Annotated in this window: 49 protein-coding genes (2 of these 49 cut by a window edge); 25 read left to right on the top strand and 24 right to left on the bottom strand. The window is 74.0% G+C overall.

What is annotated here, in order from left to right; genetic code table 11:
- The 4 genes from MTQ01_RS18905 to MTQ01_RS18890 form a co-directional block, all read left to right on the top strand.
- Positions 1-910, top strand: the end of a protein-coding gene (locus MTQ01_RS18905) for a multicopper oxidase family protein (protein WP_247491842.1). Its footprint begins 1,181 nt before the window's first position; only the last 910 of its 2,091 coding nucleotides appear in the window; its start codon lies beyond the left edge, outside the window; the stop codon is at positions 908-910.
- Between the two features lie 282 nt (positions 911-1,192).
- Positions 1,193-18,958 (top strand): non-ribosomal peptide synthetase, encoded by a 17,766-nt coding sequence (locus tag MTQ01_RS18900; RefSeq protein ID WP_247491840.1) that lies wholly within the window; start codon positions 1,193-1,195, stop codon positions 18,956-18,958.
- Positions 18,955-35,007 (top strand): non-ribosomal peptide synthetase, encoded by a 16,053-nt coding sequence (locus MTQ01_RS18895; protein ID WP_247491838.1) that lies wholly within the window; start codon positions 18,955-18,957, stop codon positions 35,005-35,007. The genes MTQ01_RS18900 and MTQ01_RS18895 overlap by 4 nt, the downstream gene beginning before the upstream one ends.
- Positions 35,004-50,690, top strand: a complete 15,687-nt coding sequence (locus MTQ01_RS18890) for a non-ribosomal peptide synthetase (RefSeq protein WP_247491836.1) — start codon at positions 35,004-35,006, stop codon at positions 50,688-50,690. The genes MTQ01_RS18895 and MTQ01_RS18890 overlap by 4 nt, the downstream gene beginning before the upstream one ends.
- Before the next feature lie 109 nt (positions 50,691-50,799).
- Here MTQ01_RS18890 and MTQ01_RS18885 read toward each other — a convergent pair whose 3' ends face one another.
- On the bottom strand, positions 50,800-51,792 hold the full coding sequence (locus tag MTQ01_RS18885) for an ABC transporter substrate-binding protein (RefSeq protein WP_247491834.1): 993 nt from the start codon (positions 51,790-51,792) through the stop codon (positions 50,800-50,802).
- Positions 51,793-51,972: 180 nt separating this feature from the next.
- Between MTQ01_RS18885 and MTQ01_RS18880 the strand changes: the two genes are divergently transcribed.
- Genes MTQ01_RS18880 through MTQ01_RS18865 form a run of 4 tightly spaced genes read left to right on the top strand, consistent with a single transcriptional unit; the run spans position 51,973 to position 57,122 of the window.
- Positions 51,973-52,776, top strand: a complete 804-nt coding sequence (locus MTQ01_RS18880) for a siderophore-interacting protein (RefSeq protein WP_247491832.1) — start codon at positions 51,973-51,975, stop codon at positions 52,774-52,776.
- A 5-nt stretch (positions 52,777-52,781) separates the two neighbouring features.
- Positions 52,782-53,618: an alpha/beta fold hydrolase gene (locus MTQ01_RS18875; protein ID WP_247491830.1), complete on the top strand. Its 837-nt coding sequence runs from the start codon at positions 52,782-52,784 to the stop codon at positions 53,616-53,618.
- Positions 53,615-55,408, top strand: a complete 1,794-nt coding sequence (locus MTQ01_RS18870; RefSeq protein WP_247491827.1) for an ABC transporter ATP-binding protein — start codon at positions 53,615-53,617, stop codon at positions 55,406-55,408. Before MTQ01_RS18875 ends, MTQ01_RS18870 begins: the two co-directional genes overlap by 4 nt.
- On the top strand, positions 55,401-57,122 hold the full coding sequence (locus MTQ01_RS18865; protein WP_247491825.1) for an ABC transporter ATP-binding protein: 1,722 nt from the start codon (positions 55,401-55,403) through the stop codon (positions 57,120-57,122). Before MTQ01_RS18870 ends, MTQ01_RS18865 begins: the two co-directional genes overlap by 8 nt.
- A 234-nt stretch (positions 57,123-57,356) precedes the next feature.
- Here MTQ01_RS18865 and MTQ01_RS18860 read toward each other — a convergent pair whose 3' ends face one another.
- The 7 genes from MTQ01_RS18860 to MTQ01_RS18830 form a co-directional block, all read right to left on the bottom strand.
- Positions 57,357-57,605: a phosphopantetheine-binding protein gene (locus tag MTQ01_RS18860; RefSeq protein ID WP_247491822.1), complete on the bottom strand. Its 249-nt coding sequence runs from the start codon at positions 57,603-57,605 to the stop codon at positions 57,357-57,359.
- Between the two features lie 5 nt (positions 57,606-57,610).
- Entirely contained in the window at positions 57,611-58,243 is a 633-nt protein-coding gene (locus MTQ01_RS18855) for an isochorismatase family protein (protein ID WP_247491821.1), read from the bottom strand.
- Positions 58,240-59,997 carry a (2,3-dihydroxybenzoyl)adenylate synthase gene (locus MTQ01_RS18850; protein WP_308294415.1) on the bottom strand — a complete coding sequence of 586 codons (1,758 nt, stop codon included), beginning with the start codon at positions 59,995-59,997 and terminating at the stop codon, positions 58,240-58,242. The genes MTQ01_RS18855 and MTQ01_RS18850 overlap by 4 nt, the downstream gene beginning before the upstream one ends.
- A complete protein-coding gene (locus MTQ01_RS18845; protein WP_247491820.1) occupies positions 59,994-61,199 on the bottom strand; it encodes an isochorismate synthase in 1,206 nt (401 codons plus the stop codon). Before MTQ01_RS18845 ends, MTQ01_RS18850 begins: the two co-directional genes overlap by 4 nt.
- An 84-nt stretch (positions 61,200-61,283) precedes the next feature.
- Positions 61,284-62,084, bottom strand: coding sequence for a 2,3-dihydro-2,3-dihydroxybenzoate dehydrogenase (locus tag MTQ01_RS18840; protein WP_247491971.1), 801 nt, complete (start codon positions 62,082-62,084; stop codon positions 61,284-61,286).
- A gap of 688 nt (positions 62,085-62,772) precedes the next feature.
- Positions 62,773-64,263 (bottom strand): alpha/beta hydrolase, encoded by a 1,491-nt coding sequence (locus MTQ01_RS18835; RefSeq protein ID WP_247491819.1) that lies wholly within the window; start codon positions 64,261-64,263, stop codon positions 62,773-62,775.
- 63 nt (positions 64,264-64,326) lie between these two features.
- Positions 64,327-65,043: a MerR family transcriptional regulator gene (locus MTQ01_RS18830; protein WP_247491818.1), complete on the bottom strand. Its 717-nt coding sequence runs from the start codon at positions 65,041-65,043 to the stop codon at positions 64,327-64,329.
- Between the two features lie 360 nt (positions 65,044-65,403).
- On the opposite strand from MTQ01_RS18830, the gene MTQ01_RS18825 reads away from it, so the two are divergent.
- Positions 65,404-66,420: a fibronectin type III domain-containing protein gene (locus tag MTQ01_RS18825; protein WP_247491817.1), complete on the top strand. Its 1,017-nt coding sequence runs from the start codon at positions 65,404-65,406 to the stop codon at positions 66,418-66,420.
- A 170-nt stretch (positions 66,421-66,590) separates the two neighbouring features.
- Here MTQ01_RS18825 and MTQ01_RS18820 read toward each other — a convergent pair whose 3' ends face one another.
- The 4 genes from MTQ01_RS18820 to MTQ01_RS18805 all read right to left on the bottom strand — a co-directional run bounded on the left by MTQ01_RS18820 (position 66,591) and on the right by MTQ01_RS18805 (position 71,183).
- Entirely contained in the window at positions 66,591-67,478 is an 888-nt protein-coding gene (locus MTQ01_RS18820; RefSeq protein WP_247491816.1) for a GntR family transcriptional regulator, read from the bottom strand.
- A gap of 65 nt (positions 67,479-67,543) precedes the next feature.
- Positions 67,544-68,584, bottom strand: coding sequence for a 4-hydroxythreonine-4-phosphate dehydrogenase PdxA (gene pdxA / locus MTQ01_RS18815; RefSeq protein ID WP_247491815.1), 1,041 nt, complete (start codon positions 68,582-68,584; stop codon positions 67,544-67,546).
- The gene (locus tag MTQ01_RS18810) at positions 68,581-69,990 is read right to left on the bottom strand and encodes a four-carbon acid sugar kinase family protein (protein ID WP_247491814.1); all 1,410 of its coding nucleotides are present in this window, start codon (positions 69,988-69,990) and stop codon (positions 68,581-68,583) included. Before MTQ01_RS18810 ends, pdxA begins: the two co-directional genes overlap by 4 nt.
- Positions 69,987-71,183, bottom strand: a complete 1,197-nt coding sequence (locus MTQ01_RS18805) for a 2-keto-3-deoxygluconate permease (RefSeq protein WP_247491813.1) — start codon at positions 71,181-71,183, stop codon at positions 69,987-69,989. The genes MTQ01_RS18810 and MTQ01_RS18805 overlap by 4 nt, the downstream gene beginning before the upstream one ends.
- Positions 71,184-71,558: 375 nt before the next feature.
- Between MTQ01_RS18805 and MTQ01_RS18800 the strand changes: the two genes are divergently transcribed.
- The 3 genes from MTQ01_RS18800 to MTQ01_RS18790 all read left to right on the top strand — a co-directional run bounded on the left by MTQ01_RS18800 (position 71,559) and on the right by MTQ01_RS18790 (position 76,106).
- Positions 71,559-71,681, top strand: coding sequence for a class III lanthipeptide (locus MTQ01_RS18800; RefSeq protein WP_247491812.1), 123 nt, complete (start codon positions 71,559-71,561; stop codon positions 71,679-71,681).
- 91 nt (positions 71,682-71,772) lie between these two features.
- Positions 71,773-74,472 (top strand): class III lanthionine synthetase LanKC, encoded by a 2,700-nt coding sequence (gene lanKC / locus MTQ01_RS18795; protein WP_247491810.1) that lies wholly within the window; start codon positions 71,773-71,775, stop codon positions 74,470-74,472.
- On the top strand, positions 74,469-76,106 hold the full coding sequence (locus MTQ01_RS18790) for an ABC transporter ATP-binding protein (protein ID WP_247491808.1): 1,638 nt from the start codon (positions 74,469-74,471) through the stop codon (positions 76,104-76,106). Before lanKC ends, MTQ01_RS18790 begins: the two co-directional genes overlap by 4 nt.
- Positions 76,107-76,235: 129 nt before the next feature.
- On the opposite strand, the gene MTQ01_RS18785 is transcribed toward MTQ01_RS18790, so the two are convergent.
- The 3 genes from MTQ01_RS18785 to MTQ01_RS18775 form a co-directional block, all read right to left on the bottom strand.
- Positions 76,236-79,358, bottom strand: a complete 3,123-nt coding sequence (locus MTQ01_RS18785) for a LuxR family transcriptional regulator (RefSeq protein ID WP_247491807.1) — start codon at positions 79,356-79,358, stop codon at positions 76,236-76,238.
- A gap of 287 nt (positions 79,359-79,645) precedes the next feature.
- Positions 79,646-80,299 (bottom strand): response regulator transcription factor, encoded by a 654-nt coding sequence (locus MTQ01_RS18780; protein ID WP_247491806.1) that lies wholly within the window; start codon positions 80,297-80,299, stop codon positions 79,646-79,648.
- Entirely contained in the window at positions 80,287-81,447 is a 1,161-nt protein-coding gene (locus tag MTQ01_RS18775) for a sensor histidine kinase (protein ID WP_247491805.1), read from the bottom strand. The genes MTQ01_RS18780 and MTQ01_RS18775 overlap by 13 nt, the downstream gene beginning before the upstream one ends.
- 1,516 nt (positions 81,448-82,963) lie before the next feature.
- Between MTQ01_RS18775 and MTQ01_RS18770 the strand changes: the two genes are divergently transcribed.
- Positions 82,964-86,041 carry a LuxR family transcriptional regulator gene (locus MTQ01_RS18770; protein ID WP_247491804.1) on the top strand — a complete coding sequence of 1,026 codons (3,078 nt, stop codon included), beginning with the start codon at positions 82,964-82,966 and terminating at the stop codon, positions 86,039-86,041.
- Here MTQ01_RS18770 and rfbB read toward each other — a convergent pair.
- The 4 genes from rfbB to MTQ01_RS18750 form a co-directional block, all read right to left on the bottom strand.
- Positions 85,998-86,966 (bottom strand): dTDP-glucose 4,6-dehydratase, encoded by a 969-nt coding sequence (gene rfbB, locus MTQ01_RS18765; protein ID WP_247491803.1) that lies wholly within the window; start codon positions 86,964-86,966, stop codon positions 85,998-86,000. The genes MTQ01_RS18770 and rfbB overlap by 44 nt on opposite strands.
- Positions 86,963-88,027, bottom strand: coding sequence for a glucose-1-phosphate thymidylyltransferase (locus MTQ01_RS18760; protein WP_247491802.1), 1,065 nt, complete (start codon positions 88,025-88,027; stop codon positions 86,963-86,965). The genes rfbB and MTQ01_RS18760 overlap by 4 nt, the downstream gene beginning before the upstream one ends.
- Positions 88,028-88,320: 293 nt before the next feature.
- Positions 88,321-89,592 (bottom strand): cytochrome P450, encoded by a 1,272-nt coding sequence (locus tag MTQ01_RS18755; protein ID WP_247491801.1) that lies wholly within the window; start codon positions 89,590-89,592, stop codon positions 88,321-88,323.
- A complete protein-coding gene (locus tag MTQ01_RS18750) occupies positions 89,589-90,890 on the bottom strand; it encodes a glycosyltransferase (RefSeq protein ID WP_247491969.1) in 1,302 nt (433 codons plus the stop codon). The genes MTQ01_RS18755 and MTQ01_RS18750 overlap by 4 nt, the downstream gene beginning before the upstream one ends.
- Before the next feature lie 369 nt (positions 90,891-91,259).
- Here MTQ01_RS18750 and MTQ01_RS18745 point away from each other — a divergent pair, with 369 nt between their 5' ends.
- The 10 genes from MTQ01_RS18745 (at position 91,260) to MTQ01_RS18700 (ending at position 105,776) form a co-directional block, all read left to right on the top strand.
- Positions 91,260-92,771, top strand: a complete 1,512-nt coding sequence (locus tag MTQ01_RS18745; RefSeq protein ID WP_247491800.1) for an NAD(P)/FAD-dependent oxidoreductase — start codon at positions 91,260-91,262, stop codon at positions 92,769-92,771.
- Positions 92,768-96,118: a ferritin-like domain-containing protein gene (locus MTQ01_RS18740; RefSeq protein WP_247491799.1), complete on the top strand. Its 3,351-nt coding sequence runs from the start codon at positions 92,768-92,770 to the stop codon at positions 96,116-96,118. The genes MTQ01_RS18745 and MTQ01_RS18740 overlap by 4 nt, the downstream gene beginning before the upstream one ends.
- A gap of 118 nt (positions 96,119-96,236) precedes the next feature.
- Complete coding sequence (locus tag MTQ01_RS18735; protein WP_247491797.1) at positions 96,237-97,505, top strand: cytochrome P450; 1,269 nt, start codon at positions 96,237-96,239, stop codon at positions 97,503-97,505.
- A gap of 91 nt (positions 97,506-97,596) precedes the next feature.
- Positions 97,597-98,430 (top strand): class I SAM-dependent methyltransferase, encoded by an 834-nt coding sequence (locus MTQ01_RS18730; protein ID WP_247491796.1) that lies wholly within the window; start codon positions 97,597-97,599, stop codon positions 98,428-98,430.
- Positions 98,431-98,557: 127 nt separating this feature from the next.
- Positions 98,558-100,042 (top strand): NDP-hexose 2,3-dehydratase family protein, encoded by a 1,485-nt coding sequence (locus MTQ01_RS18725; protein ID WP_247491794.1) that lies wholly within the window; start codon positions 98,558-98,560, stop codon positions 100,040-100,042.
- Position 100,043: 1 nt separating this feature from the next.
- Positions 100,044-101,033 (top strand): NAD(P)-dependent oxidoreductase, encoded by a 990-nt coding sequence (locus tag MTQ01_RS18720; protein ID WP_247491793.1) that lies wholly within the window; start codon positions 100,044-100,046, stop codon positions 101,031-101,033.
- 97 nt (positions 101,034-101,130) lie between these two features.
- Positions 101,131-102,240 carry a DegT/DnrJ/EryC1/StrS aminotransferase family protein gene (locus tag MTQ01_RS18715; protein WP_247491792.1) on the top strand — a complete coding sequence of 370 codons (1,110 nt, stop codon included), beginning with the start codon at positions 101,131-101,133 and terminating at the stop codon, positions 102,238-102,240.
- Between the two features lie 101 nt (positions 102,241-102,341).
- Positions 102,342-102,950 (top strand): dTDP-4-dehydrorhamnose 3,5-epimerase family protein, encoded by a 609-nt coding sequence (locus MTQ01_RS18710; protein ID WP_247491791.1) that lies wholly within the window; start codon positions 102,342-102,344, stop codon positions 102,948-102,950.
- Between the two features lie 105 nt (positions 102,951-103,055).
- Positions 103,056-103,904, top strand: a complete 849-nt coding sequence (locus MTQ01_RS18705) for a cyclopropane-fatty-acyl-phospholipid synthase family protein (RefSeq protein WP_247491790.1) — start codon at positions 103,056-103,058, stop codon at positions 103,902-103,904.
- 174 nt (positions 103,905-104,078) lie between these two features.
- Positions 104,079-105,776, top strand: a complete 1,698-nt coding sequence (locus tag MTQ01_RS18700; protein WP_247491789.1) for an FAD-dependent monooxygenase — start codon at positions 104,079-104,081, stop codon at positions 105,774-105,776.
- A 437-nt stretch (positions 105,777-106,213) separates the two neighbouring features.
- Here the strand turns inward: MTQ01_RS18700 and MTQ01_RS18695 are convergent, their stop codons facing one another.
- Positions 106,214-107,359, bottom strand: a complete 1,146-nt coding sequence (locus MTQ01_RS18695) for a PQQ-dependent sugar dehydrogenase (RefSeq protein ID WP_247491788.1) — start codon at positions 107,357-107,359, stop codon at positions 106,214-106,216.
- A gap of 428 nt (positions 107,360-107,787) precedes the next feature.
- On the opposite strand from MTQ01_RS18695, the gene MTQ01_RS18690 reads away from it, so the two are divergent.
- Both MTQ01_RS18690 and MTQ01_RS18685 read left to right on the top strand, forming a co-directional pair.
- Positions 107,788-108,315, top strand: a complete 528-nt coding sequence (locus tag MTQ01_RS18690; RefSeq protein WP_247491787.1) for a hypothetical protein — start codon at positions 107,788-107,790, stop codon at positions 108,313-108,315.
- 355 nt (positions 108,316-108,670) lie between these two features.
- Positions 108,671-108,877: a DUF6011 domain-containing protein gene (locus MTQ01_RS18685; protein ID WP_247491786.1), complete on the top strand. Its 207-nt coding sequence runs from the start codon at positions 108,671-108,673 to the stop codon at positions 108,875-108,877.
- 268 nt (positions 108,878-109,145) lie between these two features.
- Here MTQ01_RS18685 and MTQ01_RS18680 read toward each other — a convergent pair whose 3' ends face one another.
- From MTQ01_RS18680 to MTQ01_RS18665, 4 genes are all read right to left on the bottom strand, one after another.
- A complete protein-coding gene (locus tag MTQ01_RS18680; protein ID WP_247491785.1) occupies positions 109,146-111,011 on the bottom strand; it encodes a serine hydrolase domain-containing protein in 1,866 nt (621 codons plus the stop codon).
- A gap of 91 nt (positions 111,012-111,102) precedes the next feature.
- Complete coding sequence (locus tag MTQ01_RS18675; protein WP_247491783.1) at positions 111,103-112,389, bottom strand: DUF1343 domain-containing protein; 1,287 nt, start codon at positions 112,387-112,389, stop codon at positions 111,103-111,105.
- A 58-nt stretch (positions 112,390-112,447) separates the two neighbouring features.
- Complete coding sequence (locus tag MTQ01_RS18670) at positions 112,448-114,319, bottom strand: glycoside hydrolase family 3 protein (RefSeq protein ID WP_247491781.1); 1,872 nt, start codon at positions 114,317-114,319, stop codon at positions 112,448-112,450.
- Positions 114,320-114,948: 629 nt separating this feature from the next.
- On the bottom strand, positions 114,949-115,343 hold the 3' end of the coding sequence (locus tag MTQ01_RS18665) for a non-ribosomal peptide synthetase/type I polyketide synthase (protein WP_247491779.1). Its footprint extends 11,815 nt past the window's final position; only the last 395 of its 12,210 coding nucleotides appear in the window; its start codon lies beyond the right edge, outside the window; its stop codon occupies positions 114,949-114,951.

Genomic DNA, 115,343 nt, shown 5'->3' with positions numbered 1-115,343 from the left:
CGCGGGTGTGCCGCTCACACCGGGGGAGCGTGCCGATCTGCTGATCGACTTCAGTCGCTTCCGCGGTCGCAGGCTGCGGCTGGTCAACGACCTTCCCGAGCCGGGTGCCCGTCCGGACATGATGGAGTTCCGCGTCGGATCGCGTGCCGAGGGCGGTGGTTTCACCCCGCCGAAGACGCTCTCGCGCACCTTCGAGTCGATTCCCGCCGCGAAGGCCGAGGCGGGCGCCGAGCGCCTGGTCGTCGTCACCCCCGTCTACCCCAAGGACCCCGAACTGTGGGAGATGGAGGAGGTCGACGCTCCCGAGGGGAAGCTGCCGATCGACGGCATCGTCCAGTTCGAGGACGAGAAGGGGAAGGTGCGCACCTTCAAACGGGTCGCCTCCAGCTTCGAGGACCCGGTCCGCTTCACGGTGCCCTCCGGGTCGACGGAGCGCTGGCGCTTCCTGAGCCTGGAGAAGTCGCCCGGTGCGTACCCGCACCCGATGCACATCCACGCGGTGGCGTTCCAGGGACTGCGCAGGGACGTCTACGACGTCGAGGCGTTCGAATACTTCGAGTTGGACGGCGGCGGCTACGGCGCCGGCACCAGCAAGCCGCTCAAGCGCGCCGAGCAGGGAGAGCTGACGGCGGCCGAGCGCGGACCCAAGGACGTCATCGCGCTGCATCCGGCCCAACTCATCACGGTGGCGGCCGAGTTCGACGCTCCGCCGGGGCGCTTCATGCACCACTGCCACATCTACGAGCACGAGGACATGATGATGATGCGGCCCTTCGTCGTGCAGCCGAAGGAAGTCCTCGCCATCGCGGAGGCGATGGGCCACGACCACGGCGGCGGGCACCACGCCGGCGCCGGAGGCAAGCAGCAGAGCGGAGCGGGCAAACCGGACGCCGGAGGGCACGCCCACTGACGGGAGGGCTGCCCGGCAGCCCGTGAGCCCTCGGTCCGCCGCGGCCGGGGGCTCGCCGCCGGGCAGCCCGCCCGCCCTCCGCGCCGCGCGCCCACCGCGACGCCGCCCACCGCACCGCCAACCCACCGCACCACCACCGCGCCGACAGCAGGCGCGCGATTCCGGTCGCGCGCCCGCCGAACCCTGCCCTGCACCGGCCGGGTACGGGCGTGGACACCCGTGACACGACCTGTGGCACACGACCACCGGACTCCCCGCGGAGTCCCTCGACGGGAGACCAGCATGCGCATCCACCGCGACCGCTCACCGCTCACCGCGGCGCAGCGCGGACTGTGGTCCGCGCAGCGGCTGGACCCCGCGAACCCGGTCTATCTCGCCGCCGAGTACGTCGAGTTGACCGGGCCGCTGGACCGGGACGCGCTTGCCCGGGCGATCACGGAAGCCGTCGGCGAGTGCGAAGGACTCACCGCGCGGTTCGTGCTGGAGACCGCCGGCGGAAGCGGCGCAGCGCGCGGGGCGGCGACGGGCGGCCGGGACGCCGACCACCCGGACGAGGCCGCGCTGGTCCGCCAGGTGCCGGGCGCGCTGGCGCCGTCGGCGCCCGAACAGGTCGACCTGCGCGGCGAGACGCAGCCGCGGTCCGCCGCACTGCGCTGGATGACCGCCGACCGAACCACCGCCGTCGACCTGCTGGACGGCCGGCTCCAGCGCCACGCGCTGCTGCGCGTCGCGGACGACCGCACACTCTGGTACCACCGTGCCCACCACATCCTGTTGGACGGCTACGGATTCGCCCGGTTCGCCGAGCGGGTCGCCGAGCTGTACCGGGCCCGTACCGCCCGTGTGCCCGCACCTGCGGCGTGGTTCGGCACGCTGGCCGAGGCGCTCGCCGCCGACGCCGCCTACCAGGACTCCGAACAGCCGCACCGGGACGCGGAGTTCTGGCACCAGGAGCTGGCCGACCGGCCGCGCCCGGCGACCCTCGCCGCGACCCAGACCACCGGCACCGCCCACACCTTCCACCGTGCCGCAGCCGACCTGCCGCCGGACCTCGCCACCCGGCTCGCGGCGCTCGCCGACCGGGCGAGGGCGACCTGGCCGGAGGCGGTAACGGCTGCCTGGGCGCTCTACCTGGCCCGGCACGCCCAGACCTCCGAGGCGGTGCTCGGCATGCCGGTCACCAACCGGTCCGGCAGCTCCCTGACCCGTACGCCGCTCACCGCCGTCAACGTCCTCCCGCTGCGTGTCGTGGTCCGCGAGGACCGGCCGCTGGAGGAACTGCTGCGGGACGTCGTCCGCCGGATGCGGCGCCAGCGCCGACACCAGCGCTACCGCGGCGAACAACTCCGGCGCGATCTGGGGCTGTTCGGCTCCGGCCGCCGCCTGGTCGGCCCGCAGCTCAACATCAAGCCCTTCCCGGCCGAGCTCTCCTTCGGAGAGTGCACCGCCACCACGCACTACCTCGCCGCGGGCGCGGTGGAGGATCTCACCGTCAACCTCACCGCCCGGACGCAGGACACCGGAACGGGCGGCGCCGGCGGACTGGAACTGACCGTCGACGCCAACCCCGAGCTGTACGGCGCGGCCGAAACCGCCGTGCACGCCGCCCGGTTCGCCGCGCTGCTGGTCCGTCTGGCCGACGCCGACCCGCGGCAGCCGGTCGCCGCGCTGCGCACCGCGACCCCCGAGGAGGAGCGGCTGGCCCTCTCGCTCGCCGCTCCCGAGGCGGGTGCCGAGGAGACGCCGGCTCCCGACCTGGTGGACGGATTCGCCGCCCAGGTGCGGCGCACACCGCGGGCGGTCGCCCTGCGCTGCGGCGAACGAAGCCTGGACTACCGGGAGTTGGACGAACGTGTCAGCCGACTGGCCGCCGTGCTGCGGGACCGGGGCGCCCGGCGGGGCCGGCTGGTCGCCGTCGCGCTGCCGCGCACCGAAGCGCTGCCGATCGCTCTGCTCGCCGTCGCCCGAACCGGCGCCGGCTATGTGCCGCTCGACCCCGACTACCCCGCGCCGCGGCTGCGCCACATGCTCACCGACAGCGACCCCGTGCTGCTGGTCACCGACAGCCGCGAGCGCGCCGCCCGTTGGGCGCCCGCACCGCCGGTGCTGACCGTGGGCCCGGACGGCGCGGCCGACCGCGACCCGCAGGGCGCGACCGACCGCCCGCCGCACGACAACACCGTGCGCACCGACGACGCACACAGTCCCGACCGGACCGCGGACGGCGCCGCGGCCGACTCGGGCGCGCCCGGCGCGCACCACCCGGCCGACCCCGCGTACGTCATCTACACCTCGGGCTCCACCGGGCTGCCCAAGGGCGTCGTGGTTCCGCGCGGTGCGCTCGCCAACTTCCTCGCGGCGATGGCCGCCGTGCTCCGACCCGCGCCGCACGAGCGGCTGCTCGCCGTCACGACCGTCTCCTTCGACATCGCCGCGCTGGAGCTCTTCCTCCCGCTGCACCACGGCGGCACGGTCGTGCTGGCCGACACCGCACAGGTCCGCGACCCCTTCGCGCTCGCCGCGCTGGTGCGTGCGACCGGCCCCACGCTGATGCAGGCGACCCCCTCGCTGTGGCGGGTGCTTGCCGAGGTGGCCGGGCCCGAGGACCTGCGGGGCACCGTGGTGATCAGCGGCGGCGAGGCGCTGCCGCCGGACCTGAGCCGCACCCTCGCGGCCCTCGGCGCCGGACTGGTCAACCTCTACGGGCCCACCGAGACCACGATCTGGTCCACCGCCGCCGTACTGGACGGGCACCAGCCCCCGCACGCGGGCCGCCCGGTGCGCCGCACCCGTGTCCATGTGCTCGACCGCACCCTCGCACCGCTGCCGACCGGCGCCCTCGGCGAAGTGCACCTGGCCGGCGACGGAGTCGCGCACGGCTACCTCGGCCGTGCGGCGCTGACCGCCGAACGCTTCGTCGCCGACCCCTACGGTCCGCCCGGCTCCCGCCTCTACCGCACCGGCGACCTCGCCAGGCTCCGTGCGGACGGCACCCTGGAGATCGTCGGACGCGCCGACCAGCAGGTGAAGATCCGCGGCCACCGGGTCGAACCCGGCGAGATCGAGGCCGCGTTGACGGAACACCCGGACGTGCGCGAGGCCGCGGTGGTGGCACGGCCGTCGCCCGGCGGGGAGCACGTGCTGGTCGCCCACCACACGGGCACCGCCGACATCGCGGAACTCCGTGCGCACCTCACCGCGCGGCTGCCCCGTCACCTGGTGCCCGCGGCCTTCGTCCAACTGCCCGAACTGCCCCGCACCCCGAACGGGAAGATCGACCGGTCCGCGCTCCCGGACCCCGCGACCACCGCGTCGCCGCGCGAACCCGGCGCGCCCGCGACCGCCACCGAGGCGCTCCTGTGCCGACTCTTCGCCGAGGTGCTGGGCCGCCCGGAGGTGGGCGCCGGCGAGGACTTCTTCCTGCTCGGCGGCGACTCGCTGACCGCCGCCCGGCTGGTGACCGCACTGCGCGCGGCAGCCGGTGTCGAACTGCCAGTGCGCGCCCTCTTCGACCTGCCGACCGCCGCCGGCCTCGCGCCGCGCGTGGAGCGGGCGTCCGCCGCCCGCCCGCCGCTGCGGCGCCTGGCACGTCCCGCCCGGCTGCCGCTCTCCTCGCAGCAGCAGCGGCTGTGGTTCCTGCACCACACCGCCGAGCGGTCCGACGGCTCCTACCACGTCCCGCTCGCGGTGGATCTGGCTCGGGCCCCCGAACTGCCCGCGCTGCGCCGGGCGTTGGACGATCTGCTGGAGCGCCACCAGGTGCTGCGCACGGTCTTCCCCAGCGAGGACGGCCAGGCGCACCAGCAGGTGCTGCCGGTGGAACTCGCCCGACCGGAGATCACGGTGCACACCCTGTCGCCCCAGGTGGCCGCCGACCCCGCGCAACGCGCCGACGCGGTGCGACAGGAGGCGGTACGTCCCTTCGCACTGGAGTCCCGGGCGCCCCTGCGCCTCGCACTCTTCTCGCCCGACACCGGCTCACGACCCGACTCCGGCCCGGTCTCCGACACCGACACCGGCTCCGACGCGGCGTCCGCGGAGGCCGGCGGCACCGCCGTGCACACGCTCCTGCTGGTGCTCCACCACATCGCGGGCGACGAGTGGTCGCTCCCCGTCCTGCTGCGCGATCTGGCCGCGGCGTACGAGGCCCGAACAGCCGGCCGCGGCCCTGACCGGGAGCCCCTGCCGGTCGACTACGCCGACTACACCCTCTGGCAGCACCGCAACTCCGCACAGGTGGAGCGCGACCAGGCGGCGTACTGGCGGGAGCGTCTGTCCGGTGCCCCCGAGCACCTGGACCTGCCGTGGGCGGCGGACCGTCCCGAGGAGGCGGGAGGCGCGGCGCGCACCGCGGACTTCGCCCTCCCGCCGGCGCTGTGCGCACGGGTCTCGGACCTCGCTCTGCGCAGCCGCACCAGCCACTTCATGGTGCTGCACGCCGCGTTCGCCGCGACCCTCGCCCAACTGGGCTGCGGCGAGGACATCGTGCTCGGCGCCCCGGTCGCCGGACGCGAGGACCAGGCGCTGCGCGAGAGCGTGGGCCTGTTCATCAACACCCTGGTGCTGCGCACCGACCTGTCCGGCACGCCCGACTTCCACACGCTGCTGGAGCGCGTCCGCGAGGACGACCTCGGCGCGCTCGCCCACCAGGAGATCCCCTTCGAGCGGGTGGTGGCGGAGCTGAACCCGGCCAGGCGGCCCGGGGTGACGCCGCTCTTCCAGGTGCTCTTCGCGGTCCGCGAGGAGTTCGGCGACACACCGGTGCTGCCCGGTCAGGTCGGCAGACCGCGGCTGGTGTCCACCGGAGCTGCCAAGTTCGACCTCCAGTGCACCCTGACCGAGCACGCGGCCGGCGGCGTCACCGGAAGCCTGGAGTACCGCGCCGCACTGTGGGACGACGAGGCCGCCGACGCGTTCGCCGCCGCCTATCTGCGGATGCTGGAGCACGTCGTCGGCTCGCCGGAACGCCCGGTGGCCGAGGCCGATCTGCGCACGCCGGCCCAGCGCGCGCGGGAGGACGAAGCCGTACGCGCCGTCGCGCACCCCGTACCGCGCACCCGCACCGCGCTGCTCTGCGCCGAACAGGCCGCCCGCACCCCTGACCGCACCGCCCTGGTTCGGGGCGAAACCCGGTACAGCTACCGCGAGTTGGACGACCGTTCCGCACGCCTCGCCCGGCTGCTGGCCGAGCGCGGAGCCGGCCCCGGCACTCTGGTGGGCGTGTCGCTGCCGCGCGGCCCCGAACTGCTCGTCGCCCTGCTCGCGGTCGGCCGCACCGGCGCGGCCTATCTGCCCGTCGACCCGGACTTCCCCGCCGCCCGGATCCGGCTGCTGCTCGCCGACGCCGACCCGGCGCTGCTGGTGACCGACCTCGCCACCTCCCGTGCGCTGGAGTCGACGGAGGCCGACGCACCGGCGGACCGCACCGTGCTGCTGGACGATCCGCGCACCGCCGCGGCGGTGGAGCGCTGCCGTCCGCTCCCGCCCGCGCCCGCAGGACACCCCGACCGGCCCGCGTACGTGATCCACACCTCCGGCTCCACCGGTCGCCCCAAGGGCGTGGTGGTCACCGAGCACGCGGTGGTCAACTTCCTGCTCTGCCTCGCCGAGGAGCTGGAGTTCCGCGGACGGGAGCGGCTGCTCGCGGTGACCACGGTCGGCTTCGACATCGCGGTGCTGGAACTCTTCCTGCCGCTGATCACCGGCGGCACCGTGATCCTCGCCGACCGCGAGGAGGTACTGGATCCGGCGCTGCTCGCGGCCCGGCTCACCTCGTCGCGCGCCACCGTCGTCCAGGCGACCCCGTCGCTGTGGCGGGCCCTGGTCGACTCCGCGCCGCAGACGCTGCGCGGAGTGCTCGCGCTGGCGGGCGGCGAGCCCCTGCCGCCGGACCTGGCGCGGCGGTTGAACGAGTGCGGCGCCGAACTCGTCAATCTCTACGGCCCGACCGAGACCACCATCTGGTCGACGGTGGCGGCGCTGGACGCGGACGCCTCGCACGCCCCGCACATCGGGGAGCCGCTGTGGAACACCCGGGCCCGGCTGCTGGGGCCGGGGCTCGCCCCGGTCGCCGACGGGGTGGCAGCCGAACTCCACCTGGCCGGCGACGGGTTGGCGCTGGGCTACCTCGGCCGCCCCGGCGCGACCGCCGAGCGCTTCGTCGCCGACCCCTTCGGCCCGCCCGGCGCACGTCTCTACCGCACGGGCGACATGGCCCGCCGCCGTCCCGACGGCACCCTGGAGATCCTCGGCCGCGCCGACCACCAGGTGAAGATCCGCGGCCACCGCGTCGAGCCCGGCGAGGTCGCCGCCGTGCTCAGGGAGGACCCGAGGGTGACGGACGCCGCGGTCCTCGCGAGGCACGAACCGGGCGCGCCCGCACCGCAGTTGGTCGCCTACCTCGTCGGGCTGCCCGGTGAGGGGGCGGCTCGGGAGGCGGCCGCCCGCGAGGTCCGCGAGTCGCTGACCGCACGACTGCCCGAGTACCTGGTGCCGGCCTTCTGCGTGCCGCTGGACGCACTGCCGCTCACGCCCAACGGCAAGCTCGACCGTGCGGCGCTGCCCGCACCGCGCGCCGCCGCACCCGCGGCCGGCCGTGCACCGCAGGGCCAGCGCGAGGAACTGCTCGCCGCGCTCTTCGCCGAACTGCTCGGCGTGGAGACAGTCGGCGCCGAGGACGACTTCTTCGCACTCGGCGGACACTCGCTGCTCGCGGCCCGGCTCGCGGGCCGCGCCGCCTCGGTGCTCGGCCACGCCCCGAGCGTGCGACAGATCTTCGACAGCCCGACGGTGGCCGGTCTGGCGGCCCGGACGGCCTCCTCCGCCGGCCAACTGCCGCCGCTGGTGCGCGGACCCCGCCCGGGGCGTCCGCCGCTCTCGCCCGCGCAGTCCAGGCTGTGGTTCCTCGACCGGTTCCGCCGGGAGCAGGCCGGATCGCAGTCGCAACAGCTCCCCGCGCCGGACGCGTACCTGCTTCCCTTCGTGCTCACCCTCACCGGCGAGGTGGACCTCGACGCGCTGCTCGCCGCCTGCGAGGACCTGGTGGAGCGGCACGAGGTGCTGCGCACGGTCTTCCCGGAGGCGGAGGGTGTGCCGTACCAGCGCGTGCTCACCCGCGGCGCGCCGGTGGAGGTGCACGAGGACGCCGGCGCGGACAGTGCCGCCCTGCTGGACCGGCTCAGCCGAACTCCCTTCGATCTGGCCGTCGAACCGCCCCTGCGCATCACGGTCCTGCGCGCCCCGGGCACCGTCACCGTGCTCCTGCTGCTCCACCACATCGCGGGCGACGAGTGGTCGGCGGGACCGCTGCTCACCGATCTGGCCACCGCGCACCGCGCGCGCCGCAGCGGCGAGCGCCCGGACTTCGCCCCGCTGCCGGTCGACTACGCCGACTACGCGCGCTGGTGCGCAGAACTCGCCGACGGCGGCCACCACGCGCACGAGCTCGCCCACTGGCGCGAGGTCCTGGCGGGCGCACCCGCGGAGCTGAGGCTTCCGGCGGACCGCCCCCGCCCCGCGAGGCCCAGTGGCCGGGGAGGCTATGTCCCCTTCACCGTGCCCGGCGAAGTCGCCGAAGGCGTGCGGCAGTTGGCCCGCGAAGCGGGTGTCACCCCGTTCATGGTGGCGCAGGCCGCGCTGGTGACGCTGCTGCACGGGCTCGGCGCGGGCGAGGACATCCCGCTGGGTGTGCCGACGGCCGGCCGCGGGCCGAGCACCGAGCCGCTGGTCGGCTTCTTCGTCAACACACTGGTGCTGCGCACCGATCTGAGCGGCGACCCCTCCTTCCGCGAACTGCTGGAACGCGTGCGCGCGGTGGACCTGGACGCCTTCGACCACGCCGAGGTGCCCTTCGAGAAGGTGGTCGAGGAGCTCAACCCCGCCCGTTCGGCGGCCAATCCGCTCTTCCAGGTGATGCTGACCCACCAGAACCGCACCGCACCGCCGTTCGAGGTGCCCGGCGTGCACGCCGAGCTGGAGCTGAGGCAGACCCCCACTGCCAAGTTCGACCTCGTCGTCGGTTTCACCGACCACCTGGACACCGGGGCCCTGGACGGCGCGGTCAACTACAGCGCCGACCTCTTCGAGGAGTCGACCGCCGCCGAGTTCGCCGAGCGCCTGACCCGGCTGCTGGCGCAGGCCGTCGCGGAGCCGGGCGCCCGGCTCCGCGAACTGGGCGTACTGCTGCCGGGGGAGCGCCGCACCCTGCTGCGCGAGTGGAACCCCGACGGCAGCGCGCCCGCCGCGGCGCCCGACCCGGTGGAGCGCTTCGCCGCCCGTGCCGCCGCCCGGCCGCAGGCGCCGGCCCTCACCCACGGCACGACCACCGTGACCTACGGGGAGTTGGAGCGGCGCAGCAATGTGCTCGCCCGCCGGATGATCGCCCGCGGCGCCGGGCCCGAGGAGCGGATCGCCCTGCTGGTCGGGCGTTCGACCGCGCTGGTCGAAGCGGTGCTGGCCACGGCCAAGTCCGGTGCCGCCTATGTGCCGGTCGACGCCGCACAGCCGGCGCGGCGGATCGCCGAGATCCTGGCCGACGCCGCTCCCGCGCTGGTGGTGGCCGACCCCGTCACCGCCGCGGCCGTGCCCGAGGGACTGCCGCTGCTGATCCTGGACTCCGACGGCTCCTCCGCCACCTCGGCCGCCACCGGAACCGAAGCCGCCACCGGTACCGGGGCCGCCACCGAAGCCGCCACCGCCACCGGCGGGGCGCGGACGGCGGAGAGCCACCCCGACGGCCCGCTGCGCGAGGACGAACTCCGGGCGCCCGTGAGCCCCGAGAACGCCGCCTACCTCATCTACACCTCCGGCTCCACCGGCCGGCCCAAGGGCGTGGTCGTCACCCGCCGCAACCTCGCCCGGCTCTTCGACGCCACCGCCGAACGCTTCGCCTTCGGCGAGCGGGACGTGTGGACCCTGTGCCACTCGCAGGCGTTCGACTTCTCCGTCTGGGAGATGTGGGGCGCGCTGCTGCACGGCGGCCGACTGGTCGTGGTCGACCGCGAAACCACCCGCTCCGCGCCGGAGTTGCTGGCGCTGCTGCACACCGAGCGGGTCACCGTGCTCAACCAGACCCCGGCCGCCTTCCGGCAGCTCACCGAAGCGCTTGCCGCGCCCGGTTCGCCCGGCCCTGCGCCCGAGCTGCGCTGGATCGTCTTCGGCGGCGAGGCCCTGGACCCCGCCACCGTGCTGCCCTGGCTGGGACGGCCCGGTGCGCCGCGACTGCTGAACATGTACGGCATCACCGAGACCACCGTGCACGTCACCGAGTTCGAGCTCACCACCGGCACGGTGCGCGAGGCCGAGGCGCTGGGCGTCTCGCCCGTCGGACGCGCCCTGCCGGACCTGGCGCTGTACGTGCTCGACGCCGCACTGCGCCCGGTCCCGCCGGGAGTCACCGGCGAGCTGTACGTCGCCGGGCCGGGACTGGCACGCGGCTACCGCGACCGCCACGGCCTGACCGCCGAGCGCTTCGTCGCCGACCCGTTCGGTGCGCCCGGAACCCGGATGTACCGCAGCGGCGACCTGGCGCGCTGGTCCCGCGGCGGCCGGCTGCACTATCTGGGACGTGCCGACAGCCAGATCTCGCTGCGCGGCTTCCGGGTGGAACCCGGCGAGATCGAGGCCGTGCTCGGCGCCCACGGCGCCACCCAGGCGGCCGTCGTCCTGCGCGAGGACCTGCCGACCGGACCCGGCCTGGTCGCCTACACCGTGGGCGGGCCGGACGGCCCCGCGCTGCGCCGGGCCTGCGCGGACGCGCTGCCCGACCACATGGTGCCCACCGCCTTCGTCGCGCTGGAGACCCTCCCGCTGACGGCGAACGGCAAGCTCGACCGCGGCAGGCTCCCGCTGCCCGAACGCACCGGGACCACCGGCGGCCGAGCACCCCGCACCGAGAACGAGCGGGTGCTCGCCGAGCTCTACCAACGGGTGCTCGGCTGCGGACCGGTCGGCCCCGACGACGACTTCTTCGCGCTAGGCGGCCACTCGCTGCTCGTCACCCGCCTCGCGGGGCTGGTGCGCGAGCGGTTCGGAGCGGACGTGGGGGTGCGCACGCTCTTCGAGGCGCGCACCGTCGGCGCACTGGCCGAGCGGCTCCTGGAGGCCGAGCGCGACCGGCGGCCCGTACCGCCCCCGCTCACCCGCGCCGTGCAGCGGCCCGACCCGCTGCCGCTCGCTCCCGCACAGGCCAGGCTCTGGTTCCTGCACCGGCTCGCCGGTTCCGCGCCCACCTACACGGTGCCGCTGCTGCTGCGGCTGGGGGACACCGTCGACACCGCGGCGCTGACGACGGCGCTCGCGGCGCTGACCGGCAGGCACGAGATCCTGCGGACCGTCCACCCCGAGCACGAGGGCCGGCCGGCACAGGTCGTCCTGCCCTCCTTCGCGCCGACGGTGCACCCGCACGAGGTGAGCGCCGGACAGGACGTCCGCGACCTCGCTCGCGCACTGGCCGCCGACGAGTTCGACCTGGAGACCGAACCGCCGCTGCGCGCCCACCTGTTGACCGAACCGGCCACCGCACGGCGCAGCCTGCTGCTGGTGCTGCACCACCTCGCCTTCGACGAGTGGTCCACGGGCCCGCTCGTGCGCGACCTCGAAGCGCTCTACGGGTCGGCGGTGCGCACCGGCACCGCGACCGCGCCCGGCGACCCGCTCCAGTACGCCGATTACACGCTCTGGCAGCGGCGCCATCTGGACGCCGCGCAGGAGCAGTTGCTCGCGCACTGGCGCGCCGCGCTGGCGGGGGCGCCGGCCGAGATCGCGCTGCCGCTGGACCGGCCCCGGCCCGAGGAGGTCGACCAGCGGGGCGACTCGGCCGAGTTCACGGTCCCCGCGGCCGTGCACCGGGCAGCCGCCCGCCTCGCCGAGGAGAGCGGTGCCACCCTGTTCATGACGCTCCAGGCGGCCCTGGGCGCCCTGCTGACCGCCCACGGAGCAGGCACCGACCTGCCGATCGGCACCGTGGTCAGCGCACGCGTCGCCCCGGCGCTGGCGGACGTCGTCGGCCTGGTGGCCAACACCGTGGTGCTGCGCACCGACACCTCCGGCGACCCGACCTTCCGCGAACTCCTCGAACGGGTGCGCGCCCGGGACCTGGAGGCGTTCGACCACGCCGAACTGCCCTTCGAGCAGCTGGTGGACGCGCTCGCCCCCGAACGCTCCCTCTCCCGGCACCCGCTCTTCCAGGTCGCCCTGGTGCACCAGCGCGAGCCCGCCGCGGGCGAGTCGGCGGACGGAGCCCTGATCGCCGCCACGTCCGACGGCGCCGCCGGGGTGGAGCTGGTGGAGACCCGCGGCGCCAAGTTCGACCTCACCCTCGCGGTGGTCGAACGCGCCGGCACCGACGGGCTCCGTGCGGCGCTCAACCACCGCACCGCGCTCTTCGACCGGGCGACCGCGCAGGCCCTCGGCCGCCGGTTCACCCTGCTGCTCAACTGGCTGTGCGCCCACCCCGACCGCCCGATCGGCTCGGCTCCGGTGCTGGAGGAGTCCGAGCGCGGCAGGGTGCTGCGCGAGGCCACGGGCCCCGCGGTCCACGAGGAGCCCGCCACGCTGCCCGAGCTGGTGCGCGCCCAGTGCGCCCGCACCCCGGAGGCCGAGGCGCTGCGCGCGGGCGAACGCAGCTGGACCTGCGCCGAGTTCGACACCGAGGCCGACCGGCTCGCCGGTCTGCTCGCCGAGTGCGGCGCGGGACGCGGCAGCGTGGTCGCGGTGGCGCTGCCTCGCTCCGCCGAGCTGGTGCTCGCGCTGCACGCCGTGCAGCGGGCCGGCGCCGCGTACCTCCCGATCGACCCCGAGCAGCCGCTCGTGCGCAACGCGGCGCTGCTCGCCGACTCCGGCGCCCGGGTGCTGATGGGCGCACCGGCCGACACCCGCACGCTCGACCCCGAGCGGCGGCTCCAGCACCTCGACCCCGCCGCCGACCGGGTGCCCGCGGCCTCCGCCCGCCCGGTCGGACCGCGGCCCGAGGACCCCGCCTATCTGCTCTTCACCTCGGGGTCCACCGGCCGGCCCAAGGGCGTGGCCGTGAGCCACGCGGCGATCGTCAACCGCCTGCGCTGGGCCCAGGACCGCCATCGGCTGTCGGCCTCGGACCGGGTGCTGCTGAAGACCCCGGCCGGTTTCGACGTCTCGGTGTGGGAGCTGTTCTGGCCGCTGCTGTCCGGTGCCGTGCTCGTCGTGGCCGGCCCGCAGGACCACCGCGACCCGGCCGCCCTCGCGGCGCTGGTGCGTCGACACCGCGTCACCACCGTGCACTTCGTGCCCTCGATGCTGACCGCCTTCACCGCTGTCGCCACCACCGAGGACTGCGCGACCCTGCGCCGGGTGCTGTGCAGCGGCGAGACGCTGCCGGCCGCGGCCGTGGCGGCCCTGTGGAAGCCGGCCCCGCACGTGCGGGTGGAGAATCTGTACGGTCCCACCGAGGCCGCGGTGGACGTCACCGCGCACACCGTGACCCGGCAGGACGTCGACGCCGGCCGGGTGCCGATCGGCCGACCGGTGTGGAACACCCGGACGCTGGTGCTCGACGACCGCCTGCGGCCGGCGCCGCCGGGAGTCCCGGGCGAGCTCTACCTCGCCGGAACACAGCTGGCGCTCGGCTACTTCGGGCGTCCGGCCCAGACCGCCGAACGCTTCACCGCCGACCCGTGGGGCCCGCCCGGCTCCCGGCTCTACCGCACCGGAGACCTCGCGCGGCTGCGGCGGGACGGGGTGCTCGAACACCTCGGCCGAGTCGACGACCAGGTCAAGCTGCGCGGCCAGCGCGTCGAACCCGGAGAGATACGCGCCGTGCTGGAGGACCACCCCGCCGTACTGCACAGCGCCGTGGTCGTCCATCGCGAGCAGTCCACCGGGGCCGAGCACCTGGTGGCGCACGTGGTGCCGCGCGGAGCCGGCGCAAACGCCGAACCGGCCGTCCCCGAGGGGCTTCCGGAGCATCTGGCCGAACGGCTTCCGGCCCACATGGTGCCCACCGCGCTGATCGCGCTCGCCGAACTCCCCACCACCGCCAACGGAAAGCTCGACCGCGCGGCGCTCCCCGCGCCCGTCCTGCGCTCCGAGGAGCCCTGGACCGCGCCGTCCGGCCCCGAGGAGGAACTGCTCGCCGGTCTCGTCGCCGAGCTGCTGGGAGCCGACCGGGTGGGAGCGCACGACAGCTTCTTCGCGCTGGGCGGCGACAGCATCCTGTCCATCCAACTGGTCTCCGCCGCACGGAAGTCGGGCCTGCGGTTCACCCCGCAGGACGTCTTCCGCCGCAAGACGGTCGCCGGCCTGCTCGCGGTCGCCGAGCGCTCCGCCGCCCCGGCCCCGGCCCCGGCCGCCGGGCAGGACGAGGACGGGCCCTGGCCGCTCACCCCGCTCCAGGAGGGCCTGTTCTTCCTCTCCCGGTACGCCACCGACGAGGGCGCGCCGGGGGCACAGGAGCCGGACGCAGCCCTGGACGTCTACCAGGTGCAGGCGGTGCTCCACCTCACCGGCGACGTGGACGGTGCCCGCCTGCGGGCGGCGCTGCGGACCGTCATGGACCGGCACGCCCCGCTGCGCACCGCCTTCACCGCCGACGCGGACGGCCACCGCCAACGGGCGATGCACGACGTCGAACCCGCCTTCGAGGAGGTCGACCTCGCCCGCCGCAAGCCCCGGGACCGAGAACGCCGGTTGCGCCGCCGGATCGAGGACGAACGCGTACAGCGCTTCGACCTCGGCGCACCCCCGCTGCTGCGCGCCGTACTGCTGCGCACCGGGCCGCAGGCCGCCGAACTGGTGCTGACCGGTCACCACCTGGTGCTCGACGGCTGGTCGATGCCGCTGCTGGTGCGCGAGCTGCTGTACGCGTACGGCGGTGCGGCGCTGCCCCCGGCGCCGCACTACCCGTCCTATCTGCGCTGGCTCGCCGACCGCGACCGCGACGCCGCCACGGCCGCCTGGCGCACGGCGCTGGAGGGCGTCGAGGAACCCACCCGCCTGGTGCCCGGGGACCGCGGCGAACCGGAGCTGCCGGAGCAGCACACGCTGCGGCTGGACGCCGAACTCACCGGTGCGCTGGGCGAGTTCGCACGTCGGCACGAGCTGACGCTGGCCACGCTGCTGCGCACCGCCTGGGCGCTCGTGCTCGGCTCGCTGACCGGTCGCCGCGACCTGGTGTTTGGCACCGTGGTCTCCGGCCGCCCCGCGGAGGTGGAGTCCGCGGACGCGATGGTCGGACTCTTCGTGAACACCGTGCCCGTACGGGTGGTGCTGCGGCCCCGCGAGAGCCTGCGCGCGCTGCTCGAACGCGTCCAGGACGAGTCGACGGCGCTGCTGCCGCACCAGCACCTGGGGCTTGCGGACATCCAGCGCACAGTCGGCCGCGGGCCGCTCTTCGACACCCTCACGGCGCTGGAGAACTACCCGGCCGAGAGCCCGTCCCGGCTGGGAGAGGCCGCGGGCCTCGGACTCAGCGGCGTGGACGGCTGGGACGCCACGCACTACCCGGTCACCTTCGTCGCCGTGCCCGGCCGCGAACTGACCCTGCGCGTCTCCCACCGGCCCCGCGCGGTCACCGCCGCACAGGCGGCGCTGCTGTGCGAACGGGTGCGCGAAACGCTGCGCACCCTGGTCGAGGCACCCGAACTCCCGCTCGCGGCCCTCGACCCGCTGACCGCCGGCGAACGCGAGGCACTGCCCGCGCTGCGCACCGGACCCGCCGCGGCACCGCCCAGGACCTGGGCGCAGCTGGTCGCCGAACAGACGGCCGCACGGCCCGACGCCACCGCGGTGGAGAGCCCCGACGAGCGGCTGAGCTACGCCGAACTGCTCGTCCGCGCCGACCGGTTGGCACAGCGGCTGCGCGCCGCGGGCGCCGCCGCCGGGCAGCTGGTCGCGGTCGCGCTGCCGCGCGGGGTGCCACTGGTGGTCGCCGGCCTCGCCGTCCAGCGCCTCGGCGCGGCGCAGCTGCCCATCGACCCCGACTATCCGCCGGAGCGGATCGCGCACATGCTGCACGACGCGCGGCCCGCGCTGCTCGTCACCGCGAGCGACCTGGCCGCACGCTTCCCCGGCGCACTCCTCGTCGACGAGCCGGACACCTCCACCACGGCGGCCGACACCCGGGCCGACGCCGCCGAGACCCCGGCCCCCACCACCGCGGGCACCCGGGCCGTCCCCGACGCGGCGCAGGCACCGGGGCCCGACCACCCCGCGTACGTCATCTACACCTCCGGCTCGACCGGACGCCCCAAGGGCGTGGTCACCACCCACCGCGGGCTTGCCTCCCTGGCCGCCGCCCAGATCGAACGTTTCGCGCTGGACGCCGACAGCCGAGTGCTGCAACTCGCCTCGCCGTCCTTCGACGCCTCCGTGATGGAGACGCTGATGGCGCTGGCGAGCGGTGCCACCCTGGTGGTGCCCGAACCGGGGCCGCTGGCCGGGCGGTTGCTCGGCGAGACGCTGGCCGCCCGGAGGATCAGCCACGCGCTGGTGCCGCCCACCTCGCTGACCGGACTGGAGCCGCAGGGCCTGGAGTGCCTGCGCACCCTGATCGTCGGCGGCGAGGCGTGCCCGCCGCCGCTCGTCGCCCGGTGGGCACCGGGCCGCAGGATGGTCAACGCCTACGGCCCGACCGAGGCGACCGCCTGTGTGACGATGAGCGCTCCGCTCGTCCCCGGGGCGGGCGCGCCGATCGGCACCGCCACCGACGGAGTGCGGCTGCACGTCCTCGACGACCTGCTGCGGCCGGTACCGGCCGATGTGGTGGGGGAGCTGTACGTCGCCGGACCGGGTGTCGCCCAGGGCTACCTCGGCCGCCGGGCGCTGACCGCGGCACGTTTCGTGCCCGAGCCGGACGGTCCGCCCGGCGCCCGGATGTACCGCACCGGTGACCGGGTCTCCCGGGGCGCGGACGGTGTGCTGCACCACCACGGACGCAGCGACGACCAGGTCAAGATCCGGGGCTTCCGGATCGAGCCGGGCGAGATCACCGCCGTGCTGCACGCCCTTCCCGAGGTCCGCTCCGCCGCCACGGTCGTGCGCGAGGAGCCGGGCGGACCGCGGCGACTGGTCGGTTACCTCGTACCGGCCGGACCGCAGGGCGTGGACACCGAGTCCGTGCGCTCCGCGCTGGCACGCGCACTGCCCGACCACATGGTGCCCAGTGCCCTGGTGGTGCTTGACGCGCTGCCGCTGAGCCCCAACGGAAAGCTGGACCACCGGGCGCTGCCGGCCCCCGACTTCGCCGCCGCCACCGGCGCCGAGGCGCCGCGGGGACCGGTGGAGGAGCGGCTCGCGGAAGCCTTCGCGACGGTGCTGGGCCTGCCCGGTGTCGGCGCGCGGGACAGCTTCTTCGCGCTGGGCGGCGACTCCATCCTCTCCATCCAACTCGTCTCCCGAGCACGGGAGTCCGGGCTCTCGCCGACCCCGCGCGAGGTGTTCGAGGAGCCCACGGTGCGCGGTCTCGCCGCGCTGCTGGCCGCCCGGGGCGAGACCGTGGGCGGCCCGAGAGCGCAGGGGTCCGCCCTGGGACGTGCCACCGGACGCGCACCGCTCACCCCGGTCATGAGGTGGCTGCTGGAGCGCGGCGGGCCGGTCCGGCGCTTCAGCCAGTCGATGCTGCTCACGTTGCCTGCCGGCATCACCGCCGACGAGCTGCACCGGGTGCTGGCGTCGGCGGTGGGCCGCCACGAGGTGCTGCGCGCCCGCTTCCACCCCGCACAGGACACCTTCGAGGTCCCGGCCGAGAGCGAACCGCCGAGTCTGGAGATCCGGGAGGCCGCGCCCGCGGACGAGGCCGCGCTCACCGCGGCGGTGGAGGAGCTGGCCGACGGGCTCGACCCGGAGTCCGGCCGCACCGTACGGGCCCGCGCCCACCTCCCGGCCGACGGCGGCTGCGGCCGACTGCTGCTGGTGATCCACCACTTCGTGGTCGACGGCGTCTCCTGGCGGGTGCTTGCCGACGACCTCGCACAGGCGTGGCAGGAGCTGCGAACGGGGCCCGGCCCCGTGGCGCCGGCCGCCTCCACCCCGTTCCGTGTCTGGGCCGAGGAACTGGGCCGGCTCGCCCCCGGCCGCAGCGATGAGGCGGAGCTGTGGCGGGCCCAGTACCGGGCCGGCGCGGCGATCCCGTCGCCGACCGGTCCACTGCCGCCCGCCGCGCCCGGCGCCTGGGGGACCGTGGGCGAGGCGATGCACCACAGCCAGACACTCGACGCGCCGGTCACCCGCGCACTGCTCGCGGACGCCGCCGCGCGCCACGGCGCACGGGTGCAGGACGTCCTGCTGGCCGCGCTCGCCCGGGCCGTGTGCGCCTGGAGCGGCGAGCAGCACGTCGGCTTCCCGGTGGACGTGGAGGGCCACGGGCGCGAGGAGCAGATCCTGGGCGGCGCGGACCTCTCGCGCACGGTCGGCTGGTTCACCAGCCTCTACCCGGTCGGCCTGGAGGCCCGGGCCGACGAGGACCCCGGCCGCACCGTCGCCCGTACCCGGGACGCGCTGGAACGGCTCCCGGACAGCGGGATCGGGCACGGACTGCTGCGGCACCTGGCCCCCGACCCGGCCGGACTCGACCAACTCCCCGCGCCCGTACTGGCCTTCAACTACCTGGGCCGGTTCGGGGCGGCGACCGCCGCCGCGCAGCGGCCGTGGACGCCGGCGCCCGAAGCCGGTGTGCTCGGTGGCGCCATCGACCCGGAGCTGCCGATGGCCCACGCCCTGGAGGTCAACGCCGTCACCCGGGAGACGCCGGACGGCCCGCAGTTGCACACCCGTTTCACCTGGGCGCCCATCGCGCTCGGCGCCTCGGGCGCCGAGGCCGTGCGCCGACTGGCCGCGCACTGGGCCGCCGCGCTGACCGAACTGGCCGCACCCACCGGCCCGTACGCACCCACCGGCCCGTACGCACCCACCGGCCCGTACGCCGAGCCCGCCGCGGCCACGGAGACGCACGACCCGCACGACCCGGGCCCGGCCGACACCGGCCCGGCGCCCACCACTTCGAGCGCCCGGCCGCCGCTGTCGCCGCTCAGTCCCGAACAGACCGCACGGTTGCGAGAGCGATGGAGGAACAGGTGAGCGTGGAGAACGGGCTGGAGGACATCCTTCCGCTGACACCCCTGCAGGAGGGACTGCTGTTCCACGCCGACCTCTCCGGGGCGACGGCGCTCGACGACGCCGCCGCCGGGGACGGCTCACCCGCGGCCGGCCCGCAGGGGCTGGACGTGTACACGGTGCGGCTGGTCTTCCGGCTCCGCGGCGAGCTGGACTCCACCGCCCTGCGCCGGGCCGTGGACACGGTGCTCACCCGCCATCCCAACCTGCGGGCGGCCTTCCTGCGGGAAGGACTGGAGCGGCCCGTCCAGGCGGTGCCCACCGACTGGACGCTGCCCTGGCGCGAGATCGACCTCTCCGGATCGTCGCAGGAGGAACGGGCCCTGGCCGAGGAGCGGATCCTGGCCGAGGAGCGGGCCCACCGCTTCGACCTCGCCTCGCCCCCGCTGTTGCGCACGACGCTGCTCCACCACGGCGGCGAACAGCACACCCTGGTCCTGAGCGCGCACCACATCCTGCTCGACGGCTGGTCGATGCCGCTGCTCGGCAAGGAGCTCTTCGCCGCCTACGCGCACCACCGCGGAGCCGCCGACGCTCCGAGCCTGCCCGAGGTGCGTCCCTACCGGGACTTCCTGGCCTGGCTCGCGGACCGCGACCGGCCGGCCGCCGAGCTGGCCTGGCGTCGGGAGCTGGCCCGCGTCACCGAGCCGACCCTGCTCGTACCCGCCGCCGGCCGCGCCGCCGTACCGCAGGCACCGTCGGAGTACGAACTGGTGCTGCCGGCCGCGACCGCGGAGGGCCTCGCCCGGCTCGTCTCCTCCGGTGCCCACACCGCCGCCGGCCTCCACCAGGCGGCGTGGGGCATCACCCTGGCCCGCCTCACCGGCCGCTCCGACGTGGTCTTCGGCACCACGGTCTCCGGCCGCCCGGCCGAACTCGACGGCGTCGAGCGAATGATCGGCCTGTTCATCAACACCCTGCCGGTGGCCGTGCACGCACCGCCGCACGCCGCGCTCGGCGCGACCGCCCTGGCCGTGCGCGGCAGTCAGACCGCGCTGCTGGAGCACCAGCACCTCGGCCTCGCCGCGATCACCGCCTCGGCCGGGCTCGGTGAACTCTTCGACACCCTGCTGGTGGTGGAGAACTTCGGCGTCGACGACGAAGGTCTCGCCCGGGCCCAGCAGGCCGGCGGTCTCACCGTCGAATCGGTGCGCGGCGAGGACGCCACGCACTACCCGCTGACCGTCGTCGTCCAGCCCGGCCCGCAGCCCCGTGCCGCCTTCCGGTACCGACCCGATCTGCTGCCGGCGTCGCGTGTGCAGGCTCTCGCGGCGGCGTACGGCCGGGTGCTGGCCGCGCTGGTGGAGGACCCCGAACAGCCGGTGGGCGCGGTGGAGTTGATCTCCGCACTCGACCGGCGGCGGGTGCTGGAGGACGGCGAGGCCTACGAGACCTTCGCTCCCCGTCCCGGCGGCATCGCCGAGCGGTTCGCCGAAAGCGCCCGCCTCACCCCCGACGCCGTCGCCGTCACCGACGGCGCCCTCTCGCTCGACTACCGCGAGCTGGACGCCCGTTCCGCCCGGCTCGCCCGGCTGCTGGTCGAACACGGCGTGGGGCCGCAGGACCTGGTGGCGCTCTCGCTGCCGCCCTCCGCGCTCCAGATCGTCGCGGTGCTCGGCACGCTGCGTGCCGGCGCGGCGTACCTGCCGCTGCTGCCGGACGCGCCGCCGGAGCGGGTGCGCGACCAACTCGGCGCCGTACGACCGGTGCTGGGCCTCACCACCACGGAACGCGTCGCCGACCTGCCCCCGTCCACGACCTGGCTGGCGCTGGACTCGCCCCCGACCGCGGAGCTGCTGGAGAACGGACCCGGCACCGCTCCGCAGGTCCCGGTCCACCCGCGCTCGCTCGCGTACGTGATCCACACCTCCGGCTCCTCCGGCCGGCCCAAGGCCGTCGCAATCGAGCACCACAACGTGCTGCGACTGCTGGACGCCACCGCCGAGGACTTCGCCTTCGACGGCGAGGACGTGTGGACGCTCTTCCACTCCTACGCCTTCGACTTCTCCGTCTGGGAGATCTTCGGCGCACTGCTGACCGGCGGACGGCTGGTCGTGGTCCCGCGCGAGGTGACCAGGTCGCCCGAGGAGTTCGCGGCGCTGCTGCGCAGGGAGCGGGTGACGGTGCTCAACCAGACGCCCTCCGCCTTCCACCAGCTCGCCGAGACGATCCTCGCCGAGGAGGCGCCCGTGGCGCAGGAGACCGGCGGATCGACGGGTGAACTCTGCCTGCGCACCGTGGTGTTCGGCGGCGAGGCGCTCGATCCGGCGCGGCTGGCTCCCTGGCAGCGCCGCTTCGGCCCGGACGGGCCGGAGCTGGTCAACATGTACGGCATCACCGAGACCACGGTGCACGTCACCCACCACGAACTGCCGGAGCCCGGCGAGGAGCCGGAAGCCCACAGCACGGTGGGCCGGCCGCTGGCCGACCTCGCCGTGCGTGTCCTGGACTCCGCGCTCCGTCCCGTACCGCCGGGCGTCATGGGCGAGCTGTACGTCGCGGGAGACGGCCTGGCCCGCGGCTACCTCGGCGCCACCGCGCTCACCGCCACCCGCTTCGTCGCCGACCCCTTCGGCGAGAGCGGAACGCGGATGTACCGCACCGGCGATCTGGCGCGCTGGACCGCCGACGGCGATCTGGAGTACGCGGGCCGCGCCGACGAGCAGGTGCAGATCCGCGGCTACCGCGTGGAACCCGCGGAGGCCGCGGCGGCCCTGGCCTCGCTTCCGGAGGTCGCCGAGGCCGAGGTGCTGGCACGCCCCGCGCCGGGCGGCGGACAGCGGCTGCTCGGCTGGGTCACCGCAGCGCCCGGCACGGCCCCCGAGCCCGACGAGCTGCGCGCGGCGCTGCGCGGACGGCTGCCCGAACACCTGGTGCCCGCCGCGGTGTTGGTGGTGCCGGGATGGCCGCTGACCGGCAACGGCAAGCTCGACCGCAAGGCGCTGCCGGAGCCGGAGGAGCGCGCCTCCACCGGCCGTGCCCCGGCGGGAGTGCTGGAGGAGCGGATCGCCGCGGAGTTCGCGGCCGTGCTGGAGCGCCCGCACGTCGCCGCCGACGAGGACTTCTTCGCGCTCGGCGGGCACTCGCTGCTGGCCACCCGGCTCGCTTCCGGGCTGCGCTCGGTGCTGGACGTCGCGCTCTCGGTGCGCGACGTCTTCGAAAGCCCCACCGTCGCGGCACTGGCCTGCCTCGTCGAGGCGCGCGGGTACACCGCGTCCGTACAGCCCGCGCTGCGTCCGCGCCCGCGCCCGGCGGTGCTGCCCCTCTCGCCGGCCCAGCGCCGGCTGTGGTTCCTCCAGCAGCTGCACGGCCCCAACGGCGACTACAACATCCCGTTCGTGGCACGTCTGACCGGTGCGCTGGACGTACCGGCACTGCGCCTGGCGGTGGCCGACCTGCTGGAGCGGCACGAGAGCCTGCGCACCGTATTCCCCTCCACCGACGGCCGTCCGCGCCAGCAGGTGCTGGCGCTCTCCGAGCTGCCCGAACCGCTGACCGTGCGCACCCCGGACGCCCGGAGCGCCGCCGCGGACACCGGGCGGACGGTGGACGCCCTCGTCCGCGCGCCCTTCGACCTGGAACGCGACATCCCGCTGCGCGCCACCCTGATCCGACTCGACGACGACGCGCACCCCGGCCCGGCCGACGCGCACACCGCCCCGGCCGACGCCCGCCAGCACCTGGTCGTGCTGGTCGTCCACCACATCGCGGCCGACCAGTGGTCCGCCCGACCGCTCCTGCGCGACCTCGCCGGGGCCTACGACGCCCGCCGCACCGGACACGCCCCGAACTGGCAGCCGCTGCCGGTGCAGTACGCGGACCACACCCTGTGGCAGCGCGAGGTCCTCGGCTGGCAGGAGGACGCGCCGACCGAAGGCGGCGTCATCGCCGGTCAACTCGACTACTGGCGCCGCCAGTTGGCAGGGCTGCCGCAGGAGCTGCCGCTGCCCGTGGACCGGCCCCGCCCGGCGGTGCCCAGCCACCGGGGCGGCTTTGTGCACTTCACCGTGCCGGCCGGTGTGCACCGCAGGCTGCGGCAACTGGCCAGGTCCGAGAGCGCGTCCATGTTCATGGTGGCGCACGCGGCGCTGGCCGCACTGCTCACCCGCATCGGCGGCGGTGAGGACATCGTGGTGGGCACGCCCGTCGCGGGCCGCCACGACAGAGCGCTGGACGATCTGGTCGGCTTCTTCGTCAACAACCTCGTGCTGCGCACCGACACTTCGGGCGACCCGACCCACCTGGAACTGCTGCGCCGGGTCAGGGACACCGACCTGGCCGCCTACGCCCACGCCGACGTGCCCTTCGAGCACCTGGTGGACGTGCTCGACCCGGAGCGCTCGCTCGCCCGCCACCCGCTCTTCCAGGTGATGCTCGCGCACGAGAACCGCGTCGGCGGCGAGATCGGCCTGCCCGGTGTGACGACGACGACCGTGCCCACGACCGGTGACGCGGCCAAGTTCGACCTCACCCTCACCCTCGCCGAGCGCGAGGGGAGCGACGGCATGGAGGGAGTGCTGGAGTACGCCCGCGATCTCTTCGACCCGGCCGGCGCCGAGGCGATCGCGCTGCGCTTCGCCCGGCTGCTGGCCGCGATCGCCGACGACCCGCAGGCCCCGCTGCACCGCCCGGAGCTGCTCACCGCCGCCGAACGCGCCCTTGAGCTCGCCCCGCCGACCGAGGCGGAGGTGCGCCCGAGCGGCACCGCCGAGGCCACCCTGCCGGGCCTGTTCACCGCCTGCGCCGCCGAGCACGCCGAACTGCCCGCGCTGCGCGGCCCCTCGCTCGACGCCGGGGAGCGCGAGCTGACCTACCGCGAACTGGACAGCGAGAGCGCCGCCCTCGCCGCGCGGCTGACCGCGCACGGCATCCGCCCCGAGGACCGGGTGGCGGTGGTGCTGCCGCGCACCGTCGAAGCGGTGGTGGCGCTGCTCGCCGTCGTCCGCGCAGGCGGCGTCTACCTGCCGGTGGACCCCGACTACCCGGCCGAGCGCGTCGCCCACATGCTGCGCGACGCCCGGCCGGCCCTGGTCCTGACCACCGCCTCGACGACGCAGTCGGTGCCGCCCCTGCCGGACCCGGCGCCGCTGCTGGAGCTGGACGCGACCACGGTCGACGAGCCGACCGCAGCCGGCGAGCCGACCGCGCAGCCGCAGCCGTGGCGGGAGCTGTCGCCGCAGTCGGCCGCGTACATGATCTACACATCCGGCTCCACCGGCCGGCCCAAGGGCGTCGTCGTCCAGCACAGCGGGCTGCCGGCGCTGGCACGCACCGTCGTCGACCACTTCGGCACCGGACCCGGCTCGCGCGTGCTCCAGTTCGCCTCGCTCAGCTTCGACACCTCGATCTGGGAGATCGTGATGGCGCTGCTGAGCGGCGCCGCCCTGGAGATCGTCCCCGCCGAACGCCGACTGGGCGAACCGCTCGCCGAGTTCCTCACCGAACGCGGCGTCACCCATCTGACCGTGCCGCCCGCGGTCCTCGCCGCGCTGCCCTCCGACGCGATCGCCGACAACAGCACGCTGATCGTCGCCGGTGAGGCGTGCCCGCCCGATCTGGTGCGCGACCGGGCGGTCGGCGACCGCCGGATGTTCAACTCCTACGGCCCCACCGAGACCACCGTCGACGCCACCCTGTGGGCGTGCGACCCGCGCGCGCTGCGCGGCGCGCACGGCGCCGTCCCGGTGGGCACGCCCGTCGCCGAGACCGGCGTGTACCTGCTCGACGCCGCCCTGCGGCCGGTGCCTCCCGGCACCACGGGTGAGCTCTACGTCGCCGGGTCCGGCCTGGCCCGCGGCTACCACCGCAGGCCCGGGCTGACCGCCGAACGCTTCCTCGCCGACCCCCACGGCCCGGCGGGCAGCCGGATGTACCGCACCGGCGACCTGGCCCGCCGCAACCGAAACGGCGATCTGGAGTACCTGGGCCGCGCGGACCACCAGGTCAAACTGCGCGGTTTCCGGATCGAGCTGGGAGAGGTGGAGTCCGCGCTCGCCGCGCTGCCCGGCGTCCGGCAGGCCGCCGCGACACTGCGCGAGGACCGGCCCGGCCGGCCGGTGCTCACCGGCTATCTGGTGCGGGAGCAGGAGCCGGCCGACGGGCCCCGCCCCACGCTCGTCTCGCTGCGCCGCACCCTGGCGGCCGAACTCCCGGACTACGCGGTGCCGGCCGTCCTGCTGGAGCTGGACGCGCTGCCGCTGAGTCCCAACGGCAAGGTGGACCGCGCGGCGCTGCCCGCACCGGCCGCCGCACCGCAGGAGGCGGCGGCCGAGGGCGTCGCCGCCGAACTCGCCGCCCTGGTGGCCGAGGTGCTGCGCCTGGACACCCCGCCCGGCGCCCACGACTCCTTCTTCGCCCTCGGCGGCGACAGCATCTCCTCCATCCAGCTCGTCTCCCGTGCGCGCAGGGCCGGTTGGGTGCTCAGCGCCCGGCAGATCTTCGAGCACCACACCCCGGCCGGGCTGGCGGAGGCGGCCGAACGCCTCGACCCGGACGCCGCCGGCGCGAGCGGTGGCGGGGGCCCCGACCCGGACGAGGGCTCGACGGGCGCGGGGGAGCGGACCGTCACCCCGACCCCGTTGATGCGCCGACTCCTCCGGCAGCCCGCCCTCCGGCGCACCTTCCACCAGTCGATGCTGGTCACCACACCGGCCGAGCTCACCGAACCCGCCCTGCGCGAGGCGCTTTCCGCCCTGGTCGCCGCACACGAACTGCTGCGCGCCCGCGCCGTGCGGGAAGGGCCGGACGCCCCGGTGCTGGTGATCGCCGACACCGTGCCGCACCCCGAGGAACTGCTGACGGTGGTGGACACCGCGGACGCCGGCCCCGACGCGCTGCGCACCGAGATCGCCCGGCGGTCCGCCGCCGCCGTGGACGCGCTCGACCCGGACACCGGACGGCTGCTGTACGCGGTGTGGTTCCGCGGCGGCCCCCACCGCGCGGGACGGCTGCTGCTGGTCGTCCACCACCTCGTGGTGGACGGGGTCTCCTGGCGGATACTGCTGCCCGACCTCGCCCAGGCGGTGGCCGGCGTCGCGCCGCTGCGACCCGCGACGCCCTTCTCCCGCTGGAGCGCGGGAACGGCCGCCCGCCCCGAGCACTTCGCCGACGAGGCGGACCACTGGCGTCACACCCTCGGCGCCGAACCGGGCGCCTCCGACGACGCCCGGCCGGCCGACGACCCGTACGACCGACCGCCCCGCCCCGAGGGCGAGTTGCGCACCGTGCTGCGCCCCGAACTGACCGGGACGCTGCTCACCTCCGTAGCCGCGGCCTTCCACGCCGGCCCCGACGATCTGCTGCTCGCCGCGCTCGCCACCGCCCTGGCCGGCGAACCGTCCCTGGCGGGCGAGTCCGGCCCGCCGCTGGTGGACCTGGAGTCGCACGGCCGGCACGAGGACCTGCTGCCGGGCGCCGAACTCTCGCGCACCGTCGGCTGGTTCACCACCCAGTACCCCGTGCGCACCGCGCTGCCCGGAGCGGACGCCGGCGAGACGGTCAAGCGGGTCAAGGACGCCCTGCGCGCGGTGCCGCGGCACGGCAGCGGGTACGGCGTCCTCCACGACCAGGCGCCCAGCGGCGCACGGGTGGCCTTCAACTACCTGGGCCGCTTCGGTGCGGCGACGTCCACCGGGCACTGGGCCCCCGCCCCGGAGTCCGACTCCGTGCACACCGGCGGTCTGCCGACCCTGCTCGACGGCCATCTGCTGGACGTCAACGCCGCCACCCTGGACGGCGAGGACGGCCCGGAGATGACCGTGCGCTGGACCTACGCGGCCGACCTGTTCGACCAGGAGTCCGTGCACGCGCTCGCCGGCCGCTTCACCGCGGTGCTGGAGGAGCTGGCCCGCCGGCACACCGAGGAGGGATACGCGGGCCACAGTCCGGGCGACTTCCCCCTGCTGCGGCCCACCGCCGCGGAAGTGGCCGAACTGCAGACGGCCGTACCCGCGTTGGCCGACGCGCTGCCGCTCTCGCCGCTCCAGGAGGGCCTGGCGTACCACGCGCTCGCCGAGCCGGACGCCGCGGACGTCTACCTCGTCCAGCTCGAACTGGAGCTGACCGGCCCGCTGGAACCGGCGCGGCTGCGCCGGGCCGCGCAGGCGGTGGTCGACCGGCACGCCGTGCTGCGCGCCGGCTTCCGGCAGCTGGCCTCGGGCCGGCCGGTCCAGTTCGTCACCGCCCGCGCCCCGCTGCCGTGGGAGGAGCACGACCTGCGCCGCTCCGGCACCGCGGCCGAGACGGAACTTGCCGCCCTCGCCGCCGCCGACCGCGCACACCGCTTCGAGCTGGACCGGCCGCCGCTGCTGCGCTGCACCCTGGTGCGCGTCGCCGACGACCGGTGGCGGCTGCTGCTGACCCACCACCATCTGCTCCTGGACGGCTGGTCCACGCCGTCGCTGCTGACCGACCTCTTCGACTGCTACGCCGGCCGCCGTCCCGCTGCCCGCCGCCCGTACGCGGACTACCTGGGCTGGCTCGCCGAACAGGACCGGGACGCAGCCGTCGACGCCTGGCGTCAGGCGCTTGACGGCGTCGACGCCCCCACCCTGGTGGCGCCCGGTGCCGCGGCGGCGGGCGAGCAGCCGCCCGGCGAGGTCGAAGTGACCCTGACCCCCGCACGCACCTCCGCCCTGGAGGCCGCCGCCCGCTCGGCCGGCACCACCCTGCACACCGTGGTGCAGACCGGCTGGGCGCTGACCCTCTCCCGGCTCACCGGCCGCGACGACGTCGTCTTCGGCAGCGCCGTCTCCGGCCGACCCGGCGAACTGGACGGTGTGGACGGGATGTTGGGGCTCTTCGTCAACACCCTGCCCACCCGCGTCCGGCTCGCTCCCGGGAGCTCACCGGCCGAGGCCGCGGCGGAACTGCACGCGCGTCAGATCGCGCTCCTGGACCACCAGCACCTCGGCCTCGCCGAGATCCAGCGCGCGGTGGACCTGCCGGTGCTGCTGGACACCATGACCGTCTTCGAGAACTACCCGTTCGACGAGGCGTCGCTCGGCGCCAGCGAGGACGCCGCCGGGCTCCAGGTGCGCGGAGTGGGCGGCCGGGACGCCACCCACTACCCGCTCACCCTCGCCGTGACGCTGCGCGAGGGCCGGCTGCGGCTGGTCCTGAAGTACCGCCCGGACCTGTGGGACGCGGACTCCGCCCGCGACACACTGGCCGAGCTGACAGCCGCGCTGGACGCCTCGGCCGACCGGCCCCACGCGCCGATCGGCAGCCTCACCGGGCGGGTCAACCCGGCGGAGGGGACCCTCACCGGCGCCCCCGCGCCCACCGGCCCGCCGACGGACCGACCCGGCCTCGCGGCGGCGATCGCCGCCCACGCCGAGCACAGCCCGCACTCGCTCGCGGTCCGCTCACTGGCCGGCGCCGCGTCCCCGTCCGCGTCCCCGGGCGGGTCCGACTCCCTCCGGGGCGCCGCCTCCCTCGACTACGCCGAACTCACCGCCCGTGCGGCCGCGTTCGCCCGCGAGCTGCGGGCCCTGGGCGCGGGCCCGGAACGCGTGGTCGGCGTACTGCTGCCGCGCTCGCCCGAGCTGGTGGTCGGGCTGCTCGCGGTCGCGTGGACGGGCGCCGCCCAGCTGCCCCTGCACCCGGACTGGCCGGCCGCACGGATCAGGGAACTGCTCGCCGACTCGGGCGCCGTCGCGCTCGTCCACGACGGCTCCGCCGCGGCCGGGGACGCGCTCCTGGCCGACCACCCGGTGCTGCGGCCCGCCCCGTCCGCACCGCCGCAGGACGAGCGCGCCGCCCTGCCCGCACCGGTGCCCGTCCGGCCGGACCAGCTGGCCTGCGTGATGTACACCTCCGGCTCCACCGGCACGCCGAAGGGGGTGGCGGTCAGCCACGGCGCGCTGCTCGCCCTGGCCGCCGACAGCCGTTTCGACGGCGACGCCCACCGCAGCGTCCTGATGCACTCGCCGCACTCCTTCGACGCCGTCCACTACGAGCTGTGGCTGCCGCTGCTGCGCGGCGGGCGCACGGTGCTGCTCCCCGACGAGCCGCTGGACCCGGGCCGCCTGCGCGAGTTGCTGACCCGGCCGGGCGGAGGCGCGGACGCGGCGTGGTTCACCGCCGGACTCTTCGCGCTGCTGGCGCAGGAGGCCCCGGAGGCGTTCACCGGGCTGCGCGAGGTCTGGACGGGCGGCGACACCGTGCCGCCCGAGGCCGTCGAAGCGGTGCGCGCCGCCGCACCGCGACTGCGTCTCGTCAACGGGTACGGCCCCACCGAGACCACCACCTTCGCCACCTCGGCGCTGCTGGTCGACGCCGCCGCCGGCGTGCGGCCGGCTTCCGGCGCGCTGCCGATCGGCGTCCCGCTGGACGGGATGACCGCGACCGTACGGGACTCCGCGCTGCGGACGGTCGCGACCGGCGCGGCGGGCGAGCTCTATCTCGCCGGCACCGGACTGGCCCGGGGCTACCTCGGCGCTCCGGGGCGCACCGCCGAGCGGTTCGTCGCCGATCCGCTGGGGCCGCCCGGCAGCCGGATGTACCGCACCGGCGACCTGGTGCGCATACGGCCCGACGGCGCGCTGGACTTCCTCGGCCGCGCCGACGCGCAGGTGAAGCTGCGCGGCCACCGGGTGGAGCCCGGCGAGACCGAGTCCGCGCTGCGCGCCCTGTCCGCGGTCGCGAGCGCCGCCGCAGTCGTGCGCGAGGATCTGCCCGGCGGGCCGGCCCTGGTCGGCTACTGGGTCCCGAACGGCCCGCACCACGACGGCCGTTCGCACCAGCACACCGCGCCGGCCACCGACACCGCGCCCATCACCGACACCGCGCCCACCACGGGCCCGGCCACCGCGTCCGGGTCCGGCGCCACCCCTGCCGGCGCCCTGTCGGGTGCGGCGCTGCTCGAGGAGCTGCGTGCCTCGCTGCCCGCGCACCAGGTGCCGTCGGTGCTGGTGGAGCTGGAGGAGCTGCCGCTCACCGCGAACGGCAAGGTGGACCACCGCGCTCTGCCCGCACCACCCGCACCACCCGCACCGGACCCGGCACCCAGCCGTCCGCTGGGCCAGCGCGAGGAGTTGGTGTGCCGGCTCTTCGCCGAGGCGCTGGGCCTGGAGAGGTTCGGCCCGCAGGAGGACTTCTTCGCCCTCGGAGGCCATTCGCTCGCCGCGATGCGGCTGGCGGGGACACTGCGCGCCGCCCTGGGCGCCGAGCTCTCGGTGCGCGACCTGTTCACCGCGCGCACCCCGGCTGCCGTCGCGGCACTGCTGCGGCGCGCGGCCGGCGCCGCACCGCCGCTCACCGCCCGTGCCGAACGTCCCGCCGAACTCCCGCTCTCCGCGGCCCAGCAACGCCTGTGGCTGCTGGACCGATTGAGCGAGGAGCCGACCGCCGCGTACAACGTGCCGCTCGCGCTGCGCGTCCACGGCACCGTCGACCCCGTGGCGCTGCGTGCGGCCCTGGGAGACCTGGCGGCCCGCCACGAGACGCTGCGGACGGTCTTCCCCGAACGCGACGGACTCCCGTACCAGCGGGTGCTGACCGCCGAGCAGACCGTGATCCCCTTCGAGGTGCGCACGGGCGCCCCCGGCGAGCAGGAGGCGGTGCTGCACGCCGCGGCCACCGAGCCGTTCGCACTCGAGAGCGAACCGCCCCTGCGCGCCGTGCTGTTCACGGCTGCGGAGGCGGGCGGCAGCCAGGTGCTGCTGCTGGTGCTGCACCACATCGCCGGTGACGAGTGGTCGTTGCGCCCGCTGCTGACCGATCTGTCCACCGCCTACCGGGCGCGCCTGGCCGGGGCACCGCCCCGCTGGGCCCCGCTGCCGGTCCAGTACGCGGACTACACGCTCCATCAGCACGAGCGGATCGGCGGCGAGGCGGACCCCGACAGCGGATTCGCCCGCCAACTCGCCCACCTGCGCGGCACCTTGGAGGGCCTGCCGGACGCGATCGACCTGCCCGTCGACCGGCCCCGCCGCGCGGACACCGGGTACGACGGCGCGGTGGTGGAGTTCACCGTGCCCACCGCGGTCGCCGCCGGACTGCGCGAGCTGGCCCGTCGTACCGGGGCGACCCCGTTCATGGTGGCGCACGCCGCCTTCGCGGTGCTGCTCCAGCGGCACGGCGCGGGCACCGACATCCCGGTGGGCACCCTGGCCGCCGGCCGGGAGGACGCCGCCCTGCACGATCTGGTCGGCTTCTTCGTCAACACCCTGGTGCTGCGCACCGACACCTCGGGCGACCCGACCCCGGCGGCGCTGGTGGAGCGGGTGAAGGCCGCGGACCTGAGCGCTCTGGACCACACCGAGGTGCCCTTCGAGAAGCTGGTCGACCTGCTGGGCGTCGAACGCTCGCTCGCCCGCCACCCGCTCTTCCAGGTGATGCTGACCCATCAGAGGCGCACCCCGGCCGGGCCACGGCTGGGCGATCTGGCCACCGAACCGCTTCCGGTGCACACCGGCACCTCCAAGTTCGACCTCACCCTCACACTGGTCGAGGACGAGCAGGGGGCGGACGGCGAGCCGGGCCCCGTCACCGGTGGATTCACCTACCGCACCGACCTCTTCGAGGAACGGACGGTCCGTGAGCTGTCCGAGCGGCTCCTGCGCGTGCTCGCCGCCTTCGCCGAGCGGCCGGACACCCCGCTGAGCACCGTCGACCTGCTCTCCGCAGAGGAGCGGCGGACCGTCCTGGGCACCTGGAACGCCGCCGAGCCGCCCCTGTTGACCACTCTCGCGCCGGCCGCCGCCTTCGCGGAACACGCCGAACGGACACCGGGCGCGCCGGCCGTACTGACCGCGGACCGCAGCTGGAGCTACGGCGAACTCCTCGACGCAGTGCGGCCGTTGGCCGCCGGACTGCGCGAGCGGGGCGTGGGTCCCGGGGAGCCGGTCGCGGTGCTGCTGCCGCGTTCGGCACACACCGTGATCGCGGCCCAGGCCGTGTTGCGGGCCGGTGGCGCCCATCTGCCGCTGGACCCGGCCCACCCGGCCGAGCGGATCGCCGGCATGCTGGCGGCCAACCCGCCGACCGCGGTGATCACCGACACCGAGCACGCCGATCTGCTGCCCGCAGGTTTCGCCGCGCCCGTCCTGTTGGTCGACGCGGCGCCGCACGACACCTCGGCGGACGTCGGACCGCAGCCCTGCCACCCGGCCCAACCGGCGTACGTACTGCACACCTCGGGCTCGACCGGACGCCCGAAGGCCGTGGTCGTGCCGCACGGCGCGCTCGCCAACCGGCTCGCCTGGACCCGGCGGCGCCACCCGCTCGGCCCCGGCAACCGAATGCTCATGAAGGCCGCACCGGGCTTCGACGTCTCGGTCTGGGAGATATTCGGCCCGCTCGCGCAGGGCGCCGCGGTGGTCGTCGCCGAGGGGGACAGCGCACTCGACCCGGCCGTGCTCGCCGCCCTCATCCGCGAACACCGCGTGGACACGGCGCACTTCGTGCCCTCACTGCTGACCCTGTTCGCCGCCGAACCGGCCGCGGCCGACTGCACCGCTCTGCGCACGGTCTTCAGCGGCGGCGAAGCCCTCGCCGACGGCCCGGTGCGCGAGCTCGCCCGCGTGCTGCCGGACGCGCAGCTCGTCAACCAGTACGGCCCGACCGAGGCCGCCATCGATGTGACCGCCCGCACCGCGGTGCCGGGGGAGCAGCCCTGGGTGCCGCTCGGCGCGCCCGGCGCGGGCACCCGCGCCTACGTCCTGGACGAGCGGCTGCGCCCGGTGCCCCCGGGAGTCGTCGGCGAGCTCTACCTGGCCGGCGCCCAACTGGCCCTGGGATACCGGGGCGAGGGGGCCCGTACCGCCGAGCGGTTCGTCGCCGACCCGTTCGGCGGCCCGTCGCTGCGGATGTACCGCACCGGCGACCTGGCCCGCTGGAACCGCGGCGGCGAGCTGGAGTTCCTCCGCCGCGCCGACGACCAGGTGAAGCTGCACGGGGTGCGGGTGGAACCGGGCGAGGTGCGCTCCGCGCTGCTCGCCCACCCCGAGGTGCGCGACGCCGCGGTGCTGGTGCGCGAAGACCTTCCGGGCGCCGGCGGTGCGGCCCGCCTGGTCGGGTACGTCACCGCCGCGCTCGCCGGCTCCGACGGCCCGGACGCCGAGGAGGTGCTCAGGCACAGCGCGAGGCTGCTGCCGCCGTCGATGGTGCCGCACACCGTGGTGGTGCTGGAGCGCTTCCCGCTCACCGTGGGCGGCAAGCTCGACCGCTCGGCGCTGCCGCTGCCCGCGGCGCCCGAGGCCGGCGGCGAGCAGCCGAGCAACGAGGCCGAGGCCGAACTCGCCGCGCTCGTCGCCGAGTTGCTTCGGCTGCCCGAGGTGGGCCCCCGGGACAGCTTCTTCGCGCTGGGCGGCGACAGCATCTCGGCGATCCAGCTGGTCGGTGCCGCGCGCAGACGCGGACTTGTCCTCACTCCGCGCGAGGTCTTCGAGCACCGCACCCCGGCCGCGCTCGCGACGGTGGCCCGCCGCGAGTCCGAGGTGGAGACCGTGCACGACCCCGGGGCCGGCGAGGCTCCGGCGACGCCGATCATGCACGCACTGCGCGAACGCGGCGGCGACTTCGGCCGCTACGCGCAGTCCGTCCTGATCACGCTCCCGGCCGGGATCGAGGAGGGCGTGCTGCGCCGGGCGCTGGGCGCGCTCGTCGCCCACCACCCGGTCCTGGCGGCCCGGTTGGTGACGCAGCCGTCGTGGCGGCTGCTGGTGCCGGAGGACGCCGAACTGCCCCCGGAGGCGCTGCGTCGCGTAGCGGTGGACGGCACGGCCGTACCGCGGGAAGCGATCAACGCGGCCTCGCGCGGGGCCACCGCGGAACTGGACCCCGTGCACGGCGCGATGCTGCGGGCCGTGTTCTTCGACCGCGGGCCCGCACAGCCCGGCCGGCTGCTGCTCGTCGCCCACCACCTGGTGGTCGACGGAGTCTCGTGGCGGGTGCTGCTGCCCGACCTGGCCGAGCTGTGCAGGGCGCCGCAGAGCACCCTGCCGGCGGTGGAGGTCTCCTTCGTCCGCTGGGCCACGGCGATGGCGGCGGACACCGAGCAGCTGCACGGCGAACTCCCGCACTGGGAGCAGACGTTGGCGCCGGAGCCCGGCACCGGCGAACGGACCGCCGTCACCGCCGGGGTGTCGACCGAAGCCGACGCCGCCGGGTTGCCGGCCGAAGAGGACGCCGCCGTCCCGAGCGCCGGACGGACGCGGACGCTCACCGCCACGGTCGCCGCAGAGGTGGCCGAGGCCGTGCTCGACGAGGTCCCGGCCGCCTTCCACTGCGGCGAGCAGGACGTGCTGCTGACCGCCTTCGCGATGGCGCACGCCGCGCACGGCGGCCAGAACTCGCTTCCGGTGCTGCTGGAGGGCCACGGACGGGACGCCGGTCCGGCCGGGGTGGTTGCCGAACCGGCCCGCACCGTCGGCTGGTTCACCAGCCTCTATCCGGTGCGGCTGCGGCTGGAGGGCATCGACCCGAGGACCGCGCTCACCGATCCGGAGCAGGCCGGTCGGCTGCTGAAGTCGCTCAAGGAGCAGCTGCGCGCGGTTCCCGGCGGCGGCGCGGGCTACGGACGCCTGCGGTATCTGGACGCGCACGCCGGACCGCGACTGGCCCGACTGCCGCGCCCCGAAGCCGCGTTCAACTACCTCGGACGCTTCGACGTCGCCGACCGGTCCGACGCGGACCCGCACGACGCTGCGGACGCCGCACCGGACGGCCGGGCCGAGCACGCCGAACCCCCCGCCTGGCAGCCCGCACCGGAGTCGGGCGCGCTCTGGCGCGAACCGGCCGCGATCGGCGCGGACACCGCGCTCGACCTCAACATCACCGCCCTGCGCCGCCCCGGGGGCACCGAACTGTCGGTGACCTGGCAGTACGTGCAGCCGCTGGTGGACCAGGAGCGTGCCGCCGCGATCGACGCGGCGTGGCGCACCGCCCTTGAGACCCTGGTCGCCGCCGCACGAGGCACGGCGGCCGGCCACACCCCGTCGGATCTGGGACTGGTGTCACTCAGCCAGGACGAGATCGACGAGTTCGAAGACGAGTGGAGGATTTCGTGACCGGCTCCAGCGCCCGTTCGGGTCTGCAGGACATACTCCCGCTGTCCCCGTTGCAGCAGGGCCTGTTCTTTCTGTCCTCCTACGACGGGAGCGGACCGGACGTCTACCAGGTCCAGTTGGCCTTCGACCTGGACGGGCCGCTGGACGACGAACGGATGCGCCGGGCCGGCGCGGCCCTGCTGCGCCGCCACCCCAACCTCATGGCCGCCTTCCGCCAGCGCAAGAACGGCGAGCCCGTCACCCTGATCCCGCATGAAGCGGAGCTGCCGTGGGAGGAGGCGGACCTCTCCGGCCACCCGGAGGCCGAGCGCGAACGCCGTCTGGAGCGGCTGCTGGAGGCCGACCGGCACACCCGCTTCGACCTGGCGGTGCCGCCGTTGCTGCGCTTCACCCGCATCCGGCTGGCCGCCGACCGGCACCGGCTGCTGCTCACCCACCACCATCTGCTGCTGGACGGCTGGTCAACCGCCCGCGTCGTACAGGAGCTCTTCACGCTGTACGCGGCCGACGGCGGCGCGGACGGCCTGCCGCAGGTCCGCCCCTACCGCGACTACCTCGCCTGGGCCGCGGGCCGCGACGCGGCGGCCGACGAAGCCGCCTGGACCGCGGCGCTGGCGAACCTCGACGGGCCGACGCTCGCCGCGCCCTCGCTGGACAGCCGCTCCGCGTCCGCGCCGCGCGCACGGGAGGTGGAGCTGCCGGACGGCGTCGGCGCCGCACTCGCCGCCCGCGCGCGCGAGCTGGACCTGACCGCACCCCTGGTCGTCCAGACCCTCTGGTCGCTGGTGCTGGCGGAACTGACCGGCCGCCGGGACGTGGTCAGCGGCACCACCGTCTCCGGCCGCCCGCCCGAACTGCCCGGCGCCGAGCACATGGTGGGCCTCTTCATCAACACCCTGCCGGTGCGCGTGCGGCTGCGCCCCGCCGAGACCCTCGCCGGGCTGCTGCGCCGCACCGCCGACGAGCAGGCCGTGCTGCTGCCGCACCACCATCTGGCCCTCGCCCGCATCCAGCAGCTCGCCGACGCCGGCAGCCCGCTCTTCGACACCCTCTGCGTCTTCGAGAACTACCTGGTGGAGCAGACCGGTTCGACGGCCGAGGAGTTCGGCGGGGTACGGGTGCGCGGGCTGACGGGCCAGGACGCCACCCACTACCCGCTCACCCTCGTCGCCGCTCCCGCCCCCGACGGCGGCGTCGCGCTCCGGCTGTCCCACCGCACCGACGCCTTCGACGACACGGCAGCCGCGAGGATCGCCGACCGGATGCGGCGGGCGGTGGAGCTGTTCGTCGCGGACCCGCACCGCACACTCGCCGCCACCGCGCTCCTGGACGAGGAGGAGCGCAGCACGGTCCTGGAGGAGTTCAACTCCGACACCGCCGACACCGAACCCGCCACCCTCGGCGCCCTCTTCGAGGCGCAGGCCGCACGGCACGCGGAGCTGACCGCCGTCGAGGACGGCGCCGCACGTCTGACCTACGCGGGTCTCAACTCCCGCGCCAACGCCCTCGCCCACCAACTGATCGCCCACGGCGTGGGGCCCGAGGACATCGTCGCGGTGGCGCTCCCGAGGGGCGCTCAGCTCCACATCGCACAGCTCGCGGTGGCCAAGGCCGGCGGTGTCTACGCCCCGCTGGACCCCGGCCATCCGGACGAGCGGCTGAGCGCGCTGGTGCGCGGCGCGGGTGTCGCCGTGGTCCTCTCCGACTCCTCGGTCGACACCGGCGGCTGGGCCGGCGGGCGCCCGGTCGTCCTGGCGGACCGCCTGCCCGCCGGGCTGCCCGACCACAACCCCGCGGACGCCGACCGCCGCGCACCGCTGCTGCCGGACCACGCCGCGTACCTCATCCACACCTCCGGGTCGACCGGCACCCCCAAGGGCGTGCTCGTCGCGCACCGGCCCCTCGCCGACCTGGTCGCCTGGGCCGGCGCCGCCTTCGGGGCCGCACCGGGCGACCGGGTCACCCAGTTCGCCTCGCCGAGCTTCGACGTCACCCTCGCCGAGCTGGCCAACTCCCTGCTCTGCGGCGCGACTCTGGTCGTGGTCCCCGAGGAGCGACGCGCCGGCGAACCGCTCGCCGACTTCCTGGTCGAGGCATCGATCAGCTTCGGCATCATTCCGCCCTCGGTGGTGGCCTCGCTGCCGGAGGACGCCGCGCTGCCGGAGGGGATGACCCTGATCGTCGGCACCGAGGCACTGCCGCCCGAGCTGATCCGCGCCTGGGCGGGACGCCACCGGCTCTTCAACGCCTACGGGCCCACCGAGGCCGTCGTGAACTCCGCCACCTGGCGAGTGCCAGCGAGCTGGACCGGCGGCCCGGTGCCGATCGGGCCGCCGGACGTCAACAAGCGGGCGTACGTGCTCGACGCCTTTCTGCGTCCGCTGGCACCCGGCGCGCTCGGCGAGCTCTACGTCGGCGGGCCCGGCCTGGCCCGCGGCTACCTCGGCCTGCCGGGCACCACCGCGGAGCGCTTCGTCGCCGACCCCTTCGCCGGGGCGGGCGCCCGGATGTACCGCACCGGCGACCTGGCCCGCTGGAACGCCGCAGGTGAGCTGGAGTACGCCGGCCGCGTCGACCACCAGCTGAAGATCCGCGGCTTCCGGGTCGAACCGGCCGAGGTGGAGGCCCGGTTGACCGCCCACCCGGCCCTCTCCCGCGCGGTCGTCACCGACCACCGCGACGAGCGGGGCACCCGGCGGCTGGTCGCGCACGTCGTTGCGGCCGACGGCGCGCAGCGGCCGGCGGAGCAGGAGATCGCGGCCTGGGTGGCCGCGGCGCTCCCCGACCACATGGTCCCCTCCGCCGTCATCGTGCTCGACGCCCTTCCGCTGACCCGCGCGAACAAGATCGACCGCGCTGCGCTGCCCGCACCGCGTTTCGACACCGAGGGCGAACGGGCCGCGCCGGAGACCGACACCGAGAAGGAACTCGCCGAACTGGTCGCCTCCGTACTGGGGTTGCCCGACGTCGGCGTGACCGACAGCTTCTTCGCGCTCGGCGGCGACAGCATCTCCTCCATCCAACTGGTGGGCGCCGCCCGGCGCCGCGGACTGCTGCTGCACCCCCGCGACGTCTTCGAGCACCGCACGGTGCGCGCCCTGGCGGCACTCGCCCGGCCCGCCTCCGCGGGAGCGGCCGACGCCGGCCCGGTCAGCGGCAGCGCGCCGCTCACCCCGATCCTGCGCTCACTGGTGGAGCGCGGCGGCCCGATCGCCGACTTCCACCAGTCGACGGTCCTGCACACTCCGGCCGGGCTGCGTGCGGAGCAACTGGTCGCAGGGCTCCAGCAGGTGCTCGACCACCACGACGGGCTGCGCGCCCGGCTCACCGACCGGGCCCTGGAGATCCCCGCTCCCGGCACCGTCGCCGCCCACGACCTCCTCACCCGTGTCGACGGGCTCACCACCGAGGCCGGCGAACTGCTCGCCACCCTGCGCGGCCACGCCGTCGACGCCGCCCGCCGACTGGACCCGACGGGCGGCACGATGCTGCGAGCCGTCTGGCTGGACGCCGGCCCCGACCGCCCGGGTCTGCTCGCGCTGCTGATCCACCACGCGGTGGTCGACGGGGTGTCCTGGCGGGTGCTGACCTCCGACCTCGCCGAGGCGTGCGAGGCCGCCCGGGCCGGCCGTGCCGCGCCGCTGCAGCCCGTCGGCACCACTCTGATCGCCTGGGCCCGGTCGCTGGGCCGGGCCGCCGCCGAACGCCCCGGGGAGAGCGAGGAGTGGGCCGCCCGGCTGACCGGTGCCGACGACCGTCTCGCCGAGCCCCTTGACCCGGCCCGGGACACCCTCGCCACCCTGGAGACCGTCTCCGTCACCCTCGACCCCGCGACCACCGGCCCGCTGCTCGGCGCCCTGCCCGAGCGTTTCCACGCGGGCCCCGACGACGTGCTGCTGACCGCGCTGGCGATGGCGGTGGCAACCTGGCGCGGACACCGGGACCCCGTGCTGGTCGACCTGGAGGGCCACGGCCGCCGCGAGGAACTGGTTCCCGGCGCCGAACTCTCCCGCACCGTCGGCTGGTTCACCAGCGTGCACCCCGTTCGCCTGGACCTGGGCGGACACGAGACCGCCGACGGCACCGAGGCCGGTGCCGCGCTCAAGCGGATCAAGGAGCAGCTTCGGGCCCCGCGCGACGGCGGCCTGGGACACGGGCTGCTGCGCCACCTCAACGAAGAGACCCGCACCGCGATGGCGGCGCTGCCGCAGCCGGAGATCGGCTACAACTACCTCGGACGGTTCCCCGCCGCCCAGGAGACGGACGCGGCCCCCGTGCCCTGGAGCGCCGCGCTGAGCGGCTCGCTCGGCGGCGGCGCCGACGACGCGCTGCCCGCCCACCACACGCTGCAACTCGACGTCTCGGCGGTGGACGGCGCCGAAGGGCCCGTGCTGCACGCCGGGTTCACCTTCGCCGGCCGGCTCCTGGGACGCCAAGAGGTGCAACGGCTGTCCGAGCTCTGGCTCGACGCGCTGCGCACCCTGCGCCGCGGCCTCGCCGGGGACCCGGCGTCGGCGGGCACCGCGGAGCACACCCCCTCCGACTTCCCGCTCACCACGATCAGCCAGGCCGAGATCGAGACGCTGGAGCGGCGCGGCCCGCTTGCGGACGTACTGCCGCTCTCGCCGTTGCAGGAGGGGATGTTCTTCCTCGCCGGCCTCGGCAGCGAGGGCCTGGGCCCGGACGTGTACACCACCCAGACCGTGCTGGAGATCGACGGCGAACTCCACACCGAGCGGTTGCGCCGCGCCGCCGACCGCCTGACGGAGCGGCACCCCAACCTCAAGGCGGCCTTCCACGCACGCCGGGGCGCCGATCCGCTCCAGGTCATCCACGCCGAGACGGCCGTACCTCTGGTGGAGCACGAGCTGTCCGCCGAGCCGGAGCCCGTCGCGCGGGAGCGGGCGCGGGCGCTGCTGGAGCAGGACCGCGCACTGGGCTTCGACCTCGCCGAGCCGCCGGCACTGCGGCTGACCGTGGTGCGGCTGGGCGGCGGACGGCTGCTGCTGGCCGTCACCGCGCACCACATCCTGCTCGACGGATGGTCGGGGCCGCTGCTGGTGCGCGATCTGATGGCGCTCTACCAGGGCGGTTCGGCGGCCGGCACCCCGCGCCCGTACCGGGACTATCTGCGCTGGCTGGCCGGGCGCGACCGGCAGGAGACCCGGAACCTGTGGCAGCGGCAGCTGGCGGCCGTCGACGGGCCGACCCGGCTGGTTCCGCAGGCCGCCGGAATGCCGGCCGGAGTCCCCGAACGTGTGGAGATCGAGCTGCCGCGGGAACTGGAGGCGGCCCTCTTCGCGCTGGCGCGCCGCGAGCAGACCACGGTCGGCGCGGTCGTCCAGGCGGCCTGGGGCACACTGCTCGGGCTGCTCACCGGGCGCACCGACGTCACCTTCGGCGTGACCGTCTCCGGCCGGCCCGCAGATCTTGACGGGTCGCAGGAGATGATCGGCCTGTTCATCAACACCGTGCCCGCACGGGTCCGACTGCGGCCGGAGCAGACCGCGGCCGAGCTGGTGCGCGAGGTCGCCGCCGACCAGGTCCGGCTGCTCGACCACGGGTACGAGCCGCTCGCCGAGCTCCAGCGGCTCGCCGGCCACCGTGAACTCTTCGACACTCTGGTGCTGTTCGAGAACTTCCCGGTGGACGCCGAGGACCTGCGCCGCACCGAGGAGCGGGCGGGACTGCGTGTGGTCGGCGCCGAGGGGCACGACGCGACGCACTACCCACTGGTGCTCGTCGCGCTGCCCGGCCGCGAGCGTCTGGCGCTTGCCCTGGACCACCGGCCCGAGCTGGTCGACACCGCCGGCGCCACCGCCGTCGGCGACCAACTGCGCGCCGTACTGCGGCAGATGACCGAGGCGCCCCACGCCGGCCTGCGCAGCCTCGTGCCGCTGGACGGCGGCCGGCCGTCCCTCGAGGGACCGCGCGGCCGCGTCACCCCGCTCGGGGTCACCGCCCGCTTCCTGCGGCAGGCCGAGGCCACCCCGCTGGCCACCGCGCTGGTCGCCGGCGACCAGGAGTGGACGTACGCGCGGTTGGCCGCTCGCACCACCGAGCTGGCCGACCGGCTGGCCGGCGCCGGAGCGGGGGAGGGCACGCTGATCGCCGTCCTGCTGCCGCGCACCGCCGACCTGGTCGCCGCGCTGCTCGCGGTGGGCGCCACCGGCGCGGGCTACCTGCCGGTGGACCCGGAGTTCCCGGCCGAGCGGATCGCCCATCTGCTCGCCGACGCCGATCCGCACCTGGTCCTGGACAGCGACAGCCCGCTGCTCGCGGAGAGCGCGGACAGCGCCGAGAGCGCCGAGAGCCCGGAGGGCGCCGAGAGCGCCGCGGCAGACCCGGCCGAGCGCCCGCACGGCGTCGGCGACCGCCTGCCGCAGGTCCGGCCGCACGGCACCGCGTACGTGATCCACACCTCCGGTTCCACCGGCCGGCCCAAGGGCGTGGTCGTCACCCACGAGAACCTCGCCAACCTGCTGGACTCCATGGCCGACCGGCTCTCCGCGGGCCCGGCGGACCGGCTCCTGGCCGTCACCACGATCAGCTTCGACATCGCCGCACTGGAGCTGTACACCCCGCTGGTGACCGGTGGCACGGTGATCCTCGCCGACCGCGAACAGGCCCGGGACCCGCTGCTGCTCGCCGAGTTGGCCGAGCGCACCGGCGCCACGCACCTCCAGGCCACTCCCTCGCTGTGGCGCGGCATCCTGGAGACCGCCCCGCACACCGTCACCGGGCTGCGGGTGCTCAGCGGCGGCGAGCCGCTGCCCGCCGACCTCGCCGACCAACTGGCCCGGCACGGAACGGAGTTGCACAACCTCTACGGGCCGACCGAGACCACCGTCTGGTCCACCGCCGCGGTACTGCCCGAGGGCACCGACCCGCATGTGGGCACGGCGCTGGCCAACACCGTGCTCAGGGTGCTCGACGGCTGGCTGCGGCCCGTGCCGGCCGGCACCGCCGGCGAGCTCTACATCGGCGGCGCGGGGGTGGCACTGGGCTACCTCGGGCGGCACGCACTGACCGCCGAGCGGTTCGTCGCCGACCCGTACGGGCCGCCCGGTGCGCGGCTCTACCGCACCGGCGACCTCGCCCGCAGCCGACCGGACGGCACCCTGGACGTGCTCGGCCGCGTCGACCACCAGCTCAAGGTCCGCGGCCACCGGGTGGAGCCGGGAGAGATCGAGGCCGTGCTGCGCTCGCTGCCCGGAGTCGCCGACGCCGTGGTGGTGGGCAGGGCCGACCGCCCCGGCGACACCGGCGGCGCCACCCGGCTGGTCGGCTACGTCACCGGGGAGTCGGCCGGGGACACCGCGGCGCTGCGGTCCGCCCTTGCGGACCGGCTCCCGGAGTACCTGGTCCCGTCGGTGCTGATGCCGCTGCCCGCACTGCCGCTGACCCCGAACGGAAAGGTCGACCGCGCCGCGCTGCCGGACCCCACGACGACCGCGGGACGGGTCCGTTCGGCCCGGGACCCGCGGGAGGCGGTGCTCGGCGAGCTGTTCGCCGACGTCCTCGGAGTCGACCGGGCCGGCCCCGACGACGACTTCTTCACCATGGGCGGGCACTCGCTGCTCGCCATGCGGCTGGCCAACCGGCTGCGCTCCACCCTCGGGATCGAGGTGGCGCTGCGCGACGTCTTCGACCACCCCACCCCGGCCGCGCTGGCCGCCGCGGTCCTGCCACGGGAGGCGGTGCGCGCACCGCTGGAGGGCCGTGAACGCACCCCGGGCGAGCGGCTGCCGCTGTCCTACGCACAGAGCCGGCTGTGGTTCCTGCACCGGCTGGACGGACCGAGCGCCACCTACAACCTCTTCGTCGTCCTGCGGCTCGGGGGCGACCTGGACATCGACGCACTGCGCGCGGCGATCGGCGACGTCGTGGTGCGGCACGAGAGTCTGCGCACCGTCTACCCCGACACCGAGGGACTGCCGTACCAGGAGGTGCTGTCGGAGGAAGCCGCCCGCGAGGCGGCCGACTTCAGGCCCGTCGCGGTCGCCGAGGCCGACCTGGAGTCGGCACTGCGGGCACATGTGACCTCCGCGATCGACATCGTCCGCGAGATACCGCTGCGCCCCCGGCTGCTGCGCACCGAGTCCGACCACGTGCTCGCACTGACGCTCCACCACATCGCCGGCGACGAGTGGTCCATGCGTCCCCTGACCGAGGACCTGCGGACCGCGTACACCGCACGGCTGCACGGCGCCGCACCGCAGTGGCGTCCGCTGCCGGTCGGCTACCCGGACTACGCCGTGTGGCAGCGCGAGGTCCTCGGCGACGAGAGCGATCCCGACAGCCCCGTCTCGCGGCAGGCCGCGTACTGGAAGCGTCGGCTGGCCGGCTCCCCGGAGGAACTGGCGCTGCCCTACGACCGGCCCCGGCCCGCCGAGGAGCTCCACGAGGGCGCCACCGTCACCTTCGCCGTGGAACCGCGGGTGCACCGCGAGTTGCGCAGGCTGGCCGCGGAGACCGGCACCAGTGTCTTCATGGCGGCCCAGGCCGGACTGGCGGTGCTGCTCGCCGCGCACGGCGCCGGCACCGACCTGCCGATCGGCACGCCCGTCGCCGGACGCACCGACGCCCAGCTCGACGAGCTGGTGGGCTTCTTCGTCAACACCCTGGTGCTGCGCACCGATGTGAGCGGCGAGCCCACCTTCCGCGAACTCCTGGCCCGGGTACGGGAGGTGGACCTCGCCGCCTTCGACCACGCCGACCTGCCGTTCGAGCAGCTGGTCGAGGAGATCGCGCCCGAGCGGACCCTCGCCCGCAACCCGCTCTTCCAGGTGCTGCTGGTCTTCCAGAACGTCTCGGAGGAAGAGCTGACCCTGCCCGGGCTCACCGTGACACCGGTCGGCGCCGACCCCGGCACCGCCAAGCTCGACCTGCTCCTCACCCTCGCCGAACTCCCGGGCGGCAGGGGCATCAACGGCATGCTGACCTTCCAGACCAGCATCTTCGACACCGCCACCGCCCAGGCACTGGCCGACCGCTACGCCCGACTGCTCGCGGCCCTGGCCGACCGGCCCGACGTGCCCTTCCACCGGGCCCCCGTCCTGACCCGGGCGGAACGCGCCCGGGTGCTGGCAGCAGGCACCGGCGAACGCCGCGCACTGCCCGGGCCCACCCTTCCCGCCCTGCTGGCGCAGCGGGCCGCACCGGAGGAGGCCGGAGCCCCGGCCGTGCTGGACGGTGAACGGACCCTGAGCCGTGCGGAGTTCGAGGAGCGAGTCGGCAGGGTGGCCGCGCTGCTGCGCCGCCGCGGCGTCGGACCGGAGACACGCGTCGCGGTGGCGCTGCCGCGCTCGGCCGAGCTGGTGGTGGCGCTGCACGCGGTGCACCGCGCGGGCGGCGCGTACGTCCCCGTGGACCTCGGCCACCCGGCCGAGCGGATCGCCCATGTGCTCGCCGACAGCGCACCCCAGGTGCTGCTGACCGACCGCGCGACCGGGGCCGGCCTGCCGCCCTCCGACGGAGTCCTGCCGCTGGTCCTGGACGACCCGGCGGTGCTGCGGGAGCTGGCCGAGGCCGAACCGGTCGGAGTCCACCCGCGGTTGGCGCCGGCCAACGCGGCGTACGTGCTCTACACCTCCGGCTCCACCGGCCGGCCCAAGGGCGTGGTCGTCGACCACGCGGCGCTGCTCAACCGGATCGCCTGGATGGCGGCAGAACATCCGCTCACCGCCGAGGACCGGGTGCTGCAGAAGACGCCGGTGGGCTTCGACGTGTCGGTGTGGGAGTTCTTCCTGCCCGCCTTCACCGGCGCGGCGCTCGTGGTGCTCCCGGACGGCCACCACACCGACCCGGCCCTGGTCGCCGCAGCGGTGCGGCGGCACGGCGTCACCGTCGTGCACTTCGTGCCCTCCATGCTGGGCGCCTTCGCCGCCCACCCCGAGGTCCGGCAGCTTCCGGACGGCGCCGGTGAATCCGCTGCGGACACGCTCCGTCTGGTCTTCTCCAGCGGCGAGGCGCTGGGTGCGGCGACCGCCGCCGCCACCCGCCGCGCCCTGCCCGGCGCCGAGCTGCACAACCTCTACGGGCCCACCGAGGCCGCCGTCGACGTCACCGCACACCGTGTGACGGGTGCCGACGAGGGCTCCGTACCGATCGGCGCACCCGTGCCGAACACCGGAGCGCACGTGCTGGACCGCTGGCTGCGACCGGTGCCCGACTGCGTCACCGGCGAACTCTGCCTCTCCGGCGTGCAGCTCGCCCGCGGCTACCACGCCCGGGCCGCGCTGACCGCCGAGCGGTTCGTGGCCCACCCCTTCGGCGAGCCGGGCGAACGGCTCTACCGCACCGGCGACCTGGTGCGCCGCCGCCCCGACGGCACGCTGCTGTTCGTGGGCCGAGCCGACGGTCAGGTCAAACTGCGCGGTCTGCGCGTGGAGTTGGGCGAGATCGAGGCAGTGCTGGGAGAGCAGCCGGAGATCGCCGCGGCGGCCGTGGTGCTCCGCGAGGACGAGCCGGGCCGGCAGCTGCTGGCCGGCTATCTGGTGCCCGCGGCCGGGGTCGAGCCCCCCGCGCACCGGGAGCTGGCGGAGCGCCTCGGCAGGCGGCTGCCCGAGCACATGGTGCCCGGCACGCTGACCACCCTGGACGCCCTGCCGCTGACCCCGAGCGGAAAGCTGGACCGGGCCGCGCTGCCCGCGCCCGACCTCGCGTCGGCCGCGACCGGAGTGGCTCCGCGCGGCATCCGCGAGGCGACCCTCGTCCAGCTCTTCGCCGAACTCCTCGGCGTCCCCGAAGCCGGTGCGCAGGACAGCTTCTTCGCGCTCGGCGGCGACTCCATCCTCTCCATCCAGCTCGTCGCCCGCGCCCGCAGGGCCGGCATGGTGCTGACCCCGCGCGACGTCTTCGAGCGCCGAACACCCGCCGCGCTGGCGGACGCCGCCGGAACGGTGGCCGACACCGACGAGGTGCCCGCGGTTCCCGCGACCGGCCGGCTGCCGCTCACCCCGATCATGCGGTGGGCACTGGCACGCGGGCCGATCGACGGCCTCCACCAGTCGCTGCACCTGGTGACCCCCGCCGACGCGACCCTGCAGTCGCTGACCGCGGCGCTGGAGCGGCTGCTGGACCGCCACCCGGTGCTGCGCGCCCGGCTGGTCGGCGAAGAGGGCCGTCAGGCGCTGGAGATACCCGAGCCGGGCACGGTCCGCGCCGCCGACGTCCTCACCCGTGCCGACCTGTCCGGCGCGGCCGAGGAGGAGGTGCCGGAGCTGACCGCCGCGCACGCCGCCGAGGCGGTGGACGCGCTCGACCCGGCCGCCGGCCGGATGGTCCGTGCACTGTGGAGCGACCGGGGAGCGGGACGGCCCGGACGGCTGCTGCTGGTCGTGCACCACCTCGCGGTCGACGGCGTCTCCTGGCGGATCATCGGAGCCGATCTGGCCGCCGCGCACCACGAGGTGCTCACCGGTGCGCAAGCCGCACCGGCCGCCTCGGGAACCTCCTTCCGCCAGTGGGCGCTCGGCCTGGCCGACGCCGCGCGCGAGCCCGGCCGCCGGGCCGAGGACGCCCTGTGGCGCGAGCGCGAGGAGCGGCACCGCCAGGCGCCGCCGCTCGGCGTCCGCCCGCTGGACACCGCCGTCGACACCGGCGACACCGTCGTCCACCTCGAACGCACCCTGGACGCCGGAACCACTCGCGCCCTGCTCACCGAAGTGCCCGCGAGCGTGCACGGATCGGTGCACGAGGTACTGCTCGCCGGCGCGGCTCTGGCCTTCGGCGCCTGGCGCGCGGAACGCGGCGAGGAGCCCGGCACCGATGTGATAGCGGCCGAGGGCCACGGACGCGAGGAGGACGTCGTTCGGGGCGCCCGCTTGGACGGCACGGTCGGCTGGTTCACCAGCTGGTACCCGGTGGTGCTGGAGACGGCGGGCCGCGACCCGCGGGCGCTGCTGGCACCGGGCTCGGACGCGCGCCCGGTGCTGATGGCGCTCAAGGAGCAGCTGCGCGCCGCCTCCGACAACGGCATCGGCTACGGGTTGCTGCGCGGCTTCGGCGAGGAGTCCGAGGACGCCGGCCGCTTCCGCACCCCCGAGGCGGTCTTCAACTACCTCGGCAGGTTCACCGGTTCCGCCGGCGTCGGCGCGCCGGCAGGCGGACAGCGGGACGCGGACCCGCACACCCCGGCCGCCTGGACGCCCGCCCCCGAGGCCCTGCCGCGGCTGCGCACCACGCGCAACCGGCTCCCGGTGCTCTTCCCGCTGGAGATCATCGCCTCCACCGTGGACGGGCCCGAGGGCCGTCCCGTGCTCGCCACCCGCTGGTCCTGCGCCACCGGCGTGCTGCCCGAGGCGGACGCCGACCGGCTGCTGGAGCTGTGGTTCCGTGCGCTGACAGTGTTGGCGGACGGGTCGCGGCAGGCCGCCGAACCGGTGCACACGCCCTCGGACTTCCCGCTGGTCCGGCTCGACCAGCGGGACGTCGACAGTGTGCAGCTCCGCCGGCCGTCGCTGTCCGACGTCTGGCCCCTCACCCCGCTCCAGGAGGGGCTCTACGCCCTCACCCGGCTCGCCGGCGACGAACTCGACGTCTACACCATGCAGTTGGTCCTGCGGCTCGCCGGCAGCGTGGACGCGTCCGCGCTGCACGGGGCGGCGCGTGAGCTGCTGGTCCGCAACCCGGGTCTGCGCACCGCCTTCGTCCCCACCGCCGACGGATCCGCGGTGGTGCAGGTCGTGGTGGAGGGCGTCGAGCCGGACTGGGCGGTCACCGATCTGACCGATCCGCAGGAGCCCGGCGGAGCAGCGGACCCGCAGACCGCGGCGACCGCGTCCGGGGCGCGGGAGGAGGCGCTGCGGGCGCTCGCGGACGCCGACCGGCAGCGCCCCTTCGAGCTGTCCGAGCCGCCGCTGCTGCGGCTGCGACTGGTGCGGCTCGGCGCGCAGGAGCACGCGCTGATCCTCACCAACCACCACGCGGTCCTCGACGGCTGGTCGGTGCCGGTGCTGGTGCAGGAGCTCTTCGGCCTCTACGCCGCGGGCACCGGCGCCGCCGAGCCACCGGCGCCGCGCAGGTCCTTCCGCGACTTCCTCGCCTGGCGCGAGCGGCAGTACGCGCTCGCCCCCGACGCCGCCGACCGGGCCTGGGCCGAGGCGCTGGAGGGCGTCGCGGAGCCGACCCTGATCGCTCCCGGCCGCACCGATCGCACCCCGGCGCTCTCGCACCGCGCGCCGCTGCTCCTGGAGGAGGAACTGAGGGAGGCCGTACAGGAGTTGGCGCGTGCGACGGACGTCACGGTGAACACCGTGGTGCAGTTCGCCTGGGCGCTGCTGCTGTCGCGGCAGACCGGCCGCGAGGACGTGGTGTTCGGCGCGACCGTCTCGGGCCGGCCGCCCGAGCTGCCCGGGGTCGAGACCATGACCGGCCTCTTCGTCAACACCCTCCCGGTCCGGGTGGACCTGCGCGGCGGCGGGACCGTACGGCAGGCGCTGCGCGCGCTCCAGGACGCGCAGTCGCGGCTCTCCGCGCACCAGCACCACGGGCTGGCCGACATCCAGCGCATGGTCGGCGCCGGTGAACTCTTCGACACGCTGGTGGTGTTCGAGAACTACTACGTCGACTCCCGGGGGCTGCGGGAGGCCGAGCACAGCGGCGGGCTCGCGGTCGTGGGCGGCAGCCACCAGGACGCCACCCACTACCCGCTCACGCTCACCGTCGTGCCCGGGGGCCACTTCACCCTGGAGTACCTGCCCTCCCTCTTCGACCGGGACGGGGCGCAGGCGCTGCTGGACCGGCTGGCCACGCTGCTGGCCTCGCTCACCGCCCGTCCGGACGCGCCCGTGCACCGGATGGAGGCGCTTCCTGCGCCGGAGCGCGAACGGCTGCTGGAGCAGTGGAGCGGCACGCGGGTGGCCCACCCCCGGGACACGCTGCCCGAGCTGTTCGCCGGACGGCTCGCGGCCGATCCCTCCGCGCCGGCCGTCGTCTGCGGGGAGCGGGAGCTGACCTTCGCCGAACTCGGCGCCCGGGCGGCACGGTTGGCGCACGAGCTGATCGCACGCGGCACCGGGCCGGAGGACGTGGTGGCGCTGCTGCTGCCGCGCACCGAGGAGATGCTCGTGGCCCAGTTGGCGGTACTGCAGGCAGGAGCCGCCTATCTGCCGCTCGACCCCGAGTACCCGGCCGAGCGCCTGGAGTTCATGCTCGCCGACTCCTCGCCGCGGCTGCTGCTGACGACCGGGTCCCTGAGCGGACGGGCCGGTGCCACCGAGGAGTTGGCGCTCGACGACCCGGCGACGCGCACGGCGCTCGACCGGCGTCCGGCCATCGCCCCCACCGATGGCGAACGGCTGCGCCCCCTGCACCCCGACCACCCCGCCTACCTCATCTACACCTCTGGTTCGACCGGCAGGCCCAAGGGCGTGGTGGCCACGCACCGGGGCATCGCCAACCTCTTCCACAGCCACCGCAGGGCGCTCTACGAACCGGTGGTCGAGCGGACGGGACGGCGGCGCCTCCAGGTGGGGCACGCCTGGTCCTTCTCCTTCGACGCCTCCTGGCAGCCGCAGCTCTGGCTCTACCACGGGCACTGCGTCCATGTGCTCTCGGAGAACGTCCAACGGGACCCCGGCGCGCTTCTGGAGTACCTGCGGACCCGCGCGATCGACTTCATCGAGGTGGCGCCCTCGGTGCTGGCCGAGCTGGAGACACTGGGGCTGACCGAGGACGGCAGCTGCCCGGTTCCGCTGCTCGGCGTGGGCGGCGAGGCGGTGCCGGACGCCCAGTGGGCCCGGCTCAAGCAGTTGCGGGACACCGAGGTGGTCAACCTCTACGGACCCACCGAGTGCACGGTCGACTCCCTCGCCGCCTGGGTCGCCGACAGCGAACGCCAGGTGATCGGCAGCCCGGTGGACAACGCCCGGGTCCGTCTGCTGGACGCGGCGCTGCGGCCGGTACCGCCCGGAGTGCCGGGCGAGATGTATCTGTCCGGCCCGGGACTGGCCCGCGGATACCTCGGGCGCCCGACGCTGACCGCGGAACGCTTCGTGGCCGACCCCTTCGCTCCGGACGGCGGACGGCTCTACCGCACCGGGGACCTGGCCCGCTGGACGGCCGACGGTGCGGTGGAGTTCCTCGGCCGGGTCGACGACCAGGTGAAGATCCGCGGTTTCCGGGTGGAGTTGGGCGAGATCGAGACGGCCGCCGCGGCCCACCCCGAGGTGGGCAGAGCTGTCGTGGTCGCCCGCGAGGACGGCGGAGTGCGCCGCCTGGTGGGCTATGTCGAGCCGCGGCCGGGCGCGGAGCCCCAACCGGCGTCGATCCGGGCGCATCTGGCCGAGCGGCTGCCCGCGTACCTGGTGCCCGCCGCGGTCGTGGTGCTGCCGGCGCTGCCGCTGACGGCCAACGCGAAGCTGGACCGCGACCGGCTGCCCCCGCCGGACTTCGGCGCTGCCGCGGGCGGGCGGGAGCCGTCCGGCGAGCGGGAGCGCGCGGTGTGCGAGGCGATGGCGGCCGCGCTCTCGCTCGAACGCTTCGGCGCCGACGACGACTTCTTCGCGCTGGGCGGGGACAGCCTGGTGAGTGTGCGCCTGGTCACGCGGCTGCGCGCGGGCGGCTGGCGGCTCTCGCCCCGCGACGTCTTCACCCATCCCACCCCGGTGGCGCTGGCACAGCGGCTGGAGCCCCACGAGAACGGTCCCGCGGACGGGCGGATGTCCGCGGGCGGTTGACGGCGGGAAGTGACGGAGCCGGGCGGCCTCTCCACGCGGTGGAGTGGCCGCCCGGCTCCGGGGCCGGTGTGCGGCGGAGGGCCTGGACCGCCGCACACCGCGTCAGGGGTCAGACCTTCTTGAGCGCCGCCTCGATCTCGTCCACCGCGCCGAGCGCGAAGGTGTAGTTGGCCATCAGGAAGTGCTTGGAGGGGAAGGCGCGCCCGCCCTTGACGGTGGGCAGCTGCTTCCAGAGCTTGTGGTCGAGCAGTGCCTGGGTGGGCGGTGTCGGACGGTCGTCGTACTGCACCGAGTAGATGATGCCGTCGCAGTCGCGCAGGTCCTCGATCTCCTCGTAGCTCTTGGTGACGAACCCGGCTTCCTTGTCGGGGAGTCCGGCGCCCATGGTCAGGCCCACGTCGCGCATCACGGTGGCCATCGGGGTGCCGATGAAGAACTTGCCGTTCGGACCGCCGCTGAGCGAGATCCACTTGGTGGAGTCGATCTGCTTGCGGTAGTTCTTCTGCACCTCCTCCAACCGCGCCTCGTAGCGCTTCTTGAGCTTGGTCAGCCGGTCCTCGCGGCCCACCGCGCCGGCGATCTTGGCGATCTGCTCGTGCCAGAGGCTGCCGCTGGTGTGCCAGTCGAAGTAGACGACCGGCGCGATCTTCTTGAGCCCGGCGGACTTGTCCTTCCAGAACTGATCGATGATCAGGTCGGGCTCAAGGGCCGCGATGGCCTGGGAGTTGGGCGAGCCGGAGGCGCCGATGGTCTTGACGCCCTTGAGCTTCTCGTAGATCTCCGCGGGCATCAGCTTCTCGGCCGCGGCGCCGTCGGGCACGCCGACCGGGACGATGCCGAGCTCGACGAGCATCAGCGCGTCGTAGTTCTCCAGCACCACGATCCGCTGCGGATCGACCGGAACCTCGATGGTGCCGTTGTCCGCCTTGACCTTCCGGGTGCCGCCGCCGTCCCCGCCGTCGGACTTCGCCGAGTCGCCGTCCTGGTCGCCGGACCCGCTCACCCCGCAGGCGGAGAGCCCGAGGACGGCCGCTGTGGCGGTGAGGCCGCCCAGGAGCTGTCTGCGAGCCAGGGGAAGGCGCGTCACGTGCGATCTGGACATGTCAATATCCTCCGTTGTCGGGGCAAGGCGACCCGCGGGTGAACGGCACCGCGGCGCAAAGTAAAGGTAAGGCTTGCCTAAGCTATCTCTTCAGCGCAAGATCTAGGGAGTTGAGCGAGGAATCCTTCCGCGACCGTTACTGAAGTCGGCAGCGAGGCCGGCAGCGAGGAGTGCGACCACATGAGCGGGGCGTCGACCGGTGAGCACCGTGAGCAGGGCCGACGACCGGGACGGATGCGTGTCACGACGGTGCGTCAAGTGCGCCGGGTGACCCCGCAGATGGTCCGGATCACATTCGGCGGCGAGGAGCTGGCCGACTTCCAGAGCAACGGCACGGACCAGCACGTCGCCATGTACTTCTACGAGCCGCACGTCGTGCTGCCCCGCCCGTTCACCGGAGAGGCCGCCAAGGCCCTGCTGCCGACCGCGAAACCGCGGTTGCGGCGCTACACCATCCGCGCCCACCGGCCCGAACTGGCCGAAGTGGACATGGACTTCGTCCTGCACGGCGAGGACCAGCTCGCCTCGGGATGGGCCGAGCGGGTCAAGCCGGGGGAGGAAGCCATCTGGTTCGGTCCCAGCCCCGCGTACGTCCTCGCGCCCGACGCGCAGTGGACCGTACTGCTCGGCGACGAGACCGCGCTCCCGGCGATCGCCGTCCTGCTGGAGGAACTCCCGCCCGGACACCGGGTGTTCGTGCTCGTCGAGGTCGCCGACTCCGCCGAGGAGCAGCCGCTGCCGACCGACGCCGACGCCCGGATCACCTGGCTGCACCGCGACGGGGCGCCGGCCGGCACGCTGCTGCACCGGCACGCCACCGAGCTCTCCCTGCCCGCCGGCCGAGGCCGGATCTGGGGCGGCGCCGAGCGCGGCACCATGCGTGCCCTGCGTCGCCACTTCGTGGACGGCCTCGGCGTCGACCGCGCCGACACCCACCTCACCGCCTACTGGACCGCGGGCGAGACCCAGGACAGCGAGGTCTGAGCCCCATGCCCGTCGCCACGCTCAACGGCATCGCCCTGACCTACGACGACACCGGAGAGGGCGATCCCGTCCTCCTGGTGACCGGCACCGGAGCCACCCGCCGGGCCTGGCACCTCCACCAGGTGCCGGGACTGACGCGGGCCGGCCACCGCGTCGTCACCTTCGACAACCGGGGCATCGCACCGAACGAGGACCCGCCCGGCGGCATCACCCTCGACGCCATGGCGGGGGACGCCGCCGCCCTCATCGAGCATCTGGACCTGGCACCCTGCCGCGTGGTCGGGTTCTCCATGGGCGCCTCCGTCGTCGCCGAACTGCTGCTCGCACGACCGGAGTTGGTGCACTCGGCGGTGCTGATGGCCGGCCGCGCGCGACTGGACGCGTTCGGAGCCGCACTGCTGGCCGCCGAACGCGAGATGTACGACAGCGGCTGCGAGCCCCCGGCGACCCACCGCGCCGTGCACGCCGCGCTCAGCTACCTCTCCCCGCGCACCCGCCGCGACGACCAGGCGGTGCGCGACTGGCTGGAGGTCTTCGCCTTCGCCCCACCCGTGGTGGGTGCCGGCGTGCGCGCCCAACTCGACCTGGACGACCACGGCGACCGGCGAGAGCGGTACGCCGCCGTCACCACGCCGGTGCTCTCCATCGGTTTCGCCGACGACGTCCTCTGCCCGCCCCATCTCGCCGCCGAGATCGCGGAGTCGATACCCGGTGCCGCGCACCGCGAGATCGCCGACTGCGGCCACTACGGGCACCTGGAGCGCCCCGAGCAGGTGAACGCCGCGCTGCTGGAGTTCTTCGGCGCCGCGCGGACGAGCGACCCGAAGGAGCGTGCCGCATGAGCCGCGGTCGCAAGGAAACCGCGAGCGGGCAGTCGGAGAACGGCGCCACCACCCGCGACGGACTGCGCCTGCTCGCCGGCTGTCTGCGCGCCGGCGGCCCGCTGGTGGCCCTCGCCGCGCTCGGCGGACTCGCCTACCAGCTGTCGCTGATCGCGCTGCCGTGGTTCGTCGAACGCGCCGTCGACCAGGGCATCGTGGGCGAGGACGGCGACGCCCTGCGCACCTGGGCGGTGATCGTGCTGGCCGCAGGTCTGGTCGCCGCCGCCGCCGAGGTGACGATGGGCTGGTTCTCCACGCTGGCCGGCACCGTCCAGGGCAACCGGCTCTACATCGCGCTGGCCGACCGCGTCGCGGCCCTGGACTCCCGCACCCTGGAGCGGTTCGGCGAGGGCGACCTCGGCATGCGGGGCACCCGCGACGTCGACCTCGTCCGGATCTGGCTGATGGGCGCCGCCTCGTTCGTCACCGGCGTCATCGGCTTCGCCGTCATGATCGGCGCCATCATGCGGCTTGACCCCATGCTGGCGCTGGTGTGCCTGCTGTGCGTCCCGCCCCTGGTCTGGATCAACACCTACTGGTTCCCCAAGCGCTTCGGAGCCGCCAACACCAAGCTCTCCGCGGCCCACGGCCGGCGCGCCGACGCCGTGGAGGAGCTGCTCTCCGCCAGCGCCGCGGTCCGCGGCCTGGGCGGTGAGCCGGCACTGGTGCGGCGGCACGACGAGCGCAGCGAAGCGGTCACCGACCACACCCTGGTCACCGCGCGGATCTCGGCCAACTGGGCAGCGCTCTCGCCCTTCGTCCCCGCGACGGCCATCGGTGTCGGTCTCGGCGCCGGCGGCCTCGCGGTGCTGCGCGGCACCATGTCCGTCGGCGGGATCGTCGCCTTCACCAGCTGGATGAGCATGCTGGTGCTCTGGGTCGGCGTGCTGACCATGCGGCTGAGCCAGCTCAGCCAGGCCACCACCGCGGCCCGGCGCCTCCAGGAAGTCCTGCTGCCCGCCGACGGCGAGACCGCCCCCGGCAGCCGCGAGCTGCCCGAGAGCGGCGAACTGCGCGCCCGCGGCGTCGCGTTGGAGCACGGCGACCGGCGGGTGCTCGCGCCCGTCGACGTGCTCGTCCGCCCGGGAGAGCTGGTCGCGGTCACCGGGCCCATGGCCTCCGGCAAGAGCAGCCTGCTGCGTGTGCTGGCGCATCTGAGCGAGCCGACCGCCGGCGCGGTGAGCTACGGCGGGGTCCCACTGGAGGAGGCCGACCCGGCAGCGGTGCACGCCCGTATCGGATACGTGCCCCAGCGGCCTGTGACACTGAGCGGCACCCTCGCCGACAACCTCCGCCTGGGCGCCGACTTCGAGGACGCCGAACTCCTGGCCGCCTGCCGGGTCGCCGCGCTGGACGAGTTCGTCGCCGAGGCTCCGGACGGCCTCGACACCGAGGTGGGGGAGCGGGGCTCCACCCTCTCCGGCGGGCAGCTCCAACGGCTCGCACTGGCCCGTGCCGTGCTGCGCCGCCCGGCGGTGCTGGTGCTGGACGACGTCACCTCCGCCGTCGACGCCGACACCGAGCGGCTGCTGCTGGAGCGGCTGCGCGCCTGGGCCGAGGGCACCGCGGTGGTCTGCGCGACCCACCGGCCGGCGCTGCTGGCGGCGGCCGACCGCGTGGTGACCCTGAGCGCGGCCGGCGCCGAGACCGAAACCGGCACCGCGGTCGAGCACGACGCCGCGACCGTACCGCCCGGCCGTGCGGCCGGCACCGACGAGAACTCCGAGGAGCGGGTGACCACAAGTGGCTGAGCAGCAGCGGCTCTCCGCGAGCCCCGACCAGCGCCGCACACTGCGCCGCGCCTGGCCGTACATGCGCGCGCACCGCCGCGGAATCCTGCTGGCGCTGGCCGCCAGTGCGGCGGCGACCGCCACCACCGTCGCCGTGCCCGCGGTGATCGGCGCCGGGGTGGACCGGCTGCTCGCCGAGGACCGCGGCGGTCTGCTCGTCGCGGTCGGCGTGCTCACCGCCCTGGCGGTGGCGCGGCTGGTGCTCTTCCGCCAGTCCGAGGTGCTGCTGACCACGGTCGGCGAGCGGGTCGTGCGCAGGCTGCGGGACCTCGCGGTCGAACGACTCTCCCGGGCACCGCTGAGATTCCTGGAGGCGCACCCCTCGGGAGACCTGCTGCGCCGCACCACGACCGAGATCGCCGATCTGGCGAACTTCGTCCGCGGCCAACTCCCGGACGTGCTCACGGTCGGCGGCTATCTGCTCTTCACCACGGTGCTCCTGCTGAGCTACTCGCCGCTGCTCACCCTCGCGCTGCTGGTGGTCTTCGTCCCGGCGATCGTGGCCGTGCTCAGGCAGTTCAAGAAGGCCGCCGCGCCGGCGTTCGCCGCCGAGGCCGCCGCGGCGGGCCGAGTGGCCACCACCTACCGGGAGTTGGTGCAGTCGCGCGAGATGCTGCGCACCGCCGGCGGGACCGACTACTGGCGCGAGCGTTTCGTCGACGACAACGACGCGCGCTACCGGGCGGCCCGCCGCAGCCAACGCGCGCTCTTCGTGATCAGCCTGGCGAGGATCGTGCAGGGCGCGACCACCGCGGTGCTGCTGCTGGTGGGCGGCTGGCTCGCCGCCGAGGGGCGGATCAGCGTGGGCACGGTCGTGGTGTTCGTGCTGGCGACCCGGCAGCTCTTCGACTCGGCGACCCAGGCGTCCAATCTGGTCGGACAGATGCAGACCTCGCTCGTCGGCCTCGCCCGACTGCTCAATCTGCTGGAGTCGACCGCGCCCGCACTCGCGCCCGAAGCCGTGGCCGGGGCCGGACAGGAGAAGCGGGAGGCCGATCCGCTCACCGCCGAGCGCGGTGTGCTGGAGGTGGAGGAGGTCCACTACGCCTATGTCGACGGCACCGAGGTGCTGCACGGTCTGACGGTCCGGGTCGAACCGGGCGAGCGGGTCGCCCTGGTCGGACCGACCGGCGCCGGGAAGACCACGCTGGCGAAGCTGGTGACCGGCCTCTACACCCCCGACCGCGGCACCGTGCGTTACGACGGCCGGGATCTGCGGGAGCTGCCCGAGGACGAGCTGCGGCGGCGCATCGTGCTGATCCCGCAGCGGGTCCACATGATCGACGGAACACTGCTGGACAACCTCGGCCTGGTGCCGGGCGAACCGGGCGAGAAGGAGATCGCCGAGGCCGTCGAACAACTCGGGCTGACCGCCTGGGTGGCAGGTCTGGCCGACGGAGTGCACACCCGCCTCGGAGGCGGGGAGGGCCAGCTGTCGGCCGGTGAACTCCAGCTCGTCGGACTGGTGCGGGCCGCGCTGCTCGACCCGGCGGTGCTGGTGCTGGACGAGGCGACCGCCGACATCGATCCGCAGACCGCGCGCCAACTGGAGGCGGCCATCGACGCGTTGCGGCGCGATCGGACGCTGCTGGTCATCGCGCACCGCGAGGCGACCATCCAGCGGCTGCCCCGAGTCGTGCGCCTCTCCGGCGGCACACTGGCCCCCGTGGGCTGACGCGCCGACGGACCGGGTGGACCGGTGGACCGGGCGGACCGGGCGCGCCGGTGGACCGATGCGCCGACGGACCGGGCGGACCGGGCGGACCGGGTTGGGCCGGGTGGGCCTCTGGGCCGACCCGGCTTCGCCGTCGGACCTCGGGCGCCGTCGGCCGCCGGTCCTGCTCGGGCCGTGCAGCACGAAGCCCCGGTGTCGGCAACGAATCCGTCGCCGACACCGGGGCCCGGTCGTTCAGCGCGCCAGCAGTCTGGCCCATTCCTCCACCGCGGGCCGCTCGGCGAGTTCGGCGAAACCGACCTCCACGCCGTTCTCGCGCTGCCAGCGCTCCCGCAGCGTCATCAGCCGCACCGAGTCCAGCCCGTAGTCCACGAGGTTCTCGTCCAGCGGTATCTCGTCGGGCTCCTCGCCGAGGATCTCGGCGACGTCCTGCCGGATCCGCTCCGGTGTCAGGGCGGAGTCCGCCGGTTGTGCGTCGGCCATCGGGCTCACCACTCCTTCTCTGCGTCGTCGCAGTTCAGCACTCGGGCGCACCGTCCGGCAGCCCACTTCAGCGCCATATCGTGGTCCTCGGCGGAGAAGTCGGCGACCGCGTCGGCGACCACGAACGCCTGGATGTCGCGCATCCAGGCGTCGCACGCCGTCATCAGGACTCCGATGTGCGCGTACACGCCCGTCACCACGAGCTGGTCGCGGCCCGCCGCGCGCATCCGCTCGTGCAGGTCGGTACGGACGAAGGCGCTGTACTTCCACTTCGTCACCACGGTGTCCTCCGGCCCCGGAGCGACTTCGTCCGCGACCGCGGCGGCGTACGGGTCGTCGGGCAACCCCGGGCCCCAGAAGTCCTGTTGGAGACCGCGTTCGGCCGGGCTCTGGCCGCCCGGCTGCGCCGTGTAGAGCACCGGCACACCGGCTCGCCGCGCCGCGTCGCGCAGCCGGGCCACCCCGGTGAGCATCCCGGTCACCGGTTCGGCGGTGCGGTCGAAGGCGGAGAGAAAGTGGTTCTGCAGATCGTGCACCAGCAGCACCGAGCGGCGCGGGTCGAGACGCCACTCCACCCGGTTGACCGGGAGCCGGTCGGCGGTGGGCAGCGGATAGGGACGGATCGCGGGAAGGGTCATCGTGGGGCGTCGTCCGATCTGGTGGTGGCGGTGGTGGCGGTGGTGGGAGTCGGCCGGGCAGGGGGCTCGGCGGCGTCGCGCAGCCCGGCCCCGACCGGGTCGGCCGAGGCCGCCGCGTCGGCGCGCAACTCCTTCTTGGAGATCTTCCCCACGCCGGTGCGCGGAAGCTCCTCGACGAACTCGACCCGGTCGGGCACCTTGTAGGCGGCCAGGCCCCGTTCGCGCACGAAGCGCCGAAGCGCCGCCGCCCGCACGGGTGCCGCGCCACGGCGCAGCACGACGTAGGCACGGGTGCGCTCACCGAGATAGGGGTCGGGCTCGGCGACGATGTTGGCGTCGTGCACCGCGGGGTGGGCGAGGAGGTGGTTCTCCACCTCCTCCGCGGCGATCTTCTCGCCGCCGCGGTTGATCTGGTCCTTGGCCCGGCCCTCGACCACGAGATGCCCGGTGGGAGTCAGCCGCACCAGGTCGCCGGTCCGGTAGAAGCCGTCCGGGGTGAACGCACGACGGTTGTGCTCCGGCGCCCGCCAGTAGCCGCGGATGGTGTACGGGCCCCGCGTGAGCAGGTGACCGGTCTCGCCCGCGGCGACCTCGCGGTCCTCCTCGTCGACCACCAGGATCTCGTCGTCGGGCGAGATCGGACGGCCCTGGGTGGTGACCACCAGTTCCTCGGGGTCCTCCAGCCGCGTGTAGTTGACCAGCCCCTCGGCCATGCCGAAGACCTGCTGCAGGGTGCATCCGAGGGCGGGCCGCACCCGTCGTGCCGCCTCCTCGGCGAACTTGGCGCCGCCCACCAGCAGCACCCGCAGGCTGCTCAGATCGTGCGGGGTGCCGGCCGCGGCCGTCTCGGTCCACACCAGCGCCAGCGGCGGCACCAGTCCGGTGAGGGTGACGCCCTCCTGCTCGATCAGCGGGAAGGCGGTGTCCGGTCCGGGGTGGGGGCAGAGCACGACCCTGGCCCCGGCGTACAGCGCGCCGAGCGTGCCGGGGGAGGAGAGCGGGAAGTTGTGGGCGGCCGGCAGCACGCAGAGGTAGACGCTCTCGGCGTCCACCCCGCAGATCTCGTTGGAGCCGCGGACCGAGTAGAGGTAGTCGTCGTGGCTGCGCGGAATCAGCTTGGGCACCCCGGTGCTGCCGCCGGAGAGCTGGAGGAACGCCACGTCGCCGGGCTCGGGTTCGGGGGCCGGGCCGGGGCCCGCCGCCTCGGAGGCCGGGGTGGCCACAGGCACGTCGGCCAGCGCCCGGTGCGCTCCCGGATCCGGGTCGGCGACCAGCACATGGCGCAGCCCCGGGGCGTCGGCGCGTACGCGGTCGGCGAGCGCGCGGTAGTCGTAGCCCTCGTGCTCGCCGGGGATCACATAGGCGACCGCCTCGGTGAACGTGCAAAAGTAGGAGATCTCGGTGTCCCGGTGCGCGGGCAGTGCGAACACCGGCAGTGCGCCGATCCGGAACAGCGCGAATACCACCTCGAAGAAGGCGGCGGTGTTGGGGAGTTGGACGACGACCCGGTCGCCGACCGCCACGCCCAGCGCGCGGAGCCCGGCGGCCATCGCGTCGGCACGCAGGTCCAGTTCGCGGTATGTCCAGCGCAGGCCGGCCGCGGGATCGACGAGCGCGATCCGTTCGGGGTGCTGTGCCGCGCGCTCGCGCAGCACTCCGCCGAAGGTCTCGCCGCGCCAGTGTCCGGCGGCCCGGTAGCGGTCGGCGAACTCGGCGGGCCAGGGCACCGCCCCGTCCCAGGAGTCGTGGTTCACAGCTGCGCTCCCACCGCGTCCAGGAAGGTGCGGAACTTGTCGCCCGTCTCGGCCATCTCGTCCTCGGGCCGGGAGGAGGAGACGATGCCCGCGCCGGCGAACAGCCGCAGTCCGTCACCCTCGGCCTCCGCGCACCGGAGGGTCACCACCCACTCGCCGTCGCCGTTGGCGTCGCCCCAGCCGACCATGCCGGTGAAGAAGCCGCGGTCGAAGCACTCGGCGTCGCGGATCACCTCGCGCGCCGTGTGGGTGGGCGTTCCGCAGACCGCCGGTGTCGGATGCAGCTCGCAGGCCAACTCCAGTGCGGACAGGTCCGGTTGGAGCAGAGTGCCGGTGACGGTGGTGGACAGGTGCCACATGGCGGCGGTGCGTGTCAGGGTCGGTTCGGCCGGTACCACCAGATCGCGGCAGTGCGGCCCGAGCGCCTGGTGCACCGCGTCCACGACCACCGCGTGCTCGTGCAGATCCTTGGCCGAGCGCAGCAGCGCGGCGGCACGGCGCACGTCCTCGGCCAGGTCGGGACTGCGCGGCGTCGACCCGGCCAGCGGGTTGGCGACGACCCGGCCGCCCGCGCGGGAGACCAGCAGTTCGGGGCTGGCACCGAGCAGGGTGCGGCCGGGGTGGGTGGGCAGTGCGAAGGTGTAGCCCCCCGGGTCCCGGCGCGCCAGCCGCTGGAGCATCGCCGGCAGGTCCGGCGCGCGTCCGCAGGACAGCTCCAGGGTGCGGGCGAGGACGACCTTGCTGAACTCCCCGCGCCACATGCGGTCCACGACCTCCTTGACCCGGGTGCCGTACTCCTCGGGCTCGGGCACCGCGCGTATCGACCAGTCGCCGCCCGACGGCGGTTCGGCAGGCAGCGCGACCAGCGGATCGCTGGTCAGCGGCGGCGCGCCGCGCAGGGTGCGCGGCACGGCGAGCGCCGCGGGCGCGCTCTGGTCGAAGGGGACGGCGCCGATCACCAGCGGCACCGGTGTGTTCGGGCCGCGCGCGGCCTCCAGCGTCCGGCCGACGCGCTCGGCCAGCGGCGAGGAACCGTGCGGCACTTCGTGCGCCGTGCCCCGGGCGAGGAGCGTACGGGTCGGGGTGGCCAGGAAGCGGTCGGTGCCAGGGGTGTAGGCGTCCAGCAGCACCGTCGCAGTCCCCACCGAGGGGTGGTGGTGGGACGCGGACGACGGTGGGGCGACTTCCGGTGCGGTGGACACGGGTTCTCCATTCTCGGTTCCGGGTGCCGCGCGCTGCTCCGCCGTGCGCGGTGCGCGGGAACGGGAGCGTCGCGGTCTGGGCTTTCAGCGCAGCGCGGCGCCGCCGTCGACGTAGAGCGTCTGCATCGTGATGTGGCGTGCGGCGTCGGAGAGCAGGAAGACCACGGTGTCGGCGATGTCCTCGGGCTGTGCGATGCGTCCGAGCGGGATGCCGGTGCGGAACGCCTCCAACGACCCCTGCACCACCTGGCGTTCGCCGCTGCCGTCCTTCCACAGGGCCCGCTGCATGGGGGTGTCGGTGGAACCGGGGGCGACCACGTTGCAGCGCACTCCCTGGCGCGCGAGTTCGAGTCCGAGGCTCTTGGTGAACATCTCGCTCGCGGCCTTGGAAGCCGCGTAGGCCGCCATCCGGGTGCGCGGCACGCCCGCGGCGTTGGACCCCACGGTGACCACGGCGCCCGAACGCCGCGCCGCCATCCCGCGGGTGACGGCGCGTGAGACGTGGAAGACCCCCGTGGTGTTGACGGCGAAGGTGTCCGCCCAGTGTGCGTCGGAGACTTCCGCGGCGCTGCCGGTGTGCAGCACTCCCGCGGCGTTCACCAGCAACTCCACCGGCTGCGCGCGCTGTTCGCAGCTCTCGACGAGGTCCTCGACCGCCGGTGCGTCGGTGACGTCGAGGCGGTGGGCGCGCACCGTGCCGGGCCCCGGGCGGCCCGCCCAGGCGTCCTGGAGCCGCTGGACGCCCTCGCCGTTGCGGTCGGTGGCCAGGACCCGGGCGCCGCGGGCAGCCAGGGCCTCGGCGACGGCGGCACCGATGCCCTGGGCGGCACCGGTCACCAGCGCGGTGCGCCCGGCGAACTCGCCCGGCTGTGGGTGGTCGGGCATGGCTGCCATCTCCCCCGATTCCTTGAGGCGCGGACTGCTTCCCTGTTCGGCCGCGGCGGAGGAGACCGCCACAGCATCGCTTAGGTTAGCCTCACCTTACGCTTCTTGCGAGGGGGTGGGTCGGGCAAAGGACGTGACGAGCGCCTCGTGCGCCGGGCGCCAACTGGGCGGTCGACGCGGCCCTTTGACGCCGAGCCGGAACGCGACCGCCGATCGTCCCGTGTCGGGGGCGAAGCTCAGGTGCGAAGGAGAGTGCGGCGGGCCGGGGTCTGCCCGGTCCGGAGGCGACCGACGGTCGGCGCCGGACGGCGCCGGTCGGGTGAGCGGTGCTTCGGGCCGCGCGCGCCGGGCATGCGTTCGGCGCTCCGTGCGCGGGTCGCAGCACTCGCGCGCTCAAGCAGTCGGCGGCGCGCGGGAGTCCCGCCGCCGTGTCGCGGTCGTTCTGGAGGGGCTTTCACGGTCGTTCGGGAGGGCCGCGCGGTGAGTGTCGGCGTGCCGGTCGCCGGGCCCGGTCCCTGCCGCCGGCCTTCGACTGAGGGCCGCCTCCCGGCGCGCCCGGGTGGTCCGTACGCGGGCGGGGGCGGCAGTCGGGTCCCGGTGCGCCCGACTCCGTTGCGCACGGCCGGTGTTCGGGGCCGGGCTCCGCGACCGCGGTGGGTCGCGGAGCCCGGCCGGGGCTACCGGGCCGTCACTTGTCGGCCGGGGCGTCGGCCTCGCAGGCGACGTCGTCCGACGGGAACTCGCCGTCGACCAGGTAGGAGGTCACCCGGTCGTCGGCGCACGCGTTGCCGGCCAGCACGTACGTGCCGTGGCCGCCCACGTCGGCGGTGACGAGCGCCGCCCGGTCACCGAGCGCGCGCCGCATCTTCTGCGCACCGGCCAGCGGGGTGGCGGGGTCGCGGTCGTTCTGCGCGATGAGGATGTTGCGCTTGCCCTCGTCGGTTATCTCCACCGGCTTCTCGACCGGGTCCTGCCAGAAGGCGCAGGGCTGGATGTTGGCTGCTGCCGCACCGTAGAGCGGGTAGCGCTCGCGGTCGGTGGCGACGTTGCGCTTGTAGTAGTCCACCGAGGTGGGCCAGCGCGAGTCGGCGCACACCACGTGGAGCCGGCCGGCGATCGCGTTCTCCAGGTTCATCGTCGGCGGCTCGGGGAACGGGGGCAGCTCGGTGCCCTTGTCCAGTGCCTGCCAGGTCTTGGCCAGCAGGGTGAGGGACGCGTCGTCGTCGGCGTAGAGCTGGGCGAAGGTCATGTGGCGGAAGCCGACCCCGTCGATCTCCTGCTCCGGGGCCTCGTCCAGCCGCTCGGCGAGCTCGAAGTACTTGGCGCGCACCTGCTTCGCGGTGGTGCCGAGCCCGAACTCGGGGCGCTCGGCCGCCCACTCGGCGAAGTCCGGGAACCTGTCCTCCATCCCGCGCCCGAAGTCGCGGCCGGCCTCGGAGTCCCAGCCGTTGGGACCCAGGCTGCTGTCGAGCACGACGCGGTCGGTGGTCTCCGGGAAGAGCGAGGAGTACACCGCGCCCAGGTGGGTGCCGTAGGAGTATCCGAGGAAGGACGCGGTGCGCTCACCGAGTGCGGCGCGGATCCGGTCCAGATCGCGTGCGGTGTTGGCGGTGGTCGTGTGCGGGAGCATGTCCGCGGTCTCGGAGTTGGCGCACTGCTCGGCGATCTTCTCGCTCTCTGCGGCCCACTCGTCCACATCGGCCTCGGTGGCCGCGTACGGCGGGATGTTGCCCTTGGCCTGCTGCTCGTCGGTGAGGTCGCAGGTCACCGGGGTGCTGCGGCCGACCCCTCGCGGATCGACACCGATGACGTCGTAGGAGTCGAGCACGTCCTGGGGCAGGCCCAGCGCCTTGAGCTGCGCGGGGAAGGAGAGCCCTGCGCCGCCGGGGCCGCCGGGGTTGGTGAGCAGCACGCCGCGGCGCTTGTCGGGGTTCTTGCTCGCCAGTCGGCTGATCATCACCTCGATCGTGCGGCCGTCGGGCTTCTTGTAGTCCAGGGGCACGTCGAGCGTGCCGCACTCCACGCCGTCGGCGGCGACGTCCTCCGGACAGTCGGCCCATTTGATCGAGCCCGTCCCCGGGGAGCCGGGGGCGGGCGTCGCGGCGGACGAGGCGGGGACCGCGGTGAGCGTCGCCGTGGAGGCGGCCATCACCACGGCGAGGGACAACAGCTTTCGCATGTGCACATGCCTTCCTGGTGGCGCGGGGCAGCGCCACCCCATGGGGTTCGGACGAGGGTCGGTTCAGACGGTCATGCGGCGCAGCACGTCGAGCTGGGCGTCGCTGTAGAGCTCCGTGATGACCTCGACCAGGGCTCGCTGGGTGAACTTCTCGCCGCGCGGTGCGTCGGCGCACACTCCGGCCGGTGCCGGGAAGGTCTCCTTCAGCTCCTTGGTCACGGGCAAATCGCGCAGACGGGCGGCCAGGTCCCGGCGGGTCGGTTCGTCCGCGTCCGGCGGGAGCTCGTCGAACTCCAGCAGCACCGGGTCCTCCGCGTGCTCCCGCACGGACTCGGCGTACCGGGAGAGCACTTCGGGTGCCAGGAGGTGGGCGAGCACCACGTTCAGCGAACGGTCCGCCTCCGAGACCCGGACCCCGTCGAAGGCCGCCGCCAGTTCGGGCGGCAGCTCCACCGGGGCCTTCTGGTGGAGGATCACCGACAGCTCCGCGCGGGTGCGCTGCATCCGCTCGATGGCCGCGGCGAGTTCCGCGTCCAGCTCGTGCAGTGCCTCGCCGGGATGCTCGGTGTCCTCCTCCAGGGTGCCGATCTGCGGCAGCGACAGGCCGAGGTCGGCAAGTCGCCTGATGCGCAGCACCCGTACGAGATGCGGTACGCCGTAGCTCTTGTAGCCGTTGGCGCGACGGTCGGGCTCCTTGAGCAGCCCGACGTCGTGGTAGTGCCGGACCGTGCGCAGGGTGGTCCCGGCCAGGTCGGCCAGTTGCTTGGTGCTCCACCCCACGACGTTCCCCGCCCCTCGATCCACCGGGGACGCGGGTGCGTCACCGGAGCACTCAGTGGAAACCATGCCGTTGCGGCACAGTCAAGCGGAACTTGCTCAACTGGCTTCCGGACAAAGGGAGTTGGCATCCGTGCGCCCTGTTCCGCGGCTGTTCCGCCGCCGGTTCGCGGCGCACGACGGGGTGCCGGGTGCCGCTCCGACGAAGTGGAGGACGCGAATCCGTTCACCGGTAGTTGAGTCCGGCACCGAATTGGTGCGTGTCGGCGGCGAGTCGGGTCGGACGCGAACGAGATCTTGTGCGTACGCGGTCACTGTGGCATGAATGTCTAGACCATTACTCGCACGATGAGAGGTGTCCTCGTGAGGCCCACCCCAAGGCTCTCCGCGCTGAGCACCGCCGCCTGCCTCCTGGCCCTCACCGCCTGCGGCGGTTCCGAGGACAGCGGCGCCGACAAGCCGACACTGCCTCCGGTGCCGACCGGCGTGACCGCCCACACCAGCAGCTCCACGACGGTGCACGTGATGTGGAACCGGTCGGACGCCGACAAGGTCCGGCGCTACGAGGTCTACCGCAACGGCGAGAAGGTCGAGACCGTGCCGGGCAAGCGCCACATGGTGGACATCGAGGGGCTCAAGCCCTCCTCCGCCTACACCTTCTCGGTGCGCGCCCGCGACGCCGAGGGCAACCTCTCCAAGCCCGGAGAGGCAGAGCGCGTCACCACCCCCTCCGCGGCCGAGGACGACAGCGAAGCGCCCACCGCGCCCACGGGGTTGAAGGCCCGGGCGGACGGCCCGCACTCCGCCACGCTGACCTGGGGGGCGTCGACCGACAACAAGAAGGTGACCAGCTACGACATCTACCAGGCCGGCACCCGTATCCACAGCGTCGACGGAGCGAGCACCACGGCGTCGGTGACCACGCTGCGCCCCGAGACCCGTTACACCTTCACGGTCCGGGCCCGCGACGCCGCCGACAACGCCTCCAAGGACAGCCCCTCGGCCCGCGTCACCACCGAGGCCGGCGCCGACGACTCCGGCTCCGAGGTGCCCACCGACCTCCAGGCCACCGTCCGCCACGCCAAGGACGGCCACCACCTGGAGCTGACCTGGAACGCGCCGAGCGTCGACGGCGAGGTCACCGAGTACGAGATCCATGTGGACGGCAAGTTCCGCTCCAAGCTCACGCTCGGGGAGTCGGCGCCCAAGTCGACCGCCAACTTCGGCCTCCCGGTGGGCAAGTCGGCGAAGACCTACGCCGTGAAGGTGCGCGGAAAGCTGCTGGACGGAAACTGGGGCGGCTTCAGCAAGGAGATCAAGGTCTCCACCGGCGAAGCGGGTGACGGGGACGGCGGAGGCTCCTCCGACCACGCGCACTGAGGTCCGTCGGGCCGGGGCGCGGGCCGGGAGGCGTCGGGGCACGGCCCTCGTTCCGACGCCCCGCGCTGCGGACGGGACGCGGCGTCGTTCTTCCCGCGACAGCGGCGCGGACGGTCAACCGGCCGCGGGGGCGCGGCGGTCGGGCCGCGGACCGGCAGCGCCCGGGCGGTTCACAGCCGGGTGCGGATGGTCCGCAGCTCGCTCAGTGCCTCCTCGGCCAGGGCGGTGGCGCGCTCCACCCGCTCGGCGAGCGAGCCGCCCATCGGCACCCGCGCCGCTCCCGCGACGTCCGTGCGTACGGCCGGGGTCGCGGAGCCGGGCGAACCCACCGCGGGCCCGGACGGGACTCCCGGCACGGTGGGCTGGAGCGTCAGGTCGAAGGCGATGAGGTCGGAGCGGTGCCAGGTCGAGAACACCTCGACCGGCCTGCCCTCCTGATCCGTGCTCGTGCCCTCCAGCAGCAGCAGCGGAGTCCCGGGGGCCACCGCGAGGGCCGCGTCCAGCGGGGGTGCCGCCGCGACCGCGCGGATCGTGCGCCGGCCGTCGGCGATCCGGCGACCGGTGGTCTCGGTGACCAGCTGGTGCAGCGAGCCGTGCGTCAGCGCCTCACGGTCCAGGCCGGACGCCACCTCCGCGGGCAGATGGGTGCGGATGAACGCCGCGGGCAGGTCGTCGACGCTGCGCAGCCGCTCCAACACCCAGACCTCGTCGCCGAGTTCGCTCACGTGGCCGGGCGCCGAGGCCGGCTCCAGCCGCAGCACCCGGGTGGAGGTCCGGGCGCCGCGCTGCTGCAGCTGCGCCATCAGCCCGGAGGAGAGGTCGACGTCGCGGTGCATCTCGGCGCGCGGCGCCACGACCGTTCCGCGCCCGCGCGCCCGGCGCACCAGCCCCTCGGACTCCAGCGTCGCCAGCGCCTGCCGCACCACCGAACGCGAGACGGAGAACCGCTCCTGGAGCTCGCTCTCGCTGGGCAGCAGATCACCCGGAGTCAGCTCGCGGTCGTGGATGCGCCCGCGCAGATCCGCGGCGATCCGGGTGTGCAACGGCGTCCTGGCCACGTCGCCCTCTCCTGTCCCGTGCGTCCGCTGCGTCGAACACGCGGCCCGCTCTCCTGTCGGCAGGCTCAGGTTAGGGCACGCTCGGCCTCCTGGGCCGCGTCCCACACATGGCCCCAGCCCGGCGCCAACTCCGCCGCGCGCTCCGCCGCCAGGACGAGGCTGGCCTCGCGCGCCTGTCCGCTGCCGGCGATGTCGAAGGCGGTGCCGTGGTCGACGGAGACCCGCACCACCGGGAGGCCGACGGTGATGTTGACGCCGTCGTCGCCGTAGACGGCCTTGAACGGGGCGTGGCCCTGGTCGTGGTAGCAGACGACCACCAGGTTCCAACGTCCGCGCACCGCCTGGGGGATGAGGGCGTCGGCGGGCAGCGGCCCGTGTGCGTCCAGGCCCGCGGCCCGGGCCCGTTCGACGGCGGGCGCCAGTACGTCGGCGTCCTCGTGGCCGAAGATCCGGTTCTCACCGGCGTGCGGGTTGAGGCCGGCCACGCCGATGCGCTCGCCGGGGCGGCCCAGCGCCCTGGTGAACGCCCCGACCAGCGCGAGCACCGAGTCGGTCCGCTGGGGCGTGACTCCGGAGATCGCCTCGCGCAGCGAGACGTGCGTCGTCAGATGGAAGACGTAGAGGTCGCCCGCGGAGAGCACGAGCGAGAAGTTCCGTACGCCGAACTCGTGCGCCAGCAGCTCGGTGTGGCCGGGGAACTGGTGGCCTGCCGCGTGCATGGCGGCCTTGTTGAGCGGCGCGGTGACGATGCCCTGCACCGCACCCTGCTTGGCGAGCTCGACGGCTGCCACCACGTAGCGGTGCGCGGCTTCGCCCGCGTCGGGGTGGAGCCGGCCGAAGGGCACGTGGTCCAGTTCCGGTCCCGTCTGCACGACCTCGACCAGCCCCGGGTCGTTGGTCGCCTCGCGGGGGTGGGAGAGGACCCGGACCACCGAGGGGTCGGCGCCGACCGCTTCGCAGCCGCGCCGCAGGGCGTCCGCCGTGCCGATCACCACGGGAACGCAACGCTCGCGCAGCTGCGGGTGGTTGAGCAGCGTGAGCACGGTGATCTCGGGGCCGATCCCGGCGACGTCGCCGAGGGTGAGTGCGAGCACGGGCCTGGTCATCGAGGATTCTCCGAATCGTTCGGGGTGCGCAGTGTGCGCAGGAGCAGGGAGAGGGTGGTGCGGTCGCCGAAGCCGCCGGCCTTGGTGACCACGGGCAGCCCGTGCAGCGGGCCGCCGGCGATCTGCCCGTGGGGGACGCCTTCGGTGACGAGCCCGCGGACGGTGACGCCGTGCGCGCCCACCGCGGCGAGGAACGCGCCGGCGCCGTCCCCGCCGACCAGTACGACGGCGTCGAAACCGTGGTCGGGCAGGGTCAGGGCGTGCGCGGCCCGGCGGGCGAGCGCGGTCGCCAACCGGGCGCCGGGTAGCGAGTCGGTGCGCTCCTCCGGCGAGAGCAGGACCACCGCGCCGCTGCCGGACGGCAGCGGGCGGGCGATGTCCTCGGGCAGCTCGTCGGCGTCGGTGCGTACGACGGTGACCGCCTCGTGCGGTGAGGCGTACGCGCCGTGCGGGGCGTCCGCGGTCGGGGTGCCGCCGTGCGAGCTGTCGCCGCGCGGCGGCGCGCCGGGCGCGGTCCCGGCGGCGGCGAGGGCCGCCACCTGCTCCCGGGCCACCGCGTGGTGCGAGGAGACCAGGACCAGCGGACGGCGTGCGAAGGGAGGCGCGTCGGCCGTGCGCCGGGGCGCGGCCCCTCCGTCCGCCGGACGTGCCCACAACTCGGCCAGCGGGGCGGCGAGTCCGGCCGAGCCCGCGGGTACGACGCGCGGGCCCAGCAGGTCGACGGCTTCGGCGAGACGGGCCAACTCCTCGTCGGTGCGGGCGTCCACGGCGACCACCGGCGCGCGCCGGCCGGCCTCCTCGAGTGCCGCGGCCCACTGCGCCGCGGTCGGGAAGGTGCCCAACCCGACCGCGCCGGGCACCAGTTCGGTCAGCGCGTCGAGGGTGACCGGGGTGACCGGATCGCGACCGGCCGGGGACCGGGACACGGGGACGTCCCGCACCAGCAGTCGGCCCCGCACCACCGTGCGGTGCATCGACGGATAGGCCGGGCAGAGCACCACCAGGGCGTCGGGGTGGGCGGCGCGGCGCGCGTCCAGGGCGCCGGACAGCTGGCCGGCGACCGAGCCGCGCAGCGTGGAGTCGACCTTGAGGTAGAGCCGGTCGTCCGCGGCGAGGCCCTCGCGCTCGACCGCCGCGCGGGTCGTACGCCGCGCCTCCTCGTGGCCCAGCGCGCGGGCGTCGGTGGAGACCGCCGTCGCTCCCCGGGCGGGACCTTGAAGCGTCGGGGCGTCAGGCTTCGGGTCGTCAGGCTTCGGCTCGTCGTGCGTCGGGGTGTGACCGGAGCCGGCGTGGCCGGGTTTGCCCGGGAGCCGGAGGACGGTCGGCCAGCCGGCCCGGGCGAACTGGACGCCGGTGTCGTTGGCGCCGGTCAGATCGTCGGCGACCACCAGTACCCGCCCGCTCATGTGCGCGCCTGCCCGTCCGTCCGGCCGGAGTCCGGCGAGGGCGGTGCGGCCGTGGAACCGCCGTGCCCGGCGCCCGGCCCGGCGTCCGCGGCGCCGTCCGGTGCGGTTCCGCCGGCTCCGGGGCCGACCTCCGCGGCTCCGGCCTCGGGCGGGCCGCCGTTGCCGCTCGGATCCGCTCCGGACTCCTCGTCCAGGAGGTTGCCGTCCTCGTCGACGACGGTGAGCCCGCCCTCGCGCTTGAGGACCCAGGAGGCGAGCAGCGGGGCCAGCACGGCGGTGATCAGCGCGGAGGCCGCCACCTGGGCGGTGGCCGTCTCCACGTACGGCGCGAACTTGGGATCGGCCGCCCCGACGATGGCCGGGGTGGCGATGGCGTTGCCGGCCGTGGTGGCGGCGGCGAAACCGAGGCCGCTCTTGTTGCCGCGGCGCAGCACCAAGCGGTAGCCGAAGTAGACCAGCGCGCCGGTGAACGGGGCGACGATCGCGCCGACGACCAGCCCGGAGGCTCCGCCCTTGACGACCGCGCCCAGGTCGATGCCGGTGCCCAGACCGAAGGCGAAGAAGGGGATGACGATGTTCGGGGTGGCGCGCATGATGTCGCGCCACTTGGGGTCGAGGTTGCCGACCAGCATGCCGAGCAGGAACGGCACGACCGCCGCGAGCAGCAGGGTCCCGGGGATCGCGGCGAGACCGGACATGCCGAGGAAGAGCATGGAGAAGAACGGGCCGTCGTTGATCGCGGAGGCCAGGTACGCGCCTCGGTCCCGCTTGTCGCCGTAGCGACCGGTGAAGGCCAGCCACAGGCCGCCGTTGGAGTTGTCGATGGCCACCAGCAGCGCCAGGATCGAGACGCCGGCGACGCCGTCGATGCCCACGACGAGGCCGAGCAGCACCACCGCGCCCGCCGGGATCAGCGACTTCGCGGTGAGGATCACCGCGGCGTGGGCGAGTACGGGTCCGCTGGTGCGGGCGGTGACGTGGGTCCCGGTGGCGAAGATCAGCAGGGCGATCAGCGCCATGGCGCCGTCCTTGAACAGCGCCGTGGTGAAGCTGCCGATCTCCAGAGCCGGCATGGCGAAGGTGCCCATGACCGAACCGAGGATGAGGGGCACCAGCATCAGGCCGCCCGGAAGCCGGTTCATGGCGTCGAAGAGCGGGACGATCGTGCGGTCCTCGTGGGGTGAAGGTTTCATGGGCTCTCCGTGATCACGCCAGGAAGTCGGACAACTTGTCCGTACGTTATGTATGTACGTTCGCGCTGTCCCGTCACCTTGTCAACCCCTCGGCCGTGCGCCGCCGCGACCGGCCGGAGCCCCGCCGACATCGGCCTGCGGGGCGTCCACCCGCACCGTTGCCGACGGACCCCGCGCCGGCCCGGGTGGCGCCGCACGTTCGGTGCCACCCGCATTCCCGGCCGCCGGCCGGTCCGCGCCGATGGGGGAGCGGTGTGCGGAAGACGGGTGGTGAGCACTCATGTGCCTGGCGCCCGGGGCGAGTTGACTCACCTCTGTCGGCCCGAACACACCACCCGGTGTACCGCGGCACCCGACCACACGAGAGGAACAGCCATGAGCGTTCTGGACCTGCAGCACCTCGAGCCCGAGCTCAACGCCTTCAACGCCGCCTCCTGGAGCGTCACCAGCAGCTCCAGCGACTGCTGCAAGAACGAGCCGGAGCTCGAGCAGCAGTGATTCCCCGGCTCGTGCGGAGGTGAGTCTCGCCTCCGCACGAGCCGTTCCCCGCGCCGGCCACCAGACGCTCCCGGACTCACAGAGGCTTCAGATGCGCAACGAACGCTGGGTCAACCGCTTCCACTACGCCTGGAACAACACACTGTTCTTCGACCCGCTCGATGTGTACTACGAGCCGCGGGCTGATCACTTCCTGGCCTCGCTGGACGAGCACAAGCGCGCGCTGTTCCGGCGCAGCGGCATCTGGTGGAGTCACCGGCACAACCGCGAACTCCCCGCCCAGGGCTGGAAGATCCATGTGTCCGCGGAGCCCGGCCGGGTGCGCGAAGTGGCCGCGAAGGTGATCGACTGCCTCACGGCGCGGCGGGTGGACTTCAAGATCGCGCTCGACGTCAACATCTACGAGATCCTCAACTCCAAGGCCATGGCACGAGGCGGTGGCGGAAAGCTCGTCACCGTCTACCCGCGCGACGACGAGGAGTTCCGCAGCTGCCTGGCGGACCTCGCCGAGCGGCTGGAGGGCATCGAGGGCCCCTACGTCCTGTCCGACCTGCGGTACAAGGACCACCGGACGCTCTACTTCCGCTACGGGCAGTTCCTCGACACCCACGAGATCGATGTGCTCGGGCGCAGAGTGCCGCACATCCAGGGCCCCGACGGACCCGTCCAGGACATCCGACGCCCCGGCAACGCGCATCCGGACTGGGTCGCCTGGCCGTTCGACGACTGGAAGCCCGAGCAGGAGCCCGAGGGCGACGGACTGCTCGGCGGCCGTTTCCGGGTGACCGGGGCGATCCAGTTCTCCAACAGCGGCGGCGTCTACACGGCGCAGGACACCCTCGACGGCGACCGCAAGGTGGTGCTGAAGGAGGCGCGTCCGCACACCAATCCGAACCTTCGCCAGGCGCACGACGCGGTGGAGATCCAGGCCCGCGAGTGGCAGTTCCTCAACCGGCTGGCCGACGAGGGCTCCTTCCCGGTGCCCATCGCCCGGTTCCAGCACTGGGAACACCACTTCATCGCGATGGAGTTCCTGCCGGGCGCCGACATCCGGGCGGTGCTGCTGGACCGGAACCCGCTCACCCGGCCCGGTTCGCACCCCGAACGCTCGGCGGAGTTCCTGAAGCTCTATCTCGACGTCTTCCGCGAGCTGGCCACCACGATCCACGCCGCCCACCAACGCGGCGTCGTACTCGGCGACTTCACCCCCGCCAACGTGCTGATCGACACCGAGACCCACCGGGTGAGCATCGTCGACCTCGAGGCGTGCCGGCTCCTGGAGCCCGAGCACGCCGCCGCCGAGCAGGCGCTGAGCCGGCCGGTGGAGCTGTTCACCCCGGGCTTCAGCCTCTCCAGGAACAAGTACCGTCTCACCGGCCCCGAGAGCGACCTCTTCGGTCTGGCCACCTCGATGGCGTACTTCGTCTTCCCGATCGCCGCCATGTCCTATCTGCGCGAGAACGTGCTGGAGAACTTCGGGGTCTTCTTCGAGGCGCTGGGCTGGCCGGAGAGCGTCCACCGGCTGGTCACCGACCTCGCCGCGGCACGCGTCGGTCTGCCCGAGGTGCTGGAGGCGCTGTCCGACGAGGAGGCGCTGCTCGGCGCGGTGCGCGCCCCCGCAGTCCCCGTGGTCGACGAGGAGCGGATGGGTTGGGCACGGACCGAGGCCGAGGTGGCGGCGTTCGTCGCGGCCGTCGCCGACCCCGAGCGCGCCACCCTCTTCCCCGTCGACCCCTTCACCCACATCAGCAACCCCCTCAGCCTCGGCTTCGGAGCGAGCGGTGTGCTCTGGGCGCTGAACGCGAGCGGTGCCCCGATCGAGCCGCAGTGGCGCGACTGGCTGGAGCGGGCCGTCGACGACATGCGCACCGAGGCACACCCGGACGGGCTGATGACCGGACTGGCCGGGATCGCCTGGGCGGCCGACTCGCTCGGACTCCGGGAGCAGGCCCGACGGCTGCTGGCCCGGGCCAACGAGCGCGCCCCCGAGGTGGGCGACCACTCCTTCTACTACGGGCTGTCCGGCGTCGGCATGACCAATCTGCGCTTCCACCTGAGCGACGGCGACCCGCGCCATCTGGAGGCCGCCCGCGAATGCGCCCGCGCGCTGCGGGAGTCGGCGGTGCGCGAGGACGGAACGGCCCACTGGCGCAACGCCTTCACCCGCGAGGAGCCACTGAGCGGACTGGGCTACGGGCAGGCCGGCGTGGCGCTCTTCCTCCTGCGGATGCACCAGATCACCGGCGAGGACGGGTACTTGCGACTCGGCCGCGAGGCCCTCGCCTTCGAGATGTCCCGGGCCGGCGCGGGCGGCGCCGCCTCCGACGACCGGGAGATGGTGACCTTCGCACAGGGCGGCACCGTCGAGCCCTACGTCGAGGTGGGCGCAGCCGGAGTGCTCCAGGTCCTGCTGCGCTACGGCGACCTCGACCGGGCACGCGCGGTGGCACGCGGACTGGACTTCCGGTTCTCGGTGCTCCCGGCGTACGGCTTCGGCATCAGCGGCGTCGCCGACGCGCTGCTGGACGCCGCCGACTTCACCGGGGACCCCTCCTACCGCACCATCGCGCTGCGCCAACTCGACTACGTGCGCTCGACGTTCCTCTTCGAACCCGACCCGCGCTTCGGACTGCCGCGCGAGGCCGGGCAGCGGCTGCTGGGAGTGCCGGGAGAGGGGATGACGCGCTGCGCCACCGACTACCTGACCGGCTCGGCGGGGGTGCTGCGCGTACTGCACCGGGTGAACAACGCGGGAGGGGCGGACTTCCTGCTCGACGAGGCGGCGCCGTGAAGGAGCTGTGGCAGACGCTGCGGGGCCACCGACCCAGGTTCCTCGCGCTGATGATCGCCGAGGCGGGCACCGGCGGCATCGAGGCGCTGCTCCACCCGCTCCTGCTGAAGGCGATCTTCGACCAGGCCATCCTGGCCGGCGACTTCCACCGGTTCGCGCTGCTCGGTGGCTGCTACCTGGTGCTCGGACTGACCCTGAACCTCGCGGCGTTCTGGATCTCCACCTGGCGCAAGCGGTTCGAGAACACCGTCATGCTCGGCCTGGAGAGCGAACTGCTGGGCCGCACCCTGGCACTGGACGGACGCAGACTCTCCGGACCCGGACACGCCTCGTACGTCAGCCGCATCCACAACGACGTCAAGGAAGGCGTACTGCCCTCCATCGACGTGTGCGTACGCGTCGGCAAACTGCTGGTCACCTCGGTGGTCTTCCTCGGGGTGCTGCTCTGGCTCTCCTGGCAGGCCAGCCTCGTCCTGCTGCTGGTCGTCCCGCCGCTGGTCCTGGTCAGCAACCGGCTCGCCAAGCAGATCGAGAAGAACACCGGGCCCGAACGCGAGGCGGAGGCCGGGTACGTCAACCGGCTGAGCGCCACCCTCGGCGCCTTCCACGCGCTGCGCGGCATGCCCGCGCTGATGCCCGCCACCCGGGAGACCAACCGACGCGGACTCGGCGGCTACCTCGACCTGACCTACGTCAACTACCGGCTGACGGTCAAACAGCGCACCCTGAGCAATGTGACGATGAACCTCTCGGACACCGCCTCCATGGTCGTCGGCGCGTTCTTCGTCTTCAGCGGCAGGATGACCTTCGGCAGCTTCCTGGCCTTCGTCAACTCGCTCTGGCGGGCGGTGACCGGCATCTTCGACCTGATCAACCTGATCCCGCAGGTCCGCCGCAACACCGCCGTGCTCCGGCGCATCCACAGCCTCCGGGAGAGCCGCCACGAGCCCTGCCACCGAGAGGGCGCGCAGGTGCGACTGCGCGGGGCGAGCGTGCGCCACGACCCGCGGTCCGCCACCGAGGTGCGCCTGCCGGACTTCGAACTGGCCGCCGGGGAGAAGGTGTTGCTCCGGGGCCCGAACGGCTGCGGCAAGACCACGCTGCTGCACGTGCTCGGCGGAACGCTGGCCCCGGACACGGGTGCGGTCACCCTTCCGCCACGGGTCGCCGCCCTCACCGCGCCGGTGAACCTCCCCCCGCTGCCGGTCGGGGAACTGGTGCCCGACGCCGAACTGCGCGGCGCCCTGATGCTCGACGGACTCCTCGACCAGCTGCCCGCCAACCTCTCCTCCGGCCAGCGCCAACGCGTGGGTGTGGCAGCGCTGCTCGGCGAGGAGGCGGACGTCTACCTCGCCGACGAGCCGTTCGCCAATCTCGACGAGCACGGCCGGGACACCGTCCTGCGCGAACTGGTCGAACGCACCGCCGGGCGGGCGCTGCTGGTCGTCCACCACGGCGAGGAGGGACTGGACGTCCGCTTCGACCGCGTGGTCACCCTGCGCCGCCCGACCGGCCCCGCGCCCGCCGACGAGGCACCGGCCACGACCTCGGCGACGGAGCCGTCGCCGGCGACCGTCGAGCCGTCCCTCGCACGCGAGTTCGCGCCCTCACAACGGGGCGACCACGCCGACTGACACCCCGCCCCACCGCAGGAGCCGCAGCGCTCGGGGCCGCACCGGTGGGGCGCGGCCGGCTCCCCGGGCGCGGCGGTGCGCGGCGGGGCGAACCGGACGCCTGCGCCGCCCCGCCGCCGGTCGGCAGCCTCAGTGCACGGGGAGCCGGCCGTGCTCCGGACCGTGTTGCGACCGCACCGCCCCGGCGAAGGCGGTGCGGTTGGGGTGCCCGGTCTTCTGAAGCAGGCTCGCCACATGCTTCTCGACGGTGCGGGGCGAGATGTGCAGCGCCGCGGCGATGTCCTTGTTGGCGGTCCGCTCGACCAGCAGCCGCGCCACCTCGTACTCCCGGGCGGTGACGCCCTGGCGGCGCAGTGTCGGCGGCACGTGCTCGACCCCCTTGCGCCGCTGCCGCACCGGGGCGCCCATGCCGCGCAGCAGCGCCCGGCAGGCGCCGGCCGCGGCCGCGAGCCGTGCGCCGTGGAAGTGCTCCTCGGCCTCGCGCAGCCAACACACCGGCTCACCCCACCCGTTGAGATGCGCCTCCTCGGCGACCAGACGCAGACCGAGAGCACGGGCGGTCGGGTAGCGGACCGCCGCCTCCAGTGCCAGCCGGGCCTGCGCGGTCGCCTCGTCGCGCTGCTTCTCCCTGCCCAGCAGCACCGCCTTCGCCAGCCGGGCGAAGAACTGGTTCCAGTGCGTGCTCGCGTGGTGCACGCCCTGCTGATCGCTGTGATGTCCGCTGCCGAGCCGGCCCTCGAGCACCCCCAGCAACAGGACCGGCCCGTATCGGCCGAAATCCTCCACGCTGGGGTTCTGGGCCTCGTGCACCTGCGCTCGGGCGAACTCCCGGTCGGCGTCCCCCCGGCGCTCCTCCAGCAGTGAGCAGAACGCCCGCGCCGCCCCGTACGCCATCGGGTCCAGTCCCGGCACCGACTCGGCCGGCGGACACAGGCCCGACAGCACCTCCTCCATCTCCGCACGCCGGCCGCGGTGCGCCAGCAGCGTGGCCCGGGCGAGCCCGATCCGGGCCAACGCCCCTGCCAGGCCCAGCCGTTGGGCCTCGGTCTCCAGGGCGCGCAGCCGTGAACCCGCCGACGCGAACTCGCACCGGCGCATCTCCTCGCGCGCCAGCGACAGCCCGATCTCCTGCGTCAGCGCGGGCATGCCCAGCCGCTGCGCCTCGCGCAGAGCCTGTTCGACGCCGGCCTGCTCACCGCCCCGTTCGGCCTCGACGAGCGCCAGCCGCGCCTCGGCGAGCACGGCCTCGGCGGGAAGCCGGTGGGCGAGGGCCAGGCTGCGGGCGGCGGCGAGCTGGATCAGTACGGCCGAGTCCTCGCTGTCGGCGGTCAGCCGCGAGAGCAGCAGCGCCGCCCGGCAGGCGACTTGCGGCAGCTGCGCGCGACGGGCGCCGGCCAGTGCGCGGTGGGCGAGTTCCCGGGCCGTGCGCAGCCGGGTGGGGCCCAACCGGTGGGGTTCGACCTGCGCGGCGGCCAGGTCCACGACGGCCGCCTCGGCACCCCGCGCTCCACCGGGCAGCGACCAGCAGGCGAGTTCGAGGTGGGCCAGCGCGCGGTCGGGTCGGCCCGCGAGCAGCGCGAGTTCGGTCAGCCGGGCGTGGAGCCGGGCACGGTGCGCGGGGGACAGATCGTCCGGCAGCGACTGGGCGCTGTTGACCAGGGCGGCGACCGGGGCGAGCCGCGCGGTGTGGGCGACGGCCTCCAGCACCGACTCCAGCGCCCTGCCCCGGGCGGCCGAACCGGCGTTCGCGGCAAGACGGTTGGCGCGTCCCAGCAGCGCCGGCACCCGGTCGCCCCCGCCCGCCGGCAGGGCGCACGCCACCTCCCGGCAGTACAGGTCCACGGCCGCGGCGGGGTCCTGGCCCAGCTCGTGGAGCTCGGCCGCGCGCACCCGCCACAGACCGGGAACCGGTTCTCCCGACTCGCCCAGCTCCACCAGCGCGCGCGCCAACTGCCGGGCCCGGGCGGCCCGGTCCAGCGGGCCGAGCCCGGCCAGTTGCACCTCGGCCACCAGCCGGTACCGGAAGGCGTACCAGCTCGGGTCCGCCCGGTCCGGGACGATCAGCGAGGCGGCGGACAGCGCCCGTACGACGGCGGAGAGCCGGTCGTCGTCCCAACCCAGCGCACGGCGCGGGACGGAGAGCGGAAAGCGCGACCCGAAGAGCGCGGCGACGCTCAGGAAGTCCGCACCGTCCGGTCCCAGTCCGGCCACCCGGCAGCGCAGATCGGCGGCGACCGCTGCCGGGATCGCGCGGGGGTCCCGCCCCTCACCGTCCGGCCGGTGGAGCAGCTCGGTCACCACGAAGGGGATGCCGCCGCTGCGTTCCATCACCGTCCGCACCCGGGCGTCGGAGACCTCGGACCGGGCCGACGCCCGGGTGCGGACGAGGAGTTGGTGCACCTGCGCGGCGGTCAGCGGCCCGAGTTCCAGCACCGTCGCCACTCCGCGCTGACGGGCCCGAGGCGCCAGTTCCTGCGCCACCGCACTCTCCGTCCGCGCCGTGAGCAGCAGCGCCACCGGCAGCCGGGCGAGATGGTCCAGCAGATACTCGACCACGGCCAGCGTGCCGGGATCGGCGTCATGGAGGTCGTCCAGCACCAGCAGCACCCCGCGCCGGCGTCCCGCGTCGGCGAGCAGCCGCAGCACCGACTCGGCGACCACCACCGGAGATCCGGCCGGGTGCGGAGCACCCGAGAGCAGCCGCGCGAGCACACGTCCGTACCGGTCCGTCCCGGCCTGCCCGGCGGGGAGCCCGGACCTGGTCAGCGCATGCAGCGCCGCCGCCAGAGACCGGTAGGGCACCTGCGGCCCCACGGTGCCGGCCCGGCCCGTTCCGGTCGCCGTCCGGTCGCCGGCCAGCGCGACCGCCTCGGCGGCGAGCCGGGTGCGGCCGGCGCCCGGCTCGCCGGTCAGGAACACGGCCCCTCCCCGGCCGGCCCTCGCCTCCTCGAGCACGGCTGCCAGGTGCGCCGTCTCCGGGCCGCGCCCGACGAGCGGGCAGGCGGTGCGGGCGGGGCGGTTGCCGTCCGCCGCCCGCCCGCCGTCGGCGCACTCCTGAGGCGCCCGCGGGCTCTGGACCCACTGGTCCGGCGGGCGGGGGCGGTCCGGGGCCCGGCGGTCCGCGACATCGTGGCCCGGGGCACGGTGGCCCGGGGCACCCTGGTCCGGGGCGCGGTGGTCCGGCAGGCTCTGGTCCCGGGGCCGGAGGTGCAGGGCTGCGACGGTTTCGGAACGGACTGGCGTCTGCGTCATCGGTCTCTCCTGGTCCGGGAAGAGAAAGCTCGACTCGATCGATTCCGCGGCGGGACCGGGGGCACGGCTTCGGCGTCGGGCCGGGTCCGGCCCGGGCCACCGCGGTTCTCCGGTGCGGCACGCGGGTGCGCGGCTCACGATAGGGAGCGCCGACAGCCGTTCCCAGCCGTCTCTTTGGGGGGCTTGCCGCGGCGCCCGTCCCCCTCCGGGCGGGGCCGCACCGCGGCTCGGCGCCTCCGGCGCGTGCGGCGCCGTACGACCCGTACGAGCCGTACGAGCCGTGTGCCTCAGCCGTCGTCGAGGCTGTCCTCCCGCACGACTCTGGCGAGGTCGATCTTGGTGTACGCCGGTCGGCCCGCCTGCCGGTACTTGGCCTTGACGCGGTTCAGGTAGTCCTTGGCCGTGTGCACCGTGATGCCCGCACGCCGCGCGGCCGACTTCAGCGTCATCCCGGACGCGTAGTCGAGCAGCACCTGCCGTTCGCGGGGGGAGAGACGGGGCCGGGACGGGCTGTCGTCGTGGGCGCAGGCGAAGGCGAGTTCGGGGGAGTGGGCACCGCGGCCGGCGGCGACGTCCTCGATGGCGGCGACCAGGGTGGGCAGGTCGTTGTCCTTGGTCAGGTAGCCGTCGGCGCCCGCCCGGATCGAGGCGATGACCTGGGTCCGGTCGGGCACGGTGCTGATCACCAGGACGCGGCTGCCGGAGCGCAGCAGGCGGCGGATGTTCTCGCCGGGCGTCGAGTCGTCGCGCAGCCGCAGATCGAGCAGGACCACGTCCGCCGGTTCGTACGGCGCGGCCGGCGGGGCGGGGTCCAGCAGCCGGGCGACGGTGGTGGCCGTGGCGACCAGTCTCAGCTGCGGGGCCTGCCCCAGCCACGACCGCATGCCGTCGGTCAGCATCCGGTCGTCGTCGACGAGCGCGACGGTGATCACCCCGGCCACCTCAGCTCCACCCGTACGCCCTCTCCCGGCGCCGTGTCGAGCACTGCTCGTCCACCGACCTGCGCCATCCGGTCGTGCACGGAGCGGCGCAGCCCGAGGCCGGGCTCGTAGTCGCTCGGGTCGAAGCCGGGCCCCCGGTCGACCACCGTGACCTGTACGCTCCGGCGCGAGGTGTCGCCGGTCGCGGTGACGTACGCGTGGTCGGTGCCAGCGTGCCTGCGCACGTTGTTGAGCGCCTCGCGGACCGCGTCGGCGAGGGCTGTCGCGACCTCGGAGGGGACCTCGGGCAGGGTGTGGCACTGGACGGTGACGCGCAGTCGGAGCCGCTCTGCGTCGGCGACCGCGCCCTCCAGAGCCTCGGCGAGGCTCCGGTGGGCCTCCTCGTCGGCGGTCTGCTGGACGAGGCGTCGCAGCCGCGCGGCCTCCCGGGCACAACGTTCGCGCACATGCGCGGAGTTGGCGTCCACGCTGCCGGAGGCGAGGGTGGTGAGGGTGGCCAGCACGGTGTCGTGCAGCATCAGATGGTGCTCCAGGCGCTCGGCGTAACGCGCCTTCCTCGCCTCGGCGGCCAGGGCGCGCGCGTTGGCGTCGTCGAGCATCCGGCCCTGCCGGCGCAGGTACCACCAGAAGGTCCACGCCATCGCGGCGGAGAAGAGCAGCGAATTGGTGTGGCCCAGGATGACGGCGGTGCCGGCCGAGACCAGCCGGTACCCCAGCAGATGGGTCAGTGCCAGCAGCGCGACGGCGCCGAGCAGTGTCCAGCGCCGCAGCACCACCGCGGCGGCGGCGCTGGAGGAGGTGCCGAGCAGCATCACCCAGCCGAGCTCGGCGGACTGGTCCGCCCCGCCCCAGGCGTACAGCACCAGCGGGAGAGCGGCGCCGTTGACGAGGATGTCGGCCCACAGGAACCGGCGGTCGAACCAGCCGCGGCGCAGGGCCGTTCCGAAGAGCAGCACGCTCAGGGCCAGTGCGATCAGCAGCGCCGCGTAGTGGGCCGGCTGGTCCCGCTGGTGCTGCAGTACGGCCAGCAGACCCACCGTCAGATGGCTGACCCGGTAGAGCATGGTGGCCAGGAGCATGAAGGACTGGGCACGTTGGAGCCCGGAGCCGATCGCCGTCGAATCGGGCGGTGTTCTCGGCCCGGTCAATCGCGATAATCGCGACGACACCGTCCCCGCCCTTCCTCGCGCGGCTGCCCCGGCGTCCGAAGTCGCTGCTGCGGGTGGCGAGTTCGGCCACCGCTGCGCCGTCGGGAGCCCATGACCGGGCACATCCTAGCTCAGCATGTTCATGAGGAGACAACGCCGGACGGTCCGCCCAAATCCGGAATGTGAGGTTCCGGGCTCGGGCGGCGGGAGGACCGGCATACTTCTCGCTGAGTGTCCGGTGGCTGTCGCCGGCGTGCGGTCGCCCCGGCCGGCCCGCCCTCCCCGGAGTGCCCGGCGAAGGTGCGACTGTGTGCTGTCCGTCGTGCGGGCCGGACGGCCGCGGCGGTGAAATCTCGTCAACTTGCTTGTCTGCGGCGTGTCCCAGGGGTTGCCGCCCCTTGTTCGGAGTCGCGACCGTCTCGTCTTCAACAGCGCGCGGGACCGCTTGATGACTGATTGATCGATCTCCGTTGACCCGGTTGTGTCGATGGTGTGACCGATTGTGTTCGAGTTTGAGTCGATCCTGAGGGCTTCAACTCCCCTGATTCGAGCGGACGGTGGGGGTGGAGCTTCTGTAAACGTTTCCGAAAGTGCCGCCGGTGTTGCCGAAAGTGACCGCGAACGTGGTGAATTGCAGACCGAGTTGCGCCCGAGCGATCAAATTCGGTCGTACTCGGGCGCCCTTGTTTTGTCAGCGATCTACACAGCGCGGCCACATCAAATCACCGTACAACCAGGGACTTGGCCGATTGTGGCGCTGTGCGACGGGATGTGCCCGACCGTCTCCACCACTCGATGCCCGAACGGGCACGGCGGGGCGAAAGGGTCGTTGCCCCTTTTCCGCGGCGGATGTTGTCAGGAGACTGTGCTCAAGGCAGCTCTTGGTGTGGACCAATGTCCGTGTATCGGGGACCAAGGGCCTCCTGCAAAGGAGCAGAACCCGTGAAGACCGCCCGTCGTGGGCCGTACGTCGCCCCCGATGCTTCTGCGCGACGGCACAGCCCGAGCCGTGAGTGGAAGCCGAAGCCGCACGTCGACCGCGTGCCCGGCCGCAGCGTCACCGTCGCCGTCCGCTTTTCGAACCCGGAGCCCGGCCGCAGCCGAGCCGCGGCCGCCCTGCCCGAGCGGGCGCAACTTCCCGGACACGCCACCCAGTTGTCCGCAACCGTCAGTGGAAGCAGACCACTTCCACCCGTCGAGCCGTCGCCGTGCGCGCCGCTCGCTTCTCAGCGCCCGACCGCCGGGGCCGGGATCCGCCTGCGGCCTCCGGCCGGTGCCGCCGACCGTCCGGCGCGGCCCGCCGTCGGTGCGCCGGGTGCGTCACTCCCGGCACCGGACACCGTGCCCGGGCCACCCGGCCCGCCGCGGCAGACCCACCGTCGCAGCGCGCACGTCTGACCGTCCCGGCCGCCGCACTCGCGCGGCCCCGCGCGGTCGCCCGCACACCGTCGAGTCCGCCCGCCACCGGGCGAGAAACGTTCCGCCGCCACCCCACGATTCGTTGATACGGAGCGATATGGGCCCCCACGCACAACCCTCGACGCGGCTTCACGGCCGTGAACCGCAGCTCGCACAGATCCAGGACGCCATCCGGGCAGTGGCCACCTCCCGGCGGAGCAGAGTCCTGCTGACCGAGGCGCCGGTGGGCGCGGGCAAGACCCGTCTGCTGCGGGAGGCCGTCGCGATGGCCAGAACCGAGGGCTTCGCCGTCGGCGGCTCCGAAGCCGGACCGGCTGCGTCCCGGCCGTCCGGGGAGACGCCCGCGACCGGCTGGTTCGCTCCCGACAGCGGCGTTCCCGGGCAGGACTCCGGATCGCTCCCGGTACGGGTCTCGTTCGCCATCGAGGCCGCCAGGGCCGGTCTGCGCAACGACTCCGAGCACCCGACCGTGGTCGTCCTCGACGACCTCGACGTCGTCTCGCTCCCCGTTCTGGACAAGCTCTGCGACCTCGTGGTGGCCCGCGGCGGCCGTCCCATCCTGTGGCTCCTCGCCTTCACCCGGAACCGCGACAGCGCCACCGGTCTCGCCGGCACCGCCCCGGACCCGAGCTTGCCGACCTCCGAATCGGCCAAGGCGGCGCATGAGCGACTGCGCGGCCGGATCGCCGCCGAACAACTCACCGCGCTGGAACCGCTCAACGGCGAGGCGCTCGCCCAACTGGTCGCCGACGACGCCGGGGGTGCACCCGACGAAGCGCTGCTGGGCCTGGCCGAGAGCGTGAACGCCACCCCCCGCGCGGTGCGCGAACTCGTCCGCGGCCTCGTCGAGGACGGCGACATACAGGTCTTCGAGGGCACCGCCCGGTTAGCGGTCGCCACCGCCGACCGCACCTCCACCGGGGCCGGACTGCCCGCGCCCGTGCCCGCACGGTTCAGCGCCCTGATCCACCAGGAGCTGCGCAACCTCAGCGATCCGACCGTCAAGGCGCTGCGGCTGGCGGCGATACTGGGCTCGCCGTTCTCCCCGGAAGATCTGTCCGCGATGCTCTCCGAGGGACCGGTGGGACTGCTCGTCGCGGTCGACGAGGCAGTCGCCCACGGCCTGCTGGTGTGCGGGGAGCACGATCTCGCCTTCAGCAGCGAGCCGATCTGGCGGGTGCTGCTGGACTCCGTACCGCTTCCGGTGTGCGCGCTGCTGCGGCGTCAGGTGGCGGAGTCGCTCCTGTCCCGGCCCGACGGCACCGAGCGCGCGGCGCTCCAGCTGATCCACGTCGCCCAGCCCGGCGACACCGAGACCCTGCGGACCATCGCCGAGGGCGCCCGCCGAATGGTCACCGGCGACCCCTCGACCGCGGCGGCGCTCGCCGTGCACTGCATGGGGCTGGTGTCGGTCGAGCACCCCGACCGCACCCGGCTGGCCCGCACCGGCGTCGAGGCGTACACCAGGGCGGGCGAGCTGGACCGGGCGATCGCCCTGGCCAGGGCGGCGATCGAGGAGGCCGAGCTGCTTCCCGCGCGGTGCTCGGAGGCGCTGACGGCGGACCTGGTGGCACTGCGCGCCTCGATGTCGACGGCCCTGCTGCTGCTCGGCGACACCGGCCCGGCGCGCGCCGCCGCCGCGGGCGCGCTGGAGGGCTGCGGCCAGCACGACGCCGTGGTCACCTACCTCGCGGCCGGCTACCTCACGGGCCACAGCAGCGTCGCCCAGCAGACCTGGCGCATCCTCAGCTCGCCCGAGGACTACGAGGCCCCGGTGCTGGTCGGCGCGATGACCTTCTACGCCTTCGGGCAGTGGCGCCAGGGCCAGGTGCGGGAGGCGGTGCGCACGCTGACCGACGCCTGTGCGCTGGACTGCGGCGACCAGGGCGCTCCGATACTGGACCCCAACTGGTTCCTCGCGCTGGCGCTGACCCGGACCGACGAGTTCGAGCTGGCCGAAGCCGTCATCCAGCGCTGCGAACGCACCACTCCCGCCGGAGACGGGACGCTCGCCGCCGGAGTACCGGCGGTGCTCAGGGCCTCGCTGAGGCTGGCACAGGGTCGACTGGGCGAGGCGGCGCAGGCCGCGCAGTCGGTGGTGGCCGACCACGGGACGCAGGTGCCGATGCTGGCGCCGCAGGCGTGGCTGGTGCTCGCCGCGGTCGCTCTGCGCACCGGTGAACTCGCCCAGGCCGAGGAGCACTTGAGGACCCTGGCGGACTCCTACCCGCAGGACGCCTCCAGCCCCTGGTGGTCCACCCGTCTGATGCTGGCCGCCCAACTCGCCGAGGCACGGGAGGACAGCCGCTCCGCCGCCGACATGCTCGCCGAGATCGCCAAGCACCCCGAGCCCCTGCGCGAGTTGGTGCTGGAGGACTCGACCGCCGCCGCCTTCTGTGTACGGATCGCCCGCGCCGCCGACCGTCCCGAGCTGGCGCGCACCGTACTGGCCGCCACGGAACGGCTCAGCTGCACCAACGCCGATGTGGCGGCGGTCGTCGCCGCCTCGGTCCACGCCAGGGCGCTCGCCGCCGAGGACCGGGCCGCCCTCGCAGAGGCGGCCGAGCTGCACCGCAACCCCTGGGCGCGCGCGGCGGCCGCCGAGGACCTCGCCTGCCTGCTGCTGGAACGCTCCCGCAGCACTGCCGACGAGGACCGTGCGGCGCAGGAGCCCGGAGCGCAGGCGGCGGGCGCGTTCGAGGAGGCGGGCGACCACCGGCCGACCGGCCGCGACGAGGACCACGGCGCCGGGGAGAAGAGCGCCGAGGAGGCGGCGATCGGTGAACTGGACCGCGCCATGGCCGCCTACGCCGCGCTCGGCAGCGAACGCGACGCCGCGCGGGTGCGCGCCAGGCTGCGCAGTCTGGGTGTGCGCCGCCGGCACTGGACCCACGTCAAACGCCCGGTCTCCGGCTGGGAGAGCCTGACCAAGACCGAGCGCAAGGTGGCGGAGCTGGTCGCCGAGGGCCTCACCAACCGTCAGGCGGCCCGCCATCTGTTCGTCTCGCCGCACACGGTCGGTTTCCATCTGCGGCAGATCTACCGCAAGCTCGGCATCCAGTCCCGCACGGCGCTGGTCCGGTCCAGGGCCGAACAGGAGCCCCGGACCGAAGCAGCGCCGCCGCGGAAGGTCATTGCGAGCGCTTCAGCAGCGGTTCCCACCAGTCGCGGTTAGCGGTGTACCAGGCGACCGTCTCGGCCAGGCCCTCGTCGAAACCGACCCGGGGGCGGTAGCCGAGCGCGCGCAGCCTGCTGTCGTCCAGGGAGTAGCGGCGGTCGTGGCCCTTGCGGTCGGTGACCCGCTCCACCCGCTCCCAGCCCGATCCGGTCGCCGCCAGCAGGCGCTCGGTGAGCTCCAGATTGGTCAACTCGGCGGTTCCGGCGATGTGGTGGACCTCGCCGGGCTCGCCGAGTTCGGCCGCCAGCCGGATGGCACGGCAGTGGTCGTCGACGTGGATCCAGTCGCGCACATTGCCCCCGTCGCCGTAGAGCGGCACCTTCCGGCCGTCGGTGAGGCGGGTGACGAAGAGCGGGATGACCTTCTCCGGGTACTGGTGCGGCCCGTAGTTGTTGCCGCAGCGGGTCAGCAGCACAGGCAGCCCGTGGGTGCGCGCGTAGGAGAGAGCCAGCACGTCGCCGCCCGCCTTGGACGCCGCGTACGGCGAGTTGGGGCTCAGCGGTGCGCTCTCGTCCCAGGAGCCGGTCTCGATGCTGCCGTACACCTCGTCGGTGGAGACGTGGACGACTCTCGGGGTGCCCGCGGCCAGGCACGCCTCCATCAGGGTCTGCACCCCCAGGACGTTGCTGTGCACGAAGTCCGCGGCGCCCTCGATGGAGCGGTCGACGTGCGACTCGGCGGCGAAGTTGACCACCAGATCGTGCCCGGGCACGACTGTGCGCAGCAGCCCGGCGTCGCACAGATCGCCGTGGACGAAGGTGTAACTCCCCTCCACGGACTGGAGGTTGGCGAGATTGCCGGCATAGGTCAGCTTGTCCAGCACGGTGACCTGCGCGGCCGGGTCCCGGTCCGCGCCGAGGAGCAGTGAGCGCACGAAGTGCGAGCCGATGAATCCGGCGCCGCCGGTGACCAGGATCCTCATGAGCTCACCTGCATCGTGCTGTGGTCGCCCAGTACGAGCCGGTGTGCGCGCAGCGCCCCGGCCGAGGCGGTGACGTCCACCTCGCGGCCGATCAGCGAGCGTTCCACCCGGCGTACGCCCGTCATCGAGGCCCCGCGCAGCACGATCGAGTACTCCACCTCGCTGTCGACGATCGAGCAGTTCCGGTCGATGGAGGTGAACGGCCCGATGTAGGAGTCGCGGATGTGCGTGCCCGAGGCGATGACGGCCGGCCCGACGATGCGCGACCCGGTCACCGTCGCGCCCTCCTCGACGACGACGCGGCCGACCAGCTCGCTGGAGTCGACCCGGCCCTCGCAACGCGCGGGCACACCGTCCAGCACCAGGCGGTTGACCTCCAGCATGTCCGCCACGTTCCCGGTGTCCTTCCAGTAGCCGGACACCTGCGTCGCCTCGACCCGGCAGCCCGAGTCGATCAGCTCCTGGATGGCGTCGGTGATCTCCAACTCGCCGCGCCAGGACGGTTTCAGCTCGGCGACGGCCTCGTGCACCCGGGAGGTGAAGAGGTAGACGCCGACCAGGGCGAGATCGCTCCTGGGGTGCTCGGGCTTCTCCTCCAGCCCGATCACCGCCCCGCGTTCGTCGAGCTCGACGACGCCGAAGGCACGCGGGTCGGAGACCTGGGTGAGCATGATCTGAGCGTCGGGCCTGCGTTCGCGGAAGCGCTGCACGAGGTCGCTGACGCCGCCGACGATGAAGTTGTCGCCGAGGTACATCACGAAGTCGTCCTCGCCCAGGTAGTCGCGGGCGATGCGGACCGCGTGCGCCAGGCCCAGCGGTGCCTCCTGCGGGAGATAGGTGACCTCCAGCCCGAACTGCGAACCGTCGCCGACCGCCGCCTCGATCTCCGGCGCCGTCTCACCGACGACGACGCCCACCTCGCGGATGCCCGCCTGCGCGATCGACTCCAACCCGTAGAAGAGAACGGGCTTGTTGGCGACCGGAACCAGCTGCTTCGCCGAGGTGTGGGTGATCGGCCGCAGCCGTGAGCCGGACCCGCCGGCGAGTACGAGAGCCTTCATCTGCGCCCCTGGAGGTCGAAGGAAGCTGCCCGTACGGAGTGTCCGGCCGGGAGCGAGGGGGATCCGCCGGTGCTGACCGTGGAGCGTGGTGCGGCGGAGCTGGGTGCGTGCGGTGCGTGCGGTGGGGGAGGGCAACGGGAGACGGGTGCGCGACCCGCGTACGGCGTCGGTGCGCGGCTGCCGCGCGCGGTCCGCACGGCGCCGTGCGCGGGGACCGGGACGCCCCGGCGCCTCCCCGGAGCCGCGTGGGCGTCCGGGGAGGCGGGGGAGCGGCGGGTGGTGCTGCCGGTGGATCAGCCGAGCGTCGCGGGCAGCACCGCCATGCGGCGGATCATCCACTCCGACTCCCACTGGACCGAACCCTCGTCCGTCAGACGGGCGTTGGGGAAGCGGCGCAGGAAGCCGCGCAGCGCGATCTGCGCCTCGAGCCGCGCCAGCGAGGCGCCGATGCAGTAGTGCATGCCCAGGCCGAAGGTCAGATGGCCCTGGCCGCCGCGGGCCGGGTCGAAGCAGTCCGCGCCCTCGTCCTCGTCCCGGTTGGCGGCGGCCAGGTTGACCTGCACCGGCTCGCCCTTGGGGATGAGGTAGCCGCCCAGCTCGACGTCCTCCAGCGGGAAGCGCCAGGTGGGGTGCGGGAACGGCGGGTGCACCCGCAGCGTTTCCTCCACCCAGGCGTTGATCTCGTCGTCGGTCTTCGGACGCTCCTCGACGGGGCGGCGGATCGCCTCGTAGATGGAGGCCGAGATCAGGCTGCCGGTCGTCTCGTAACCGGTGATGATCATCGCCAGCGCCCAGACGACGACCTCGCCCTCGGTGACCTTGGCGTCCGGGCCGTCGGAGGCGGCCAACAGGCCGGTGATGACACCCTCCTCCAGCGGCTCGGGGTTGTGCACCCAGCCCTCGACGGCCTCGTAGAGCGCACGGACCGAGGCGGTGCGCGCCGGGTAGTCCGAGGAGTAGAGGATGACGTCGGTGATGTCGCGCAGCTGCTTGCGCGCCTCGGACGGCAGACCGAGCATCTCGGAGATGAACGCCAGCGGGATGTGGTGGGTGTAGTCGGTCACCACGTTGACCTCGGCGGCATCGCCGGTGGCGGACGCCTCCAGGATGTCCAGGAAGCCGTCGACCTTCTCGCCGACCCGCTCGCCCCACTTCTCGGTGTTGCGCGGGCTCAGCACACCGGAGTGCAGACGGCGGATGCGGGCGTGGTGCTCGCCGTCGCTCATGATCATGGTGCGGGCGTACTCGGGGTCGGGCTGCGAGCCGAGCATCAGGCCGGGCTTGCGCATCCACTCCGGTACGAGGGTGATGTCCTTGGCGAGCTGCGGGTGGGTCAGCGCCTCACGGACGAGCTTCTCCTCGCAGACCACCCACGCCTGCTTGTCCAGATAGGGGATCCTGATGACCGGTGCCACCTTCGCGGCGACCAGCAGCGCCGGCATGACGTCGAAGGGGCCCGGGTCCACCGGCATGTCGGTGATCGGAGGCTCGATCGCCCCCGTCGCACCCGAGTGGTCGACGGGGCAGCCCGAGGCCTGCTTCTCGGTCGTGGTCCTGGCGTTCAATGTGTGACACCTCCGGTGGGAATCTGGCCCTGTGAATCGGCCATTGACTCGATGAGATCGGCGGCCCTGCTCGGGGCGTCGCTGTTGCGGAACTCCTCCGCCAGCTCCTGGGCGCGCCGGCGGTAGCTTTCGTCGGTCAGCACGGTCCGCACGGCCTTGCTCAGGCTCTCCTCGGACACGGCGGCCTTCTTCACCACGACCCCGACGCCGGCCCACTGCGCGCGCGCCGCGACGTCGGGCTTCTCCTCGGAGCTGGGGGTCACGACGAGCGGAACGCCGTGGGCCAGCGCCGCGTTGACGCCGTTGTAGCCGCCGTTGGTGAGCATCACGTCGACGTGCGGCAGCAGGTGGTGGTACGGGACGAAGCGCTCCAGCCGCACGTTGTCCGGCAGCGGGCTCAGCTTGTCCACGTCCAGGTCGGTGCCGGTGGTGACGACCACCAGCACGTTCTGGTCGGCGAGCGCCCGCACGGCCGAGGCCAGCAGCCACTCCACGTCGTTGGCGGTGGTGCCCTGGGTGATGAGGGCGACCGGGCGGTCCTCCTCCAACTCCCCCCACCACGCGGGTGGTTCGAAGTCCTCCGGCGGCAGGCCGATCAGCCCGCCCACGAAGTGGGTCCCGGGGTGCAGATCGCTGCGCGGGTACTCGAAGGAGGGGACGGTGCCCACCAGATAGAGCGCGGGCGGACGGGCGATGTTCTCCATCGCGCTGGTGGTGAGCCTGGGCAGACCCACCGAGTCACGGGTGAGGTCCGCCTCCCTGCGCATGTCCCGCATCGCGATCCGGTCGCTGACGAAGGTCATCAGGGCGTTGCGGATCCGGCCCAGCGGCGTCGAACTCGGCGGCACCCCGCGGCCGATGGGGGCGGTGTCACGACTGCCCAGGATGTAGATGGAGTTGGCCAGCCAGCCCAGCGGCACGCCGGAGCGCTCACTGGCGAACGCGGCGCCGTAGCACATGTCGTCGCCCAGGATGCAGTCCGCGGGGAAGCGCTCCAGGATCGCCAGCAGCTCCTCCATCTGGGCGGGAGCCGTGCGGTAGAAGATGTCCCGCACGCCGATCTTGAAGTTCTTGAGCCCGCTCAGGCCGGCGTGGCTGGGGAAGGCCTCCTCGCGGCTCTTGCCGCCGAAGTCCAACTCCTCGCTCATCGGCTCGAAGTGGGCGCCGGTCTGCTCCACCTGCCGACGGAAGGCCCTCCCGGTGTACCAGCGCACCTCGTGACCGCGGCGGGTCAGCTCGTGCGCCACCTCCAGCATGCTGACGACGTGTCCCTGTGCCGGTGTGGTCGCGATCAACACTCGCGTCAACGTCGCCTCCGTCGGGTCCGTGGGTCACCTTCACCGTGGCGGTCGGCGGCGCCCTGCGGGGGCGCGTCCGTCCGGCCTCGGCCGCCAGCATCACCCCCGAACAGGGGCTACCGGCGCGTCCGCGGAAAATCCCGCACGATCGCGCAGGGTGGGACCGTTCGAACGGTTGGTGCGCAGGTTCGAGGGGCCGGCCAAACCATGCGTCCGCGGTTCGGCTGGGGGATATGGGAGCGCTCTCCCCGCGAAACCATGACGACCAGGCATTCCCGGCAGCGCCCAGACCGTCGCAGGCCCAGATGGGCTCCGCCGGCACCCAGGACATGCTCCCGGCCTTAGGACACCGCGTACTGGAGGACACCTGTGACGGCATCCCTGCAGGAGATCGACGGGCTGAACAGCACGTTCGACGGCCCGAAGCGGGTCACCGTCCTCGGCGCCGGTGTCGCCGGACTTGTCGCGGCCTACGAGCTGGAGCGCCTCGGCCACCAGGTCGAAGTGATCGAGGGCAGCCACGACATCGGCGGCAGGGTGCACACCCACCGCTTCTCCCACCGCGGACGCAACGGCCCGGCCGCCGAACTGGGCGCGATGCGCATCCCCGCCGGCCACCGGCTGACCATGCACTACATCGCCGAGCTCGGACTGCAGAACCAGGTGCGCGAGTTCCGCACGATCTTCTCCGACGACTCGGCCTACCTGCCGAGTTCGGACGGCTACCTGCGTGTGCGGGACGCCCACAAGCCCCTGATCGAGGAGTTCGCGGCCGGACTGCCCCGCCGCGACTACGACGAGCGCACCCTGCTCTTCGGCGCCTGGCTGGACGCCAGCATCCGCGCGATCGCCCCCCGCCAGTTCTACGCCGAGCTGCGGCACGAGATCGGAGTGGAACTGCTCAACCTGATCGACCACATCGATCTGAAGCCCTATCTCTCCGGCGCCGCGGGAAACCGCATCGACCTGCACTCCTTCTTCTCCGACCACCCGCAGGTGCGCTCGTTCTGCCCGCCGCGCCTGGAGCGCTTCCTGGACGACGTGCTCGACGAGACCTCCACGACGATCGTGCGGCTGGGCAGCGGCATGGACGCCCTGCCCCGCCGCCTCGCCTCCCGCATCAGGGGGAACGTGATGACGGGTCAGGAGGTCGTGGGCATCGACGTCCGCGAGGACGGTGTCGACCTGCGCATCCGCCGGGGCATCAGGACCGTGGTGCGCAAATGCGACTACGTGGTGTGCACCATCCCCTTCTCCGTCCTCAAGGGCATGCGGCTGACCGGGTTCGACCAGGAGAAGCTGGACATCGTCAACGGGACGAAGTACTGGCCGGGCACGAAGATCGCCTTCCACTGCCGCGAGCCGTTCTGGGAGAAGGACGGCATCACCGGCGGCGCCTCCTTCACCGGCGGCCATGTGCGCCAGACCTACTACCCGCCGGTGGAGAGCGACCCCGAGGGCGGGGCCGTACTGCTCGCCAGCTACACCCTCGGCCCGGACGCCGACGCGCTGAGCGAGCTCAGCGACACCGAGCGGGACGCCCTGATCGTCAAGGAACTGAGCGTCATGCACCCGGAGTTGCGCCGTCCCGGCATGGTGCTGGCGATCAGCGGCCGGGCCTGGGGCACGCACCGCTGGTCGCGCGGCGCGGCCACCGTGCGCTGGCGGCAGGAGGCGTCGCTGCGCGAAGCGGAGCAGCGCGAGGCCGCCCGGCCGCAGCGCGGCCTTTTCTTCGCCGGCGAGCACTGCTCCTCCAAGCCCGCCTGGATCGAGGGCGCCATCGAGTCGGCCATCGACGTGGCGCACCAGATCGAGTGGTACGAGCCGCGCACCAGCCGGGTGTTCGCCGTGCGGGCGACGGGAACGGAGAAGCGCCCGTGAGCCTCTTCGACCTGCCGCGGCTGCACTTTCGCGGCACCGCGACGACGCATCTGCCCACCGGCCCCCGCAGCGGTCTGGTGGACCTCGCGACGAACACCGCACTGACCGAGGACGGCCGGCCCTTCCCCGCCGACCGCCCCCCGTCCGAGTACCACGACCACCTCGACCGCATCGGCACGCGCTACGACGCCACCGGGCGCCCCGCGCCCGAGGGACCGTTCAACGCGGCCAAGGGCGAGGACTTCGCCGGCAACGGCCACTTCGCCGTCGACGCCCGCATCGCGGCCGTCGAGGGCCGCGCGGGCGCGCTCGACACCGAGGACGCAGCCGTCGGCCGCGCCGTCGACATGTGGGGTCACTACAACGAGTACCTGGCCACCACGGTGAACCGGGCGCGGGTCTTCGACCTCGACCCCGCGTCCCCCTGGACCACCACGCTGATGGTCGGACAGTTCTCCTTCGGCCGCTCGGGCCGCTCGCACGACGTCGGCTACATGGCCGGCGGCGCCGTGCGCGGCTTCCACCCGCCGCGCTGGCACCACACCGGACATGTGCGCACCGGCCCGCAGAGCGAGGGGCACTGGCTCGCCGACAGTCTGAACCGTTCGGTGGTCCACCAGTTCGTGGTCGACCGCGAGGACGAACTGCGCTGGCTGGAGGAGGCCGACGCCTCCCCGGTGGTGACCCGGCTGCGCGAACTCGTCGAGGGCGGCGGGGCGGACGGGCTGGTCGTCCAGTTCGCGCTCAGCCATCTCGCCGCGCCGCAGGTTCCCGACGTGCCGGGCCGCCGGCAGCTGCGCGGCACGATCGCGCCCTGGCACCGGAGCGAACCGCGCACCCACCCCGCGGGCCGTCTCCTGGTCCCCGGCCGCCGCGCGGAGCGGCCCGCCGGGGGACCGCACAACCTCACGGTCGAGGTGACGGACGACCGCGTCACCCTGAACATGGTCACCGCGCTGCCGACCGAGCCGCTGCCCCCGGCGGCACCGTCCGCCGCCGGCGCACCGCCCGCTCCCGTACCCGCTCCCGCGCGGGTCGACCTCGGCGACCTCGAACTGCGCACCGCGGACGGCGAGTTGGTCGCCCGCATCCCCCGATCGGCGTACCTGGGGCAGGAGTACGACCGCGCGTCAGGCGTCGTGTCGGTGCCCGCCCTGCTTCCGGGCGCCGCCGTCGCCGACCGGGCGCTCTGCCTGGTCGGCGACGGCCCGCAGGGGCCGGTGACGCTGTTGCGCGAGCGCGAGGTCAACCTCCAGGCCGACGAGGCCGCCCTCATCCTGGAACACCCCAGAGACCCCGGGGGCACCGACAGCGAGCACGACGTCGAGGTGGAGCTGCGGGCCTTCGTCCGCGGTCGCCCCGCCCCGGTGAACGGGATCGCGGTGCGCCAGTTCTTCAACCCCCGGGCCCTGCCCCGCGATCCGGCCGCGTGCTCGGCCGCGGCGCGCAGCACCGATGTCGAGATCGTCCGGATGCGCGCCGGCGGCCGGGACGCCGACGGCGACTGGGCCGGCGGCTGCACCCTGGACACCGACCGGCACGGCCGCGCCCTGTTCACCCTGCGCGGCGCACGGGCCGGTACCTCGCGGCTGCTGTTCTCCGTCCAGGGCCAGGAGCTGCCGTGCGATCCCGCGGCGGAGGGCTCGGCGCGGCTGGCCTTCGACCACGACGACGCGCTCGGCTACTGGTCCGGCGCGGGCCACCTCTCGCTGCGGGTGCTGCCCGACGACTGGCACCTGGACGGACTCGGGCCCGAGCAGGCCGACTTCGACCTGGTCTACCGCGAGGTCTTCGCCTACTACGAGCACCTCTACTCGTTCATGAAGGCTGAGGTCTTCAGCCTCGCGGACCGCTGCAAGGTGGAGACCTACGCCAAGCTCATCTGGCAGATGTGCGACCCGCGCAACAAGGCCACCACGTACTACATGCCGCCCACCCGTGACCTGTCGGCGCCCAAGTCCCGCTTGCTGCTCGCCTTCCTGCGCGCCCAGCAGGCGCCCGAGCAGCTGCTGACCACCGAGCCCGCGACCCTGCCGGCCGGCGAGCGGATCACCACCCGCGAACAGCTGGTGCGGGTGCTGCGCGAGGCCGCCGCCATCGAGCTGGCCGTGATGGTCCAGTACCTCTACGCCGCCTACTCGGTGCCCACCCACGGCGCGGGCGCGGAGTACGTCCGCAGGGGGACCTGGACGCCCGAACAGCTGCGGCTGGCCTGCGGCGACGGCGGCGAGACCCTCGACGAGGGCCTGCGCAGCATGCTGATGGGCATCGCCCGGGAGGAGATGATCCACTTCCTCCTGGTCAACAACATCCTGACCGCCGTGGGGGAGCCCTTCCACATCCCCCGCATCGACTTCGGCACCGTCAACGCGCAGCTCCCCGTCCCGCTGGACTTCTGCCTGGAGCGTCTGGGGCCGGGCAGCGTCGAACGGTTCCTGCAGATCGAGCGCCCCGAGGAGCTGGTCGAGGACGTGCGCCGCGGCGGGCCGGGCGAGGGCCGTGCCTCCGTGGCCGAGCGGGCCGCGGACGCCGAGCAGGACGAGCGGCTCCGGTACGCCTCGCTCAGCGAGCTGTACGCCGAGATCCGGGAGGGTTTGCGGCGGGTGCCCGGCCTGTTCCTCGTCGAGCGGGGCAGGGGAGGCGGCGAACACCACCTCTTCCTGCGGGAGTCGGTCAACCGCGACCACCCCGACTACCAGCTCGAGGTCGACGATCTGTCCAGCGCGCTGTTCGCCATCGACGTCATCACCGAACAGGGCGAGGGCGGTGTCCTCGGGCCGCAGGACGAGCAGGCGCCCGAGCAGTCGCACTACGTCTCCTTCCTGCGCATCGCCGCGCTGCTGCGCGAGGCGAAGACCGAGGGACGGCTGCGCGAACCCTGGAACCCGGCGTACCCGGTGCTCCGCAACCCGACGCTGGAGCGCGGCAATCCGGCCAAGGAGACGGTGACCGACCCCGACGCCCGCGCGGTGATGGAGCTGTTCAACCGGGCGTACTTCATGGCGCTGCAGCTGATGGTCCAGCACTTCGGCGAGCAGCCGGACGCCAGCCTGCGCCGGTCGGACCTGATGAACGGCGCGATCGACATGATGACCGGTCTGATGCGGCCGCTGGCCGAGCTGTTGGTGACCATGCCCTCCGGCCGCAGGGGACGCACCGCGGGGCCCTCCTTCGAGCTGACGGAGGTGCCGGTGCCCCTGGCCCGTCCCGACGTCGCCCGTCGCAGCATCGCCGCCCGACTGGACCAACTCGCCGCCGACTGCGCCAAGTTGCCCGTGGTGCCCGCCCGGGTCGGCGAGATGAGCGCCTTCTGGGCCGACCATTTCCGACCGGCGGCCGGCCCCTAGCGGCGCCTTGGCCCGGCGCCCGGCCAGTCCGCCGCGCCCCGCCCGCCCACCGGCCCCGACCCGCCCGTACACCCCGACCCGCCCGTCAGCCCAAGACGTTGTCCGAAGGAGAGATCGCATGCCACCACCCGGGACGCTGCCTCGGTTCGGCCTGAAGGGCTGGAGCGGCGAGGACCTCGCGAACCCGTACCCGGTCTACCGCCGCTACCTCGACAGCGCGCCGGTGCACCGCACGGAGTCGGGGCCGGGACAGCCGGACACCTACTACCTCTTCGGCTACGAGGACTGCACACGGGTGCTCACCAGCCGCCGGTTCGGCCGCGACGCCCGTGTCGCCTCCGGCGATCCGCAGGCGGCACCCGTGCCGGTGCCCGCGGAGTTCCGCGCGCTGCGCACCATCGTCGAGAACTGGCTGGTCTTCCTCGACCCGCCGAAGCACACCCGGCTGCGCTCGCTGCTCAACCGCGAGTTCTCGCCCTCGGTCGTCGCCGGGCTGCGCCCGCGCATCGCCGAGATCGCCCACTCGCTGCTGGAGCCGATCGCCCGCGCCCGCGGGCCGGTCGACTTCGTCGAGAGCTTCGCCGCACCGCTGCCGATCCTGGTCATCTCCGAACTGCTCGGCATCGCCCGCGAGGACCGCGACTGGCTGCGCGACCGCGCGGTGGCGCTCCAGGAGGCCAGCTCCAGCCGCCTGGCCGAGGGCGGACGCGAGCGCGCCGAATCCGCAGCCGCCGAGTTCGACCTCTACTTCCGCCGGGAGATCGGCCGTCGCCGCGAGTCCGAGAGCGACGATCTGCTGACGCTGCTCGTACGCGCCAGGGACAGCGGTGCGCCGGTGAGCGAGGAGGGGATCGTCGGCACCTGCGTCCACCTCCTGACCGCCGGCCACGAGACCACCACCAACTTCCTCTCCAAGGCCGTGCTCGCGCTGCGCGCCCGTCCCGGGGTGCGCGAGGCCCTCCTGGCCGACCCGGCGGCCACCGGCGCCGCGGTCGAGGAGATCCTGCGCTGGGACGCCCCGGTGCAGGCGGTGACCCGGTGGTCCTACGAGGACACCGTGCTCGGCGGCGTCCCGGTGCCGCGCGGCAGCCGGGTCGTGGCGATGCTCGGCTCGGCCAACCGCGACGCCGCACGCTTCCCCGACCCCGACGCACTGGACATCACCCGCCCGGCGGACCGGCATCTCACCTTCGGCCTGGGCATCCACTACTGCCTGGGCGCCACCCTGGCCAGGGTCGAGGCCGAGATCGGGCTGCGAGCGGTTCTCGAGCGCCTGCCGGGGCTCTGCGACGGCACGGCCGAGGCCGAGTACGCCGACGACATGATCTTCCACGGCCCCGCCCGGCTCGTTCTGGACCCCAACGCCCCACCGGATGCGGCCGGTTGACGCGGCCGTGTCGCCGGTCGACCGGCCACCACCCCCAGCACTCCCCGACAGCGCCCCACCCCGGCCCGCGGGCCCACGAGAGGAACCGACCATGAGCCAGCAGTCCGACGCCCCGGCAGGGGCGGTCAGCGAGACCTACGACGTGTTCGCCGACGCGGGCGCGACCACCGCGCTGGGCGGCAACATCCACGTGGGCTACTGGACGGACGAGACCCGGGGCCTGTCCCTGATCGAGGCCACCGACCGGCTCACCGACCTCGTAGCCGCCCGGTTGGCACCTGCCGGGGGAGACCACCTGCTGGACGTGGGCTGCGGCAACGGCCACCCCGCGCTGCGCGTCGCCGAGGCGCACGACGTCCACGTCACCGGCATCAACGTCAACGCCCAGCAGGTGGCGGACGCCACGGGGCTGGCCGAGAAGTCCCCGGCCGCCGAACGCCTGGAGTTCCGCCTCGCCGACGTGCGTGAACTTCCCTTCGCGGAGGGCGGGTTCGCCTCCGCGATGGCCATCGAGACCCTGCTCCACCTCGCCGACCAGACACCCGCGCTGCGGGAGCTGCACCGCGTCGTACGGCCGGGCGGCCTGCTGGTGATCGCCGACCTGTGCCTGCGCGAACCCTTCGTCGGAGCCGACCGGGAGCTGCTGGAGGGAATGCTCGACGTATACGAGATCGCCCGCATCAGCACCGTCGAGGAGCACCGCGAGCAGCTGGAGTCCACCGGCTGGGAGGTCCTGGAACTCACCGACATCGGCGAGCAGGTCAGGCCCAGCTTCGGGCACGCCGCCGAGGCGTTCCGCGGACTCGCCGGGCAGCTGCCCGACCCGCAGGGAGCTGCCCAACTCGCCTCCGCCGCCGACCTGATGGAGACCTTCGGCGCGCATCCGCAGGCCGGCTACGCACTGATCACGGCCAGGCGCCGCTGAGCCGACCGCCCGGGCGCCGGTCCCGCGGCCCGGCGCGGAGCACCGTCCCGCGCCACGGCCACCGATCCGCCGCTCCTCCCGTACCGCACCCCGTGCGGTCGCCGAACCGCAGACAGGGAGCTTTCCGATGACACTCCGCCACAGTCCGCCGCCCGCACCACCGGACGCGCAGCCGCACGGCACGTCGCACCGCGCCGTGCTCGACGGTGGTGCCGCGACCCTGCGCCCGCGGCACCACCGCGAGCTCGCCGCACGTCTGGCGCTGTCGGCAGCGGCCACCGAGGGCGCGCACATGCGCACCGCGGACGTGCAGCCCTGGCTGGAGGAGCGGCGCGCGGCGGGCGTCTTCCACGTGGACCGGATCGCCTTCGACGAACTGGACCAGTGGCGTTTCGAGGAGATCACCGGCAACCTCGTCCACCGCAGCGGACGCTTCTTCACCGTGGAGGGCATGGACGTCGTCGAACGCGACGGCCCCTACGGCGACGGGCCGAGCCGGCGGTGGCAGCAGCCCGTCATCCGCCAGCCGGAGGTGGGCATCCTGGGCATCCTGGCGAAGGAGTTCGACGGGGTCCTGCACTTCCTGATGCAGGCCAAGATGGAGCCCGGCAACCCCAACGTCCTCCAGCTCTCGCCGACGGTGCAGGCCACCCGGAGCAACTACACCCGGGCCCACCGGGGCACCGACGTCAAGCTGATCGACCACTTCTTCCGGCCCGATCCCGACCGGGTCGTCGTCGATGTCCTCCAGTCCGAGCAGGGCTCCTGGTTCTACCGCAAGACCAACCGCAACATGTGCGTCGAGACCGTCGAGGAGGTCGAGGTCCCGGACGACTACTGCTGGTTGACGCTCGGTCAGATCGCGGACCTCCTGCACGCGGACGAGACCGTCAACATGAACGCCAGGACCGTGCTGTCCTGCCTGCCCACCGAGGACACCGACGGGCGCGCGCTGCACTCCGACACCCAGCTGCTCTCGTGGTTCACCGGCGAGCGCTCCCGCCACGACATCCAGGTGCGACGACTGCCGCTCGCCTCCGTCGAGGGGTGGAAGCAGGGCGCGGAGACGATCGAGCACGAGGAGGGGCGCTACTTCAGGGTCGTCGCCGTCGCGGTGCGCGGCAGCAACCGCGAGCGGGTCAGCTGGACCCAGCCGCTGATCGAGCCGGTGGGCCTGGGCGTCACCGCCTTCCTCACCCGGGAGATCGCCGGTGTGCGGCACGTACTGGTGCGGGCCGTGGCCGAGGGCGGGTTCCTCGACACCGTCGAGCTCGCACCGACCGTGCAGGCCACGCCCGGCAACCACGCCCATCTGCCCGCCGCCGACCAACCGCTCTTCCTGGACCACGTGTTGGACGCACCGGACTCGCGCGTGCTCTACCGCGCGGTGCACTCCGAGGAGGGCGGCCGGTTCCTCAACGCCCGCAGCAGCTACCTCCTCGTCGACGCGGGCGAGCATCCGGCAGCCCTCGACCCGCCCCCCGGCTTCCTGTGGGTCACCCCCGCACAGCTCAGCTCTCTCACCGACCACGGCCACTACGTCAACGTCGAGGCCCGCACCCTCCTGGCCTGCCTGCACGCGCTGGCGGCCGGGACCCGAGGAAGGAAGTGACATGCCGCGCACACCCGAACTCCCGCCCCTGATCACCGTGCTCGGTGCCTCCGGCTTCGTCGGCTCGACCGTTCTGCGCGCGCTGGCGCAGCGGCCGGTCCGGCTGCGGGCGGTGGCCCGACGGGAATGCGAACTGCCCGAGGGGCCGGCCGAGTCGACCGCGCTCACCGCGGACCTGACCGACCGCGACGCCCTCGCCGAGGCCGTGGCCGGATCCGACGCGGTCGTCCACCTGCTGCTGGGCGAGGGCGGCTGGCGCGCGGCCGAGAGCGACCCGGCCGTGGAACGGGTCAATGTCGGCGTCATGCGTGATCTGGTCCAGGTGCTGCGGCCCGCACGGGCCGACGGCCCCGCGCCGCTGGTCCTCTGGGGCGGCGCCGCCTCGCAGGTCGGCGTCCCGCCCAGGGAGCCGCTCGACGGCGAGGAGCCGGACCGTCCCGAAACCGCGTACGACAGGCAGAAGTTGGCCGCCGAGGAGATCCTGAAGAAGGCGACCGCCGAGGGTCTGGTGCGCGGCATCGCGCTGCGGCTGCCCACGATCTTCGGCGAGAGCGCCGGCGGCGGCGACCGCGGCGTCATCTCCGGAATGGCCCGGCGGGCAGTCGCCGACCAGACCCTGACCATGTGGCACGACGGCACCGTACGGCGCGACCTGGTGCACGTGGAGGACGTGGCGGCGGCGTTCGTCGCCGCCCTCGACCACCCCGACGCGCTGATCGGCGGCCACCACCTGATCGGGGCCGGCCGCGGCGACCGACTCGGCGACGCCTTCCGGCTGATCGCCGCCGCCGTCGCCGAGGAGACCGGCCGCCCGCCCGTGGCGGTGGAGGCGGTGGAGCCGCCCGGGCACGCCCCCGCGACGGACTTCGCCAGCGTGACCCTGGACTCCACGGCCTTCCGGACGGCGACCGGATGGCAGCCCCGCATCCCGCTCGACGAAGGCATCCGCCGCACCGTGCGCGCACTGGTGCGGCAGTCGGACCACCGGTGAGCGACCCGCAGCACCCCCTCGGACCGACCCGGCGCGGCCCCGGCCGGCGCCGGGCGCAACGCGCAGGCAGTCACCACAGCTCAGGAAAGGCGGAGAGATGACGACCCAGGTTTGGGAATACCTGACGGAGTACGAGAACGAGCGCGAGGACATCCTGGGCGCCGTGCAGCAGGTGTTCGGCTCCGGCCGCCTCGTGCTCGGCGAGAGCGTGCTCGGCTTCGAGCGCGAGTTCGCCGCCTACCACGGCGTCGACCACTGCGTCGGCGTCGACAACGGCACCAACGCCATCAAGCTCGGCCTCCAGGCCCTGGGCGTCGGCCCCGGAGACGAGGTCATCACCGTCTCCAACACGGCCGCGCCCACCGTGGTCGCCATCGACTCCACCGGCGCCAGGACCGTCTTCGTCGACGTCCGCGAGGACGACTTCCTCATGGACACCGACCAGTTGGAAGCGGCCATCACCGACCGCACCCGCTGCATCCTGCCGGTGCACCTGTACGGGCAGTGCGTCAACATGACCGCCGTCAAGGAGATCGCCGACCGGCACGGGCTGGCGGTGCTGGAGGACTGCGCCCAGGCGCACGGCGCCCGGCAGAGCGGTGTCGTCGCCGGCTCCACCGGGGACGCGGCGGCCTTCTCCTTCTACCCCACCAAGGTGCTGGGCGCCTACGGCGACGGCGGTGCCACCATCACCTCCGACCCCGAGGTCGAGGCCCGGCTGCGCAGGCTGCGCTACTACGGCATGGACAAGCAGTACTACACGGTCAGCACCCCGGCCCACAACAGCCGCCTGGACGAGGTGCAGGCCGAGATCCTGCGGCGCAAGCTCACCCGCCTGGACAGCTACGTCGAGGGCCGCCGGGACGTCGCCAGGCGCTACGCCGAGGGCCTGGGCGACACCGCGCTCCAACTGCCCCGCATCGTCCCCGGCAACGAGCACGTCTACTACGTCTACGTCGTCCGCCACCCGCGCCGCGACGACATCATCGAGCGGCTGAAGACGTACGACATCAACCTCAACATCAGCTACCCGTGGCCGATCCACACCATGACCGGCTTCGCCCACCTCGACTGCCGGGCCGGCTCGCTGCCCGTCACCGAGGCGCTGGCCGGCGAGATCTTCTCGCTGCCGATGTACCCGGCCCTGGACCCCGACCGTCAGGACAAGGTCATCCACGCGGTCCGCGAAGTCCTGGAGACCCTCTGAACCACCCGGCCGGCGACCGCGGTCCGGGTCGCGCGTCCGGTACACCGCAGCAGTCCAGTCCACGCAGCAGTCCAGTCCCACACCGAGTCACGGGAGCAGTGATGGAAGCACGGCCACTCGCGGTCGAAGGCGCGATCGAGTTCACGCCGCGCGTCTTCCCCGACGCACGCGGGCAGTTCCTCTCGCCCTACCAGGAGGAGGCGTTCACCCGCGCACATGGGAGCCCGCTGTTCCCCGTCGCGCAGACCAACCACAGCGTGTCCCGGCAGGGCGTGGTGCGCGGTGTCCACTACACCCTCACGCCTCCGGGCACCGCCAAGTACGTCTACTGCGCCCGCGGCAGCGCACTGGACATCGTGGTCGACATACGGGTCGGCTCACCCACCTTCGGCCGCTGCGACTCGGTCCTGATGGACCAGCAGCACCACCGCGCCAGCTACATCCCGGTCGGTGTCGGCCACGCCTTCGTGGCGCTGGAGGACGACACCGTCATGTCGTACATGCTCTCCGAGAGCTATGTGCCGGCCAACGAACTCGCCCTCGACTTCCTGGACCCCGCGCTGAACCTGCCGCTGCCCAGCGGAGTCGAGCCGGTGCTCTCGGACCGGGACCGCGCCGCTCCCACCCTGGAGGAGGCCCGCGAGCGCGGACTGCTCCCGGAGTACGACCACTGCCTGCGCATCGAGAAGAGCTGGCACTCCGGCTCCTAGCAACGCGCCCCGGCACCTGCTCCGCCGGCCGGCACCTGCCGGTCCGGCGGCGACCGAACCACCACCCTTCGCACCGCACCACCCGAACCGAGAAAGGCCCACCCCATGAGCGAGACCGCCCAGAAGCTGCCCGTTCCCGGAGATGTCGGCAAGCTCTACGACCGGCTGACCGTGAGCGCGATGAGCGACGGCACCTTCAACACCAACGTCCACATCGGCTACTGGGACACCCCGGACTCCACCGCCACCATCGAGGAGGCGATGGACCGGCTCACCGACATCTTCATCGAGCGGCTGAAGGTCGACGAGAACTCCCACGTGCTGGACCTCGGTTGCGGCGTCGGCGGCCCCGGCCTGCGACTGGTCGAGCGCACCGGCGCCCGACTGACCGGCATCAGCATCAGCCAGGAGCAGATCAAGGCCGCCAACCGGCTCGCCGCCGAGGCCGGCGCCTCCGAGCGTGCCGTCTTCCAGCACGCCGACGCGATGAAGCTGGACTTCCCCGACGACTCCTTCGACGCCGTGATGGCGCTGGAGTCGCTGTGCCACATGCCCGACCGCGAGCAGGTGCTCCGCGAGGTGCGGCGGGTCCTGCGCCCGGGCGGCCGGCTCGTCCTGACCGACATCTTCGAGCGCTTCCCGCGCAAGGAGGTGCGCCACGAGGGCATCGACAAGTTCTGCGAGGGCCTGATGTCGACCACGGCCGACCTCGAGGACTACATCCCGATGCTGCACCGCGCCGGGCTGCGCTCGCTGGCCGTGGTCGACGTCACCGAGGAGACCACGCTGCGCCTGGCCGACGAGGTCGCCAAGCTGGGCGCGGTCGAGGACCGCCCGGTGGCCCTGGACGAGGGCAACTTCTTCGACGACGGCACGTTCAAGCCGTCCGACCTGGAGGGCGTCGACGACTTCGGCTGTCTGCTGGTCACCGCCGAGCGCCCGAAGACCGCGTGAGGCCCACGCCCCACCCGGCGTGACGGGCGGCGGCCGGTGCGCCGGGAGGGATGGGCTCTCCCGGCGCACCGGCCGCCCCCGGTGCGCCGACTGCCCGGTGTGCGCGGCGAGTCGACCGCGCGGCTGCCGGGCCCCGACGGAGCTGGACGGAAGCAGGAGAGAGGAAGAGAGCAGATGACGCGTTCCGATGAGTGGACCGACGTGCTGATCGTGGGCGGAGGCCCGGTCGGGATGGCGTTGGCGCTCGACCTGAAGTACCGGGGGATCGACTGTGTGATCGCCGACGCCGGCGACGGCGAGGTCAGGCACCCCAAGGTCTCCACGATCGGCCCCCGTTCGATGGAGCTGTTCCGCCGGTGGGGAGTGGCCGACGCCGTGCGCAACGCCGGCTGGCCGGCCGACCACCCGCTGGACATCGCCTGGGTGACCCAGGTCGGCGGGCACGAGGTGTTCCGCTACCGCCGCGGCACCGCCGCCGACCGCCCCGCCTTCGCGCACACCCCCGAGCCCGACCAGATCTGCCCGGCCCACTGGCTCAACCCGGTGCTCACCAAGGCCGTCGGCGTCCATCCGGACGGGCCGCTGCGGCTGCGCACCACCGTCGACGACGTGACCGACGGCGAGGACCATGTGACGGCCACCGTCACCGACCACGCGAGCGGCACCACCCACACCCTGCGCGCCCGCTACCTGGTCGCCTGCGACGGAGCGTCCTCCCCGATCCGCCGCTCCTGCGGCATCGACGCCCCCGCCCGGCACCGCAAGCAGATCTTCCGCAACATCCTCTTCCGCGCTCCGGAACTGGCCGAACAGCTCGGCGACCGCGCCGCGTTGGTGTACTTCCTGATGCTCTCCACCACGCTGCGCTTCCCGCTGCGCTCGCTCAACGGCAGCGACCTGTACAACCTGGTGGTCGGAGTCGACCCGGACACCACCGACGACGAGAACTCCGCCGGCCGCGCCGACGCCCTGTCCCTGGTCAAGGACGCGCTCGCGCTCGACACCCCCGTGGAGCTGCTGAGCGACGGCGAGTGGCATCTGACCCACCGGGTCGCCGACCGCTACCGCGCCGGTCGCGTCTTCCTCTCCGGCGACGCCGCCCACACCCTCTCGCCCTCCGGCGGGTTCGGCCTGAACACCGGCATCGCGGACGCCGCCGACCTGGGCTGGAAGCTCGCCGCCACCCTCCGGGGCTGGGGCGGCGACCATCTGCTCGACACCTACGACGCCGACCGCAGGCCGATCGCGGTGGAGAGCCTGGAGGAGGCGAACGCGAACCTGCAGCGCACCATGCGCCGCGAGGTGCCCCCAGAGATCCACCTCGACGGGCCCGAGGGCGAGCAGGCGCGCGCCGCGATGGCCGACCGCCTGCGCAACAGCGGCGCGCCCAGGGAGTTCGACGCCCCGCAGATCCACTTCGGCCTGCGCTACCGCTCCTCGACGATCGTCGAGGACCCGCGGGTACCGGTCCGCGAGGGCAAGCCCGACGAGGACTGGCGGCCCGGCAGCGAGCCCGGCTACCGCGCCGCCCACGCCTGGTGGGACGACTCCACCTCCACCCTCGACCTCTTCGGCAGCGGTTACGTCCTGCTCGGATTCAGCCCCGCCGGATCCGGTGACGGCGGCGCGGACGGTGCGGACACCGCGGGGCTGGAGCGTGCCTTCGCGGACCGGGGCGTCCCGCTGGCGGTGCACCTGAGCCGGGCTGCCGGCACCACCGGCGGCACCGACCGCGACGAGCTCGCCTCGCTCTACGAGAGGCGCTGGGTGCTGGTGCGGCCCGACGGCCACGTGGCCTGGCGCGGCGACGAACTGCCCGAGAGGACGGGCGAGTTCGTCGACACCGTACGGGGGCACCTGCCCGTGGCGTGACGCGCCGCGGGACGGTCGCTGTCTCCGGCTCCAGCCGGACGCACAGCCATGTGCGCGGGACGAGCGGTCCGCGACCACCGGTGTCGAGCCGGCGGTCGCGGACCGCTTGTGGTCGCAGCCGGACGCCGCCCGGGCCGCGCCGACGAGAGGACGCGCCGCCGAGCAGCCGGACGGGTACGCCGACGCGTCGGCTCGTACCCGCTCCTGACGGGGCGCCCGCTCCTGCCGGGCCGCCGCCTGATCCTGCCGGGGCGCCTCCCGCTCCTGCCGGGCCGACATCTCCTGGCCGGGCCGCCCGAAGCGTCGGCAACACGCGTCAACGTGCGTCAACACGCAGGCGCGCGGCCGCAGTTGTCCGCGACCGCGCGCCCGATCGGTGTGCTCGTCCCGGTGTACCGTGCGCGCCCGCCGCCGTCCGCGGCGGGCGCGCACGGGCGTCAGGCCGGGGTGATGCGGCTGATGGTGCCGCCGATGGCCAGCAGGTACAGCTCGCCGTCGCCGTCCTGGACGATCGAGATGACCTCGCCGCCGTTGACGCCGAGGTCGCCCTCCTCGGTGACCTCGCCGTTCTCGATCTTCAGCGTGCGGGCGGTGCCGTCGCAGTAGTCGCTGTAGACGTAGTGGCCGACCAGGTCCGGGATGGCCGAGCCGTTGTAGACGAAGCCGCCGGTCACCGAGCAGCCGAGGCCGCTGCGGTCGTACTCGAACACCGGGGGCACGTGGTTCTCCGGCTCGGTGCCGCCGCGGAAGGGGTGGGTGCCCTCCATCTCGGACCAGCCGTAGTTCTCCCCGCCCTTGCTGTCCGCGGGGGCCCAGTCGATCTCCTCCCAGTCGGTCTGGCCGACGTCGCCGATCAGCATGTCGCCGGTCGCGGAGTCGAAGGAGAACCGCCAGGGGTTGCGCAGACCGTAGGACCAGATCTCGTCCTTGGCGTCGGCGTTGTCGACGAAGGGGTTGTCCTCCGGGATGGCGTACGGGTCGCCGCCGCTGGGGTCGATGCGCAGGATCTTGCCGAGCAGGGTGTCCAGGCTCTGGCCGTAGCCGTGCGGGTCGCCGCCCGAGCCGCCGTCGCCGAAGGCGATGTAGAGGTAGCCGTCCGGCCCGAACTTGATGTCACCGCCGTTGTGGTTGCTGTACGGCTGCTCCTGGGTGAGGACGGTGCGTCGCGAGTCCTTGTCCAACGCGCCGTCGACGACCGCGAACTCGTCGATGGTGCTGGTGCCCTCGAGGTCGGTGTAGGAGATGTAGAAGTGCGCGAGGTCGGGGTCGAAGGCGATGCCGAGCAGGCCGCGCTCGGCGTCGATGGTGGTCTCCTCGCTGATGTCGAGCACCGGCTCGCCGAGACCGCCGTCGCCCAGCACCCGTACGGTGCCCGCGCGTTCGGCGATCCACAGCGAGTCGTCCGGGCCCGGGGCGCCGGCGGTGGGGCTCTCCGCGTCCGCCACCTCCTCCAGCGCCACCTGTGCGGCCTGTGCGGACTGCGGCGCGGTGGTGGGCTCGTCGGCGTACGAGGACGCTATCCCGAGGGAGGCGACCAGACAGGCGGCGGCCAGTACGGCCGAACTCTTCTTGCCGAACTTCACTGTGTTCCTCTCTGACCGGCGGCGGTGGGGGCGAGTGGGGAGAGGAGAAACCGCCGGGCTGCCGGCAGCGGCGCATCCGGCAGAAGTGGGCGCGTGGCGGGTTCGGGTGGGGGCCGTCGGCCGATGTCGACAGTACCGAGGACCACCTGCTTGGCATAGACCAATGCAGGCGCTTTCTTCCATCCGGTGGCGCTCCGTCCCGGTACCGGTCCGTAGCGTGAGATAGATGTGAACTCCCTTTAACGCAAAGGGAGTTGAATGCAAAAACTGATTCGGTGAGACGTCTTGGCGACCGCTCCCGGCGCCGGTACTGTGCGGTCCGATCCAACAACGGGTAGCAGTTCGGGCCCGGCTCGTGCGATGTCGTCCAGGGCCCGAACCATCGCGGACGACGTCCTCCCCCCACTAGTCGAGGAGACGTCGACACCATGTCGAAACTGGTTCGAAGACTCGTCACCCCCTTCCTCGCGGTCGCGATGGCGTTCGCCTTCGCGGGCACCGCAAGTGCCGTTGCGCCGGGCAGCACCGCCCACGCCACGGTCGTGTCCGACGCCGGCGAGGGCTTCGCCACCGGCAACCTCACCGACGCCGCCCCTCCGGCCAAGGGTGAGGCCAAGAAGACCAAGGCAGCCTGGAGCTACCACATCACCGCCTCCTGCGCCGGCATGGAGGCCCCGATCCGTCAGGGCGCCAACTTCTGGGGCGAGGCCAACGAGACACCCTCCAGCGGCACTCCGGTCGAGTGCACCGGCGGCTACGTCCAGGGCTGCGGCGACGCCACCAACGTGGTCGGCTGCAACTGGGGCCAGGGCCAGCGCATCATGCTCTCCACCATGGTGAGCGACTTCGCGCTGCTGGCGGCCCACGAGTTCGGCCACAACTGGTACGGCCACTCCGACCCGGGCTGCGCCAACTGGGGCAGCGCCTACGAGGTCATGCGCCCCACCATGTGCTGACCAGGCGTTCCGGCTGATTCGGCCGCTCTCGGCCTCGTCCCGACGGGGCGAACCGAGGGCGGCCGACGGCAGTTGAGGGCTTCCGGGGGAGTTCTCGGGGAGTGCCGGGACCCGGCGCTTCGAACCGGCTCCGCGCAGCCTGCCGCCCGCGACTTCCCGCCGCCCGCGAGAGTCCGGCTCGGGCCGAGTGTGCCCGTACCGCCGTGACGCGCCGGAGTCTGTTCACCGCGACCGCGCTCGGCCCGGGGACAGTCCGCGATCTCTCCCGCCTCCTCCCGCGGATGCGGACCGCCGTCGGGCGGCCCACCGGCGGCGAGGGCTTTGCGGGGCGGGGGTGATCGGTCATCCTGGGCTCATGTCCTCACCCGACGAACTGCCCGTCGACGCCCCGAGGGCGGCCAGAACCGCCCCGGTGCCGTGCCGGATGTGCGGCCAGCCGCTGCGGGACGCGATGTCGCGCCGGTGGGGGCTGGGCAGGGACTGCCGAAGGAAGCTGCGGATGCGTCTGGCGCCCGCACCGGAGCAGCACGAGGTCGAGCAGGACGCACTGCCCGGTCTGTGACGAGGCGTCACCGCGGGCGCGTACGGCCCCGAGTCGGACGCCGGCCCGCCCCGTGAGCGGTACGTGCCCGCCCGTGGGCGTCCGCGGTCTCCCGGGGCCGTCCCGACTCTCCCGGGCCCGCTTCGACGTCGCACGGTCGCCCGTCGCGCAGTCGCCCGGTGCTCTTCCCGCACGCGTGGGCCGTCCCACAGGCCGTTGCGGAAGACGGCCCGCGCCTTGGTGCCCCTCCCGCACGCGGGGGCCGTCCCCAAGTCCCGTACGGGGCGCCTCAGTCGGTGGAGCGGCGCCAGCGGTCGGCCTCCAGCAGCGCGGCGTCGGCCGGGCGGGCCTCGTCGAAGACCGGACGCCCGGCGACGCTCACCCGCATCCCGTCGACGTGGACGCCGCGCCCCTGGTTGTCGCCGTCGGTGGTGTACGTCCAGCGCAGATGGGTGGTGGCGGCCGGCAGGTCGGCGGCGGCGACCAGCCACCGTCGACCGGACCAGCCGTCGAACCCGCCCTCGCTGCGCCAGCGGTGGGCCCCGCCGCGCAGGGTGAACGGCACCGGTGTCCAGCTGCGCCCGCCGTCCTCGGACCGCTCGAACGCGCCCCGGTCCACCTCGGGTTCGGTGTCGTACCAGAGCCGGAAGTACGCGCGTGCCGGCGCCCGCAGCGCGGGCAGCGGTGCGGTGAGGGTCGCCGCGGCCTCCGCCGTCGGCTCCGCGCGCCAGGAGGTGCGGCCCGAGACCGGGCGTACGGGGGCGGCGCGGGCGAAGGCCCGGGCGGGCAGCCGCCGGTAGACGCTCTCGGTGCCGCGTTCGCGGGTGGGGTGGACGCGGTTGGTGAGCAGTACGAAGACGGTGCCCGCGACCGGGTCGACGACCAGACAGGTGCCGGTGTAGCCGGTGTGGCCCGCGGTGACCGCGGTGGTCAGGGCGTCCATGTAGAAACGCTGGTCCACCTGCCAACCCAGGCCGCGCGGCGAGGCACCCAGTGGTGCGCTGTGATCGGTGAGCACCTCGCGCACCGACTCCTCGGAGAGGATCCTGGTACGGCCGTAACGCCCGCCGTTGGCCATGAGTTGACCGAAGACGGCCAGGTCGCGGGCGGTGGAGAACAGCCCGGCGTGGCCCGCGACACCGCCCAGCGCATAGGCGTTCTCGTCGTGCACGGTGCCGCGGACCATGCCGCGATCGGTGCCCGGCTGCCACTCGGTGGCGGCGATCCGCGGGTGCAGCGCCTCGGGCGGGTTGAAGCAGGTGTCGCGCATCCCGAGCGGACCGGTCAGGCGCTCGGCGACCAGCGTGTCCAGGGTGCGGCCGGTGACGCGTTCCATCAGCCGGCCGAGGGAGATCATGTTGAGATCGGAGTAGGTGTGTGCGGTGCCGGGCGGCGTCTCCAGTTCGGAGGAGTGGATCGCGGCGTACCGTGCCTCGTTGTCCGGCAGCGCGTACAGGTCGATCCACGACACCATGCCCGACTGGTGGGTCAGCAGCTGCCGTACGGTGATCGCCGCTTTTGCGCTGTCGGTGGCGGCGAACTCGGGCAGATGGTGGGCGACCGGATCGTCCAGCGAGATCAGCCGCTGCTCGGCGAGCTGCACGGCGAGCAGCGAGGTGAAGAGCTTGGTCACCGACGCCAGGTCGAAGACGGTGTCCTCGGTCATCGGAACCCGGCTGCCGGGCGGCAGTTCGACGGCCTCCCCGCGCTCCTCGTCCCAGCGCTCGTAGCGCACCGCGTGGCCCAGCGCCCGGTGCGTGACGACGACGCCGTCCTTGGCCGCGAGCAGCACACATCCGGGGAACGAGGGGGCGGGACGTCCCGGACCGGCGCTCAGGAAGGTCTCGGCCTCCTCGGCGATGCGTGCGATGTGCCCCGGCACCAGCCCGACCTGCTGCGGTCTGCCGCGGCGCAACCGCCGTGCGACGCGCGGAAATTGGACGTCGGCGGGGGTGAGCACCGGCGGCCCCTCGACTACGCCCGGCCCGCCCGTGGAAGCCCTCGCGGCGCCCGTACCCGCACCCGCGGCGGCGGCCGGGCCGGTGGCCGCGAGCAGCCCGGCGAGCCCCGCGCCCACCGCCCCGGCGCCGTACAGGAAACGTCGCCGCCCCACTGCGTCCGTGTGCGAACCCGACGGATCCTGCTGACCGTTCATGAGGCGATGACCGTTCTCTCGGCGATGCGGGGGAGGGGAGCGGGGCTTGCGGTGGCAGCGGCGCGGTCGGCAGCGGCGCCGATCCGGGGGGTCAGCGGTAGAGAAGATGCTCCTCCCGCAGCCGGCGGAAAGCGCGCAGATCGCGCTGCCAGATCGCGGTGACGTCGTCGACGTCCGCGCCCTGTTCGATCGCCAGGCGCACCTTGGTGTTGCCGCTCAGCTTGTCCAGCCAGTACGCGCCGTCGCCGTCCTGGCTGCGCCATCCGTAGTCGGGGAAGAGCCGCCGCTGGTCCACCAGCAGCGCCACCGCGGTGCGGATCGGGTCCAGCGCATCGTCGTCGGTGATCTGCACCTCGACGCCGCCGCAGGACTTGTCCGCCCACTTGGAGAAGGTGGGCTTGAAGTACGCCTCCCGGAAGGCGACTCCGGGCAGCTTGCGGGCGGACAGCGCCTCCTGCCAGCGGTGGTCGACGTCCGGGGCGCCCAGCAGCTGGAACGGCTGGGTGGTGCCGCGCCCCTCGGACAGCGCGGACGCCTCGAACCAGCCGGTGCCGGGGTAGAGGCGCGCGGTGGCCGGCGTCGGCATGTTCGGCGACGGCGCGACCCACGGCAGGCCGGTGTCCTCCCAGCGGTCCCGGCGGCGCCAGCCGGTGAGGCGTTCCACGTGCAGCTCCGCCTTCTTGCCCCCGGTGTCCTCGGGCACGAACGTCGCGTTGAAGAGCGTCGCCAGCTCACCGACCGTCATCCCGTGCTGCTGGGCGATGGGCTTGAGCCCCACGAAGGAGGAGTGCTTCGGATCGAGCACCGGGCCGGTGGCCTCCCGCCCGGAGAGCGGGTTGGGCCGGTCCAGCACCACGAAGCGCAGCCCCAGTTCGGCGGCGGCCTCCAGTGCGAGGTACATCGTCCAGATGTAGGTGTAGAAGCGCGAACCCACGTCCTGGATGTCGAACACCACCGCGTCCAGGCGCAGTTCGGCGAAGAGCTCGCGCATCGTGGAGGTGTCGTTGTACGCGTTGTAGACCGGCAGCCCGGTCTTCCCATCGACGAAGTGGTCCTCGCCCTCGCCCGCCTGCGAGGTGCCGCGGAAGCCGTGCTCGGGACCGAAGACGGCGACCAGGTCCACCTTCCCGTCGCCGACCATCACGTCCACCACGTGCCGCAGCCGCTCGTCGACACCGGTGGGGTTGGAGATGATGCCCACCCGCCGTCCGCGCAGCGAGGCGTAGCCGCTGCGGCGCAGCGCGTCGAACCCCGTGCGCACTCGGCGCCCGGAGGCGTGCGCCGCCTCCGGGCCGGCCGCCAGAGCGCCCGCTCCCGGCACCAGTGCCCCGGCGGCGGCCAGCCCCACCGAACCCGTCAACAGACTTCTGCGTCGCACCCTTGCTCCCTGGTGTCGGTCGTCCTCGTTCCGCTGCGAACCCTGCCGGTTCCGCGGTTCATCGTCGATAGCGCAGACCGTGCCCGAAACGGAACATCGGCTTCTGCGGATCCTGCGCGCTCGGCACCGTCACCGGCAGCCTGCCGCGCGGAGCGCTCTCGCCGAGCAGCACACGCACCGCGGACTCCACCGCCACCGGGCTGCGCGAGTAGGTCGCCAGATGGGTTCCGGCGTCCGGGTAGTGGGCGATGTCGTACGGCGTGCCGACGGCCACCGTCACCACCGCCGCGCCGGCGGCCTCCAACTCCCGCACCAGCCGCGCCTGTCCGGGTGCCTTGCCGGTGCCGTTGGTGAGCACCACCACGGTCTCGTGGCCCTTCGCCTCGCGCACGGTCGCCGCCACCGCGTCGGCGGTGGGGTCGTCGCCCGGCCAGTGGTGTGCGGCTCCGGCGCCGTGCTCCGTCAGCCGGTCGGCGAACTGTTCGGTGGCGGCTTCGCCCCACCCGGTGACCAGCACGCGCTCCCGGGCGCCGCCGTCCAGCGGCAGCAGCCCGTCCTCGTTGCGGATCAACGTGGTCGTACGGTCGCTCAGCCGCTGGGCGGCCCTGAGGTTCGCCGGTGTGCCCACGCGTCGGTCCACCCGGTCCGGATCGACGAACGGCTGCTGCACGACGCCGCGTTCGTGCTTGAGCTTGAGTATCCGGCGCACCGAGGTGTCGATGCGCTTCTGCGTCAGCTCACCGGACTTCACGGCCTCGACCACGGCGCGGTGGGCGCCCGGCAGGTCCGGCGGCATCAGCAGGACGTCCACCCCGGCCTTGAGCGCCCGCACCGGCACCTCCTCGTCCGGGTAGGTCTCCCGCACGCCCTCCATCGCCAGCGAGTCGGTGACCACGACGCCGTCGTAGCCCAGCTCCTCGCGCAGCAGCCCGGTCATGATCGGCTCGGAGAGCGTGGCGGGGTCACCGGTCGGGTCGAGCTCCGGGAACTGGATGTGCGCGCTCATGATCGAGTCGACGCCGGCGCGTATCGCCTGCCGGAACGGCGGCGCGTCCAGCTTCCGCCACTCCTGGAGGGTGTGGTGGATGACCGGCAGGGCGGTGTGGCTGTCCACATCGGTGTCGCCGTGCCCGGGGAAGTGCTTGGCCGTTGCCACGACGCCCTCGCGGCCCGACTGGAAGCCGCGGACCTGGGCCGTCGCGAGCGTTCCGGTCAGCCGTGGATCACTGCTGAACGACCGGGTGCCGATGACCGGGTTGGCCGGATTGACGTTGACGTCCGCGACCGGCGCGTAGTTCTGGTTGATGCCGACGGCCCGCAGCTCGCTGCCGGACACACGTGCGGCCTTCCGGGCGTCGGCGGGCCGATGGGTGGCGCCCAGCGCCATCGCGCCGGGCAGCCTGGTGGCCGGGGTGCTGAGCCTGCTGATGTCCCCGTGCTCCTGGTCGGTGGAGACCAGCAGCGGAACGCCCGACTTCCGCTCGCCCAGGGCGGCCTTCTGGAGCCCGTTGGAGAGGCCGGCGACCTGTGCCGGCTGTGCCAGGTTGTCCGACCAGGCGAAGTAGATGACGCCGCCGAGGTGGTACTTCTCGACCGCCTCGCGGCCGTTGTCCACGCCCAGCCACTTCTGGTTGCGCGCGACGTCCTCGGGGTCGGTGGTGTCGGCGCTCTCGCCGTAGACGTAGGTGTTGAAGAGCTGTCCGACCTTCTGCTCCAACGACATCGTGCGCAGCTGCCGTTCGGCCCAGCGCGCGGCCTGGCCCCGGCTCTCGGCGGCCGATGCGTCGACGGCGGGGGTGTCGGCGGCGGGCGGATGCGTCGGCGGGGCGGCCTGGGCCGGTGAGGCGGTCAGCAGCAGCGCGGCCACCGCGCCGCCGGTGATCAGCCGGCGGCGCGGGCCGCGCACTCGGTGGTGCCGCGTGGCGTTCATGGAACGCTCCTTCCGAAACCGGGCAGGGGAGTGGAGAGGCGCATCGAGCCGGGGCGGGCGGGTTGTCGGCGGGGCGGTGCGGGGCGAGTCCGCGGTGCGGGCAGCGGACGGTCGTCGCCGGGCGGGGCGCGGCTCCGCCGAACAGGGCGGGCCGGCAGGGAAGTCGGCCGGGGGTTCCGGTGGTGCTCGGTGCGGAACCGCGGATGCGGGCGGGAGTGGGGAGCGGCCTTCGCCGGTACGGGCGCGGCCGGACCGGCGGGACCGCCGACCGGGGTGGTCGGGGTTGGGCATGAGTAACGCAGGCGCGAGTACCACCCGTAAAGACCACGGGCGCACCCCCGGTGGTCTACACCAGTTGAGCAAGTGCTGACCTGGTGTTGTGCCGCCCGGTGGCAGAAACTTTCAGCCCGAGCCGGCGCTGTCGTCAACTCCCGCCCGGCCGCGGTCCGATGCCCGGCGGAGGCGGTACTGGAGGCGGAGGCGGCGGCGGTGCCGGCAGAGGGCGGCGGGCCCGTGCCCGTGGGCGAGCGACCGCAGCCCCCGCCCCCTGCCGCCGTGGTGGGAGCCCGAACCCGTCGGCTCGGCCAGGGGGCGATCCCCTGACGCCGGGCCGACGGGCGGAACGGGCGCTACCGGTGGTCGAACTCCGTGGCCGGGCGCAGCAGTTCGGACAGCGGCAGCTCCGGGTCGTGGACGATCCGGCGCAGCAGCGCGAGCAGCTCCGCGGACCAGGACTCGACGGTCGCCGCCGAGAAGAGGTCGGTGGAGTACTCGAACGTCACCGTGAGCCCCTGTTCGTGCGGGGCCAGGACGACGTAGAGCTCGGTGCGCGCGACACCCGAGGTCGGCAGCGTGCGCACCGTGCTGGAGAGCCCTGCCAGCTCGATGCTCTGCGGCTCCGCGGTGACCACGGTGAAGAGCACGTTGGGCACCAGCGCGGCGGGCAGCCCCGGCTCCAGAAGGTCGACGATCTCCCCGAGCGGGAGGTCCTGGTGGTCCAGCACCGAGAAGAGCGTTCCGCCCA

The organism is Streptomyces sp. XM4193 (assembly GCF_023072595.1).
Taxonomy (GTDB): Bacteria; Actinomycetota; Actinomycetes; order Streptomycetales; family Streptomycetaceae; genus Streptomyces.
The sequence above is the reverse complement of the archived record's forward strand: the minus strand, read 5'-3'. Positions and strand labels throughout refer to the sequence as shown.

What these genes read in the sequence shown, in the direction of transcription:
- pdxA (WP_247491815.1), bottom strand. Translation starts at nt 68,584, where the DNA reads ATGACCAGGCCCGTGCTCGCACTCACCCTCGGCGACGTCGCCGGGATC.
- MTQ01_RS18685 (WP_247491786.1), top strand. Translation starts at nt 108,671, where the DNA reads ATGTCCTCACCCGACGAACTGCCCGTCGACGCCCCGAGGGCGGCCAGA.
- MTQ01_RS18700 (WP_247491789.1), top strand. Translation starts at nt 104,079, where the DNA reads ATGACGCGTTCCGATGAGTGGACCGACGTGCTGATCGTGGGCGGAGGC.
- MTQ01_RS18855 (WP_247491821.1), bottom strand. Translation starts at nt 58,243, where the DNA reads ATGACCCTTCCCGCGATCCGTCCCTATCCGCTGCCCACCGCCGACCGG.
- MTQ01_RS18705 (WP_247491790.1), top strand. Translation starts at nt 103,056, where the DNA reads ATGAGCGAGACCGCCCAGAAGCTGCCCGTTCCCGGAGATGTCGGCAAG.
- MTQ01_RS18875 (WP_247491830.1), top strand. Translation starts at nt 52,782, where the DNA reads ATGCCCGTCGCCACGCTCAACGGCATCGCCCTGACCTACGACGACACC.
- MTQ01_RS18710 (WP_247491791.1), top strand. Translation starts at nt 102,342, where the DNA reads ATGGAAGCACGGCCACTCGCGGTCGAAGGCGCGATCGAGTTCACGCCG.
- MTQ01_RS18680 (WP_247491785.1), bottom strand. Translation starts at nt 111,011, where the DNA reads ATGAACGGTCAGCAGGATCCGTCGGGTTCGCACACGGACGCAGTGGGG.
- MTQ01_RS18880 (WP_247491832.1), top strand. Translation starts at nt 51,973, where the DNA reads ATGAGCGGGGCGTCGACCGGTGAGCACCGTGAGCAGGGCCGACGACCG.
- MTQ01_RS18900 (WP_247491840.1), top strand. Translation starts at nt 1,193, where the DNA reads ATGCGCATCCACCGCGACCGCTCACCGCTCACCGCGGCGCAGCGCGGA.
- MTQ01_RS18885 (WP_247491834.1), bottom strand. Translation starts at nt 51,792, where the DNA reads ATGTCCAGATCGCACGTGACGCGCCTTCCCCTGGCTCGCAGACAGCTC.
- MTQ01_RS18730 (WP_247491796.1), top strand. Translation starts at nt 97,597, where the DNA reads ATGAGCCAGCAGTCCGACGCCCCGGCAGGGGCGGTCAGCGAGACCTAC.
- MTQ01_RS18770 (WP_247491804.1), top strand. Translation starts at nt 82,964, where the DNA reads ATGGGCCCCCACGCACAACCCTCGACGCGGCTTCACGGCCGTGAACCG.
- MTQ01_RS18690 (WP_247491787.1), top strand. Translation starts at nt 107,788, where the DNA reads ATGTCGAAACTGGTTCGAAGACTCGTCACCCCCTTCCTCGCGGTCGCG.
- MTQ01_RS18670 (WP_247491781.1), bottom strand. Translation starts at nt 114,319, where the DNA reads ATGAACGCCACGCGGCACCACCGAGTGCGCGGCCCGCGCCGCCGGCTG.
- rfbB (WP_247491803.1), bottom strand. Translation starts at nt 86,966, where the DNA reads ATGAGGATCCTGGTCACCGGCGGCGCCGGATTCATCGGCTCGCACTTC.
- MTQ01_RS18835 (WP_247491819.1), bottom strand. Translation starts at nt 64,263, where the DNA reads ATGCGAAAGCTGTTGTCCCTCGCCGTGGTGATGGCCGCCTCCACGGCG.
- MTQ01_RS18715 (WP_247491792.1), top strand. Translation starts at nt 101,131, where the DNA reads ATGACGACCCAGGTTTGGGAATACCTGACGGAGTACGAGAACGAGCGC.
- MTQ01_RS18735 (WP_247491797.1), top strand. Translation starts at nt 96,237, where the DNA reads ATGCCACCACCCGGGACGCTGCCTCGGTTCGGCCTGAAGGGCTGGAGC.
- MTQ01_RS18805 (WP_247491813.1), bottom strand. Translation starts at nt 71,183, where the DNA reads ATGAAACCTTCACCCCACGAGGACCGCACGATCGTCCCGCTCTTCGAC.
- MTQ01_RS18840 (WP_247491971.1), bottom strand. Translation starts at nt 62,084, where the DNA reads ATGCCCGACCACCCACAGCCGGGCGAGTTCGCCGGGCGCACCGCGCTG.
- MTQ01_RS18870 (WP_247491827.1), top strand. Translation starts at nt 53,615, where the DNA reads ATGAGCCGCGGTCGCAAGGAAACCGCGAGCGGGCAGTCGGAGAACGGC.
- MTQ01_RS18800 (WP_247491812.1), top strand. Translation starts at nt 71,559, where the DNA reads ATGAGCGTTCTGGACCTGCAGCACCTCGAGCCCGAGCTCAACGCCTTC.
- MTQ01_RS18810 (WP_247491814.1), bottom strand. Translation starts at nt 69,990, where the DNA reads ATGAGCGGGCGGGTACTGGTGGTCGCCGACGATCTGACCGGCGCCAAC.
- lanKC (WP_247491810.1), top strand. Translation starts at nt 71,773, where the DNA reads ATGCGCAACGAACGCTGGGTCAACCGCTTCCACTACGCCTGGAACAAC.
- MTQ01_RS18785 (WP_247491807.1), bottom strand. Translation starts at nt 79,358, where the DNA reads ATGACGCAGACGCCAGTCCGTTCCGAAACCGTCGCAGCCCTGCACCTC.
- MTQ01_RS18860 (WP_247491822.1), bottom strand. Translation starts at nt 57,605, where the DNA reads ATGGCCGACGCACAACCGGCGGACTCCGCCCTGACACCGGAGCGGATC.
- MTQ01_RS18760 (WP_247491802.1), bottom strand. Translation starts at nt 88,027, where the DNA reads ATGAAGGCTCTCGTACTCGCCGGCGGGTCCGGCTCACGGCTGCGGCCG.
- MTQ01_RS18720 (WP_247491793.1), top strand. Translation starts at nt 100,044, where the DNA reads ATGCCGCGCACACCCGAACTCCCGCCCCTGATCACCGTGCTCGGTGCC.
- MTQ01_RS18725 (WP_247491794.1), top strand. Translation starts at nt 98,558, where the DNA reads ATGACACTCCGCCACAGTCCGCCGCCCGCACCACCGGACGCGCAGCCG.